The organism is Stenotrophomonas sp. STEN225, from assembly GCF_056756445.1.
Map to the genome: position 1 here is coordinate 1 of NZ_JBRRBV010000008.1, position 113,971 is coordinate 113,971.

The 113,971-nt window shown below is 67.3% G+C and carries 94 protein-coding genes and 1 riboswitch (1 of these 95 cut by a window edge); of the genes, 50 read left to right on the forward strand and 44 right to left on the reverse strand.

Annotation, left to right across the window (positions count from 1 at the left end; translation table 11 throughout):
- Positions 1–267: 267 nt before the first annotated feature.
- Together ACVOJ1_RS09855 and ACVOJ1_RS09860 are read right to left on the reverse strand one after the other, a co-directional pair.
- The gene (locus ACVOJ1_RS09855) at positions 268–1,092 is read right to left on the reverse strand and encodes a helix-turn-helix transcriptional regulator (RefSeq protein ID WP_111186175.1); all 825 of its coding nucleotides are present in this window, start codon (positions 1,090–1,092) and stop codon (positions 268–270) included.
- Entirely contained in the window at positions 1,089–1,793 is a 705-nt protein-coding gene (locus tag ACVOJ1_RS09860) for a VIT1/CCC1 transporter family protein (protein WP_065175139.1), read from the reverse strand. Before ACVOJ1_RS09860 ends, ACVOJ1_RS09855 begins: the two co-directional genes overlap by 4 nt.
- Before the next feature lie 152 nt (positions 1,794–1,945).
- Here ACVOJ1_RS09860 and ACVOJ1_RS09865 point away from each other — a divergent pair, with 152 nt between their 5' ends.
- Positions 1,946–3,310 (forward strand): glutamate--cysteine ligase, encoded by a 1,365-nt coding sequence (locus ACVOJ1_RS09865; RefSeq protein WP_346480366.1) that lies wholly within the window; start codon positions 1,946–1,948, stop codon positions 3,308–3,310.
- An 89-nt stretch (positions 3,311–3,399) separates the two neighbouring features.
- Here ACVOJ1_RS09865 and ACVOJ1_RS09870 read toward each other — a convergent pair whose 3' ends face one another.
- Complete coding sequence (locus ACVOJ1_RS09870) at positions 3,400–4,452, reverse strand: NAD(P)-dependent alcohol dehydrogenase (RefSeq protein ID WP_053517445.1); 1,053 nt, start codon at positions 4,450–4,452, stop codon at positions 3,400–3,402.
- Positions 4,453–4,559: 107 nt separating this feature from the next.
- Here ACVOJ1_RS09870 and ACVOJ1_RS09875 point away from each other — a divergent pair, with 107 nt between their 5' ends.
- On the forward strand, positions 4,560–5,444 hold the full coding sequence (locus ACVOJ1_RS09875) for a LysR family transcriptional regulator (protein WP_053517444.1): 885 nt from the start codon (positions 4,560–4,562) through the stop codon (positions 5,442–5,444).
- A gap of 66 nt (positions 5,445–5,510) precedes the next feature.
- Positions 5,511–6,179, forward strand: coding sequence for an SMI1/KNR4 family protein (locus tag ACVOJ1_RS09880; RefSeq protein ID WP_262100455.1), 669 nt, complete (start codon positions 5,511–5,513; stop codon positions 6,177–6,179).
- 31 nt (positions 6,180–6,210) lie between these two features.
- Here the strand turns inward: ACVOJ1_RS09880 and ACVOJ1_RS09885 are convergent, their stop codons facing one another.
- Complete coding sequence (locus ACVOJ1_RS09885) at positions 6,211–6,615, reverse strand: VOC family protein (RefSeq protein ID WP_065175136.1); 405 nt, start codon at positions 6,613–6,615, stop codon at positions 6,211–6,213.
- A gap of 145 nt (positions 6,616–6,760) precedes the next feature.
- Here ACVOJ1_RS09885 and ACVOJ1_RS09890 point away from each other — a divergent pair, with 145 nt between their 5' ends.
- The 6 genes from ACVOJ1_RS09890 (at position 6,761) to ACVOJ1_RS09915 (ending at position 13,264) form a co-directional block, all read left to right on the forward strand.
- Entirely contained in the window at positions 6,761–7,768 is a 1,008-nt protein-coding gene (locus tag ACVOJ1_RS09890; RefSeq protein WP_065181800.1) for a glycoside hydrolase family 43 protein, read from the forward strand.
- 68 nt (positions 7,769–7,836) lie between these two features.
- Entirely contained in the window at positions 7,837–8,112 is a 276-nt protein-coding gene (locus ACVOJ1_RS09895) for a metal/formaldehyde-sensitive transcriptional repressor (protein ID WP_053517440.1), read from the forward strand.
- A gap of 58 nt (positions 8,113–8,170) precedes the next feature.
- Positions 8,171–9,280 (forward strand): S-(hydroxymethyl)glutathione dehydrogenase/class III alcohol dehydrogenase, encoded by a 1,110-nt coding sequence (locus ACVOJ1_RS09900; RefSeq protein ID WP_065175135.1) that lies wholly within the window; start codon positions 8,171–8,173, stop codon positions 9,278–9,280.
- Between the two features lie 51 nt (positions 9,281–9,331).
- Positions 9,332–10,162 carry an S-formylglutathione hydrolase gene (fghA, locus tag ACVOJ1_RS09905; protein WP_340044959.1) on the forward strand — a complete coding sequence of 277 codons (831 nt, stop codon included), beginning with the start codon at positions 9,332–9,334 and terminating at the stop codon, positions 10,160–10,162.
- A gap of 192 nt (positions 10,163–10,354) precedes the next feature.
- Positions 10,355–11,782: a GGDEF domain-containing protein gene (locus tag ACVOJ1_RS09910; protein ID WP_346475405.1), complete on the forward strand. Its 1,428-nt coding sequence runs from the start codon at positions 10,355–10,357 to the stop codon at positions 11,780–11,782.
- 159 nt (positions 11,783–11,941) lie between these two features.
- Positions 11,942–13,264 carry an alpha/beta hydrolase family protein gene (locus ACVOJ1_RS09915; protein WP_346475406.1) on the forward strand — a complete coding sequence of 441 codons (1,323 nt, stop codon included), beginning with the start codon at positions 11,942–11,944 and terminating at the stop codon, positions 13,262–13,264.
- 45 nt (positions 13,265–13,309) lie between these two features.
- Here ACVOJ1_RS09915 and ACVOJ1_RS09920 read toward each other — a convergent pair whose 3' ends face one another.
- From ACVOJ1_RS09920 to ACVOJ1_RS09940, 5 genes are all read right to left on the reverse strand, one after another.
- Positions 13,310–13,648 (reverse strand): hypothetical protein, encoded by a 339-nt coding sequence (locus ACVOJ1_RS09920; protein WP_346475407.1) that lies wholly within the window; start codon positions 13,646–13,648, stop codon positions 13,310–13,312.
- A gap of 91 nt (positions 13,649–13,739) precedes the next feature.
- Positions 13,740–14,681 (reverse strand): DegV family protein, encoded by a 942-nt coding sequence (locus tag ACVOJ1_RS09925; protein WP_053517434.1) that lies wholly within the window; start codon positions 14,679–14,681, stop codon positions 13,740–13,742.
- Between the two features lie 94 nt (positions 14,682–14,775).
- A complete protein-coding gene (locus ACVOJ1_RS09930) occupies positions 14,776–15,408 on the reverse strand; it encodes a 2-hydroxychromene-2-carboxylate isomerase (RefSeq protein ID WP_346475408.1) in 633 nt (210 codons plus the stop codon).
- A 17-nt stretch (positions 15,409–15,425) separates the two neighbouring features.
- Positions 15,426–16,694 carry an amidohydrolase family protein gene (locus ACVOJ1_RS09935; protein WP_428999649.1) on the reverse strand — a complete coding sequence of 423 codons (1,269 nt, stop codon included), beginning with the start codon at positions 16,692–16,694 and terminating at the stop codon, positions 15,426–15,428.
- Between the two features lie 11 nt (positions 16,695–16,705).
- Entirely contained in the window at positions 16,706–18,115 is a 1,410-nt protein-coding gene (locus ACVOJ1_RS09940) for an amidohydrolase (protein ID WP_193396786.1), read from the reverse strand.
- 151 nt (positions 18,116–18,266) lie between these two features.
- Here ACVOJ1_RS09940 and ACVOJ1_RS09945 point away from each other — a divergent pair, with 151 nt between their 5' ends.
- Both ACVOJ1_RS09945 and ACVOJ1_RS09950 read left to right on the forward strand, forming a co-directional pair.
- Positions 18,267–19,043 (forward strand): AMP nucleosidase, encoded by a 777-nt coding sequence (locus ACVOJ1_RS09945; protein ID WP_065181732.1) that lies wholly within the window; start codon positions 18,267–18,269, stop codon positions 19,041–19,043.
- Between the two features lie 43 nt (positions 19,044–19,086).
- A complete protein-coding gene (locus tag ACVOJ1_RS09950; RefSeq protein ID WP_346480367.1) occupies positions 19,087–19,626 on the forward strand; it encodes a DUF924 family protein in 540 nt (179 codons plus the stop codon).
- 87 nt (positions 19,627–19,713) lie between these two features.
- Here ACVOJ1_RS09950 and grxD read toward each other — a convergent pair whose 3' ends face one another.
- Complete coding sequence (grxD, locus tag ACVOJ1_RS09955) at positions 19,714–20,640, reverse strand: Grx4 family monothiol glutaredoxin (protein WP_111186168.1); 927 nt, start codon at positions 20,638–20,640, stop codon at positions 19,714–19,716.
- A gap of 60 nt (positions 20,641–20,700) precedes the next feature.
- Between grxD and ACVOJ1_RS09960 the strand changes: the two genes are divergently transcribed.
- The gene (locus ACVOJ1_RS09960; protein ID WP_197571741.1) at positions 20,701–21,510 is read left to right on the forward strand and encodes a polysaccharide deacetylase family protein; all 810 of its coding nucleotides are present in this window, start codon (positions 20,701–20,703) and stop codon (positions 21,508–21,510) included.
- 19 nt (positions 21,511–21,529) lie between these two features.
- On the opposite strand, the gene ACVOJ1_RS09965 is transcribed toward ACVOJ1_RS09960, so the two are convergent.
- Genes ACVOJ1_RS09965 through ACVOJ1_RS09975 form a run of 3 tightly spaced genes read right to left on the reverse strand, consistent with a single transcriptional unit; the run spans position 21,530 to position 24,146 of the window.
- Complete coding sequence (locus ACVOJ1_RS09965; RefSeq protein WP_346480368.1) at positions 21,530–22,246, reverse strand: class I SAM-dependent methyltransferase; 717 nt, start codon at positions 22,244–22,246, stop codon at positions 21,530–21,532.
- Positions 22,247–22,250: 4 nt separating this feature from the next.
- A complete protein-coding gene (locus ACVOJ1_RS09970; protein ID WP_065175127.1) occupies positions 22,251–22,868 on the reverse strand; it encodes an SGNH/GDSL hydrolase family protein in 618 nt (205 codons plus the stop codon).
- A gap of 3 nt (positions 22,869–22,871) precedes the next feature.
- A complete protein-coding gene (locus ACVOJ1_RS09975) occupies positions 22,872–24,146 on the reverse strand; it encodes a pyridoxal phosphate-dependent aminotransferase (RefSeq protein ID WP_346480369.1) in 1,275 nt (424 codons plus the stop codon).
- 115 nt (positions 24,147–24,261) lie between these two features.
- Here ACVOJ1_RS09975 and rsgA point away from each other — a divergent pair, with 115 nt between their 5' ends.
- Entirely contained in the window at positions 24,262–25,371 is a 1,110-nt protein-coding gene (gene rsgA / locus ACVOJ1_RS09980; RefSeq protein ID WP_065175126.1) for a ribosome small subunit-dependent GTPase A, read from the forward strand.
- 123 nt (positions 25,372–25,494) lie between these two features.
- Positions 25,495–26,748, forward strand: coding sequence for a flavohemoglobin expression-modulating QEGLA motif protein (locus ACVOJ1_RS09985; protein WP_065175125.1), 1,254 nt, complete (start codon positions 25,495–25,497; stop codon positions 26,746–26,748).
- Between the two features lie 81 nt (positions 26,749–26,829).
- Here ACVOJ1_RS09985 and ACVOJ1_RS09990 read toward each other — a convergent pair whose 3' ends face one another.
- The 4 genes from ACVOJ1_RS09990 to ACVOJ1_RS10005 form a co-directional block, all read right to left on the reverse strand.
- On the reverse strand, positions 26,830–29,106 hold the full coding sequence (locus ACVOJ1_RS09990; protein ID WP_346480370.1) for a TonB-dependent receptor: 2,277 nt from the start codon (positions 29,104–29,106) through the stop codon (positions 26,830–26,832).
- A 140-nt stretch (positions 29,107–29,246) separates the two neighbouring features.
- The gene (gene phbB / locus ACVOJ1_RS09995; protein ID WP_053517420.1) at positions 29,247–29,987 is read right to left on the reverse strand and encodes an acetoacetyl-CoA reductase; all 741 of its coding nucleotides are present in this window, start codon (positions 29,985–29,987) and stop codon (positions 29,247–29,249) included.
- Between the two features lie 25 nt (positions 29,988–30,012).
- Positions 30,013–31,341 carry a CitMHS family transporter gene (locus tag ACVOJ1_RS10000; RefSeq protein ID WP_053517450.1) on the reverse strand — a complete coding sequence of 443 codons (1,329 nt, stop codon included), beginning with the start codon at positions 31,339–31,341 and terminating at the stop codon, positions 30,013–30,015.
- Between the two features lie 73 nt (positions 31,342–31,414).
- Positions 31,415–32,554 carry an OprO/OprP family phosphate-selective porin gene (locus ACVOJ1_RS10005; RefSeq protein ID WP_065175123.1) on the reverse strand — a complete coding sequence of 380 codons (1,140 nt, stop codon included), beginning with the start codon at positions 32,552–32,554 and terminating at the stop codon, positions 31,415–31,417.
- 323 nt (positions 32,555–32,877) lie between these two features.
- On the opposite strand from ACVOJ1_RS10005, the gene ACVOJ1_RS10010 reads away from it, so the two are divergent.
- Genes ACVOJ1_RS10010 through ACVOJ1_RS10025 form a run of 4 tightly spaced genes read left to right on the forward strand, consistent with a single transcriptional unit; the run spans position 32,878 to position 36,711 of the window.
- Positions 32,878–33,567 carry a response regulator transcription factor gene (locus tag ACVOJ1_RS10010; protein ID WP_053517418.1) on the forward strand — a complete coding sequence of 230 codons (690 nt, stop codon included), beginning with the start codon at positions 32,878–32,880 and terminating at the stop codon, positions 33,565–33,567.
- Positions 33,560–34,951, forward strand: coding sequence for a sensor histidine kinase (locus tag ACVOJ1_RS10015; RefSeq protein ID WP_065181726.1), 1,392 nt, complete (start codon positions 33,560–33,562; stop codon positions 34,949–34,951). The genes ACVOJ1_RS10010 and ACVOJ1_RS10015 overlap by 8 nt, the downstream gene beginning before the upstream one ends.
- Complete coding sequence (locus ACVOJ1_RS10020) at positions 34,948–36,003, forward strand: ABC transporter substrate-binding protein (RefSeq protein WP_111186164.1); 1,056 nt, start codon at positions 34,948–34,950, stop codon at positions 36,001–36,003. Before ACVOJ1_RS10015 ends, ACVOJ1_RS10020 begins: the two co-directional genes overlap by 4 nt.
- 60 nt (positions 36,004–36,063) lie before the next feature.
- Entirely contained in the window at positions 36,064–36,711 is a 648-nt protein-coding gene (locus ACVOJ1_RS10025; RefSeq protein WP_053517414.1) for a response regulator, read from the forward strand.
- A gap of 312 nt (positions 36,712–37,023) precedes the next feature.
- On the opposite strand, the gene ACVOJ1_RS10030 is transcribed toward ACVOJ1_RS10025, so the two are convergent.
- Complete coding sequence (locus ACVOJ1_RS10030) at positions 37,024–39,669, reverse strand: hybrid sensor histidine kinase/response regulator (protein WP_111186163.1); 2,646 nt, start codon at positions 39,667–39,669, stop codon at positions 37,024–37,026.
- Positions 39,670–39,737: 68 nt separating this feature from the next.
- On the reverse strand, positions 39,738–40,907 hold the full coding sequence (locus ACVOJ1_RS10035) for an OprO/OprP family phosphate-selective porin (RefSeq protein WP_053517412.1): 1,170 nt from the start codon (positions 40,905–40,907) through the stop codon (positions 39,738–39,740).
- A 332-nt stretch (positions 40,908–41,239) separates the two neighbouring features.
- On the opposite strand from ACVOJ1_RS10035, the gene ACVOJ1_RS10040 reads away from it, so the two are divergent.
- A complete protein-coding gene (locus ACVOJ1_RS10040; RefSeq protein WP_053517411.1) occupies positions 41,240–42,583 on the forward strand; it encodes a dicarboxylate/amino acid:cation symporter in 1,344 nt (447 codons plus the stop codon).
- A 230-nt stretch (positions 42,584–42,813) separates the two neighbouring features.
- The gene (locus ACVOJ1_RS10045) at positions 42,814–45,105 is read left to right on the forward strand and encodes an NADP-dependent malic enzyme (RefSeq protein ID WP_065175119.1); all 2,292 of its coding nucleotides are present in this window, start codon (positions 42,814–42,816) and stop codon (positions 45,103–45,105) included.
- Positions 45,106–45,290: 185 nt separating this feature from the next.
- Here ACVOJ1_RS10045 and ACVOJ1_RS10050 read toward each other — a convergent pair whose 3' ends face one another.
- Together ACVOJ1_RS10050 and ACVOJ1_RS10055 are read right to left on the reverse strand one after the other, a co-directional pair.
- A complete protein-coding gene (locus ACVOJ1_RS10050; RefSeq protein ID WP_111186162.1) occupies positions 45,291–46,037 on the reverse strand; it encodes a basic secretory protein-like protein in 747 nt (248 codons plus the stop codon).
- Between the two features lie 4 nt (positions 46,038–46,041).
- Complete coding sequence (locus ACVOJ1_RS10055) at positions 46,042–49,386, reverse strand: GH92 family glycosyl hydrolase (RefSeq protein ID WP_346480371.1); 3,345 nt, start codon at positions 49,384–49,386, stop codon at positions 46,042–46,044.
- 458 nt (positions 49,387–49,844) lie between these two features.
- Between ACVOJ1_RS10055 and ACVOJ1_RS10060 the strand changes: the two genes are divergently transcribed.
- From ACVOJ1_RS10060 to ACVOJ1_RS10075, 4 genes are all read left to right on the forward strand, one after another.
- Positions 49,845–52,586, forward strand: a complete 2,742-nt coding sequence (locus ACVOJ1_RS10060; protein ID WP_346480372.1) for a TonB-dependent receptor plug domain-containing protein — start codon at positions 49,845–49,847, stop codon at positions 52,584–52,586.
- A 120-nt stretch (positions 52,587–52,706) separates the two neighbouring features.
- A complete protein-coding gene (locus ACVOJ1_RS10065; protein WP_053517405.1) occupies positions 52,707–52,904 on the forward strand; it encodes a zinc-finger domain-containing protein in 198 nt (65 codons plus the stop codon).
- A gap of 13 nt (positions 52,905–52,917) precedes the next feature.
- Positions 52,918–54,033: a glycosyltransferase gene (locus ACVOJ1_RS10070; protein WP_065181722.1), complete on the forward strand. Its 1,116-nt coding sequence runs from the start codon at positions 52,918–52,920 to the stop codon at positions 54,031–54,033.
- Positions 54,014–55,357 (forward strand): O-antigen ligase family protein, encoded by a 1,344-nt coding sequence (locus ACVOJ1_RS10075; protein WP_111186159.1) that lies wholly within the window; start codon positions 54,014–54,016, stop codon positions 55,355–55,357. Before ACVOJ1_RS10070 ends, ACVOJ1_RS10075 begins: the two co-directional genes overlap by 20 nt.
- A 27-nt stretch (positions 55,358–55,384) precedes the next feature.
- On the opposite strand, the gene ACVOJ1_RS10080 is transcribed toward ACVOJ1_RS10075, so the two are convergent.
- Entirely contained in the window at positions 55,385–56,302 is a 918-nt protein-coding gene (locus ACVOJ1_RS10080) for an LpxL/LpxP family Kdo(2)-lipid IV(A) lauroyl/palmitoleoyl acyltransferase (protein WP_053517401.1), read from the reverse strand.
- Between the two features lie 60 nt (positions 56,303–56,362).
- Here ACVOJ1_RS10080 and waaA point away from each other — a divergent pair, with 60 nt between their 5' ends.
- Both waaA and ACVOJ1_RS10090 read left to right on the forward strand, forming a co-directional pair.
- The gene (gene waaA, locus ACVOJ1_RS10085; RefSeq protein WP_111186158.1) at positions 56,363–57,661 is read left to right on the forward strand and encodes a lipid IV(A) 3-deoxy-D-manno-octulosonic acid transferase; all 1,299 of its coding nucleotides are present in this window, start codon (positions 56,363–56,365) and stop codon (positions 57,659–57,661) included.
- A gap of 214 nt (positions 57,662–57,875) precedes the next feature.
- The gene (locus ACVOJ1_RS10090) at positions 57,876–59,075 is read left to right on the forward strand and encodes an amino acid transporter (RefSeq protein WP_111186157.1); all 1,200 of its coding nucleotides are present in this window, start codon (positions 57,876–57,878) and stop codon (positions 59,073–59,075) included.
- A 72-nt stretch (positions 59,076–59,147) separates the two neighbouring features.
- Here the strand turns inward: ACVOJ1_RS10090 and ACVOJ1_RS10095 are convergent, their stop codons facing one another.
- From ACVOJ1_RS10095 to ACVOJ1_RS10105, 3 genes are all read right to left on the reverse strand, one after another.
- Positions 59,148–60,506, reverse strand: a complete 1,359-nt coding sequence (locus ACVOJ1_RS10095) for a TolC family outer membrane protein (protein ID WP_065175111.1) — start codon at positions 60,504–60,506, stop codon at positions 59,148–59,150.
- A 16-nt stretch (positions 60,507–60,522) separates the two neighbouring features.
- Positions 60,523–61,170, reverse strand: a complete 648-nt coding sequence (locus tag ACVOJ1_RS10100) for a protein-L-isoaspartate O-methyltransferase family protein (RefSeq protein ID WP_053520104.1) — start codon at positions 61,168–61,170, stop codon at positions 60,523–60,525.
- 140 nt (positions 61,171–61,310) lie between these two features.
- On the reverse strand, positions 61,311–61,988 hold the full coding sequence (locus tag ACVOJ1_RS10105) for a TetR/AcrR family transcriptional regulator (RefSeq protein WP_065175109.1): 678 nt from the start codon (positions 61,986–61,988) through the stop codon (positions 61,311–61,313).
- 114 nt (positions 61,989–62,102) lie between these two features.
- Between ACVOJ1_RS10105 and ACVOJ1_RS10110 the strand changes: the two genes are divergently transcribed.
- Together ACVOJ1_RS10110 and ACVOJ1_RS10115 are read left to right on the forward strand one after the other, a co-directional pair.
- Positions 62,103–63,233 carry an efflux RND transporter periplasmic adaptor subunit gene (locus ACVOJ1_RS10110; protein ID WP_346480373.1) on the forward strand — a complete coding sequence of 377 codons (1,131 nt, stop codon included), beginning with the start codon at positions 62,103–62,105 and terminating at the stop codon, positions 63,231–63,233.
- 4 nt (positions 63,234–63,237) lie between these two features.
- Positions 63,238–66,399: an efflux RND transporter permease subunit gene (locus ACVOJ1_RS10115; RefSeq protein ID WP_065175107.1), complete on the forward strand. Its 3,162-nt coding sequence runs from the start codon at positions 63,238–63,240 to the stop codon at positions 66,397–66,399.
- A 174-nt stretch (positions 66,400–66,573) separates the two neighbouring features.
- On the opposite strand, the gene ACVOJ1_RS10120 is transcribed toward ACVOJ1_RS10115, so the two are convergent.
- Positions 66,574–67,479: a LysR family transcriptional regulator gene (locus ACVOJ1_RS10120; protein WP_053520100.1), complete on the reverse strand. Its 906-nt coding sequence runs from the start codon at positions 67,477–67,479 to the stop codon at positions 66,574–66,576.
- A gap of 117 nt (positions 67,480–67,596) precedes the next feature.
- Here ACVOJ1_RS10120 and ACVOJ1_RS10125 point away from each other — a divergent pair, with 117 nt between their 5' ends.
- The gene (locus ACVOJ1_RS10125; RefSeq protein ID WP_277381073.1) at positions 67,597–68,370 is read left to right on the forward strand and encodes an SDR family oxidoreductase; all 774 of its coding nucleotides are present in this window, start codon (positions 67,597–67,599) and stop codon (positions 68,368–68,370) included.
- Positions 68,371–68,482: 112 nt separating this feature from the next.
- On the opposite strand, the gene leuB is transcribed toward ACVOJ1_RS10125, so the two are convergent.
- The 9 genes from leuB to ilvC all read right to left on the reverse strand — a co-directional run bounded on the left by leuB (position 68,483) and on the right by ilvC (position 78,144).
- The gene (leuB, locus tag ACVOJ1_RS10130; RefSeq protein WP_065175105.1) at positions 68,483–69,544 is read right to left on the reverse strand and encodes a 3-isopropylmalate dehydrogenase; all 1,062 of its coding nucleotides are present in this window, start codon (positions 69,542–69,544) and stop codon (positions 68,483–68,485) included.
- Positions 69,534–70,112 carry a 3-isopropylmalate dehydratase small subunit gene (gene leuD, locus ACVOJ1_RS10135; protein WP_053520097.1) on the reverse strand — a complete coding sequence of 193 codons (579 nt, stop codon included), beginning with the start codon at positions 70,110–70,112 and terminating at the stop codon, positions 69,534–69,536. The genes leuB and leuD overlap by 11 nt, the downstream gene beginning before the upstream one ends.
- Positions 70,112–71,530 (reverse strand): 3-isopropylmalate dehydratase large subunit, encoded by a 1,419-nt coding sequence (leuC, locus tag ACVOJ1_RS10140; RefSeq protein WP_065181714.1) that lies wholly within the window; start codon positions 71,528–71,530, stop codon positions 70,112–70,114. Before leuC ends, leuD begins: the two co-directional genes overlap by 1 nt.
- Positions 71,531–71,590: 60 nt before the next feature.
- A complete protein-coding gene (locus tag ACVOJ1_RS10145; protein WP_111186152.1) occupies positions 71,591–72,367 on the reverse strand; it encodes a class I SAM-dependent methyltransferase in 777 nt (258 codons plus the stop codon).
- Between the two features lie 10 nt (positions 72,368–72,377).
- Entirely contained in the window at positions 72,378–73,964 is a 1,587-nt protein-coding gene (locus ACVOJ1_RS10150; RefSeq protein WP_346480374.1) for a 2-isopropylmalate synthase, read from the reverse strand.
- Positions 73,961–75,052, reverse strand: a complete 1,092-nt coding sequence (locus ACVOJ1_RS10155) for a threonine dehydratase (RefSeq protein ID WP_053520293.1) — start codon at positions 75,050–75,052, stop codon at positions 73,961–73,963. The genes ACVOJ1_RS10150 and ACVOJ1_RS10155 overlap by 4 nt, the downstream gene beginning before the upstream one ends.
- A 96-nt stretch (positions 75,053–75,148) precedes the next feature.
- Positions 75,149–75,412 (reverse strand): ACT domain-containing protein, encoded by a 264-nt coding sequence (locus tag ACVOJ1_RS10160; RefSeq protein WP_053520294.1) that lies wholly within the window; start codon positions 75,410–75,412, stop codon positions 75,149–75,151.
- On the reverse strand, positions 75,396–77,132 hold the full coding sequence (ilvG, locus tag ACVOJ1_RS10165) for an acetolactate synthase 2 catalytic subunit (RefSeq protein ID WP_065181710.1): 1,737 nt from the start codon (positions 77,130–77,132) through the stop codon (positions 75,396–75,398). Before ilvG ends, ACVOJ1_RS10160 begins: the two co-directional genes overlap by 17 nt.
- Positions 77,133–77,169: 37 nt before the next feature.
- The gene (ilvC, locus tag ACVOJ1_RS10170) at positions 77,170–78,144 is read right to left on the reverse strand and encodes a ketol-acid reductoisomerase (RefSeq protein ID WP_053520296.1); all 975 of its coding nucleotides are present in this window, start codon (positions 78,142–78,144) and stop codon (positions 77,170–77,172) included.
- 696 nt (positions 78,145–78,840) lie between these two features.
- Here ilvC and ggt point away from each other — a divergent pair.
- Positions 78,841–80,559, forward strand: a complete 1,719-nt coding sequence (ggt, locus tag ACVOJ1_RS10175; protein WP_053520297.1) for a gamma-glutamyltransferase — start codon at positions 78,841–78,843, stop codon at positions 80,557–80,559.
- Between the two features lie 318 nt (positions 80,560–80,877).
- Here ggt and ACVOJ1_RS10180 read toward each other — a convergent pair whose 3' ends face one another.
- Positions 80,878–82,455: a BCCT family transporter gene (locus tag ACVOJ1_RS10180; protein ID WP_053519166.1), complete on the reverse strand. Its 1,578-nt coding sequence runs from the start codon at positions 82,453–82,455 to the stop codon at positions 80,878–80,880.
- Between the two features lie 244 nt (positions 82,456–82,699).
- Positions 82,700–82,800, forward strand: a riboswitch (TPP riboswitch).
- 82 nt (positions 82,801–82,882) lie between these two features.
- Between ACVOJ1_RS10180 and thiC the strand changes: the two genes are divergently transcribed.
- The 6 genes from thiC (at position 82,883) to ACVOJ1_RS10210 (ending at position 92,388) form a co-directional block, all read left to right on the forward strand.
- Positions 82,883–84,727, forward strand: a complete 1,845-nt coding sequence (thiC, locus tag ACVOJ1_RS10185) for a phosphomethylpyrimidine synthase ThiC (RefSeq protein WP_065175099.1) — start codon at positions 82,883–82,885, stop codon at positions 84,725–84,727.
- A 97-nt stretch (positions 84,728–84,824) separates the two neighbouring features.
- Positions 84,825–85,496, forward strand: coding sequence for an ion channel (locus ACVOJ1_RS10190; protein ID WP_053519170.1), 672 nt, complete (start codon positions 84,825–84,827; stop codon positions 85,494–85,496).
- 260 nt (positions 85,497–85,756) lie between these two features.
- A complete protein-coding gene (locus tag ACVOJ1_RS10195; RefSeq protein WP_111186802.1) occupies positions 85,757–88,069 on the forward strand; it encodes a winged helix-turn-helix domain-containing protein in 2,313 nt (770 codons plus the stop codon).
- A gap of 114 nt (positions 88,070–88,183) precedes the next feature.
- Positions 88,184–89,083, forward strand: coding sequence for a helix-turn-helix transcriptional regulator (locus tag ACVOJ1_RS10200; RefSeq protein WP_053519175.1), 900 nt, complete (start codon positions 88,184–88,186; stop codon positions 89,081–89,083).
- 49 nt (positions 89,084–89,132) lie between these two features.
- Entirely contained in the window at positions 89,133–92,012 is a 2,880-nt protein-coding gene (locus ACVOJ1_RS10205; protein ID WP_053519177.1) for a TonB-dependent receptor plug domain-containing protein, read from the forward strand.
- 166 nt (positions 92,013–92,178) lie between these two features.
- On the forward strand, positions 92,179–92,388 hold the full coding sequence (locus ACVOJ1_RS10210) for a hypothetical protein (RefSeq protein WP_164150850.1): 210 nt from the start codon (positions 92,179–92,181) through the stop codon (positions 92,386–92,388).
- 68 nt (positions 92,389–92,456) lie between these two features.
- Here ACVOJ1_RS10210 and ACVOJ1_RS10215 read toward each other — a convergent pair whose 3' ends face one another.
- Together ACVOJ1_RS10215 and ppa are read right to left on the reverse strand one after the other, a co-directional pair.
- Positions 92,457–93,578, reverse strand: coding sequence for an HDOD domain-containing protein (locus ACVOJ1_RS10215; RefSeq protein ID WP_053519181.1), 1,122 nt, complete (start codon positions 93,576–93,578; stop codon positions 92,457–92,459).
- A gap of 151 nt (positions 93,579–93,729) precedes the next feature.
- Entirely contained in the window at positions 93,730–94,269 is a 540-nt protein-coding gene (gene ppa / locus ACVOJ1_RS10220; protein WP_053519183.1) for an inorganic diphosphatase, read from the reverse strand.
- A 187-nt stretch (positions 94,270–94,456) separates the two neighbouring features.
- Here ppa and ACVOJ1_RS10225 point away from each other — a divergent pair, with 187 nt between their 5' ends.
- From ACVOJ1_RS10225 to ACVOJ1_RS10245, 5 genes are all read left to right on the forward strand, one after another.
- Positions 94,457–94,957 (forward strand): hypothetical protein, encoded by a 501-nt coding sequence (locus ACVOJ1_RS10225; RefSeq protein WP_111186800.1) that lies wholly within the window; start codon positions 94,457–94,459, stop codon positions 94,955–94,957.
- Positions 94,957–95,433 (forward strand): hypothetical protein, encoded by a 477-nt coding sequence (locus ACVOJ1_RS10230; RefSeq protein WP_111186799.1) that lies wholly within the window; start codon positions 94,957–94,959, stop codon positions 95,431–95,433. The genes ACVOJ1_RS10225 and ACVOJ1_RS10230 overlap by 1 nt, the downstream gene beginning before the upstream one ends.
- Before the next feature lie 79 nt (positions 95,434–95,512).
- Positions 95,513–96,019 (forward strand): RNA polymerase sigma factor, encoded by a 507-nt coding sequence (locus ACVOJ1_RS10235; protein WP_053519189.1) that lies wholly within the window; start codon positions 95,513–95,515, stop codon positions 96,017–96,019.
- A 105-nt stretch (positions 96,020–96,124) separates the two neighbouring features.
- A complete protein-coding gene (locus tag ACVOJ1_RS10240; protein ID WP_279942831.1) occupies positions 96,125–97,069 on the forward strand; it encodes a FecR family protein in 945 nt (314 codons plus the stop codon).
- Positions 97,070–97,238: 169 nt separating this feature from the next.
- Positions 97,239–100,154, forward strand: a complete 2,916-nt coding sequence (locus ACVOJ1_RS10245) for a TonB-dependent receptor (protein ID WP_346480375.1) — start codon at positions 97,239–97,241, stop codon at positions 100,152–100,154.
- A 71-nt stretch (positions 100,155–100,225) separates the two neighbouring features.
- Here the strand turns inward: ACVOJ1_RS10245 and ACVOJ1_RS10250 are convergent, their stop codons facing one another.
- The gene (locus ACVOJ1_RS10250) at positions 100,226–100,483 is read right to left on the reverse strand and encodes a DUF2789 domain-containing protein (protein ID WP_053519195.1); all 258 of its coding nucleotides are present in this window, start codon (positions 100,481–100,483) and stop codon (positions 100,226–100,228) included.
- 107 nt (positions 100,484–100,590) lie between these two features.
- On the opposite strand from ACVOJ1_RS10250, the gene ACVOJ1_RS10255 reads away from it, so the two are divergent.
- Together ACVOJ1_RS10255 and ACVOJ1_RS10260 are read left to right on the forward strand one after the other, a co-directional pair.
- Positions 100,591–101,178 (forward strand): biliverdin-producing heme oxygenase, encoded by a 588-nt coding sequence (locus tag ACVOJ1_RS10255; protein WP_065175093.1) that lies wholly within the window; start codon positions 100,591–100,593, stop codon positions 101,176–101,178.
- Positions 101,179–101,209: 31 nt separating this feature from the next.
- The gene (locus tag ACVOJ1_RS10260) at positions 101,210–101,641 is read left to right on the forward strand and encodes a YbaN family protein (protein WP_065181703.1); all 432 of its coding nucleotides are present in this window, start codon (positions 101,210–101,212) and stop codon (positions 101,639–101,641) included.
- 49 nt (positions 101,642–101,690) lie between these two features.
- Here the strand turns inward: ACVOJ1_RS10260 and ACVOJ1_RS10265 are convergent, their stop codons facing one another.
- Positions 101,691–103,718: a sodium-translocating pyrophosphatase gene (locus ACVOJ1_RS10265; protein WP_053519201.1), complete on the reverse strand. Its 2,028-nt coding sequence runs from the start codon at positions 103,716–103,718 to the stop codon at positions 101,691–101,693.
- A gap of 282 nt (positions 103,719–104,000) precedes the next feature.
- Here ACVOJ1_RS10265 and ACVOJ1_RS10270 point away from each other — a divergent pair, with 282 nt between their 5' ends.
- Entirely contained in the window at positions 104,001–104,504 is a 504-nt protein-coding gene (locus ACVOJ1_RS10270; RefSeq protein WP_065175090.1) for a hypothetical protein, read from the forward strand.
- Positions 104,505–104,623: 119 nt separating this feature from the next.
- Here ACVOJ1_RS10270 and ACVOJ1_RS10275 read toward each other — a convergent pair whose 3' ends face one another.
- Together ACVOJ1_RS10275 and ACVOJ1_RS10280 are read right to left on the reverse strand one after the other, a co-directional pair.
- A complete protein-coding gene (locus tag ACVOJ1_RS10275; RefSeq protein WP_053519206.1) occupies positions 104,624–105,013 on the reverse strand; it encodes a DUF488 domain-containing protein in 390 nt (129 codons plus the stop codon).
- Between the two features lie 8 nt (positions 105,014–105,021).
- Positions 105,022–106,278, reverse strand: coding sequence for a 6-phosphofructokinase (locus tag ACVOJ1_RS10280; RefSeq protein ID WP_053519209.1), 1,257 nt, complete (start codon positions 106,276–106,278; stop codon positions 105,022–105,024).
- Between the two features lie 135 nt (positions 106,279–106,413).
- Between ACVOJ1_RS10280 and ACVOJ1_RS10285 the strand changes: the two genes are divergently transcribed.
- The 3 genes from ACVOJ1_RS10285 to ACVOJ1_RS10295 all read left to right on the forward strand — a co-directional run bounded on the left by ACVOJ1_RS10285 (position 106,414) and on the right by ACVOJ1_RS10295 (position 109,239).
- The gene (locus ACVOJ1_RS10285) at positions 106,414–106,977 is read left to right on the forward strand and encodes an adenylate kinase (RefSeq protein WP_053519211.1); all 564 of its coding nucleotides are present in this window, start codon (positions 106,414–106,416) and stop codon (positions 106,975–106,977) included.
- Between the two features lie 322 nt (positions 106,978–107,299).
- Entirely contained in the window at positions 107,300–108,664 is a 1,365-nt protein-coding gene (gene mpl, locus ACVOJ1_RS10290) for a UDP-N-acetylmuramate:L-alanyl-gamma-D-glutamyl-meso-diaminopimelate ligase (RefSeq protein ID WP_197572636.1), read from the forward strand.
- Complete coding sequence (locus ACVOJ1_RS10295; protein WP_065175087.1) at positions 108,661–109,239, forward strand: LON peptidase substrate-binding domain-containing protein; 579 nt, start codon at positions 108,661–108,663, stop codon at positions 109,237–109,239. Before mpl ends, ACVOJ1_RS10295 begins: the two co-directional genes overlap by 4 nt.
- A gap of 96 nt (positions 109,240–109,335) precedes the next feature.
- Here ACVOJ1_RS10295 and ACVOJ1_RS10300 read toward each other — a convergent pair whose 3' ends face one another.
- Positions 109,336–111,333 carry a bifunctional DedA family/phosphatase PAP2 family protein gene (locus ACVOJ1_RS10300; protein ID WP_065175086.1) on the reverse strand — a complete coding sequence of 666 codons (1,998 nt, stop codon included), beginning with the start codon at positions 111,331–111,333 and terminating at the stop codon, positions 109,336–109,338.
- A gap of 85 nt (positions 111,334–111,418) precedes the next feature.
- Here ACVOJ1_RS10300 and ACVOJ1_RS10305 point away from each other — a divergent pair, with 85 nt between their 5' ends.
- On the forward strand, positions 111,419–112,081 hold the full coding sequence (locus ACVOJ1_RS10305; protein WP_111186793.1) for a serine/threonine-protein kinase: 663 nt from the start codon (positions 111,419–111,421) through the stop codon (positions 112,079–112,081).
- A gap of 14 nt (positions 112,082–112,095) precedes the next feature.
- On the forward strand, positions 112,096–112,584 hold the full coding sequence (locus ACVOJ1_RS10310; protein ID WP_414487636.1) for a DUF2867 domain-containing protein: 489 nt from the start codon (positions 112,096–112,098) through the stop codon (positions 112,582–112,584).
- A gap of 34 nt (positions 112,585–112,618) precedes the next feature.
- On the opposite strand, the gene ACVOJ1_RS10315 is transcribed toward ACVOJ1_RS10310, so the two are convergent.
- Positions 112,619–113,302 (reverse strand): hypothetical protein, encoded by a 684-nt coding sequence (locus ACVOJ1_RS10315; RefSeq protein ID WP_111186792.1) that lies wholly within the window; start codon positions 113,300–113,302, stop codon positions 112,619–112,621.
- Between the two features lie 108 nt (positions 113,303–113,410).
- On the opposite strand from ACVOJ1_RS10315, the gene ACVOJ1_RS10320 reads away from it, so the two are divergent.
- On the forward strand, positions 113,411–113,971 hold the 5' portion of the coding sequence (locus ACVOJ1_RS10320; protein WP_065181697.1) for an SDR family oxidoreductase. Its footprint extends 258 nt past the window's final position; only the first 561 of its 819 coding nucleotides appear in the window; its start codon is at positions 113,411–113,413; its stop codon lies beyond the right edge, outside the window.

The following is a 113,971-nucleotide window of genomic DNA, read 5'->3' on the forward strand; positions in this document are numbered from 1 at the left end:
CGCAAGTACGTCCCTGTAGGCTCGGTCGCGCCATCCATGGCGCTCACGCCCCCGCAACCGGACCCACCCCGCCTTCGACAGTTTTGCACGATCTGTCGGAAATGCTCTTGGGGTCAGATCCGTTTTCCGCAGGAGAACGGATCTGACCCCGGAATTTCATTCGATATCTGACAGAGGTGTCGACCAAGGTCGACACCTACCAACAGCCGCCGGAATCTGTCGAAGGCGGCGCACTGCGGGTGCAGGGCGCAGCCCTGCCTGACCCCCTCAGATGTCTGTAGGAGCCAGTCCGTACTGCTCGGCGAAGCGCTTGCTGAAACTGGCCGCGGAACGGTAGCCCGCGCGTGCGGCCACGGTCTTCAGCGGCAGGTCGGTGGTGTACAGCAACTGCATGGCGTGGGCCAGTCGTGCCTCGGTCAGCAGCTGGCGCAGGCTGGTGCGCTCGGCCGCAAGCCGACGACGCAGGGTGGCGCCGCTCAGTGCGAACTGCTCCTCCAGATCACGCGATTGCCAGTCGCGCGCAGGTTCAGCGGCGACGCGATCCCGTATCTGCTCACCCAGCGTCGGTGCAGTGGGCAGCAACAGGTTGCCGTGGCCTTGCCGGCACAGGGTCAGCACCATCGAGGCCAGGGCCAGCCGGGCGTCGCTGTAATGGCCATCCTGCAGCGATTGCCGCCAGCGGCGCAGCACGGCGCCATGTTCGGCCAGCGACAACCGCGCCATCGACGGACCGGCGCTGGGCAGTTCCTCGTTCCACAGTGTCCGCGCCGCGGCCAGCACTTCCGCACACAGCGGCACGATGGCGCTGAGGTAACGGCCGCTGCGCGGGTCTGGACGGTTGACCACGTCGATGCGGCAACGCTGGGTCAGCAGCAGTATGTCGCCGGGCGCGAACTCCAGCGTCTGGTGTGCGGTACGTACCTGCTTGCGTCCTTCCAGCAGGATCGCGAACTGCGGTTGCGGGATCTCCACCGAGCTGGCGCCATGCTCGCGCCGTGCGGTGACGCAGGCATAACCCTCGGCGCGATCACAACCGGCCAGCGAAGACATCTCGGCCAGCAGCGCCGTTGCGGCGGGCAGCATCGTGGTCATGTCACGTGGGCTCCCAGCAGCCGGCCGACGCCGGCGGCTGCAGCCATTGCCAGTGCGCCCCAGAACATGACGCGCAGGGCGCCGCGCAGGGCAGGCGCACCTCCGGCGCGGGCCGCCATCGCGCCGGTCACGCACAGGCCCAGCAGGGTGCTGGCAGTGGTCACCCCTGCCACGGAGTCGGCCGGTGCCAGCAGTGCGGTCAGCACCGGCAGGGCCGCCCCACAGGTGAAGGCTGCGGCGGAGGCCAGTGCGGCCTGCAGCGGCCGGGCGCGCAGGGTATCGGTGATGCCCAGTTCGTCGCGAGCGTGCGCACCGAGGGCATCATGGGCCGTGAGCTGTTCGGCCACCTGCCGCGCCAGCGCCGGGGCCAGGCCGCGATGGCGGTAGATGGCGGCCAGCTCTTCCAGCTCGCTGTGCGGATCGTCCTGCAGTTCGCGCTTCTCCATCGCCAGGTCGGCGCCTTCGGTGTCGGCCTGGGTCTGCACCGAGACGTACTCGCCGGCGGCCATCGACATCGCCCCTGCGACCGTGCCCGCCAGGCCGGTGGCCAGCAGGGTGCTGGCCGATGCGCCACTGGCGGCAACGCCGACCACCAGCCCTGCCACTGAAACGATGCCGTCGTTGGCGCCGAGCACGGCGGCGCGCAGCCAGCCGACGCGGTCGGCCCTGTGTCGTTCCGGATGGCGCGAATGACGGGTCATGCCTTGCAGTGTACGAGGGTCAAGAGGTCGTCGGTAGGATGCTGAAACCCGTCTCCGTCGCATGCTGCGACGGGGCGCCACGCTATAGTGCGCCCTTGCGATGGAAGGCTCCCAGCCCCACATCCCCCGTCACCGTACAGCGAGTCTTCCCCTTGTCGAGCCCCAGCCACGTCGCCGATACGCCCATTACCGACCGCTCGCAGCTGGTGGAGGTGATCGCCTCCGGCGAAAAGCCCCGCGTGCAGTGGCGCATCGGCACCGAGCACGAGAAGTTCGGCTTCCGCCTGGACGACCTGCGACCGCCGGCCTTTGAAGGCGAGCGTGGCATCGAGGCCCTGCTCAACGGCCTGGTCCGTTTCGGCTGGGAACCCGTGCAGGAAAACGGCAACACCATCGCCCTGCTGCGCGATGGCGCGTCGGTGACGCTGGAACCGGCCGGCCAGCTGGAACTGTCCGGCGCGGCGCTGGAGACCATCCACCAGACCTGCGTGGAGACCGGTACCCATCTGAACGAAGTGGCGCAGGTGGCCGGCGAGCTCCAGTTGGGCTTCCTGGGCATGGGCTTCCAGCCGAAGTGGGCGCGCGATGAGATGCCGTGGATGCCGAAGGGCCGCTACAGGATCATGCGCGCGTACATGCCCAAGGTCGGTTCGCTCGGCCTGGACATGATGACCCGTACCTGCACGGTGCAGGTCAACCTGGACTACGCCAGCGAAGCGGACATGGTGAAAAAGTTCCGTGTTTCGCTGGCACTGCAGCCGATCGCCACCGCGCTGTTCGCCGACTCGCCGTTCACCGAAGGCAAGCCGAACGGCTACCTGAGCTATCGATCGCACATCTGGACCGACACCGACGCCGACCGCACCGGCATGCTCGACTTCGTGTTCGAGGATGGCTTCGGCTATGAGCGTTACGTCGATTACCTGCTGGACGTGCCGATGTACTTCTCCTACCGCGATGGCATCTACCACGATGCCAGCGGGCAGAGCTTCCGCGATTTCATGCAGGGCCGGTTGCCGGTGCTGCCGGGCGAGTTGCCGACCCTGCGCGATTGGTCGGACCACACGACCACGGCGTTCCCGGAAGTGCGCCTGAAGAAGTATCTGGAGATGCGGGGCGCCGATGGCGGTCCGTGGAGCCGCCTGTGCGCCCTGCCGGCGTTCTGGGTCGGCCTGCTGTACGACGACACCGCGCTGGATGCGGCCTGGGATCTGGTGCGTGACTTCACCCTGGCCGAGCGCCATGTCCTGCGCGACGGCGTGCCGAAGCATGCGATGAACCTGCCGTTCCGCGATGGCACCGTGCGCGATCTGGCGCGCGAGGCGGTGAAGATTTCCGTTGAAGGCCTGAAGCGCCGCGCCGCGCGCAATGCCGATGGCCAGGACGAGAGCAAGTTCCTGGATGTGCTGCAGGAGATCGTCGAATCCGGCCTGACACCGGCCGAGCGCAAGCTGGCGCTGTTCCATGGTCGCTGGCACGGCAACGTGGACCCGGTGTTCCGGGAATTCGCGTACTGAATGCGGCCGCCGGGCATGGCCCGGCGGGTGTTGCGCGCAAAAAAACTCCGGCCTCCACGCCGGGGTTTTTCATTCCATCAGCCGGGCCGTCAGGCCTTGAGGCTGGCCATGTCGATCACGAAGCGATAGCGCACATCGTTCTTCGCCATGCGTTCCCACGCGTGGTTGACATCCTTGATGTCGATCACCTCAACATCGCTGACGATGTTGTGCTCGGCGCAGAAATCCATCATTTCCTGGGTCTCGGCCATGCCGCCGATGGCCGAGCCGGTGACGTGCTTGCGGCCGAAGATCACGCTGGCACCCATCAGGGGCGGGTCCAGCTCGGTGATGACGCCGACCAGACACATGGTGGCATCGCGCTTGAGCAGGCTCATGTACGGGTTGGTGTCATGGCTGACCGGCACGGTGTTGAGCAGGAAGTCGAAGCTGTTGGCGTGCGCCTTCATCTGCGCCGGATCGCGCGAGACCAGCACCTCGTCCGCGCCCAGGCGCTTGGCGTCGGCGCCCTTTTCCGGGGTGGTGGTGATCATCACTACGGTGGCGCCCATCGCCTTGGCAAACTTCACGCCCATGTGGCCCAGGCCACCCAGGCCGATCACGCCCACCTTCTGGCCGGGGCCGACCTTCCAATGGCGCAGCGGCGAGTAGGTGGTGATGCCGGCGCACAGCAGCGGCGCGGCGGCCTTCAGGTCCAGCGTCTCGGAGACCTTCACCACGAAGCGCTGCTCGACCACGATGTGGTCGGAGTAGCCGCCCATCGTCAGCTCACCGGTATTGCGGTCGCGGCTGTTGTAGGTATAGGTCGGGCCCTTTTCGCAGTACTGCTCAAGGTCGTGGTCGCAGGCATCGCAATGGCGACAGGAATCCACCATGCAGCCGACGCCGGCGATATCGCCGACGCTGAGGCGGGTGACGGCCGGACCGACTTCGACCACGCGGCCGATGATTTCGTGGCCGGGAACCATCGGGTACTCCGCGCCGCCCCAGTCGTCGCGGGCCTGGTGCAGGTCGGAGTGGCAGATGCCGCTGTACAGCACTTCGATGCGGACATCGTTGGCGCCGACGGCGCGGCGTTCGAAGGTGAAGGGCTCGAGCGGAGCGGTATTGGTACGCACCGCATAACCATGGGCGAGGGACATGGGGAATCCTTGGCGGGGTTTGTGGAAAGGCGTTTTACAATACGCCCCTCATACCCGCCCACAAAGCGGGGATATCGGCATGATTCATCAAGGCAGACTGCACAATCATGGCCACTGACAATCTCACCCACCTGGCCGCCTTCGCGGCGGTGGCCCGCCACCGCAGCTTCCGCCGGGCCGGCGCCGAGCTGGCCCTGTCGACCTCGGCGGTGAGCTATGCGATCCGGGCACTGGAAGAGCGGTTGGGGGTGGGCCTGTTCCATCGAACTACCCGCAGCGTGGCCCTGACCGAGGCCGGGCAGCGCCTGCTGGACCGGTTGCAGCCGGCGCTGGGCCAGGTGCACGAGGCGCTGGAGGAGATGAACCAGTTCAGGGACAGCCCGACGGGCCTGCTGCGCATCAACGCGGCCCGCGCGGCGGTACCGACCCAGCTCGGCCCACGCCTGACCCGCTTCCTGCGCGCGCACCCCGATGTGCGCCTGGAGCTGACCGAGAACGATGGGCTGGTGGACATCGTCGCCGAAGGCTTCGATGCCGGCGTGCGCCTGCATGAGTTCGTGCCCGAGGACATGGTGGCCGTGCCGCTGGGCCCGGCCCTGCACGGCATGATCGTGGCCTCGCCCGAGTATCTGCGCCAGCACCCGGCGCCGCAGCATCCCCGCGACCTGCTGCAGCACGAATGCATCCGCTTCCGCTTCGCCAGCGGTCACCTGTACAAGTGGCAGTTCGACCGCGATGGGCAGTCGCTGGAAATCGACGTGCGTGGGCGACTGACGCTGAGCGAGCAGACCACCATCATGCGCGCGGTGCTGGATGGCTTCGGCCTGGCCTATGTTCTCGAGGATGCCGCGCGCCCGCACATCGAGGCCGGGCGGATGGTGGCGGTACTGCAGGACTGGAGCGAACCGTTTCCCGGCTTCGTGCTGTATTACCCCAGGCAACGGCAGATGGCGTCGGCCTTGCGCGCATTCGTGGACATGCTGCGCGAATAGATCCATGCCTGCGCGGACGCTGCCTGTCGAGGTAAAGTGCGCGCCGATCCAATCACAGGGACGTTCATGCATACGCTTGCCGAGATCGAACTGGCCACCGGCCAGACCTTTCCTGCTCTCTACCACCGGCTCGATACGGAAGACCGGCTGAGCTGGGGGGCGACCCATCCGCAATGGGCGCAGGTGTGCCTTCCGGAGCTGCAACCGGTACCGCCGATTCTGTTGTATGCGCAGGATTACGAGCCGCTTGAGCGTGGCGAACTGCTCGAGGCCTGGCAGGAGCTGACTGCAGAGGATCACTACAACCCATTGCGCCAGGATCTGCAGCTGCTGCCGTTCGCCCGCACGGGGGCCGGTGACAGCTACTGCTTCTGGACCAATGCGCCGGGCTGCGACGAGCCGCCGGTGCTGCTGGTGTGGCACGACGATGATCGCGCTGACGTACTGGCCCGCAACCTTCAGGATTTCCTGTTCCGCAAGATGGTGGAGGCAGTGGCGGACTACGAGGCCCCCTACACGCTGTTGTCGCACGGTGACCTGGCCGACAATCTCCAGCGCTGGCTGGGCTCGCATCGCGCGTGGCTGCGGGACGACCAGGCCACTGCGCTGGAGGCCCTGTTTGCACGCAGCGCAGAGATCGAGCAGGGAGAGATCGATGAGGATCAGGCGCAGGCGCTGGTGCAGCAGCTGATCGGATTCGAGCGGCTGGACGAATCATTCGCCTACGTGCGCTGATGCTGGCGGCGGGCCCGGTGCATTCCGCCGATCAATCCAGCAAGGCGTCGTAGCCGGGGCCGGTGAACTGGATCAGGCAGAAGCCGTGTCCGAACGGATCCGCCAGCATTGCGATGCGCCCCCATGAACGCTCGCGTGGCGCCTGCTCGAGCGCCGCGCCTGCCGCCAACGCCTGGGCAAGGGCGGCGTCGAGGTCCTCCACGATCCAGTCGATGTGCAGCGCGGTCCAGTGACGTTCGTAATCCCGCACGTCACCGTCGACGGTAGCTGCGCTGCCCGCTTCGTTCTGCAGCAGATAGAGCGGTGTCGGGCCGCCCAGCAGTTCCAGCACCTCCGGGCCGAGACGGCGCCCGGCATGGAGGCCGAAGGCGCGTGTGTAGAACGCCTCGGCGGCCGCGAGGTCCGGAACGTCCAGATTGATGATGAAGGGGATCATGGCCCGGGTCCTGCGTTGTGCCAGGCACCATGCGCCGATGATTCCCGTCGATCAAGAGGGTGCGCGGTTTGAGGCAGCGCGTCGCGGAAAGGCGCCGGCGATCGTTCTAGACTCGAGCGATCGAACCTGCATGGGAGTGGCTCTGATGGGACTGCGCGAATGGGGGAGGGGGGCCGCACTGGCCGTGCTGCTCGCAGCCACTGGCGTCGGCATCGCGGATGCGCGTGACAGCCAGGCACCGGTGATGTCCGGCAATCCGATCCTGCCGGGCTGGTACGCGGACCCGGAGGCGGCCGTATTCGGCAGCACCTACTGGATCTTCCCCACGCGCTCGCGGCCCTATGCAGAACAGGTTGCCTTCGATGCCTTTTCGTCGCCCGACCTGGTGCACTGGCGCCGGCACGACAGCGTGCTGTCCATCGAGAACATTCCCTGGGCCAGGCAGGCGTTGTGGGCACCCTCGGTGGTGGCCAACGACGGGCGCTACTTCTTCTTCTTCTCCGCCAATGACATCCAGAACGACGGCGAGACCGGTGGCATCGGCGTGGCCGTGGCCGACCAGCCCGAAGGGCCTTACCGCGATCTGCTCGGCAAGCCACTGGTGGGCGCGTTCCACAATGGCGCGCAGCCGATCGACCAGTATGTGTTCAAGGATGACGATGGTGCCTGGTACATGATCTATGGCGGCTGGAAGCACGCCAACATCGTGCGCCTGAAGGCGGATTTCAGCGGCCTGCTGCCCTGGGACGACGGCACGCTGTTCAAGGAGATCACGCCGGCGCCGGAGTACGTGGAAGGTCCGCTGATGTTCAAGCGGGGCGGTCGCTACTACTTCATGTGGTCCGAAGGCGGCTGGGGCGAGCCGGACTACTCGGTGGCCTATGCGATCGCCGACGCGCCGACCGGGCCGTTCACACGCATCGGCCGGGTCCTGCAGCAGGACCCGGCCATCGCGACCAGCGCCGGGCACCACTCCCTGATCCACGCGCCCGGCGATGACACGTGGTACATCGTCTACCACCGCCGGCCGCTCGACCAGACCGACCGCAATGCCCGCGTCACCGCGATCGATCGCCTGTACTTCGACGCGCAGGGCCGCATCCTGCCGGTGAAGATGACGCACGAGGGCGTACCCGCGCACCGCCTGCGCTGAGGCGCAGGATGTACCTTTCCGCCACCTGTGTATACTATCCCCCAGTATAGTTCCTGAGTCACCCTGCCATGCCGCACTCTCCCGAAGAGAAGAAGAAGGTCCTGGCCCGCGTGCGCCGCATCCGCGGCCAGTGCGATGCACTGGACCGTGCGCTGGAAGCCGGCGCCGACTGCGGGCCCGTGCTGCAGCAGATCGCCGCCATCCGCGGGGCGGTCAACGGGCTGATGTCCGAGGTGATGGAAGCCCACCTGCGCGAAGAGTTCGGACAACCCGCAGCGTCCGATGAACAGCGCGCCGAGCGCGTGCGCGAGATGAGCGGGCTGATCCGCTCGTACCTGAAATAAGCAACGGCGCAGCATAGCGTCGTCCATCTGTTACTGCCTGTCTTTGGAGAATCCCACCATGAAATCCCGTGCCGCCGTCGCCTTTGCTCCCGGCCAGCCGCTGCAGATCGTCGAGATCGACGTCGCCCCGCCGAAGGCCGGCGAAGTGCTGGTCAAGATCACCCACACCGGCGTCTGCCACACCGATGCGTTCACCCTGTCAGGGGATGATCCGGAAGGTCTGTTCCCGGTGGTGCTGGGCCATGAAGGTGCCGGCATCGTGGTGGAAGTAGGCGAGGGCGTGACCAGCGTCAAGCCGGGTGACCACGTGATTCCGCTGTACACCGCCGAGTGCGGCGAATGCCTGTTCTGCAAGAGTGGCAAGACCAACCTGTGCGTGTCGGTACGCGCGACCCAGGGCAAGGGCGTGATGCCCGATGGCACCAGCCGCTTCAGCTACAACGGCGAGCCGATCTATCACTACATGGGCTGCTCGACGTTCAGCGAGTACACAGTGGTGGCCGAAGTCTCGCTGGCGAAGATCAATCCGCAGGCGAACCCGGAACATGTCTGCCTGCTCGGCTGCGGTGTCACTACCGGCATCGGTGCGGTGCACAACACGGCCAAGGTGCAGGAAGGCGACAGCGTGGCAGTGTTCGGCCTCGGCGGCATCGGCCTGGCCGTGATCCAGGGCGCGCGCCAGGCCAAGGCCGGCCGCATCATCGCGGTGGATACCAATCCGTCCAAGTTCGAGCTGGCGCGTGAGTTCGGTGCGACCGACTGCATCAATCCGAAGGACTTCGACAAGCCGATCCAGCAGGTCATTGTTGAAATGACCACCTGGGGCGTGGACCACAGCTTCGAGTGCATCGGCAACGTCAACGTGATGCGCGCGGCGCTGGAATGCGCGCACCGTGGCTGGGGCCAGAGCGTGGTGATCGGCGTGGCCGGCGCCGGCCAGGAAATCTCCACCCGTCCCTTCCAGCTGGTCACCGGCCGCAAGTGGATGGGCACGGCCTTCGGTGGCGTCAAGGGTCGCAGCCAGCTGCCGGGCATGGTGGAGGACGCGATGAAGGGCGACATCGAACTGGCGCCGTTCGTCACCCACACCATGGATCTGGACGGGATCAACGATGCCTTCGATCTGATGCACGAAGGCAAGTCGATCCGTTCGGTCGTGCACTACTGAGCCATCCCGGGTGGCAGGCCGTCAGGGCTGCCACCCTTCTGGAGAGACACCATGGAACGCATCGAACATCGTGCCTGCTTCGGCGGTTGGCAGGACGTGTACCGTCATCCCTCGTCCACGCTGGGCTGCGACATGCAGTTCGCCGTTTACCTGCCGCCGCAGGCGGAAACGCAGGCGCTGCCGGTGCTGTACTGGCTGAGCGGACTGACCTGCACCGAACAGAACGTCATCACCAAGGCGGGCGCGCAGCGCTATGCGGCCGAACATGGCGTGATTCTGGTCGCGCCCGACACCAGCCCGCGTGGCGACGATGTCGCCGACGCGGAGGGCTACGATCTGGGCAAGGGTGCCGGCTTCTACCTCAACGCCACCCGCGAGCCGTGGTCCAAGCACTACCGCATGCATGACTATGTGGCGCAGGAACTGCCGGCGCTGATCGAGGCGAACTTCGTGGTGACCGGGGCACGCGCGATCAGTGGTCACTCGATGGGAGGTCACGGTGCACTGGTGGTCGCGCTGCGCAATCCGGGGCGTTACCGCAGCGTGTCGGCATTTTCGCCGATTGTTGCCCCCAGCCAGGTGCCCTGGGGACAGAAGGCGTTCCAGGCCTATCTGGGCGACAACCGCGCCGACTGGGCCGCGTGGGATGCCTGCGAACTGATCGCTGCGGCCAGCGAACGCTTGCCGCTGCTGGTGGACCAGGGCGGGGCCGATGAGTTCCTGCAGAGCCAGCTGCAGCCGCAGCGCCTGCAGCAGGCCTGCGACGCCGTCGGCCATCCGCTGACCCTGCGCCTGCAGGATGGCTACGACCACAGCTATTACTTCATCGCCAGCTTCATCGGCGAGCACATCGCTCACCACGCCCGCGCGCTGCACGGCTGAATAGCCCGCGTGACAGCTGCGGTCCCGGGGACGCAACCGCGCATGCCCCGGCGCGACGGAACGCCTGCGTCGATGTAGCGCCGCGCCATGCCCGGCGCAGGGGCAGGGGAAGCAGGTGTGGCGTGGATCACGCCTCCATGGCGGCCTGTCGCGCTATCGTGCGTGCAGACAGGCTTGCGCAGTGGGGGATGCATGCCGGTAGTGCTGGCGCTGCTGTACGTGTTCGGCCATGGCCTGGTCGTGGCCCTGTGGCCGGGGCCGGCAGGCCTGGGTTCGTTCGTGTTCCTCACCGGCGCTCCGCTGCTGGCCGCCGCCGCATGCCTGTGGCGCGCGCGTGCGGATCGCGCCGCGCTGGGCTGGCGTGCCATCGCGCTGGCACTGCTGCTGTGGGCGGGGGGCATGGGCATCAACATGCTCGATGCACTCAGTGCCGACCGCCCCGACATCACCCCGGGCGCCAGCCTGCTGCTGTACGTGCTGTATGGCGTGCCGCTGGTGTTCATCCTGGCCCGCTCGCGGCGGGAGCGCTGGGCCATCAGCGTGATCGACGGAATCATGGCGGCCCTGCTGGGCGTGCTGTTCTTCGTGCATACCCAGTCATTTGCCGACCATGTCGGCATCGACGACCAGGCGCTGGCCAACATGCAGCGCATGTTCGATATCCAGAACCTGTGCATCGCTGTCTTTGCCATCGTGCGCTGGGTGTCCTGTGATGTCCCGGAGCGACGCAGCGTGTTCCGCGCGCTGGCGCTGTACGCGCTGGCCTATCTGCTGGTGGCCTACTACATCAACCACTTCACCTCCGAACAGTCTTTCGGCGCCTACAACGATCTGCTGATCGACGTGCCGTTCCTGTTGCTCGCGCTGCTGGCACTGCGGCGGTCGCCAGCTACCGGATTCGTGCTGCAGCCGCGGCTGGCCCGGCTGGTGCAGGCCGGCGGCCCGATCATCCTGCCGCTGCTGTTGCTGGTGGTGGGCACCCTGGTGGTGGACCATGCCAGGCCCCTGGCATTGGCTGGATTCGTTCTGGCCACGTTGGGCTTCAGCCTGCGCAGTGCGCTTCTGCAGATCGATCTGCTGGAACGGCAGGCCGGGCTCGACCAGCTCGCGCGCCAGGATGGCCTGACCGGCGTAGCCAACCGCCGCCAGTTCGATGCCGAACTGCAGGCCGAATGGAACCGGGCGCGGCGGAGCGGCAGCGAACTGGCGCTGCTGCTGGTCGATATCGATCATTTCAAGGCGTTCAACGATGCCCATGGTCATCCCGCCGGCGACCGTTGCCTGCAGGCCGTGGCGGCGCTGCTGCAGCACAGCGCCGGGCGTGCGGGCGACAGCGTGGCGCGCTACGGCGGTGAGGAATTCGCGGTGATCGTGCCCGGCACGCCGTTGGACGGCGTACAGGCCTTGGCCGAGCGACTGCGACGCGCGGTGGAAGCGCTGCAGTTGCCGGAAGGGCGGGTCAGCATCAGCGTCGGCATCGCGTTCCTGCATCCGCCGGCAACAGCCGATGCCGGACAGCTGCTCGCCGATGCGGATGCGGCGTTGTATGCGGCCAAACGCGCGGGACGCAATCGCGTGGCCATGCAGGGGGCAGCACCGGCTGGCGCAGACCGCCGCTAGCCCCCGCCCCCGCGCATTCGCCAAGGGAGCGCGGTTGCGCCGCCGGTGGCTGTCGCCCGCGGACGCGCCTTCGTCGGCTGTACCGGCACTCCGTCGCACCGCGCTGGCGATCGCGCGGGAGCCGGTCCACCGTCAGCCCCAGTGTGGAGAGGAGCAGACATGCACAGAACCCTGGTGTCGCTGGCCGCGTGGAGCGCGATGGCCTTCAGTGCGCAGGCGGTCGCGGCCACGGCGGCGTCGCCTTGCGCCGCTGCGAGCTATCGGATGGCCGATGGCAGTACGCTGGACATCGGCCCGGGTGCGGGCGATCAGCTGCGCTGGCGCACGCCAGATGGTCGCAGCGGCGCACTGCAGCGCACCGCGGGCGATGCCTGGACCAGTACCCGCGGCTGGACCGGGCAGCCGGACGGGCACCGGATGGTGCTCACGGACTGTGGGAAGCGCGGCATCAGCGTCGATGGAATGAAGGGCGAGCGCATTCCGCTGCGGCAGATCGACACCCGTTTCAGCGGTGCCGGCGCAACGCTGCAGGGGCGGCTGACGCTGCCTCCGGGCGATGCGCCGGTTCCACTGGTGGTGCTGGTGCATGGTGCGGAGAACAGCTCCGCGCTGGAGCGCTACTCGCTGCAGCGCGAGTTCGCCAGTGCCGGCATCGCCGTGTTCGCGTACGACAAGCGGGGCACGGGACGCTCTGGCGGGCGGTACACGCAGAACTACCTGACCCTGGCCAATGATCTGATCCTGGCCACGCGCGAAGCACGCCGGTTGGCGGGGGCACGTGCGCAGCGGGTCGGCTACCAGGCCGGCAGCCAGGGTGGCTGGGTGGCGCCGCTGGCGGCACGCATCGAGCCTGTGGATTTCATCGTGATCAGCTTCGGCCTGGCGGTCTCGCCGCTGGAGGAAGACCGCGAGGCGATCGCTTTCGACATGCAGCGGGCCGGCCAGGACGCAGAAGCCACTGCGCAGGCGATGCAGATCGCCGATGCGGTGGCGACCATCGTCGAAAGCGGATTCACCGAGGGATTCGATGTACTGGCGGAGGTGAAGCAGCGTTACCAGCATGCGCCCTGGTTCCCTGCGGTACGCGGGAACATTGCCGGGTATCTGTTGTCGACTCCGGAGGTCACTGCGCGCGAGCAGGGGCCGCGGCTGCTGGACGGGGTGCCGGCCCATTACGACCCTTTACCGGTGCTCACGCATCTGCAGGTGCCGCAGTTGTGGATCTTTGGCGGGCAGGACCGCGATGCGCCGCCGGGGGAGACGCTCAGGCGTCTTGCGGTTCTGCAGGGCCAGGGACGGCCGATCTACACGGCCGTGTATGCAGACGCCGATCATGGCATGTACGAGTTCGAGCTGGATGCGGCCGGGGAACGTGTATCGACACGGCAGCCGGCCGGGTACTTCCAGCTGATGACGGACTTCATCCGTGGCGATGCGCTGCGGGCCGAATACGGCCAGGCCCGCCCCACGTCCGCGCGATGAGGGCTTCGACGGGCGAAGCCCAGCAGAAGCCAGCGCGTTCGCCGCTCAACGCACGTCGCGCAGTTCCCAGTGATGGCCGGCCAGCAGACGCAGGCGCTGCTTGAACACATCGCTGTCGATGCGGGTGGTGGCCACCAGGTTGATGCGCAGGTCCTTCTGCTCACCGGTTACGGTGGCGTCCGGGTCGGTCACGCCCCACTGCGGCTCCACTGCATCCGGATCGGGTTGCTTGGCTCTCCAGCGCTCGAACAGCGCGCCGCTGCGCAGGGCGTCCTGCAGTTCTTCGGCAAAGCCGGCGGCGCCCTGCGAATGGAAGGACAGGTCGGGGTCGTTGCCGCGGGCCTTGGACGGGTCGGGAAGGCTGATGTGGTACTGCGCAGGCATGGTGATCTCCTTGAAGTGCGGCAAGGCTGGCATAGACGCGGTGCAATGCTTGTGTACATCCGGCGCACCTGCATGCAGGCGTCGCCCGCCCTCATTCGAACCGATGCGGTCCATCGGCAAAGCCCACGGTAACGGCGCCCTTGCCGACGTTGACCATGCCGGTCAGGCTCATCACCGATTCGTACACGGTGACGCCGTGGGTGGCGCAGACGTCCGTCAGCTGCGCATAGCCGGGCAGGGCGCGCAGCTCCTCCAGCTCACCGCCATAGCTGACGCAGACTGTCGGTGTCATCAGTCCACTACGCACGCGCTGGCCAACCACGGCGAAGAGCTTCTGCACGGCATTGTCGAAGCCCTTGATCTTGGCTACCGGGCCGGTCTCACCGCGGTAGCCGTGCAGCACCGGCTTGATGTCCAGTGCGCTGCCCAGCGCGGCACTGAGCAGGCCGACACTGCGGTCGCCCTTGTGCCGCGCGCGGGCCCGCATGTAATACAGGTCACGGGTGACCATGTAGCCATGCACGTTGCCGGCCAGTTCCTCCAGCCGCTCGCGGATCTGCTGCACGCTGGCGTTGCTGTCGCGCAGGCGAACCGCTTCCACCGCCGTCACCGCCTGCGCGGCGAACAGGTTCTGGGTGTCGAGCACGCGCAGTGCGAAGGGCGAGTTGTAGCCCGCGGCCTGCCGCACCGGCTTGTAGTCGTTGAGGATGGCGAAGCTGGCCTGCAGGGCGTTGTCGTGGATCGGGCTGCGGGTCTTGGTGATGGTCATGCAGAAGACGTGGTCGTAGTCGATCACCAGCTGCTGCAGGAACAGGTCACGGATCTGGTTGACGCTGAAGGGGATGGTCTCCGCCTCGGCACCATGTTCGGCCACGTGTGCGTGCAGGAAGCTGAGCGTGGCCTGTTCGTCGCGGTGGTCGGCGAGTACGGCTTCGCCGATCCGTACGGTGATCGGGAGCAGCACGATGTTGTGTTCGGCAATGAACGCCTGCGGCAGGTCGCAGGCCGAGTCGACGACGATTCCGATGCGCATCCGCGGCTCCCCCTCCAGGGCGGTTGTTGGTTCGGAAGTGTGAAAAATATCTCAAAACGGGAGCCCGCGCGCGAGGGAAGCGCAGGCGCCCTGTTCAGCGTCTGCGCTGTACCGCGATCGGCAGGGCCTCCACCCGCTGCCATTCCGGCTGCCTCAGCAGGTCCGGATCGGCCAGCACAGCGGCCATCAGCGGGTGCGCGTCATTGCCCCAGAACAGCTCGTCGCCGATGGCCAAGGTCGGTACGCCGAACACGCCGGCCGCGAGCGCAGCCTCGGTGTTGCGCCGCAGCTGCTCCTTGACCTCTGCGGTTGCCGTGGCGGCCGCCACATCCGCGATGCCCAGCCGCGCGCCGGGTTCGCGCAGCGCCTCGGCGCTGTCGGCGGCGTTGCCCTCGCGCCAGATCCAGTCGAACAGCACGTCCACGGCCTGCGCGCCGCCGCCTGCGGCCAGGCACAGCCGCAGAGCGGCCAGCGGGTTGAACGGGTGGGCAGGCGGGAAGCGCAGCGTCACGCCTTCCGCCTGCGCGTTCCAGAGCAACTGGCGGTAGATGAAGCGCCGCTTGGCCGGGATCTCGGCCGGGCCGAGATTGCCAAGCTGCTGCAGCACCGCCCCGAAGGCGATCGGCACCGGCTGTACCTGTGCGAACTGGGGCAGTTGCTTGACCTTCTGCCAATGCAGGTAGGAGTAGGGCGAGACGAAATCGAAGTACCAGTGCAGCGGGGCCATGGGGCTTTCCTCGTCGGTCAGGGCTGCGCGTTGCGCTGCAGATAGCGGTCGCGCAGGTCGGTCTGGCGCGAGCGCATCGGCATCGGCCGCCCTCCCATCCAGACCTGTTCGGCATAGTGCGCCACATCCAGCGGGTCGCCTTCCCACAGCACCAGGTCGGCGCGCTTGCCGGGCTCGATGCTGCCGATCTGGTCGGCCACCCCGAACGCCTGTGCGGGAACCCGGGTCAGGCCTGCCAGCCCGTCGGCCCAGGGCAGGCCATGGGCTACCGCATTGCCTGCGAGCTGGCGGATCTTGCGTGCGTTGTGCGAGGCATCGCCACGTTGCACGAAGCTGACGGGCACGCCCGCACGCTGCAGTCGTGCCGCGTTTTCCAGGGTGGCGCCGATCTGGTCGAAGCTGGCCGGCAGGTTGGCCAGCACGTCGACGAACACCGGCACGCCGGCCGCAGCCAGCTCCGGCGCCAGCTGCCAGGCTTCGCTGGCTCCAGACAGGGCGATCTTCACCTTTTCGCGTGCAGCCCAGCGCAGCAGCTGGCGGATATCGGCAGCGCGATCGATTTCAACCACGATGCGGCCCTGGCCGGCCAGATAGCGCGACAGTGTGCGGCGACCGGCCGGTGTCAGCACGGCGTGCGGTGAATCGGCGGCGACCTGGCCGCGCGCTTCATCCACCATCTGCTGCAGCAGCATCCACTGTGCTGCACGCGAATGACCGGTCAGTTCCGACGCTGCGGCGCCCAGCCGCAGGAACAGCGCACGTGGACCCAGCGGGTCGGCGCTGCCATCGAGCCGCATCACCCCGCCCTGGCCCGCCACGAAGCCACCGCCGGTGACGGCGCCCAGCGCGGTGAAGCCGATGCCCTCCAGTCGCGCCACCGGAATGAGCACCGACGCGGGGTTGTAGGCCAGGGTCACGTCGAACTCCGGACGCAGCGGTTGCTCGCCGATCTTCAGGCTGCTGTCGACCGTACTCGCTTCTCCCGAGACTTCCTCGATGCCGATCTCGGCGATGCCACCGAACAGCGCGGGCGTGAGCGGGCGGCCATCGGCTTCAACCACGGTCGTGCCGGCCGGTGCGGCCAGGCCCGTACCCACGGCACGGATGATGCCGCCCTGCACCAGCACATCGGCGTGCTGCAGGCTGCCGCGTGCGCCGGCGGTGTGAACCGTCGCGCCGCGCACCAGCAGATCCTGTGCCGATGCCGTGCCGGTGATGGCTGCCAGCACCATGATCGCAGCGCCGAGCCATGCCCGGTTGCGGCTGGAAGACCTTGCCATCTGCATGGAACCGGCCATCAGTGCACCTCCTGCCCGAGCTGGAAGTCCGACTGCGGCGTTGCCGGCAACGCACTGCGGTCGTACAGGCGGCGGCCATCGACATAGACCTGCTCGGCCAATGCGTAGGAGCTGAAGGGATTGCCGTTCCACACCACCACGTCGGCCATCTTGCCGGGCTCCAGCGTGCCGGTCTGGCTCTCGATGCCCAGCGCCTTGGCGGCATTGGCGGTCATCCAGGTGATCGCATGTTCAGGAGTGATCGGGGCCATGCGTGCGCGGCGCGCGGCGGCCATGACCTTGGCGGCTTCCTGGTTCAGGCGCTGGATGCCTTCGGGCGAATCGGAATGGACGATGGCGCAGCTGTTCTTCGCCCGGTCCACCAGCGCGATGTTCTCGGGGATGCCATCGAAGGCTTCCATCTTGAAGCCCCACCAGTCGGCCCACAGTGCACCGCAGACGCCGTCCGCCGCCAGCCGGTCGGCCAGCTTGTAGGCCTCCACGCCGTGGTGGAACGCTGCCACCTTGAAACCGAATTCCTTGGCCAGGTCGAGCATGGTGGCCATTTCATCGGCGCGGTAGCAGTGGATGTGCACGCGGATGTCGCCCTGGATCGCGCCGGCCAGGGTGTCCAGCTTGAGATCGCGCTTGCCACCGGCATCGCCCGCGCTGTCACCTTTGTCGCTGCCGAACCAGCGCTTGCGCTTGGCTGCCTTGGGCGTGTTCTTGGTGATGTAGTCGGCGGCATCGATGAAGGCTGCGCGGTAGCCGGCGACGTTGCCCATCCGCGTAGCAGGCGTCACACCCTTGCCTTCGCCATAGACGCGTTTGGGGTTCTCGCCGCAGGCCATCTTCAGGCCCCACGGCGCGCCGGGAAACTTCATCGCCTGGTAGGTGATGGCCGGAACATTCTTCAGTGTCACGCCGCGGCCACCGACCAGGTTGGCCGAGCCGGGCAGCACCTGCATGCTGGTCACGCCGCCGGCCAGGGCGGCAGCGAAGCCGGGATCCTGCGGCCACACCGAATGCTCTGCCCAGACATTGGCCGTGACCGGTGCGGTCATCTCGTTGCCATCGCTGTGCGCGCCGACCCCCGGGCTGGGATATACACCCAGGTGCGAGTGCACGTCGATCAGCCCGGGGGTGACCCACTTGCCCTGCGCGTCGATGCGGGTGACATCGGCCTCGGCCTGCAGCTGCTGGCCGACAGCAACGATGCGGCCCTCACGCAGCAGCACGTCGGCATTGTCCAGGCGCTGGCCGGTGCCGGTCAGCACCGTTGCGTTGTGGATCAGCACCGGCGCATCGGGCTGCGCCCGATAGGTGCTGGGGTAAGGATCGGCCATGAAGCGCGAGGCGCCCAGTGCTGGCGCGGCGGCCAGCGTAACCAGCGCCAGCCCCAGCCCGGCGCGCAACAACGTCGACGTCATGCAGATCCCCTCGGCTACGTAAGCAACCGCTGACGCTAGCCGGGCAGCGGTGGGCTTGCCAAGTGACCTTCTTCACAGGGTGCGACCGCGTGCCTCGACGGCGTCGCCCCACTGGCCGAAAATAGGCGGTCCCCGCCGTTCCGGACCGAGCATGAAGAGCAAGCAGGAAATCGTCGACAACTGGCTGCCGCGCTATACCGGCGTGCCCCTGGACCAGTTCGGCCCGCACGTCCTGCTGACCAACTTCGGCGGCTACCTGCACACCTTCTCCGAACTGACCGGTGCGCCCATCGTCGGCCTGGACCGGCCTATGGCCAGCGCCACCAGCGATGGCATCACGATGATCAACTTCGGCATGGGCAGCCCCAATGCCGCGATCATCATGGACCTGCTGTCGGCGGTGATGCCCAAGGCGGTATTGTTCCTGGGCAAGTGCGGGGGCCTGAAGCGCAAGAACCAGCTGGGCGACCTGGTGCTGCCGATCGCCGCGATCCGTGGTGAAGGCACTTCGGGCGACTATCTGCCACCGGAAGTACCGGCACTGCCGGCCTTCGCCCTGCAGCGCGCGGTCTCGACCATGATCCGCGATCTGGGGTACGACTACTGGACCGGTACCGTCTACACCACCAACCGGCGGGTCTGGGAACACGACGAGGCATTCAAGGAACGGCTGCGCGCGATGCGCTGCATGGCCATCGACATGGAAACGGCCACGGTGTTCGCCGCCGGCTTCGCCAACCACATCCCCAGCGGCGCCCTGCTGCTGGTTTCGGACCAGCCGATGATTCCCGACGGGGTCAAGACCGAAGCCTCCGATGCCAAGGTCAGCTCCCAGTTCGTGGAAAACCATATCCAGATCGGCATCGAGGCGCTTAAGCTTATCCGGCGCAACGGCAAGTCGGTCCGCCATCTGCGCTTCGACGAATGATGATGAGGGCCGGGCGCGGGACGTCCGGGCCCGGGAGTAGGTAATGGACGTTGCCGCGCAGGTGGTGGAATTCTGGAAGGAGGCGGGCCCTGCGAAGTGGTTCGCCCGCGACGATGCGTTCGACGCGCAGTTCCGCCGATTGTTCCTCGATGAGCATTTCGCTGCGGCCGCGCGTGCGCGCGAACACTGGCTGGGCAGCGCCGAGGGTGCGCTGGCCCTGATGCTGCTGTTGGACCAGTTCCCGCGCAACTGCTTCCGTGGCACCGCCCACTCCTACGCCACCGATGGGTTGGCCCGGCACTACGCCGTGCGTGCCATCGAGGAAGGGCTGGACCTGCAGCTGGTTCCGAAGCTGCGGGCCTTCATCTACCTGCCGTTCGAGCATTCCGAGGATCCGCTGGACCAGGACCGTTCGGTGGCCATGTTCGACGTGCTGGGTGACAAGGAATACCTGCAGTACGCCGACCTGCATCGCGACATCATCCGCCGTTTTGGCCGCTTCCCGCACCGCAACGCCGTGCTGGGCCGCATTCCCACGCCGGAGGAACTGGACTACCTGGCCGAAGGCGGGTTTGCCGGCTGACCGGGCGGGGCCGGCCACGCGCGGGACAGGCAGGAAACGGAAAACGCCGGCGTGCGCCGGCGTTTTCCTGTTCCGCGCTGCAGCCGATCAGTACTTCGGCACGCCGTTGTCCACCTCTTCGGACCAGGCGTTGATGCCGCCGGTGATGTTGAAGACCTTGGTGAAGCCAAGCGCGCGGAACTGCTCGGCAGCCTGCGCACTGCGACCACCGTGGTGGCACAGGAAGGCCAGTGCGGTGTCCTTCGGCAGTGCTTCCAGCTCGGCGCGGCCGTTGCCGTCGAACACCTTGAACGGCACGCCGACGGCGGCGATGGCGCGCTCGTCAGCCGGGCGCACGTCCACCAGGATCACGTTGCCGGCGCGCACCAGGTCGTCGGCGTCGCGCACGCTGATTTCCTGCACCGGCTTGGGTGCATTCGGGTTGTCGATGGCCAGGCCCTTGCCGCGGATGTCGTCCACCCAGTCGATGGTGATGCCTTCGGCACGGCGCGCGCTGGCCAGGTCGAACTGCACGCGCAGTCCATTGGATTCGGCGGCGATCGCAGCCTCGTCATGCGGAGCGAGCTGGAAGTTGGGCTGGAAGGCTGCATCGATGCTCAGCTGCAGGGCGGCGCCCGGGGCGTCGGCCAGCGCGCCCTTGAGCATCTCCACCGCGGCCGGGGTGACGGTGATGCGCGGCGGGGTGCGGTCCGGCGCGGGCAGGCCCAGCACGCTGCTCAGTTCGCCGCTGGCGGCCATCTGCAGCACGATGTCGCTGCCACCGACCAGTTCGCCGTCGATGTACAGCTGCGGGATGGTCGGCCAGTCGCCGTAGGCCTTGATGCCTTCACGGATTTCCTGGTCGGCCAGCACGTTGACGTGAGCGAACTCGACGCCCAGGTCCTGCAGCGCGCCCACGGCCTTGGCCGAGAAGCCGCACTGCGGCATCGACGGCTGGCCCTTCATGAACAGCACGACGCGGTTGGCGTTGAGGAGGGATTCGATGCGCGAACGCAGGGCAGGATCGAGAGACATGGGAAGTCGGGGGTCCAGTAATTCGAATCTTCGATTCTACCCCTCATGGCATCATGGGGTATGAGCAGCGCAGGAACATTGCATCGCATTCCGCCCCGGCCATGGCGCTGGCTGCCCTGGCTGGTGGCGTCGCAGTTGGGGGTGATCCTGGCCTGGGTGCTGGCGGGATGGCACTGGGGTCTGCCGCTGATGGTGGCCAGCCACGCGCTGTTCATCGTGCCGGTGTTCCTGCCCAACAGCCGCTTCTACACGCCGGTGCTGAGCCGCCTGGCGCAGGCGGACGACGCGGTCTGGCTGACCATCGATGACGGTCCCGGTGCGGACACGCTGGCCGTGCTTGATCTGCTGGATCGGCATCAGGCGCGGGCGACATTCTTCCTGGTCGGCGAGCGGGCCCTGGCCCAGCCGGCGCTGGTGGCCGAGATCCTGCGCCGCGGGCACGATCTGGGCAACCACAGCTTCAGCCATCCGCAGGCGCGCTTCTGGCGGCTGGGACCGAAGGCGATGCGTGCGGAGATCGAAGGCTGCCAGCATGCGCTGCAGGCATTGTCGGGCACGCCGGTGCGCTGGTACCGGTCGGTGGTGGGCATGACCAATCCGTTCGTGGGCCCGGTGCTGCGCCGCCTGGGCCTGGTGCGGGTGGGATGGAGCGCCCGCGGCTTCGATGGTGTCGGCTGTACGCCCGAGCGCGTGCTGGAGCGCCTGCTGCCGGATCTTCGCCCGGGCGCCATCGTGCTGCTGCATGAGGGGGCCGCCCATGGCCACAACCTGGTAATCATCGAACGCGTGCTGCAGGCACTGGATCAGCGTGGATTGAAGGCAACGCTGCCTTTGATCCGTCAAGGGAATGGGCAGCCAGGCATCCGGTAGCGCCGGGCCACGCCCGGCGTCACTCAGGCCGTTCGGCCACCACCAGCCAGCTGTTGAACGGTGTGCGCCCGTGCAGCGGCCGTGGTGCGGCGACGCGCAATCCCGCTTCGCTCAGTGTCGCCAGCAGGGTCTTCGGCTGGGGATAGTGCCGCGGGCGGGTACCCATCCAGCCCACCAGCCAGGCAAGGCGGTCCGCGACCCGCGTGGTGCGGTCCCGGCCATCACCGGTCGCCAGCGGCGTGCGCAGCAGCAGCCGTCCTCCGGGGGACACCCGCGCGCTTGCGGCACGCAGCAGCGTCTGCTGCGGTCCGGCATCCAGGTACTGCACTACGTCCAGCAGCAGTACATGGCCGACGTGCGACGGCAGCGCAGCCTGCACATCCAGGCATTCGAAGCGCACGGCCGGCAGGCCTTCACTGGCTTGCCGCGCCCGCTCGATCTTGGCGGCGTCCACGTCCACCCCGAGGTAGGGCTGGCCGCGCCCGCGCTGGCGCAGCACATGCGCGAACAGGCCCAGTCCGCAACCCAGGTCCAGCACCGGCTGGCCATCCTCGGGCAGCTGTTGCAGCACGCCGTCGTACAACGGATCGCTGCCGAGCTTGCCGCGGGTGTAGTAATAGTCGCGGCGGCTGCCCCAGGCCTGTGCAGGTCGGAACGCCTCGGCGATCGCGCGGGCCTGCGGGGAGGTCAGCGGGGAGCAGGGCAGGGGCGTGCCATTCCGTGGCGTGCCGTCCATCGGGTCAGCCGGCGTCGCCGAGCCGGCGCAGGGCGACCGGCAAGGCACGCTCGCTCCACAATGCATACATGCGCGCGGAGGGGTGCAGACCGTCTTCGGCGATCATCGCCGGGTCGTGACCGTGGACGCGGCTGATGTCGGTGATGTCGACGAAGTCGACGCCGAGGCCACTGCAGACCTGCTCCGCAGCCGCGTTGAACGCGTCGGTTTCGATGCCGATGCGGCCACGGTGTCGGCCGCTGCTGGCGCCGAACGGCGTCACGCCCCAATCGGGAAACGAAAGCACCAGCACCCGATCGGTACGGCCGCCGGCAAAACCGATCGCGCGCTGCAGCAGGGCCTGGAACTGCGTGCGGTATTCGTCGAGCGGGCGGCCGCGGTACTGGTTGTTGACCCCGATCAGCAGGCTGACGAAGTCGAACGGCCCCTGCGGGGCGGCCTCGTCGATGCCGGCATCGAGCTCGTCCGTGGTCCAGCCGGTGGTGGCGATGGTCTGCGGATCGGCCAGCGCGACGCCCTGTGCGCGCATCGCGGCGGCCAGCTGATGGGGCCAGCGGCCTTCGACCGCGACGGCCTCACCGATGGTGTAGGAGTCGCCCAGCGCCAGATAGGACAAGCCCACGACTCAGGCCACCGAACGGCGTGGCTTGATCGGTACGACCTTGGTTGCATCCTCGGCGCGGCGGGCCAGCACGCGGTCGATGCGGGCGAACACATCGCGCATCACCGAGGCCTCCGGCAGCAGGGTTACGCGGAAGTGGTTGCGGTAGGGCACGTTGAAGCTGGAACCTGGCACTACCAGCACGCCCTCGTTGTCCATCAGCTCCAGGGCGAAGGTGTGATCGTCGAAGCCCTTGGCGGCAGCGCCGACCACCGCCGGGAAGGCATACAGCGCGCCGGCGGGGGCCACCAGCGACAGATGCTCGCTGGCCTCGCAAGCTTCGATCACCGCGCGGCGGGTTTCGTACAGGCGCCCGCCCGGGGCACACAGTGCCGAAATGGTGTCGGGCCCGTTCACCGCAGCCTCGATGGCGTACTGGCCGGGCACATTGGCGCACAGGCGCAGCGCGCTGAGCAGGTCCATCGCCGCGCGGAAGTCGCCCAGGCGTGCGTCATCGCCGCTGAGGTGCGCCCAACCCACGCGCCAGCCGCAGGCGCGATGCACCTTGCTCAGCCCGCTGAAGGTCAGGCACGGATGGTCGCCCGCCAGCGGTGCGACTGGCTGGAACACCGCCTCGTCATACAGGATCTGGTCGTAGATCTCGTCGACCAGCAGCAGCAGGTTGTGCCGGCGCGCGATGTCCACCACGCGTTCAAGCAGTTCGCGCGGGTAGCTGGCGCCACTGGGATTGTTCGGATTGATCAGCACGATCGCGCGGGTGCGCGAGGACACCAGGGTCTCGATCTCGCTCGGGTCCGGCTGGAAGCCGTTCTCGGCGGCGCAACGGTAGTACACCGGCCGGCCGTCGTTGAGGATGGTGGAGGCCGACCACAACGGGTAGTCCGGGGACGGCACCAGCACTTCATCGCCGGGGTTGAGCAGCGCACGCAGCGACAGGTCGATCAGTTCGCTGACGCCGTTGCCGACGAACACACGGTCCGGGTGCGCGTCGGGAGCGCCGCGACGGGCGTAGTAGGCAGCGATCGCCTCGCGCGCCACCGGCAGGCCCTGCTGGTGGGTATAGGGATCGGTGCGACCCATGTCGTCGGCGATCGCGCGCTGCAGGTATTCCGGGGCGCGGAAGCCGAAATTGCCGGGGTTGCCGATGTTGAGCTTGATCAGCTTGCGGCCCTGCGCCTCCAGCTCCCGGGCTCGCCGGGCCAGTTCTCCGCGGATTTCGTAGCGCACTTCGGAAAGGCGCTCGCGGGTGGCCAGGGGCTTGGGCGCGGAGGTTGACATGGTCGGTGAGCCGTCGGATGGCATGGAGGTTCCATGGTAGCGGAATTGCTGCACTGCATGGCAAGGCCCCCAGGGCCCGCCGCTGCTGGGCTGGAGCGGCGTTGGCACGGGTAGAATGGAGGCGATGACCCAGACCCCCGATTTCACCGCCCTGCAGACCATCGGCTGGCCCTGGCCGGGCCCGGCGCAGCAGGCCGACTGGCAGGCCATGATGGCCGAGCACCCGCAGGCCCGCCCGGCCCGGGTGATCGAGCAGCACCGTACGCACTATGTCGTGGCCGACGCCCCGGACGCTGCGATCAAGGCCGAATCGCTGCCGGAATGGCAGCGGCCACGCTTTCCCAGCCATGAGCGGCCGGCGGTCGGCGACTGGGTGCTGCTCGACGGCATCCGCATCGTGGCGCTGCTGCCACGTCGCACCGCGATCAAGCGCGGTGCCGCCGGCGAGCATTATCACCAGCAGGTGATCGCGGCCAACATCGATACGGTGTTCATCGTCTGCGGGCTGGATGCGGACTTCAATCCACGCCGTATCGAGCGCTACCTGCTGCTGGTGGGCGGCGGCGGTGCCGAACCGGTGGTGGTGCTGACCAAGGCCGACCAGACCGAATACAGCGAAGATGCGCTGGCGGTGCTGGAAGAACTGGAAATGCAGGGGATCGCCCTGCATGCCATCAATGGCCTGGATGCTGGCAGCGTGGCTGTGCTGCAGCCATGGTTGGGGCCGGGCCGCACCGTGGTGCTGGTGGGCTCCTCCGGCGCCGGCAAATCCACGCTGACCAACACGCTGCTTGGCGAGCAGCGGATGAAGACCAATGCGGTGCGCGCCAACGACTCACGCGGGCGTCATACCACCACCCATCGTGCGCTGATGCCGTTGCCGACCGGCGCCTGCCTGATCGACACGCCCGGCATGCGCGAGCTCAAGCCGACCGGCGAGGAGACGCTGGCCGAAGGGGGCTTCGCCGATATCGAAGCACTGGCCGAACAGTGCCGCTTCCGCGACTGCTCGCATCACCAGGAGCCCGGTTGTGCGGTACGGGCGGCCATCGACGCGGGTGAGATCGAGGAAAGCCGGCTGCTGAACTACTTCAAGTTGAAGGAAGAAGTGGCGGCTGCGGCCGCCAAGCTGGCCGTGCGCCAGGCCGAGACCGCGCAGGAACGAGGTGGCAGGAAAGGCAAGGGCCAGCAGTTCCGTCCGGCAGGAAAGCCGCGACGTCGGTGATGAGGCAGCCGGCCACGGGCGCGGCTGCATGGAGATTCATCCCGGGTTGCCGGGGTAACGCCTTCACTGATGCTGGGCGCGCGGAGGACAGCGCACGGCCGGGCAGGGCGCTATAGTCCGCGCATGGAAACGACCGCCGTGCTGGATCGCGAGGTGGCCCACCATGCGGCGCTCGATGCGCGGCTGGTCGAGGCCGTGGGTGGCATCCGCCTGCTGGGCCTGACCAGCTGGCCGGCGACGGTGCAGGCACCGTTCCTGGACAGCGTTGCGCGCGGGCAGCCGCAGTTGCCGAAGGTGGACTACCCGAAGCTGGATTTCAGCGAGGAACGCCGCACCTTGGCAGCCATCGCCGCCGACTGCGACGCGGGGCATCCCTTGGGTCACTACGTGCAGCAGTCCGCGCACAGCTGGGACCTGGCCGCACGCCTGCTGGAGGGCCTGGGTACCGCAGCGGTGGACACCTGTTCGGTGCAGCTGTTCGGCGCCCCCGAACAGCCCTTGCCGGGCAATGGCCCGAGCACGCGCGATGCAGCGCGCCATTTCATCCAGATCGCGGCCGAGCTGGACCATGAACTACTGGCGCCGGAAGAACAGGTGCCGGTGTCTGCGATCGCGCTGCAACTGCAGCTGCAGAACGATCTGGATGCCTTCTTCGAATCGCGGATCATCCAGGTGCAGCTGGACCCGGAACTGGTGTCCAAGGCGGCCGCCGGGCCGACGCGGATCCGCCTGCGTACCAGTGCGCGCTTCAGCGCCTACGATCGTGCACAGCTGTTCCATCACGAAGCGCTGGTGCATTCGCTGACCGCGTTGAATGGCCGGGAGCAGCCGGTGCTGCCCAGCCTGGCCTTGTCCTCACCCCGGGTGACGGCTACCCAGGAAGGGTTGGCCACGTTTGCCGAGCAGATCACCGGCAGCATCGACATCGAGCGCCTGAAGCGGATCAGCCTGCGTACCGAAGCCATCGCGATGGCCCGCGAGGGCGCCGACTTCATCGAGGTGTTCCGCTACTTCTGCGATGCCGGGCAGAACCCGGAAGAGAGCTTCGCATCGGCCCAGCGCGTGTTCCGCGGGGTGCCCCCCGGCGGCGGGCTGGCCTTCACCAAGGACACCGTGTACCTGCGCGGGCTGGTATCGGTGCACACCTTCTTCCGCCACATGCTGGCCGAGGATCGCCTGCAGGTCTGCCGGTGGCTGTTCGCGGGCAAGATGAGCCTGCAGGACGCCATCGCGTTCGCACCGTTGTTCCAGGCCGGGGTGTTGAAGCCACCACGCTGGCTGCCGCACTGGGTCAGCCGGGCCAATGGCCTGGCCGGCATGCTGGCGTTTTCGCTGTTTGCCAACCGGATACGGATGGACCAGCTGGCGCCGGAGTGACATGCGTTGGCGGATCCTGCATGGGCCTGCCTGCCCGCGCCATGCAGGAACACTCGATGCGCCGCAGCGCCCGCTTCTGACTTAGAACTCTGCCGCCACCGTCATGAACACCTGCCGCGGTGCGCTGGCGTGGATCGCGTAGCGCTTGCCTTCCGGGTCGGTCGGCGCGAACGAGCTCAGCTGGCCGGCGTAGCGCTTGTTGGTCAGATTGGTCGCGTTCAACGAGACCCGCAGGTTGCGCAGCCCCAGACCCGGGCCGAAGTCATAGCCGGCACCCGCGTCGAAGGTGGTCACGCCCGGTACCGACTGATCGTTGGTGTAGGTGTAATAGCGCTTGCCGGTGTACTTGGCGCGCAGGCTGGCGAAGAAGCCATCGCGGTTCCAGCTGATCTCGCTGGAGGCCATGCGCTGCGGCGTGTCCACCGTGATCTTGCCGGCTACCGGAACCACGGCACCGCCGGAGATGTAGTCATCTTCGTAGGTGGTCTTGTTCCAGGACAGCGCGTTGTACCACTGCAGACCGTCGACCGGCTTGAGGATGAAGGTCAGTTCCGCGCCATGGCTCTTCACCGAGCCGACGTTGATGAAGCGTGTCACGCACTCCGGGCGGGTGCCCACCTCGATGCTGGAGCACGGGTTCAGTGACAGCAGGCGGTTGTCGAACGTGACGTTGTAGGCAGCGATCGAGGCCTGGTACTTCTCGCCGAAGGTGCGGAAACCGGCTTCCAGGCTCTTCGACTTTTCCGGTTCCAGGTCGGCGCTGGCCGCGAACGACTCCGGTGCCACCTGCAACGGGCCGCCACTGCCGCCACCGACGAAGGCGGCGATGTTCTCGGCGTACGAGGCGAACAGCTCGTTGTTGGCGTTGAGCTTGAAGCCCACGCCCAGCTGCGGCAGCACCGACTCCTTGGCCGTCAGCGTGCCGGACGCCAGGCGGGTTTCCACGCCCGGGCGGGCCGTGGCACGCATGCGGGTGTTCGGGCTCTTGATGCCGACATCAACGGTCAGGCGCTGGTCGAGGAAGCGCAGGCGGTCCTGCACGTAGAACTGCTGCGTGCGGATGTCGTAGTCGTGGTTGAACAGCAGGCGGTCCGGATTCTTCAGGTACAGGTCGTCCAGGAACGGACCGCTGATGTAGTAGAAATTGCGCGACACGTTGTGGTCGTTCTGCTCGTACCACAGGCCGGCTTCCAGCTCGTGGATGCCGGCCGTCCATGACAGCGCTGCGGTCACGCCGTCGCGGTTGATCGTGTAGTTGGTGCTGCGGATGGAGATCGGCAGCATCCGGTCGGTGCCGGGGTAGGACGGCTGGCCCGGCGCCCACCAGTGACCCTGGCCGCGGTTGTCATGGTGGTAGGCCAGCAGTTTCAGGCGGCCCTGCTCGCCCAGGCGAAGGTCGGCATCGATCGAGTACAGGTTGTCATCGCGCAGCGCACGGCTCTGGTAGTACGCATCGTCGATGCTGGTCACGCCGCCGCTGTAGGCACATCGCGCCGGATCACGCGTAGCCGGCGCGCAGTAGGCGGCGGCCACCGCGCGGTTCCAGTCCGGCGCATAGATGTTCCAGTCCCAGCCCAGGCCCCGGGCCAGCATGTCCTTGGACAGGTAGGCGTAGTTGGCCTGGCTGGCACGCGAGGTCGCCACGAACGCGCCAAAGCGATGGTCGCCCACGTTCCACACGGCCTTGGCATTGAACTGGCGGGTGGTCTGGTTCTGATGCGGCGCGGCCCACATGTCCTGGTCCTGGTGAACGCCGGAGACATACGCAGAGAAGCCGTTGAGGTCGCCCGTATCCACGCGCAGGTAACCACGGCGCTGATTGTCGTCGCCGACGGTGACGCTGGCACGGCCGCCGAACTCGGTGGACGGATCGGACGAGAAGTACTGGATGGTGCCGCCGAGATTGCTGGTCGAGGCCACGCCGAGTGAACCGATGCCCTGCGACAGCTCGGCGCCGGCCAGGTTTTCGGCGATCAGCGCACGGGCGATGCTCAGGCCGTTGTAGTTGCCGTAGCTGTTGTCGCCCAGCGGAATGCCATCGAGGGTATAGCCCAGCCGGCTCTTGTCGAATCCGCGCAGGCTGATGGTCTGCGACTCCTCATTGGCGCCGAACGCATCGTTGGACTGCACCGAGACGCCCGGCAGCCGATCGAGGATCTTCTGGCCGCTGGTGCCTGGCGGGAGCACCTGCTTGTCGACGCTGGTGATGCGCTGCACCTGACGGGTCTCGCCCTGGCCGATCACCGAGACGGTATCCAGCGTCTGCGCGCTGGGCGCGGCGTCGGTATCGGCGGCGGAGGCGCTGGTAGCGGCGGAAAGCGCGATCGCTACGGCGATCGTCAGGTGTCGAGTCTGCATGGTGGTCCGTTGCATGGGGGATGGGCACCGGCGTGCGTGCGCGATGCCGCCCCACTATGCGAACGGAACATGAAAGCTTCTTTACGGAACACCCACGCGGGTACGCGCCGCCGCGTTGGCGGCGCACCCAGGGCGGCTCATTAGCCCATGTACAGCCCACCATTGACCGGATAATCGGCGCCGGTCACATACGACGCCTCGTCCGAGGCCAGCCAGGCGCACAGGCCGGCGACTTCCTCCGGACGGCCCAGGCGCCGCACCGGCACCGATGCGGCCAGGCGGTCCAGGACATCCGGGGGGAAACTGCTGATGGCCTGGCTGGCGATGTAGCCCGGCGAGAGCGTGTTGACCGTAACCCCGCGCGACGCCACTTCGGCCGCAAGCGCCCGGCTGAAGCCATGCATGGCGGCCTTGGCGGTGGCGTAGTTCACCTGGCCGATCTGCCCCTTGTGGGCGCTGACCGAACCGATGTTGATGATGCGTCCCCAGCCCCGCGTGGCCATGCCATCGACCACCTGCTTGGTCAGGTTGAAGAGCGCATTGAGGTTGGAGGCGATCACCGCATTCCAGTCCTCCACCGTCATCTGCCGGAACAGCAGGTCGCGGCTGCCGCCGGAGTTGTTGACCAGCACGTCCACTTCACCCACTTCCGCGCGCACTTTGGCGAAGGCGGCGCTGGTCGAGGCCCAGTCGGTGGCATTGCCCTCGGAGGCGATGAAGTCAAAGCCCTGCTCGCGCTGCTCGCGCAGCCAGTTGGCCTTGCGCGGCGAGTTCGGCGCACAGCCGGCAACAACCGTATGGCCGGCGCGGGCCAGGCTCTGGCAGATGGCAGTGCCGACACTGCCCATGCCGCTGGTGACGTAAGCGATGCGAAGAGTCATTGCGGAACGCTCCTTGGTAACGGGATCAGGCGGCGAGGGGATACAGGCCGAACAGCAGGCTGCCGACCATCAACAGCAGCGAGATGGCGATGGCCCATTTCAGGGTGAATTTCTGATGGTCGGCGAACTCGACCTTGGCCAGGCCCACCAGCAGGTAGGTGGAGGGCACCAGCGGGCTGAGCAGATGCACCGGCTGGCCGGCCAGCGAGGCGCGGGCCATTTCCACCGGCGTGATGCCGTAGTTGCCAGCAGCTTCGGACAGGATCGGCAACACGCCGAAGTAGAACGCGTCGTTGGACATGAAGAAGGTGAACGGCATCGAGGCCACGGCAGTGATCACCGCCAGATAGGGGCCCCACGAATCCGGAATCACCGCCAGGAAGCTGTGCGACATCGCCTCGACCATGCCGGTGTTGTTGAGGATGCCGGTGAAGATGCCCGCCGCGAAGATCAGCGACACCACCGACAGCACGTTGCCGGCGTGGTTGACCACGCGACGGCGCTGCTCAGCCAGGTTCGGGTAGTTGATCACCAGGGCAATGGCGAAGCCGACCATGAACAGCACCGGCATCGGCAGCACGCCGACGATCAGCGCGGTCATCAGGACCAGGGTCAGCACCAGGTTCACCCACAGCAGCTTGGGCCGCTTGATGTCCTCGGCATCCTCGACCGTCGGCAGCGCATTGCTGTCGTCGGACACGCTGCTGTCCATCCAGCTGCCGCCCTTGGGCAGCGTCACCACGCCCAGCCGGCGGCGTTCCTTCAGGCCCAGGTACCACGCCAGCAGCAGCACGCCCGCGCAGGCGATCACCATCGACGGGATCAGCGGCACGAACACATCAGCAGGATCAACGTGCAGTGCGGTGGCGGCGCGTGCGGTCGGGCCGCCCCACGGAGTCAGGTTCATCACGCCACCGGCGAGGATGGTCACGCAGGTCATGTTCAGCGCGTTCATGCCCAGCCGCTGATACAGCGGCAGCATTGCCGAGACCGTGATCATGTACGTGGTCGAGCCATCGCCATCGAGCGAGATCAGCATCGCCAGCACGGCGGTGCCGAGCACGATCTTCATCGGATCGCCCTTGACGAAGCGCAGGATCACCCGCACCAGCGGATCGAACAGTCCCGCGTCGATCATCACGCCGAAGTAGAGGATGGCGAACATCAGCATCACGCCGGTCGGCGCGATCTTCTTGATGCCTTCCAGCATCATTTCGTCGATGCCGGCGCCAAAGCCACCGATCAGCGCGAACAGGATCGGGATAGTGATCAGGGCCACCAGCGGTGACAGCCGCTTGCTCATGATCAAGTACATGAATGTAATGACCATGCCAAAGCCGAGGATGCTCAGCATCATCTGCGGACTCCTTGAGAAAACAGGACGTGGGAAAGGGAGGGGCGGGTGCGGAGGGGGGCGCGGAAGAGGCTCAGAAGTCGTACTGCAGGCGGCCGGTCACGGCGCGCGTGCGGTCCACCGTGATCCCGGCCAGGCGGTCACGGTTGCGGCTTTCGATGACGTTGAGCATGAATCGCAGGTTGTCGCGCAGGTACCAGTTGCCGCCGAGCGTCCAGGCTTCGGTGCTGCCGCGGCGCAGGTCGGGAGCGCCGTCGAGGTGCTGCGCGCCCCACATCCGGTCGTAGCGCAGCGCCACTTCAAAGGCACCGGCCTTGTGGCGGATGTCCTTCACCCGTGCGAAGCGGCCGGTCTTGCGGTCGTAGGCGCGGCTCTCGCCGGTAACGAACCAGCTGAGCATGCCGTAGCCGGCCATGACGTCGCCGCGCTGGGCGCCGTCATCGAAGGTCGCACCGCTGAACTCGCCCTGCCATGACAACGGGCCGCGGACCTGGGCGTACTCCAGCGACCACTTGTTGACGTCGGTATCGCGGCCTGCGGAGAAATCGACCAGGGTCAGGCGGCTCTCATCGGACAGATGGCCGGCGGGGCGCGGGCGGATGCGCAGTGCCGGCACACCGTTGGCGCCAGGGTTGTCGTACGCCTCACGGGCCAGCGACAGGCCCAGGTGCAGTACATCGCCGTCGCTGGGCGAGGGCGCCCAGGTCACGCGGCCGCCGGCGGCGCGCCCCTTCACCTGCCAGGCATCGATGCTCTCCAGGCTGTAGACGCTGGCGGCCCAGGTGAAGTCACCCGGATTGGCCTGCCACGAGGCACCCAGCCGGTACAGCGGCGCCAGCGTGGTACCGGCATTGCCGCGCTCCAGGAAGCTGCCGTAGTTGGAGCTGGTGCGGTCATCCAGCGAGAAGTACTGCTTGAACTGGCCGACCGTCAGCTTGCCGGCCTTGCCGAAGCTGCGTGCCAGGTAGACGTCCTTGGCTTCTACACGGTCGCCGGAGAAGTCGGCTTCCATCTTGTAGTCAACCACGAAGAACCTGCCGGAGACATCCAGCCAGGCGCGGCGGATCTCGGTGTCATCCTTGTTCGGCGTACCGCGGTTGTCATTGTCGAACGTGGCGAAGTCCAGATGCAGGCGACCGCCCAGCGTGGCGGTGACCGGCCGCTCGTCATCAGCGGCAAAGGCCGGCGCGGCCAACGCAGCCAGGGCCATCATGGCGGCGGAACGCGGCCAGGCAAACGTGAATTCCACAAACCCTCCCAGGTGCGCGCCAGGCGCGCGGCAATCGTGGGCACCGGATGGTGCGCGGCCGCAGTCTGGGTCGCGCAAGCTGTCATCCGCCTGTCAGCGGTTTGTGCGTTGCAGCGTAAAAGCGGCCGCTGCGCTCGCCGGGGCTGGCCCGGCGCTACCCCCGTGCAGGCTGCCCGGTCGCGCCGGTCCATCCATCCCCCCGCGGCGCCCGGTAGCGCCGGGCCATGCCCGGCGGGCAGGTCGGGCGGCATGCGGTAGCATTCGCTTCCCCTCCCACGCTTGTCCCCATGCGCCTGCTGCTGGTTGAAGACAACCCGGATCTGGCCGATGCGATCATCCGTCGCATGCGCCGCAGTGGGCACGCGGTGGATTGGCAGGCCGATGGCCTGGCCGCCGCAAGCGTGCTGCGCTACCAGAGTTTCGATCTGGTGGTGCTGGATATCGGCCTGCCCAAGCTTGATGGGCTACGCGTGCTGGCCGGCATGCGCGAGCGCGGCGACAGCACGCCGGTGCTGATGCTGACCGCGCGCGACGGCATCGAGGACCGCGTGCAGGCGCTGGACGTGGGTGCCGATGATTATCTCGGCAAGCCCTTCGACTTCCGCGAGTTCGAGGCGCGTTGCCGCGTGCTGCTGCGACGGGCCCGCGGCCAGGCCAGTGAGGTGGTGCAGGTGGGCGGCTTCCAGTTCGACAATGCCGCGCATCGGGTCACCCTGGATGGCGAGCCGATCGAGCTGCCCAACCGCGAGTACCGTCTGCTGGAAATCCTGGTCGGCCGGTTGGGCCACGTGGTCGGCAAGGATGAGATCGGCAACGGCTTGTTCGGCTTCGATGACGAGGCTGGGCCGAACGCGATCGAGCTCTATGTCGGCCGCCTGCGCAGGAAGCTCGCCGATGCGCCGCTGCGCATCACGACCGTGCGCGGCGTCGGTTACCTGCTCGAGGCCCGCGACGAAGGCGTGGACAGCGATGGCTGACGCGCGCCCGGCAGCGGCCGCGCCGGGTTCGCTGCGGCGGACCCTGCTGCTGTATCTGGGTGCGCTGCTGGCGGTGTTCGCAGTCGCCCTGCTGTTTGCCGCACGCGACTACGGCCAGCGTGCGGCCAACCGCTCCTACGATCACCTGCTGGCGTCCTCTGCACTGTCCATCGCCGATTCGGTGGCGCTGGCCGATGGCCAATGGCAGGTCGACCTGCCGTACGCGGCGCTCGACCTGCTGGCGATGGCGCCGGAGGACCGGGTGTTCTACCGCGTCGCGGACAGTCGCGGCACGCTGATCACTGGCTACGGCGACCTGCCGGTGCCACCCCGGCGGCCGGGGAGCCAACCGCAGTTCTTCGATGCGCGCTACAGCGGTGAGACCGTGCGCTTCGTGGTGGTGGGCCGCAGCTTCGCTGCTGCGTCCGCGCAGGGCGAGGTGCTGGTGCAGGTCGGCCAGACCCGGCGCGCGCGCGAGGCGGTGGCGCAGGACATGGTCAACCGGTCGCTGCTGGCGATCGGTGTGCTGTCCGGTCTGCTGCTGGCGCTGGTCGCCTTCGGTGTACACCGTGCATTCCGGCCACTGGTGAGGGTGGAACGCGAACTCTCGCGCCGTGAACCGTCGGACCTGAAGCCGCTGGATGCACGTGTGCCCCGTGAGATGGACCAGATGGTGGCGGCGCTGAACCGCTTCATGGAGCGGCTGTCGAGCAGCAACGAGACCCTGCGCGCGTTCATGGCGGAAGCCGCGCACCAGATGCGTACCCCGCTGGCCGCCCTGCGCGCGCAGGCGCAGCTGGCGCTGGATGATGACGACCCGCAGGACATGCGGCGCAGCCTGCAGGCCATCGAGCGCAATGCCACGCACATGAGCCGGCTGCTCAACCAGCTGCTCAGCGATGCCAGCGTGATCCACCGTTCGCATCTGCAGCGGTTCGCGCCGGTGGATCTGGCAGAAACCGTGCACCAGGCATTGCACGATGCGTTGCCGCAGGCCGGTCCCGCGCCGCGCGTGCAGCTGGCCGTCACTTCCGAGCAGGTGCATGTGCACGGCGATGCGCTGCTGCTGCGCGAGGCGATCAAGAACCTGGTGGACAATGCGTTGAAGTATGGCGGCGATGGTCCGCTGCAGATCGCACTGACGGTCGAGGGCGGCCAGGCGGTGCTGACCATTGCCGACCACGGCCCGGGCATCGCCGCGGCCGACGCCGAACGGGTGTTCGAGCGATTCGCCCGTGGCGAAGGCGTGCCATCCGGTGGCGCCGGCCTGGGGCTGGCCATCGTCAAACGCGTGATCGACAGCCATGCAGGCCATATCGACCTCAGCAACCGCCCGCAGGGGGGGCTGATCGCCACCATCCGCCTGCCCCGGAGCAACCCATGATCCGCCTGTTTGCCGCCGTCATCGCGCTGCTGCTGGCTCTGCCTGCGCAGGCTGCACCCGGCGATGTGCGCCGTTTCCCCGCACGTGAGAGCGCCACTGCCCAGCTGCGCATCCACGGCACCACCGACATCGAGGTGTTCGCCGTGGTGATCGCCGACTACCAGCGGCTGCATCCCGGCACGGAAGTGGTGTACGAGGACATCATCACCCAGGATCTGTACGCGCGTTACCTGCAGGACCGCACCAGCCCTGCGTCGCCGGATCTGCTGATCTCCAGCGGCATGGACCTGCAGACCAAGCTGGTCAATGACGGTCATGCCCTGCCACACCGCTCGGCGCAGACCGCGGCGCTGCCGGCCTGGGCACAGTGGCGGGGCGAGGCATTCGGGATCAGCTACGAGCCGGTGGTGATGGTCCACAACACGCGCACATTGCCTGCTGCCAAGGTGCCGCATACACGCCGGCAGCTGCTGGACCTGCTGCGCGCGGAAGGCGCGCCCCTGCGCGGACGGGTGGGCACCTACGACATCGAACGCAGCAGCGTGGGCTACCTGCTGGCCACGCAGGATGCGCAGCGTGGCAGCATTGCCGGTGCGCTGCTCGGGGCGCTCGGCGACAACCAGGTGGTTCGCGAGGAGCGCACCGGGGTGCTGCTGGACAAGGTTGCCAGCGGCCAGCTGTCGCTGGTCTACAACGTGCTCGGCTCGTACGCGCAGGCGCGCATCGATGCCGGCGCGCCACTGGCCATCATCGAGCCGGAGGACTACACGCTGGTGGTGCTGCGCACGGCCGTGATCCCGCGCACCGGTCCGCATCCGGAGGAGGCGCGGCGTTTCCTCGATTACCTGCTGTCGCCGCGTGGCCAGCAGGTGCTGTCGCGCGAGGCGCGGCTGATGCCGATCGTGCGCAGCGATGCCCGGCGCGATGATGCGCCCGGTCGCAGCCGGCGCCCGATCCAGCTCGGGCCGGGACTGCTGGTCTACCTGGACGCGCTCAAGCGGCGCCAGTTCCTCGATGCCTGGCGCAGCAGCGTGGAGCCGGCGGGGCGCTGATGCCCTGGTAGCGCCGGGCCATGCCCGGCGGATGCAGTGCGCTGCCCGTACAATGGCCGCATGAGCGAATACACCATCCTGATCGCCGATGACCACCCGTTGCTGCGTTCGGCGGTGGTGCAGTCATTGCGGCAGAGCCTGCCGCTTGCCCAGGTGCGCGAGGTGGCCAGTGCCGAAGCGCTCGCCGAGGCGCTGGATGCGCATCCTGACGTGGACCTGGTGCTGCTCGACCTGACCATGCCCGGTGCCCACGGTTTCTCCGCGCTGCTGCACGTGCGTGGCTCGCATCCGGACATTCCGGTGGTGATCCTGTCGTCCAACGATCATCCCCGGGTGATCCGGCGCGCGCAGCAGTTCGGCGCAGCCGGTTTCATCCCGAAGTCGGCGCCCGCCGAGACCATTGGCGAGGCGGTGACGGCGGTGCTGGAGGGTGGCCTGTGGTTCCCGGCGATGGCGGCCGAGCGTTCTGAGGCCGATGCACTGCTGGCCAGCCGTCTGGCGCAGCTGACACCGCAGCAGTTCCGGGTGCTGCTGTGCCTGGCCGATGGCCTGCTCAACAAGCAGATTGCCTACACGCTGGGGTTGGCCGAAAACACGGTGAAGGTGCATGTCACCGCGATCCTGAAGAAGCTCGAATGCCACAGCCGCACGCAGGCCGCGGTGCTGGTGAAGGCGCTTGAGCCGGAAGGTGATGCGGGCGCGCCGTGAATCCGTCCCTGGAGGCTTGGCTGCCGCATCCATGCGGCGGACGCCCCCGCGAACCCAACCCGGCCGATCTCTGACAGATTTCGGTGGCCTGCCACCCACGGAAAAGGGAAAAGATCAAAAGCAGAAGCAGCCTGTCCGGCCGCCTTCTGTGGAGCCAAGCATGGGCTCGGCTCTACACGAGCACGCGCGGCGTCGCGACCCGCTTTTGATATTCCTTTTCTTCGCCGTGGGTGGACGAACAAGGAGCGTGTCCGACCTCAACCATGAACTGCGTTACGTGTCACCCGCGAGGGGCTGCGCCGTTGGCTGGAATCACCCGCGATGGCGGATCAGCAACTGGCTCATCAGCGCCCGCAGCGCCGGCGGCTTCACCGGCTTGGCCATCATGCCCCAGCCTCGTTCGGCCGCCATTTCGCGCAGTCCTGCGTCGCGCTCGGCGGTCACCAGCACCACCGGCGGCCGTGCTTGCCAGTGCTCGGCCAGCACTTCGTACAGCACCGGCCCGTGATGGTCGCCCATGCGAACGTCCAGCAGCACCAGTTCCGGCACGGACTCCACGCCGGCCAGTTGCAGCGCGGCCTGGGGGCCATCGGCCAGGACCACCTCGCATCCCCAGCGCTCCAGCAGGGCACGGCTGGCTGCGCAGACATGCGGATCATCATCGATCACCCACACGCGGCGGCCGCGCAGCGGATTGTCCGCCGCCGGTTCCTGTGCCAGCGCCGGTGCCTGCGCAACAGCGGGAATCGCGCTGGCATCGCCAAGAGGTACGCCCACTGCGAACACGCTGCCTCGCCCCAGCTGCGAGCGCAGGCGGATCGGATGGCCGAGCAGGCGGCCGATACGGTCGACGATCGCCAGGCCCAGGCCGGCGCCGCGCTGGTGACCATCGTGCAGGCGGCGGAATTCCTCGAAGATTTCACCCTGCAGCGCATCAGGAATGCCGGGGCCCTGGTCATGCACTTCAATCCACAACTGGTCTCCGCGCCGGCGGCAGCCGAGCAGCACCCGGCCACGCTCGCTGTAGCGCAGTGCGTTGGACAGGAAATTCTGCAGGATGCGGCGCAGCAGTGCTTCGTCGCTGACCACCACCGCGCGGGTATCCACCCAGTCCACGACCAGCCCGCGTGTCTGCGCGGCGATGCCGAACTCGCGTGCCAGCGTCTGCAGCAGCGGGCCCAGCCGGAACGCATGCACGCGCGTGGGCAGGCTGCCTGACTCCAGTCGCGCGATGTCGAGCAGGCTGTTGAGGATGGCATCCTGCGCGGCCAGTGCGGCATCGATGTGGTCGGTGGTCTGCTGCTGCGCGGGGTCGGTCAGCTTGCCGCGCAGCACGGAGACGAACATGCGCGCGGCGTTCAACGGTTGCAGCAGGTCGTGCACCGCTGATGCGACGAAACGGGTCTTGTAGCGGTTGGCCTGTTCGGCTTCGCGGCGGGCCTCGTCGAGGTCATGGGTGCGCTCGGCCACGCGGTGTTCCAGCGCATCGGCCAGTGACCGCAGTTCGCGTGCAGCGTTCTTGTAGCTGGTGATGTCGGCGTAGCTGGTGACGAAGCCGCCATCAGGCAGCGGATTGCCACGGATCTCCAGAACGGTGCCATCGTCCTTTTCGCTCTCGCGCATGTGCGGGCGGCCACTGCGCAGGTGGTTCAGGCGACGCTCGATGGCCTCGTCGATCGGCCCCGGCCCGAGCAGGCCGCGGCGTGCGTTGTAGCGGAACAGTTCTTCGATGGGCCGGCCGACACGGACCAGCCCCGGCGGGAAGCGGAACAGTTCCAGATATCGCGAATTCCAGGCGACCAGGCGCTGTTCGCGATCAATGATCACCACGCCCTGCGGCAGGTGCTCCAGGCTGCGGCTCAGGCCGCTGTCGGCATCGGTGGCAGCCTGCAGCAATCCGTCCTGGGCGGTGCGCAGTTCCTGTGCATGCTGCTTGAGCAGGGTTTCCAGTTCGCTGCGGCTGCGCTGGCGGTGCCGGGCCAGGCGCCGGCGCTGCTGCACGAACAGCAGCAGGAACCCCAGCGCCAGCCACGCAGCGGCGCCGGCCAGGGCGGCACCGCGTCCGGCGCTGGTGGCGGCACTGGCATCGTGCAGCAGATGCAGGTTCCAGTGTTCGTCGGGCAGCGCCAGGCTCTGCCACAGCATCGCCTGCGGTAGCACCGGGTCGAGCAGGCGCACCATGCGGCCACCATCGGCCAGCACATCCTCGGTACGCACCCGCAGGGGCTGCAACGAGCGGTCGGCATACTGGCGGGCATCAAGCATCTCGCGGCGCTCGTCCGCGCCCAGCGGCCGCAGCAGGCGGTAGCGCCAGGCATCGCGGTTGGACAGGAACACTACGTCATGGTTGTCGCTGGCCAGCACCACGTCGGGGCTGTTCAGCCACTCCTGTTCCAGCGCCGACAGCTCGATCTTGATCACGATCACGCCGATGCGCTGGCCGCGGTCGTCGACGATCGCCTCGGACATGAAATAGCCGGGCACGCCGGTGGTCATGCCGATGCCGTAGAAGCGGCCGCGGCCGTGGGCCAGGGCCTGCTGGTAATAGGGCCGGTAGCTGTAGTCCTCGCCGACGTTGGTGGTCGGCTGGTCCCAGTTGCTGGCCGCGACCGCGACGCCATCGCGGCCGACCAGGGTCAGGGTGGAGGTTCGGGTGACCTGGTTGGCGCGCTGCAGTTTCAGGTTCAGCTGCTGGCGCTCGGCGGGCGAGGGCGGCGTGCGCAGTACGCGCAGCAGGTCCGGGTCCAGTGCCATCACCTGCGGCAGGGTGCCGAAGCGGTCGATACGCTGCTGCAGGCCCTGGCCGTACAGCTGCAGCTGGCGCTGGACCTGCGTGCTCTCGGCAGCCAGGGCGCTGCGCCACGCGTAGTGGCCCGCCGCGATCGCGCACAGCACGGTGCCTCCGGCCAGCGCGAGGAGGGTCAGCAGCAGCATCCGGTGGCGGCCGAGCCAGTACATGGCGGCAGTCTACGCAGTGAGGGCGGGCATGACGTGCATGCCCGCCGGATTCCGCACCGTGGCGCGGATCAGAAGTGCATCTGTGCGCGCAGTTCGAAGATCTCCGGGGTGCTGTGCACACCGCGGCGGCTGGCATCGACCTTGACGTAGTTGGCCTGGAACTTGAAATGGCTGGTCAGGTACCAGTTCGCGCCCAGGGTCAGGTCGTGCTGACGCCCCCCCAGGATGCTGCCGTCGTCCAGATCCAGGCGGCTGTAGCGTGCCACCAGCTCGACCGCGCCGTAGTCGTGGGCGGGCTTGATGTTGGCCACGGCGCCGGCGTTGTACGGACGGGATTCGCCGGTCAGCACCCAGCTGGCCATCGCGTACTGGCCGTGGCCGGTGTAGTCGGGCTTGCCGTCGTTGCGGGTGACAGTGGCCTGCAGCGCTTCGGCCTGCAGCGAGAAGGGGCCACGGATCCAGATGCCTTCCAGGCCGGTGCGGCGGATCTGGTCGGCGGTCACCAGCGCCCCGGAATCCACGTAGCGGATGTCGGTCAGGCCGGCTTCCGGGCGCGCGCGCAACCGTGCGCTGGCCTCGTGATGGACGTCACGGCCATCGCGGTAGCCGCGCGGGTTTTCCTGCGAGTAGGCCAGGCCCAGGTGGATCACATCGCCAGGCGCCTTCACCGGCGTCCACACCGCACGTACCGCCTGCGTGGTGCCGGGGTTGTCGCCCTGCAGGTCCTTGCCGCCGTAGGCACCGGCCTGCAGCAGGTACTGCGGGCGCTCCAGCACCCATTCCACACCGGTGCGGCGGCCGGCGTAGAACGCCTGCACCGGCAGCGCGGTCTCCAGGAAGCTACCGGCGCGCGAGGAGGTGTTGGCATCCAGGCCGACCGGCGTCTTCATGTAGCCGAAGCGGAAGCGGCCGATGTCGCGGCCCACGAAGGCCTTGCTCTCCAGGCGCAGGAACACGTCCAGCCAGGTGTCGGCCTGGAAGTCGTAGTACACCATCGCGTCGTACACGCCCTTCTTCTTCAGCGTGGCGCCGAATTCCTTGCGGCGCACGGCGTCGTCATCGTCCAGGCCACTGCCGGAGGAGAAATCGTTGTAGTCGTAGGCGATGTTGGCGGTGGCCGCCAGCTCGGTGCCGTCGCCGAACGCGTACTTGGTCGGCCAGTTGTCGAAGTCGGCAGCGGACGCGAAGGCGGGCAGGGCGGCCAGCGACAGGGCCAGCAGGGTGGGAATGGGGCGCATGTTGGGTGCGGCTCTCTCGGATTGCGTAGGGTCAGGACAACAACGGCCGCCAGGGCCGGAACTTGGGCAGGGACGCCACGGGCCGTTCAGCCCGCGCCACCGGCCTCCCGGCGCGGTGCGATGCCGGGCCAGTGTAGGCATCCCGGCCACCTGAACCGGGGGGCTAGTACCAATAGGTTATCTGCGTTGGCGTGCCCGGCGCGTACAAAGGCGTCCATTGGTCGCCACCCTGCGCGTGGAGCGAGGGGGGCGGTGACCAGCTTCCACGGTATCGGCTCCCATGCAGTTCCGGGGCCGTACGTGCCTGAAAACGCCCTTCCCCGGAGTCCGCCATGCACATCCCGACCGCTGCCCCGGCGCCTGCAAAGCCGTTGCCGATCTACCGCCAGCTGTACTTCCAGGTGATCGTGGCGATCGTCCTGGGCGCCATCCTCGGCCATTACGAACCCCTGATCGGCGAGAAGATGAAGCCGCTCGGCGATGCCTTCATCAACCTGGTGAAGATGATCATCGCGCCGGTGATCTTCCTGACCATCGTCACCGGCATTGCCGGCATGACCCATCTGCGCACGGTCGGCCGCGTGTTCGCCAAGGCCATGGCCTACTTCCTGTTCTTCTCCACGCTGGCGCTGGTCGTGGGCATGATCGTGGCCCACGTGGTACAGCCTGGCGCGGGCATGAACATCAACCCGGCCGAGCTGGACCAGACCGCGGTGCACAGCTACGTCGAGAAGTCGCATGACCTGACCCTGGTCGGCTTCCTGATGGATGTCATCCCGAAGACGCTGATCAGCGCCTTCGTGGACGGCAACATCCTGCAGGTGCTGTTCGTGGCCGTGCTGTTCGGCATCGCGCTGGCGTCGGTCGGCGAGAAGGGCAAGCCGATCCAGAACTTCCTCGAAGCGCTGGTGGCTCCGGTGTTCAAGCTGGTGCACATGCTGATGAAGGCTGCTCCGATCGGTGCCTTCGGCGCGATCGCCTTCACCATCGGCAAGTACGGCGTGGGGTCGTTGATCAACCTGGCCTGGCTGGTCGGTTCGTTCTACATCACCGCCTTCCTGTTCGTGGCGGTCATCCTGGGCGTGGTCTGCCGCCTGTGCGGGTTCTCGGTGTTCAAGCTGGCGCGCTACCTGAAGGCCGAACTGCTGCTGGTGCTGGGTACCTCTTCGTCCGAGTCGGCGCTGCCGTCGCTGATGGAGAAGATGGAGCGGGCCGGCTGCAGCAAGTCGGTGGTGGGCCTGGTGGTCCCCACCGGCTACTCGTTCAACCTGGACGGCACCAACATCTACATGACCCTGGCGGCGCTGTTCATCGCCCAGGCCACCAACACCGAACTGACCCTGGGCCACCAGATCGCGCTGCTGCTGGTCGCCATGCTCAGCTCCAAGGGCGCGGCCGGCGTCACCGGTGCCGGCTTCATCACCCTGGCGGCCACCCTGGCCGTGGTGCCGGAAGTGCCCGTGGCCGGCATGGCGCTGATCCTCGGCGTGGACCGCTTCATGAGCGAATGCCGCTCGCTGACCAACTTCATCGGCAATGCCGTGGCCACGGTGGTGGTCTCGCGCTGGGAAGGCGCACTGGACCGTGACCGCCTGAAGCTGGCGCTGGATGGTCGCGAAAGCGAACTGCCGCCGCCGGTCGATGCCGTGCCGGAGGCACTGCCCGCCAAGGGCTGATCCAGGTGTGTGGTACCGCGGGGCCGGTCACGTGAGTGGTGCGGCCCCGCGGCGTTTCAAGGCGTCCCATGGCTGTCATGGGCAGCGCCGAAGCTGGTGGCTCCAGGTTGTCGCATACGCCAGGGAATTGTGCGGTCGCAGCATGCCTGCGACAGGATAGCGACAGGTCCGGGCGCCCCAACGGGGGTATGATCCCCTGTCCCTCTTGCCCATTCATGTATCCAACGTCGATGTCCAACGAAGATTTCAAACAGGCCGCCCTCGATTACCACCGGATGTCCCCGCCGGGCAAGATCAAGGTCTCCGCGACCAAGCCGATGCTGACCCAGCGCGACCTGTCGCTGGCGTACTCGCCGGGCGTGGCGTACGCCTGTGAAGCAATCAAGGCCGACCCGCAGCAGGCCAGCGAGCTGACCGCCCGCGGCAACCTGGTGGCGGTGATCTCCAACGGCACCGCGGTGCTGGGCCTGGGCAACATCGGCGCACTGGCCGGCAAGCCGGTGATGGAAGGCAAGGGCGTGCTGTTCCAGAAGTTCGCCGGCATCGATGTGTTCGACATCGAAGTGGACGAAACCGATCCGGACAAGCTGGTCGACATCATCGCCTCGCTGGAGCCGACCTTCGGCGGCATCAACCTGGAAGACATCAAGGCGCCGGAATGCTTCGTGGTCGAGCGCAAGCTGCGCGAGCGCATGAAGATCCCGGTGTTCCATGACGACCAGCACGGTACGGCGATCATCGTCGGCGCGGCGGTGCTGAACGCCATGGCGATCACCGGCAAGAAGATCGAGGAGGTGAAGCTGGCGACCACGGGCATGGGCGCGGCGGGCGTTTCCTGCGTCAACATGCTGGTGCAGCTGGGCCTGAAGCCGGAGAACATCCTGGCGTTCGACCGCGAGGGCGTGATCCACACCGGTCGTACCGATCTGGACCCGGAAAAGCAGCGTTACGCACGCGACACCGACAAGCGCACCCTGGCCGAGATCGTCGACGGCGCGGATATCTTCCTGGGCCTGTCGGCGCCGGGCATCCTCACCGCCGAAATGGTCAAGACCATGGCGCCGGACCCGGTGATCTTCGCACTGGCCAATCCGACCCCGGAAATCATGCCGGAAGTGGCGCGTGCGGCGCGTCCGGACGCGATCATCGGCACCGGCCGTTCGGATTACCCGAACCAGGTCAACAACGTGCTGTGCTTCCCGTACCTGTTCCGCGGTGCGCTGGACGTGGGCGCCACCGCGATCAACGAGGAAATGAAGATCGCCTGCGTGCGCGCCATCGCCGCACTGGCACGCCGCGCCGCGACCGACATGGGCTCGGCCTACGGCGGTGAAACCCCGAGCTTCGGCCGCGAGTACCTGATCCCGCGCCCGTTCGATCGCCGCCTGCTGGTGGAGCTGTCCGCTGCCGTGGCCCAGGCCGCGATGGACTCGGGGGTGGCCGCCCGGCCGATCGCCGACATGGGCGCCTACCGTGACAAGCTGGCCCAGTTCGTCTACCGCACCAGCCTGATGATGAAGCCGGTGTACGACCGTGCACGCACCGACAAGCAGCGCGTGGTCTACGCCGAAGGCGAAGAGGAAGTGGTGCTGCAGGCGGTGCAGAACGTGGTCGATGAAGGGCTCGCACATCCGATCCTGATCGGCCGGCCGGACGTGATCGAAGCGCGCATCGAGCGCCTGGGCCTGCGCCTGAAGGCTGGTGAGCACTTCGAGATCACCAACATCAATGATGATCCGCGCTTCAACGAATACTGGCAGTACTACCACGGGCTGACCGGTCGTCGCGGCGTCACCGTGGCGGCGGCGAAGAACCTGATGCGTTCGCGGCCGACCCTGATTGCCGCGGTGATGGTTGCGCGTGGCGAAGCCGATGCAATGCTGACCGGCATCGTCGGCCGTTTCCACAAGAAGCTGGGTTATGTCCGCAGCGTGCTGCCGCTGGAGCCGAAGGTCACCTCGACCTCGGCGATGACCGGCGTCATCAACCAGCAGGGCGTGTTCTTCTTCGTCGACACGCACGTGCAGGAAGATCCCAGTGCCGAGCAGATCTGCGAGGCGACCCTGCAGGCCGCGTACCGCATGAAGCTGTTCGGGATCGAACCGAAGGTGGCGCTGCTGTCGCACTCCAATTTCGGCAGCCACGATTCCAAGGACGCGCTGAAGATGCGCCAGGTCCGCGAGCTGCTGCTCAAGCGCAATCCGCGCCTGAACGTGGACGGCGAGATGCAGGGCGATACCGCCTGGGACGAGGCGCTGCGCCAGAAGCTGCTGCCGGGTTCCACCCTGCAGGGTCGCGCCAACCTGTTCGTGCTGCCCAATCTGGAAGCGGCCAACATCGCCTACAACCTGGTGCGTGTGTTCACCGATGGCGTGGCGATCGGCCCGATCCTGATGGGCGTGAACAAGCCGGTGCACATCCTGACCACCAGCGCGACCTCGCGCCGCATCCTGAACATGACCGCCATCGCTGCGGTCGATGCGCAGATCCGCAAACAGCTGGAAGCGGAAAAGAAGGCGTAATCCTTCGTCACCGCGATCGGTAGCGCCGGGGCCTGCCCGGCGGGCGGGGCCCGCGGGCCCTGGGGGAGTGCGGCGGGCCGGGGCCGGCGCAAGCGGGCCCCGCGTTGGGTCGCGCGGGCCCTGCCCGGCGGGGCGCGCCGCGCGCAAAACCCGCCAGCCCGCCGGGCTGGCCCCGCCGCTACCGGTCAGCGCTTGCCGCCTCGTGCGGGTGCCGGCGGCGGGGCATCCGAACGCGGCTTGGCGTACTCGGCCCATAGCGCCGGCAGGCCCTTGCCGGTGTGCTGCTGCCACAGCGCCAGGGTGTACTGGCCGTTGCGCAGGGCCTTGTCCAGCGCCAGCACCAGGCCGGGGTGTCCAGCTTCGGCCCATTTCAGGAAGGCCCCGGTTACCCGGTAGCCGCTTTCCACGCTTTGGCCCTTGCCCACTTTGTCCGGCAGCGCCCAGCCCGCTGCGGCATTGTCCGTGCCGTAGCGGTCGCGGGCGTAGTCGGCGATGCCTTCCACCAGCCAGCCCGGTACCCGCGTGTCGCCGTAGCTCGGGTAGCCCTGCACGATGTGCATCGCCTCGTGGGTCACCAGGTCGATGTCATCGGGGTGCTTCACCAGCCAGCCCGGGTTGATGGTGATGGTGCTCGCCTTGTCCTTCTCGCCGACGTAGGCGACGCCGTCGTAGGCCGGATCGATCACGATGTGCACCTCGGCCGGTGCCGCCGGGTGGAAGTCCGCCCGTTCGCGCAGGTAGGCGGAATAGAACGTATCGACGATGCGCTGGCGTGCCGGTGCGGCCAGCGCACCGGTCGCATCCTGGTAGTGCAACGTGATGCCTTCGCGGGTGAACTGGCCATCGAAGGCCCGGCTCTGCGACGGCTGGGCCAGCGCAATGCCGGGCAGGGTGAATGCAGCAAGTGCAAGGGGCAGCAGGCGAATGCGCATGGGGTCACCGTACAGTGGAGGGGGACAGCAGTTCGATCTCAGCCAGCTGCAGGCGTCCCGGCGCAGTTACGCGCAGGCGGTACTCGGCATAGCGTGAGGGCGAGGCGATGCGGAACGGACGGGTCTGCCGCGCAGCACTGAAGTCTTCGCCACGCCGCTGGTCCAGCGTGGTCCAGCGGCCGTCGCCGTTACGGGCTTCCAGCGTCCATCCAGCCCCCCGGATCGGCCCTTCGCCGCTGGTCAGCGTATACATCGTCGGCGCGCCATCACCCACGGCGCTCAGCATGAGGGTGGCACCCGCGCCCAGCGGAACGGCCGTGGTCGCATCGTCGTCCAACAGCGCGGGCACGGCGCGGCCATCGGCCAGCGCAGCGCGCGTGCCGCTGCCCAGCAGATCGTGCAGCATCCGCGGTCGCTGGCCCGGTGCGGTCAGCGAACGGGGCACGTCGTCGGCGCCTGTGCCCCAGCGCGAAGGCTGCGGGCCCATCTCGAAGTCCAGCGTCGCGCCCTTGGCGATCACCTCGTGCGGTACCCAGGTCCGGGTCCATGGCGTGCCGTTGATCTTCAGCGACTGGACGTAGACGTTCTCCGCGGAGTTCTGCGGCGCGTTGACGGTCAGCACCGCGCCACCCTGCAGTTCCACCCGGGCGTGCCTGAATGCCGGGGAGCCGATCACGTATTCCGGCGCGCCCATCCGCAGTGGATACAGGCCCAGCGAAGCCAGCACGTACCATGCGGAGGTCTCGCCATTGTCCTCATCGCCCGGATAGCCCTGGCCGATCTCGCTGCCCACGTACAGCCGCGACAGGATCTCGCGCACGTGCTGCTGGGTCTTCCAGGGCTGCCCGGCGTACAGATACATCCACGGGATATGGTGCGCCGGCTGGTTGCTGTGCGCGTACATGCCCATGCGCACGTCGCGCGCTTCGGTCATCTCATGGATGATGCCGCCGTAGGAGCCTGCAAACGAGGCATCGGCGGTCTCCGGCGTGGCAAAGAAAGCATCGAGCTTGGCGGCCAGCCTGTCGCGGCCACCGTACAGCGCGGCCAGGCCCTCGCCATCGTGCGCGGCGGTGAAGGCGAACGTCCAGCCGTTGGATTCGGTGTAGTCGTGGCCCCACACGCGTGGATCGTAGTCCTTGGCGTCCACGCGCCAGCTGCCGTCGGCCTTGCGGCCCTGGAAGAAGCCGGCGGCAGGGTCGAACAGGGTCGCGTAGCCGGCAGCGCGGTAGCGGAAGTAGTCGGCTTCGGTGCTGTAGCGCTCGCGCTGCGCGGCGGTGGTCGCGCGCTTGGCCAGTGCCTCGGCCATGTTGGCGATGCCGAAGTCGTTCAGCGCGCCTTCCATCGTCCATGACATGCCTTCATGCACGTCGGCACTGGCATAGCCGCGGAACGTCGAGCGGTCCATGCCCTTGCGCCCTACATGGCGATCGGGCGGTACCACGGTGGCGTTCTTCAGCGCCGCGGCATAGGCCTCGGCGGGATCGAAACCGCCGACGCCCTTCAGCCATGCGTCGGCGAAGGCCACGTCGGAACTGGTGCCGACCATCAGGTCCGCGTAGCCCGGCGATGACCAGCGGGCGATCCAGCCGCCCGCGCGGTACTGCTCGATGAAACCCTGCACGAGCTGGCCGGCGTCCTCCGGCGTGAACAGCGCGTACGCCGGCCACGTCGTGCGGAACGTATCCCAGAAGCCATTGTTGACGAACACCCGGCCATCGCGCACGCCACTGAAGGTGCGGCTGTCACTGCCATCGGTGTTGTTCTCGCTGGCGCTGGCCTGGTTGGCGTAACGCCACTCGGGGGCGGCAGCGCTGCCGACGTTTTCGTGGCCGGAGTTGGGATACAGGTACAACCGGTAGAGGCTGGAGTACAGCGTGGTTTTCTGGTCGTCCGTGGCATCGCCGATATCGAAGCGGGCCAGGCGCGCATCCCAGGCATCCTGGGCGCGGCCGGCCACGCTTTCCAGCGTATCCGTGGCGGAAATCTCCAGAGCAAGGTTGTGCCGCGCCTGTTCGAGCGAGATCAGCGAGGTGGCAATGCGCATGGTGACGCGGCGATCGCTGCCGGCATCGAACTTGATGTAGCCGGTCGGTCGGCCGCTGTCGATGCGCCCGCTGCTGCGCCAGGGCCGGTCGAAGCGGGCCACCACGAACATGCGGCCGGCACCGTTGGACAGGCCGCTGCGCGTGTCGGTGTAGCCGGACAGTGTCTGCGTGGCCGCATCCAGTGTCAGCCCGCCGCGTGCGTCCACATTGTCGAACAGCAGGTTGGCATCACCTTCCGCAGGGAAATCGAAGCGGAAGACCGCGGCGTGGTCCGTGGGCGCGATGGAGGCGGCGATGCCGTTGTCGAAGCGCACGTCGTAGCGGTAGGGGCGCACGTTCTCGTGCGTGCGGTCGAAGGACAGTGCCCGCTTGCTGCGGTCGGCCTCGGGCACACCGCGGCTGGCCGATGGCATCACCTGGAAGGTCTGACGGTCGCCCATCCAGGGACTGGGCTGGTGACTCAGCGCGAGCGCCTGCAGCTGCGGGCGGTTGTTCGCATCGTTCTGCTCGTTCCAGCGGTACAGCCAGTTCAGTGCACCGGCATCGGTCACCGGGGTCCAGAAGTTGAAGCCGTGCGGCACCGCCGTGGCCGGGAAATTGTTGCCGCGCGAGAACGTGCCGTTGGCCTGCGTACCGCGGGTGGTCAGCACCCAGTCCGAGACCCGCTGCGGCACCTGCCGCGGCTGTGCATCCAGGCGCACGTCATCGATCCAGCCGGACACCGGCGCACCGTCGGCGCTGGCCACTTCCAGCTCGATGGCGACCACCCGGCGGCCGCGCAGCGCAGGCACATCGCCCAGGCGTACGGCCTTGCGCGCCCACTGCTGCGGGTACAGCGTTTTCGAATCGCCCTGCGCACGCGCGCCCACGGCGATGCCGTGCTGATCACGCGCGGAGCTGGCCGATACGCGGCTGCCATCGTCCAGGCGCAGGTCCAGCGAGACGTAGGTGGAGGCCACCGTGTCCTTGTCGACGATCTCCGGCAGCACCAGCCAGGACAGGGTGGTGTCGGCGTCGATGGTCAGGTCCGTGCTGAACAGGTCGCGCCGCGCCGCGCCACCGTCGGCCTGGTAGTGCAGCGCGCGCAGGCCGCTGTAGCCGGCGTTGCGCTTGGCCGCATACGGCGCCGCCGGACCGGTGCCGATCTGCACCTGCAGCGCGCCGCCGGCCTTGGCCGGTGCGGGCTCACCTGCCTCGAACGAGGTCTGCAGGCCCTGTGCCACTGCGGGCAGGGCGGGCGTGGCGCAGGCCAGGGCCAGGGCGAGCGGAAGCAGGGCGCGGCGCGGATCGGACAGGGTCATGCAGGGTCTCCCGGAAGGGCAGGCGGCAGGCAGGACCCGCATCGGCACGTACCACGGCCAGCATCGCGCCCGCCGCCCAGGGGCGGTGGAAAGGAGCGATGCCGGTCCGGTGGGGGCGGGCCATGCGATCGGGTCGTCGGAGTGGCCCCGATCCTGCCTCAGTGCGTTGCCCCCTGACAAGTGCAATTAGTTCGATCCAAATCCGGGAAAAACGTTTCATTTCAAATTATTGACAGAGGGATTGGATCGATTTAAAAGTGGCCGGGGTCCAGGCCCGGGGAAGGCGGCGTCCTTCCCGTCCCGATCCCAACCCTTCCATCTGTCCCGGAACACCCTGCATGCCCTGATCCGGGCGGGCGGCCTGCGCTTGCTGCTGTTGCCCGTCACCACCGTCCATCCACGACCCTCCCGTCCGTCCCCCACCGGCAGGACCGTCATCCGTCTCTGGAGAGCGCTTGATGAAACCGAGGTTGCTGTCGTTGTTGATGTCTTCGCTGCTGCTGTCGCCGCTGGCCGTGCAGGCCCAGTCCTCCAACGCAGGGGAGGGCGCCGATCCGCCGCGTACGCGCGACCTGGATGCGGTCACGGTGACCGGGTCGCTCATTCCGCGCGCGCAGGTGGAGGGCCCCTCACCGGTGACGACCATCACCGCCGAGCAGATCCAGGCGCAGGGTTTCACCACGGTGTTCGATGCGCTGCGCTCGCTGCCGGTCTCCAATGGGTCGGTGCAGGATTCCCAGGGAACCGGCTTCTACACTCCGGGCGCCAAGACCATCAGCCTGTTCGGTCTGGACCCCAGCTACACCCTTACCCTCATCAACGGGCGGCCGATCAACAGCTATCCGCTGGCCTACAACGGCAACACCAGCATCGCCGACATTGCCAACATCCCGCTGGGCATGGTCGAACGCATCGATGTGCTCACCGGTGGCCAGTCCTCGGTGTATGGCTCCTCGGCCGTGGCCGGCGTAGTCAACATCGTGCTGAAAGACCGCGTGGAAGGCACCCATCTGCGCTACCGCGTCGGTGGTTACAGCCAGGGCGGCGGTTCCAGCCAGCGCTTCAGCGCCAGCAGTGGGCAGACCTTCGGCAACCTCGATATCAGCTACGGGCTGGAATACATCAACCAGAAGGCGATCTACGCCTTCGACCGCAGCCGCATCGACAGCGTCAACGACAACCCGACCGGGCCGCAGGATCCATCGCGCAGCTTCCTGCGCATGCGCCAGGGGCCCAACGCCTACATCGACCCGGGCGCGGCCACCTGCGCGCCGCTGTCGAATCTGTTCGGTGGCAGCACCGTGTACGCGCACCGCGACATTTCCGGCGGTGGCTACTACTGCGGCACCCCCGACAACGTCGGCACCGCGTCGCTGTACAACGCCAGCCAGGACGTCAACGCGACCACCTTCCTGCGCTATCACCTCAGCCCGGATACCGAGTTGTACTCGGACATCCTGTTCGGCTTCAGCCGGCCGACCTACAGCGGTGGCAGCCCGTTCTGGAACAAGACCTTCTACAACCGCACCAGTGGCCAGTACGAGCAGTGGCAGCGCATCTACGCGCCCGAGGAAGTCGGCCTGGATGCCAAGGACCAGCGCGTCTACACGCGATCGCTGAACGTCACCGCCGGCGTGCGTGGCGTGCTGGGCAGCTTCGACTACGACGTCTACGTCAACCGTTCCAGCACCGATGTCACCCGCAAATCCACCGACTTCCTCGCCCGGAACGGCGTGGACGATTACTACCTGGGGCCGATGCTGGGCATGCAGGATGGCTACGAGGTCTACGCCCCGGACCTGTCGCGCCTGTACCAGCCGATCACCCGCGACCAGTACGACAGCTTCAGCGGCCTCAACCGTGCTGCATCCAGCGCGTCGCGCACAGCAGTGACGGCACTGCTGACCCATCGTTCGCTGTTTGCCCTGCCGGCCGGCGACGTCGGTTTCGCGCTGATCGCCCAGGGCCAGCGCGAGAAATTCTTCAACCAGTCGGCCGATCCCGATGCCGGTGTGCTGTTCCGCGGGCAGACCGCCGGCACCTCGGCGCAGGGCCAGCGGGATCTGTACGCGCTGGGTGCGGAACTGCAGGTGCCGATCATCGATACCTTCAGCGCCAACCTGTCCGGCCGCTACGACAAGTACGCCCTGCAGGGCGGTGGCGGCAACGGCAAGGCGACCTGGAAGCTTGGCCTGGAGTACCGGCCGATCGAATCGCTGCTGCTGCGTGGCAGCTACGCCACTGCGTTCCGTTCGCCGGACATGTTCTACCTGTTTTCCCGCGAGAGCAGCGGCTATACCACCAACACCGACCTCTACCAGTGCCGGCAGGCCGGTTACACCTCCGACAACTTCGATGACTGCGAGCAGTCCGGGTTGGCGGTGCTGTCTTCCAGTACCGGCAACCGCGATCTGAAGGACATCACTGCACGCACGTTCACCTATGGTGCGGTGTGGTCGACACTGGACAACGCGCTGACGTTGTCGGTGGACTACAACTCGGTGGTGATCGAGAACGAAGTGCGCATCCTCGGTACCGACAGCATCCTCGACACCGAGGCCAACTGCCGGCTGGGCGTATCGGAGAACGGGCAGACCCGCTTCGACATCACCTCGCCCACCTGCCAGCAGGTCCTGGGCCAGGTGCAGCGCAAGCCGGCTACCGATCCGCTCAACCCCAACGGTGTGGACAAGGTGTTCTCCTACCCGATCAACATCGCCAGCCAACGCCAGACCGGTGTGCAGGCAGCGCTGGACTATCGCTGGGGTACCTCCTCGGTGGGAGATTTCACGGTCAACGCGGGCTACTACCGCCCGCTCAAGCACACCACCCAGGACAAGGAAGGCGATCCGGTCTACGACCAGTTGTGCTGCGGCAATTCCAATGAACTGCACTACCGGGCCACGCTGGGCGTGAACTGGAAGCGCGGGCCGTTCAGCGCCAGTGCGTTCGGCGTGCGCAACGCGCCCACCTGGGACAGCCGTGGCGAGCAGCGCAACATCGGCCCGTGGACCACCTGGAACGCCACGGTCGGCTACCGCATCAATGACCTGGCCAGCCTGCTGCTGACGGTCAACAACCTGACCGACGAGATGCCGCCGATCGACCGCAGCAACGGCAACTGGCCGTACTACGATCAGGGCATCTACAACGCCTATGGCCGCTCGGCCTTCCTGGAGCTGTCGCTGGACTTCCAGTAGGCCGGGCGCTGGCAGGTCCCGGCTGTCAGGGGGCGGGGGCCAGGAAAGGACAGGGGCGGCCGGGTCGCCGCCCCAGGTGCTAGAATCGCAGGCCTCGCAATCCGTTCATCGACATCCGCCATGAGCCATACCGCCACCGCGCCCGCCAACGCCGAGAAGCGCTACACCGTGCACCGCAGCGACCTGCCGCTGAGCTGCCCGACCCCGGAGATGGCGCTGTGGAACTCGCATCCGCGGGTCTACCTGGCGATCGAAGACGAACCCAACGGTGAAGCGCAGTGCCCGTACTGCGGTTCCGTGTTCGTACTGGCTGACTGAACGGCCTTCACCGATGCGTCGACTGACCGTGGTGCAGTTGCTGCCGGCGCTGCACTCCGGCGGCGTCGAGCGCTCGACCCTGGAAATCGCGTCGGCACTGGTGGCAGCCGGCCATCGCGCGCTGGTGGTGTCTGCCGGTGGCCGCCTCGTTGAACCGCTGCTGGCCAGCGGTGCCGAGCATCTCACCCTCGATATCGGCCGCAAGTCGCTGCTGACCCTGCGTCATCTGCCGACCCTGCGTCGCCTGTTCGCCGAGGTCGGCGCCGATATCGTGCACGCCCGCTCGCGCCTGCCCGCGTGGCTGGGGCTGTATGCGATCCGGGCGATGCCGCAGGCGCAGCGGCCGCACTGGGTAACCACCGTGCACGGGCTGAACTCGCCCAGCCGCTACAGCGCGGTGATGACCAGCGGCGAGCGGGTGATCTGTGTCTCCAACAGCGTGCGCGAATACGTGCAGCGCCACTATCCGACCGTGCCGGAGGACCACCTGCGGGTGATCCCGCGTGGTGTCGATGTCAGTCAGTTCCCGCGGGTGGCGCGCGGTGATCGCCGGCCGCGCCTGTCGCTGGTGGCGGACTACCCGTGGCTGGCCGGGGTGGACGGGCCGCTGCTGCTGCTGCCGGGCCGTGGCACGCGCCTGAAGGGGCACGCGCACGCGCTGCAGCTGCTGGCCGACGTCCGCGCTGCCGGCGTGCCGGCGCAGCTGTGGATGCTGGGCACCGACGAGCCGGGGCGCGAAGCCTATGTGGCCGACCTGCGCCGCCAGGCCGCCACGCTCGGCATCGCAGACGCGGTCCACATCAGCACGCCGACCGCCCGCATTGCCCAGGCCTATGCCGCCAGCGATCTGGTGCTGCAGCTGTCCGACAAGCCCGAAGCCTTCGGCCGTACCGTGGTGGAAGCACTGTCGGTGGGCCGACCGGTGCTCGGCTGGAACCACGGTGGGGTGGGCGAACTGCTGCAGCAGCTCCAGCCCACCGGTGCGGTACCGCTGGGAGATGCGCAGGCACTGGGTGAACGTGCGCTGGCCCTTCTGGCGCAGCCGCCATCGTTGCCGGGCCGTATCCCGTTTACCCTGCAGGCCATGCAGCGCGATACCCTCCGTCTCTATGCCGACCTCGCAGGCTGACACCGCAGCCGTCCTGCGCGATGAACGCGCCGGGCGCTGGGCGCCCTGGTGGGTGCTTGCCTACGTGGCGTTGTGGCCGCTGCCAGGCATCGCCGAGACCGTCCTGGGCCTGGGTGCAATCTATGCCGCAGTGCGCATGGTCATCCGCCGCCTGCAGCGCCGGCCGCATCTGCTGAGCCCGGCGGCCTGGGCGCTGACCTCGATCCTGTTCCTCGGCTACTGGTTGCCGCAGGCATTTTCCGCATTCGATGCGATCGACCCGTCGGCCTCGTGGACCAAGGCAGCAGCAGGCCTGCGCTACCTGCCCTTCATGTGGCTGGTAGCGATCGCAGTGGCCACGCCGGAGCGGCGCAGACTCACCCTGGGTGGACTGGCGGTGATCACCGGCGCCTGGACGCTGGATGCGCTGGTGCAGGCGGTGGCCGGCACCAGCCCATGGTTCTGGTCGCTGGAGCAGCTCAAACTGGCAATCAGCGGGCGTGCGCTGTGCCCGGCCGATGAAGCGGCGTTGGCCGACCGGCTCAGTGGCGTACTGGGCCCGTGCAACCTGAAATTCGGCCAGGTGCTGGCCAGCCTGTCGCCGTTCCTGCTGCTGCCGCTGGCGCGCCGCTTCGGTGCTGGCGGCTGGCTGCTGGCCGCTGCGGCCCTCGGCAGTGTGTTGCTGCTGGCCGGCTCACGCGCCTCGTGGATCACCTTCGCGCTCGTGCTGGCCTACAGCGGCGTGCGCCAGTTCGGCTGGAAGCGGCTGGCGCTGTTGGCGATGGTCGGGGTCCTGGGGGCCGGGGTCCTGGTTGCCAGCGTGCCGCAGCTGCGCGAGCGCGTGCTGCGCACGACGATGGCCTGGGAGGGGGACGAGACGGGCGTCGACCAGGCGTTGTCCGGGCGTGCGCGGATCTGGAGCGCAGCGGCCTGCATGATCGAAGCACATCCGATCAACGGTGTCGGCGCGCGTGGCTTCCGCGATGCGTATCCCGCCTGCGTCGCAGGGGAGGGAACCGCGGTGTGGGGCGCGGAACCGGCCCTGCACGCGCACCAGATCGTGCTGGAGATCCTGGCCGAGACCGGCGTGCTGGGCCTGCTGTTGTGGCTGGCCGCCGTGGCACAGGCCTGGCGGGCGTGGCGCTTCGCACCGACCGCGGCCCGCGAGCGGGCGCGGCCGGCGATGCTGGCGCTGGCGGTCACCGTGTTCCCGCTCAACACCCACCTGGCGTTCTACTCTGCGTTCTGGGGTGGGCTGACCGTGCTGCTGGCGGCGCTGTTCGCCGGCAGCCTGCTGGCGCATGACGCGGATGACTCACCACGCGCGATGGAAACGGGCAGGTGATCCGGGCGGATCCAGGCGTGCCTGGATCTATTTGTAGAAGTCGCTGCGCCCGCCGGGCTGGCGCTTGAAGCGGCGATGGATCCACAGGTACTGGTCAGGGGCTTCGCGCACCATCTCTTCGATCGCCTGGTTGACGCGCGCGGTATCGGCTTCCACATCCTCGCTCGGGAAGTTCTCCAGCGGCGCGCCGATCTTCAGGAAGTACTTCCCGCCTTCGCGGCGGTGGAAGTACGGAATGACCGCGCAACCGGTCATCCGCGCCAGCTGGTGGGTGGCGGTGATGGTGGCGGCGGTGTGGCCGAAGAACGGAACGAACACGGTGTCCTTGCCACGCATGTCCTGGTCGGGGGCATACCAGAGGAAGCCGCCCTTCTTCAGGTGGCGCACGGTGGCGCGGATGTCCTCGTTGGCGAACATCGCCTTGGCATAGCGCAGGCGGCCGAACTTCACCGCCCACTCGTACACCGGATTCTTGTGTTTGCGGTACATGCCGGACAGGTCGACGTAGTCGCACAGCAGGCGGCCGCACATCTCCAGGGTCATGAAGTGCCCGGACACCAGCAGCACGCCGCGACCCTCGGCCTGCATCTGCCGCAGGTGCTCCAGCCCTTCGATCTGCACCTGCGGGCGGATGCTGTCGATGCTGCCCCACCAGGCACGGATGCATTCGAACACGCCCACGCCCAGGGCATCGAAGCTGTCGCGAACCAACCGCTTGCGCCAGGCATCGTCCTTTTCCGGGAAACACAGTGCGAGATTGACCTCGGCTGCACGGCGACGGCTGCCGGCCAGGCGCCAGGCGATCGACCCCACCCCGCGACCGAGGGCGCGCTGCAGCATCCACGGCAGGCGGGCGATGGCGAAAGCGCCGTACATGGCGGCGAACATCGGCCAGTTGCGGGGATCGCGCAGTGACGGGCGGACGGCAGTGGAGGCATCGGACATGGCGCCATTCTAGCAATCCGGCTGCGTGTCTTTCCCGGGGGTGTCCCGTATCCTTGCCGCATGCGCAAAGACCCTGTCGAATGGATCCTGCGCGGCCTGTATTCGGTCGTGCTCTACATCCTGCTGCCGATCACCGTGTACCACCTGGTCTGGCGCGGCTTCCGGGTCCGTGAGTATTTCCGCCGCTGGGACGAGCGCTACGCCTCCTATCCCCAGCCCAGCGGCCAGCCACGGGTCTGGCTGCATGCGGTCTCGGTGGGCGAGGTCAACGCCGCCGCGCCGCTGGTCAACGCCCTGCGCCAGCAGCGCCCGGATATCCGCTGGGTCATCACCACCATCACCCCCACCGGCTCCGAGCGCGTGCGCGCGCTGTGGGGCGATGCGCTGGACCACGTCTACCTGCCGTATGACGTGCCCGGCAGCGTCAACCGTTTCCTCGGCCACTTCCAGCCCAGCCTGGCGCTGATCCTGGAAACCGAGCTGTGGCCGAACATGCTGTTCGGCTGCCGTGACCGCGACATTCCGGTCTACATCCTCAATGCCCGCCTGTCGGCCCGTTCGCTGCGTGGCTACCGGCTGCTGGCCGCGCTGATCCGCCGCGCGCTGCGCACGGTGACGTGCGTGGCAGCCCAGTCGCAGGACGACGCAGAGCGCTTCGTGCAGCTGGGGGCGGCGCCTGACCAGGTGCAGGCACTGGGCAACCTCAAATTCGACATCGCCACGCCGGACGTGCAGGCCTTCATCGAACAGTTCCACGCACGGGTGCCGGACACGCGACCGGTCTGGATCGCGGCCAGTACCCATGATGGCGAAGAGCAGGCGGTGATCGAACTGCACCGGCGCCTGCGCCAGCACCATCCGGACCTGCTGCTGCTGTGGGCACCCCGGCATCCCGAGCGCTTCCCGAAGGTGGAGGCGCTGGCGCGCGAGCAGGGCTGGAACGTGGCGACCCGCCGTGCGCAGCAGTGGCCGTCCGCCGATACCGACGCCTTCATCATCGACACCCTCGGTGAACTGATGCCGTTCTATGGCTGTGCGCAGGTCGCCTTCGTCGGCGGCAGCCTGCAGCCGATCGGTGGCCACAACCTGCTGGAGCCGGCGGCGATGGGCACTGCCGCGGTGACCGGTCCGCACCTGCACAATTTCTCGGAGATCTCGCGGCGCATGCGCGAGGCCGGTGCGCTGTTGATCGGCGAAGACGTGCAGGCGGTCGGCGGTCTGCTGCAGCACCTGCTGGAGGATCCGCAGGCCCGCGAGGACATGGCGCACGCTGGATGCACGCTGGTCAGCAATGGGCGCGGCGCGCTGCAGCGGACGCTGGCGCTGGTGGCCCCGCACCTGCCACCGCCCCGCGGCTGAGCCGCACGCGGCGCGCTTGCCGCCGTACTGTCGCGATCAACTGGATTAAGCCTGCTTGACGGCCATCGTTCTGTCGTCGCAGGACCGATTGCCGACGCCGCAACGTGCCTCGGATCACACCTCGCGGCATGCAGATGCAAATTGACTATCGATTGCCAACACAGGCTGCCAGCCTGATGTCGACCGTGCTTGGACGGCATCAAGGGAGCTTGAGATGAGCGGCAGCGATGGCCATCGGCTTGGAATGGATCATCTGGGCGTGATCCTGATGACGTTGCTGCTCGGTGGCAGTGTCATCGCACGGGTCGGTCAGTACACGGCGGCGCAGGCGGGGCCGGCCGTCGTTCTCAGTCTGCTGCTCGCAGCCCTCGGTGCGGCGCTGGTGCTGGCACGCCTGTACAGGGTGGTGACGCAGGCGGATATGGCCGATGGCCTGGATGGCCTGCATGGCCTGCTGGTGGCCGGCTGGGGGCGGTGGATTGCCCGCGTGCTGTGCCTGGCGTTGTTGCTGGAGTGCACGGCGACGCTGGCGGGTGCGGCGCAGTCCGGGGCTGGCCATCTGCATGCGGCACTGGCGGCGGCGAGCGCATCCAGCGCCGGTACGCTGCCGGTGCAGGTGACGGCCGCTGCAGGCCTGCTGCTGTTGGGAGCCGCCGCGCTGATGCGACCGTCGCGCACCGTGCTGCTGGTGTGCGCGCTGTTGACCGTGAAGATCGGCATCGGCGTGCTGCTGCTGGCGCTGGCGGCCCGGTATGTGCACTACGCGCACTGGATCCCATGGGTTCCCCCCGCCACTGCACCGTATCGCTTCGGCCTGGGAGGTGTGCTCGCCGCGGCTGTGCCGCTGCTGGGCATCTTTGCCAGCGCCGGCCTGGCACTGGGCGTTCCCGGGTTGCCTGTTGGCGGGCTGGCGCGACGCCCACTGACGATGCTCATGGTGCTCGTCGCGGCGACGCTGATGCTGATCGCACTGGCCGCACTGCAGGCGGGCCTGGTCGACTATCCAGCGCTGGCCAGCAGCCGGCCCTTGACGGTCGCGCTGCGAAGCCATCCCCAATTGTCCTGGATGTTGCCGTGGCTGCCGCTGGCAGGGTATGCAGGGTTGGCGGCGCTGCAGCTGGTGCTGCTGATGCTGGCGGCACGGCTGGCGCTGCCGCTGTGGCCGCTTGGAAACGAGGGCGACCCACCGGCGGCGTGCGTGGCGACCGTGGCGATCATCCTGTTGGCGACCCTGCTGGCGCTGTGGCTGCCGGCCGGCGTCTTGCCGACGATGCCGGGGCCGGTGGCACTGCTGGTGGTGGCCGCGTTGTGCCTGGGGGGACTCCAGCGGCGCAGCGAGGTGACGCGCTCGCCTGCCGACGCCGTGCTGGGCATGGTGGCAGCGGCGTTGTGCCTGCTGCCGCTCCTGCGCTAGATCCCATCGCGGCTGCACAAACAGAAAAGCCACCCGGTCGGGTGGCTTTCCGTCAACACAGGCGACGACGACTTACTGCGTGGTCGTGGCGGGGTTGCCCGCGTCCTGGGTCAGCAGGCGATTGATGTCCTGCAGTTCGGCCACGTCCAGCGCGCCCAGCGACTGGCTCAGCAGCAGGCGGTTCTGCAGGAAGGTGTAGCGGGCCTGCGCATAGTCCAGCTGTGCCGAGAACAGGATGCGCTGGTTCTGGATCACGTCCAGCACCGTACGGGTACCCACTTCCAGGCCGACCTGCGAGGCGTCGTACGCGCTCTGTGCCGAGACGACGGCCAGGCGGCGCGCTTCCACCTCGCTGATGCCCTGCACCAGGGTCTGGTAGGCATTGCGGGTGTTGCGATCCAGCGCGCGCTTCTGCTGCTCGTAGCCATCCTGGGCGATGTCACGCTGGGCCAGCGCCTGGCGCACGCCGGACTGGGTGGCGCCGCCGGCGAAGATGGGCACGCTGAGGGTCAGGCCGATGCTGTTGGTGCGCGCATCCGGGGACAGCGAACCCGAACCGGTGCTGTCGCCCCAGGTCGCGGTCTTGCCCCAACTGCCGCCCAGCGACAGCGTCGGGTAGTGGGCGCCACGGGCGGCCTGCACGCCGGCCTCGGCCGCGCTGACCTTCAGCTCCTGCGCCTTCAGCGACGGGTTCTGGCTGGTCGCCTGCTGCACCAGTTCATCGATGTTGCCGCGGTTGGCCGGCACTTCGGGACGGAAGTCGGCCGGCAGCCCCTTGAGGTTCAGCACCGGCTGGCCGGTAAGTTCGGTCAGCGCCTGGTAGTTATCGGCCAGGGTGTTCTGCGCGACGATGGTGTTGGCGCGCGCCTGGTCATACTGCGCGCGCGCTTCGTGCACGTCGGTGATCGGCGCCAGGCCCACTTCCAGGCGCTTGTCGGCGAAGTCGAACTGCTTCTTCGCGGCCGCTTCGTTGGTCTGTGCGGCATTCAGCGATTCGATCGCCACCAGCACGTTGAAGTAGGCCGCCGAGGTGCGGACGATCAGGCTGTCGTTGGCCGAATCCAGGGTGAAGTCAGCCGCCTTGCTCAGTTCGCGCTGCGAGCGCAGGTTGTTGATCTGCGTCCAGTTGAACAGGGTCTGCGAACCGTCGATCGTGTAGTTGCGGCGCTTGCTGCTGACCGTGCCGGTATTGGCATCGGCGTTGGCTTCGCTGCGTGTGCGGTTCAGCGTGGCCTGGCCGTTGATCTGCGGAAGCAGGGCAGCGCGCGCCTGCACGGCGCCTTCCTTGTCGTACAGCCGGGTGGATTCGGCGGCCGACAGCTGCGGATCGCCGTTGCGCGCCATCTCGTAGACCTGCAACAGGTCAGCGGCATGGGCAGACAACGGCAGCAGGGCAGTGGCCAGCGCAACAGCGAGGGATCGGCGGATCATTGCGGCTTCCTTGGACTCAGAGGTGGAACTGGGGTGCCGGGGCGGCACCGCGCAGGTAATCGATATCGGTCTCGAACAGGGATTCGGTGCTGCCATCGGCCTTGATCAGAAGCGCTTCCATCGCCGGCGAACGGCCCTGGATCACGAACAGGCGACCACCCGGACGCAGCCACGAGGCGAACTGTGACGGCACCACGTTGACAGCACCAGTGACACAGATCACGTCAAAGCGACGTTCGGTCTGCCACGCCAGCGCGTCAGCCACTTCCACCCGGACGTTGGTACCCAGGCCGGAGGCATCCAGCCGCGCGCGCGCGGCGGTCGCCAGTTCCGGGTCGATCTCCAGGCTCAGCACGTCGCGCGCCAGCGCGCCGATGCAGGCGGCCAGGAAGCCGCTGCCCGTGCCGATCTCCAGCACTTCGTCACCCGGTTGCAGGTCCAGCGCCTGCAGGGTACGGCCCTCGATGACGGGCTTCATCATCTTCTGGCCATTGCCGATCGGCAGTTCAACATCGGCGTAGGCCAGTGCCCGGTGCGCGTCGGCGACAAAGGCCTCGCGCGGCAGGCGGGCCAGGACGTCGAGCACCTTGATGTCCAGCACGTCCCAGGGACGGATCTGCTGTTCCACCATCAGTTCGCGGGCGTGGGCGTAATCAATCGTCATGAGGTTCAAATCCAGCGCAGTGGGCCGGCCATTTTACCGGTGCCGGAGGCCGGCGGCGCGCCCAGAGCATCCGCTGCCGGGGGGCCGGGGTCGCAGTGCCGGAAGTCATCGCGACCACCGGTTCGTTCAGCTTTGCCGTTTCAGCCGGTTCCGGCTCCTCCGGGCGCATAGGCGCGCAGGAAGAAGTCGACGCTGGCCGCCACGTGGGTGACAGGATCGATCTCCACCGATGACAGTGGCATGCCGCACATCATATGCATGTGCACTTCACCCTTGACCAGGGTCAGGAACTGCTGCCCGGCCAGGTGATGGTCGGGAATCTGCAGCTCGCCCCGCTCGCTGCGCGAGCGCAGGAAGTCGGCCAGCGCCTCGCAGGTGCGCTCGGGCCCGGCCTGCCAGAACAGCTCACGCAGGCGTTCGTCGGTCTCCGGGGCCATCATCACCCGTTGGATCGAGATCGCCGCGTCGGAGGTGATCAGCTTGAAGAAGGCCAGGCCGATCCCGATCAGCTGGTCTCGCAGTGGCCCTTCGGCGTCGGCCACGAACAGCGCATCCGGCAGCATCTCGATGCATTTGGACTGCACGGCCTCGGAGAACAGGGTCTCCTTGTCGCCGAAATGGCTGTACACCGTCAGCTTCGACACGCCCGCCTGGGCAGCGATGCTGTCCATGCTCACACCGGTATAGCCCTGTTCGATGAACAGGGTCTTGGCCGCCTCGAGGATCGCCGCGCGCTTGCCAAGATCCTTGGGACGCCCGGGTCCGGCGGCCTTGGCAGCAGGCTTGGCCGACGGCTTGCGGGAAGTGGAAGAACTCATTGCGGTAATACTAGACCAAGCGGTTCGATATTTATACTATACCGGCCAGTTTACTAAATTGGGCCGGACGTTGCGGCTCCCCTGCTGAACTCAGTGTTGTCAGGACGTTGACCGATGAAGATCGTGCGCTGGATGGGCGGTATCGTGTGGGTGGCTGCGTTGGCAGCCTGTTCGGGACAGGAGCAGGCGCCACCGGCGGCCGTGCCGGTGCTGGTGGTGCATCCCGGCGAGCAGGTCGGGCAGGCGCCGGCGGCGTTTCCCGGTACGGTCCGGGCACGCCAGGAGAGCCCGCTGTCGTTCCGCGTCGGCGGCAACCTGGTCAAGCGCCACGTGGACGCCGGCCAACGGGTGAAGAAGGGGGACGTGCTGGCCGAGCTGGATGTCGCCGACTTCGCCCTGCAGGCGCGTGCCTCGCAGGCGCAGCTGGCTGCGGCCGAAGCCGATCTGGTACGTGCCCGCGACGATCTCAAGCGCTACCAGGTGCTGGCCGACCAGCAGCTGGTCAGCCGCTCGCAGCTGGATCAGCAGTCTGCCGCGTTCAAGGCCGCGCAGGGCCAGGCCAACGCGGCCCGGGCCAACCTGGACGTGCTGCGCAACCAGGCCGGCTACGCCCAGCTGCGTGCGCCGGCCGATGGTGTGATCGCCAGCCGTGAGGCGGAAGCCGGGCAGGTGGTGGCCGCGGGCCAGACCATCTTCAACCTGGCCGCAGACGGTGGCCGCGAAGTGCTGATCGACCTGCCGGAAGCCACCATCCGCGACTACGCGGTAGGCCAGCCGGTGGAAGTGGAGTTGTGGAACCGCCCGGGGCAGCGCCTGCCCGGCACGATCCGCGAGATCGCCGCCGCCGCCGATCCGCAGGCGCGGACCTACGCAACCCGGGTCAGCCTGCCCGCCGATGCACTGGCCGATGTCGAGCTGGGGCAGAGCGCGCGCGTGTTCAGCAGCGCCGGCCGCCACGGCACCCTGCAGCTGCCGATGGCCGCTCTCCAGCGCGGTGCAGGTGGCGCAACCAGTGTGTGGGTGGTGGACCCGGCCAGCAGCACGTTGAAATCGGTCACCGTCAGCACGGGCGCCTATGGCATCGACGCCGTGCCGGTGCTGTCCGGCGTGGACGCCGACGACTGGGTGGTGGCTGCGGGCGGCCATCTGCTGCGATCCGGCCAGAAGGTCGTGGCGGTGGACCGGCAGAATCGCCCGGTGCTGAAGCCCGCAGCGCCGGCTGCCGCACCGAAGGCGAAGGAGTAAGCCTGTGCGCCGTTTCAATCTATCCGAATGGGCGCTGGGCAACCGCGCGCTGGTGCTGTTCGCCATGCTCGCCTTCGCCCTCATCGGCGCCTGGTCGTACAAGCATCTGGGCCAGTCCGAGGATCCGCCGTTCACCTTCAAGGTGATGGTGGTACGCACGATGTGGCCGGGCGCGACCGCCGAGCAGGTCTCGCGCCAGGTGACCGAGCCGATCGAGAAGGCGCTGCTCAACACCGGGCAGTACGAGTTCATCCGCTCGTATTCGCGCCCGGGCGAGTCGCAGGTGATCTTCGCGGCCAAGGACAGCCTGCGCTCCAAGGCCATTCCGGACCTGTGGTACCAGGTGCGCAAACGCGTGGGCGACATCAAGCCGAACCTGCCGCGCGAAATCGTCGGTCCGTTCTTCAACGATGAGTTCGGCGACACCTTCGGCAACATCTACGCGCTGACCGGGCAGGGCTTCGACTACGCCGTGATGCGTGACTACGCCGATCGCATCCAGCTGGAACTGCAGCGGGTGCCGGACGTGGGCAAGATCGAGCTGCAGGGCCTGCAGGACGAGAAGGTCTGGATCGAGCTGTCCAACACCAAGCTGGCCACGCTGGGCGTGTCGCTGCAGCAGGTGCAGCAGGCGCTGGCCGACCAGAACGCGATCAGCGCCACCAGCTTCTTCGAGACCCCGACCGATCGCGTGCAGCTGCGCGTGACCGGCCAGTTCCAGAGCATCGATGACATCCGTCGCTTCCCGATCCAGGCCGGCGACCGTACGGTGCACCTGGGCGATATCGCCGAGATCAAGCGCGGCTTCGCCGATCCGGCGTCGCCGAAGATGCGCTTCATGGGTGAGGATGCGATCGGCATTGCGGTCGCGATGAAAGACGGTGGCGACATCCTGAAGCTGGGCTCCACGCTGGATGCCGAGTTCGAGCGCCTGCAGAAGACGCTGCCGGCGGGCATGCACCTGCGCAAGGTCTCCGACCAGCCGCATGCGGTGGAAGAGTCGGTGGGTGAGTTCGTGCAGGTGCTGACCGAAGCGGTGGTGATCGTGCTGCTGGTGAGCTTCTTCTCGCTGGGCCTGCGTACGGGCCTGGTGGTGGGCGTGACCATTCCGCTGGTGCTGGCGATGACCTTCTTCGTCATGCACTACTTCGATATCGGCTTGCACAAGATCTCGCTGGGCGCGCTGGTGCTGGCGCTGGGCCTGCTGGTGGACGATGCGATCATCGCGGTGGAGATGATGGCCACCAAGATGGAACAGGGCTACGACCGCCTGCGCGCGGCCAGCTTCGCCTGGGAATCCACGGCGTTCCCGATGCTCACCGGTACGCTGATCACGGCGGCAGGTTTCCTGCCGATCGCCACGGCGGCGTCAAGCACCGGTGAGTACACCCGTTCGCTGTTCCAGGTGGTGACCATCGCACTGGTGGTGTCATGGATTGCGGCGGTGCTGTTCATTCCGTACCTGGGTGACAAGATGCTGCCGGATCTGTTCAATCCGCAGCTGCCCAAGCCGGACAGCCTGGCCGGTCGCTGGCGTGCGAAGCGCCTGGCCTGGGCCGATCGCCATCCGGCGCTGCTGCGCTGGGTCGCACCGAAGGAGCATGCACACGACCACGATCCGTACCAGCGGCCGTTCTACACGCGTTTCCGCCGTTTCCTGGACATGTGCCTGCGCCACCGCTGGTGGGTGATCGCAGCAACGTTGGCCCTGTTCGTGTTCTCGTTGCTGATGTTCCGCTTCGTGCCGCAGCAGTTCTTCCCGGATTCGACCCGCCCGGAACTGATGGTGGATATCGAACTGGCTGAAGGCGCGTCGCTGCAGGCCACGCAGGCGCAGGCCAGCAAGCTGGAAAAGCTGCTGAAGGGCCGTGAGGGCATCGCCAACTACGTGGCCTATGTGGGTACCGGTTCGCCGCGCTTCTACCTGCCGCTGGACCAGCAGCTGCCGGCGACCAACTTCTCGCAGTTCGTGGTGCTCACCGAAGACGCCAAGGCGCGCGAGGCCACGCGCGATTGGCTGCTGAAGGACGTGATCCCGCAGTTCCCGGATGTGCAGATGCGCGTGACGCGGCTGGAGAACGGTCCGCCGGTGGGCTACCCGGTGCAGCTGCGGATCTCCGGCGAGCACATCGAGCAGGTGCAGGCGATCGCACGCCAGGTACAGGACAAGGTGCGGGAGAACCCGCATGTGATGAACGTGAACCTGGACTGGAGCGAGCCGAGCAAGGTCGTGCGGCTGGTGCTGGACCAGGACCGTGCGCGCGCGCTGGGCGTGAGCAGTGCGCAGGTGAGCCAGCTGCTGGGCACTTCGCTGTCGGGCATGAGCGTGAGCACCTATCGCGAGGGCAACCGCCTGATCGAGATGCTGCTGCGGGGTCCGGAGAACGAGCGCGTGCAGCTGGGCATGCTGGGCAGCCTGGCCATTCCCACCGCCAATGGCACGTCGGTGACGCTCTCGCAGGTGGCGCGCCTGGAGTACGTGTTCGAGGACGGCATCATCTGGCATCGCAACCGCCTGCCGACCGTGACCGTGCGTGCCGATATCAGCGACGGCAGCCAGGCGCTGGACGTGGTGCAGCAGATCCTGCCGACGCTGGATAGCATCCGCGCTGCACTGCCGAGCGGTTACCTGCTGGAAACCGGCGGAACGGTGGAGGATTCGGCACGTGGCCAGGACTCGATCAAGGCAGGCATGCCGTTGTTCCTGATCGTGGTCGCAACGCTGCTGATGCTGCAGCTGCGCAGCTTCTCGCGTGCGGCGATGGTGCTGGTGACGGCACCGCTGGGCATCATCGGCGCGACCTTGTTCCTGCTGCTGTTCCGTGCACCGTTCGGGTTCGTGGCGCTGCTGGGCACGATCGCGCTGGCCGGCATGATCATGCGCAACTCGGTGATCCTGATCGACCAGATCCAGCAGGACATCGATGCCGGGCATGATCGCTGGCATGCGATCATCGACGCGACGGTGCGGCGTTTCCGCCCGATCGTGCTGACCGCCCTGGCGGCGGTGCTGGCGATGATTCCGCTGTCGCGCAGCGCGTTCTATGGCTCGATGGCGATCTCGATCATGGGCGGGTTGATCGTGGGTACCGTGCTGACCCTGGTGTTCCTGCCGGCGCTGTATGCGGCGTGGTTCCGGGTGAAGCCGGATGAATCCGGGGCGTAATGCCCCCGGGTTCCAGGGCCACCGCCTCTGGCAGGTGCCAACCCTGATTGGCACGGCTCTGCTCGCGGGATCTGCTTTCTGTAGAGCCGAGCCATGCTCGGCTGCTCTTTGCGCGATGATGGAATGAGTCGAGCATGGCTCGACTCTACAGAAGCATCCACGCATGGCGTGGATCTACTGCAGTTGCAGGCCGCTCCGCAGCAGTGGCACCAGCCACTCCAGGAATACGTGCACGCGCTGTGCCCGATGCTGCCGATGCGGTTGCAGCAGGGTCACCGGCAACGGTTGTGCGACGTGCCGTGGCATCACTTCCACCAACGTGCCGGACTGCAGCTCGTCCTGCACGTCATAGCGCGGAATCTGCAGCAGTCCCAGTCCGGCCACGCAGCAGGCGATCGAGGCTTCGGCGCTGTTCACCCGCACCCAACCCTGCATGGGCAGCGTGCGCAGCTGGGTTCCGTCCTGCCATTCCCACGGTTCCACCCGCGCGGTCGTCGGCGAGGCGTAGTTCACCGCCCGGTGCTGCTGCAGGTCCGTCGGTTGCTGCGGGACGCCGTACGCGCGCAGGTAGGACGGCGCGGCCACGTTGACGAAGTCCAGCGTGCCCAGCGTGCGCGAAACCAGGCTGGAATCGCCCAGCTGGCCGACCCTCAACACCGCATCGCAGCCTTCCTCGATCAGGTTCACTGCGCGGTCGGTCATGCCCAGATCCACCTCCACCTGTGGGTAACGGGCGAAGAAGTCAGGCAGCGCCGGTGCCACGATGCGCCTGCCGATGCGGCTGGGTACGTCGATCCTCAGCAGGCCGACCGGCTGCGCGTCCTCCTGGCGGAACAGCGATTCGGCATCTTCGACCTCGGCGATCAGGCGCAGGCAGCGGGCGTGGAACACATCGCCATCGTGGGTGGTGGAGACGCGTCGCGTCGAGCGTTGCAACAGGCGCGTGCCCAGCCGCTGCTCCAGTTCGGCGACCGCCGCCGATACCGTGGAACGGGGCAGTCCGAGCTGATCGGCGGCGCGGGTGAAGCTGGCGCACTCCACCACCCGGCTGAAGATGCGGAAGCGGTCGATCCGATCCATTGTTCGCTCGTTCTGGAAAGTTAAGTCAATGTTGCGGGCTTTATCCGCATTTTCCGCACGATATCGTCATTGGGGCAGGGTTGCCATCCCGGACAGCCCCACTCCGAGACCGAAGCCATGACCGACCACTCCCTCAAGGGCAAGACCGTGCTGATCGCAGGCGGTGCCAAGAACCTCGGTGGCCTGCTCGCCCGCGATTTCGCCGCCCACGGCGCCGGGGCCATCGTCATCCATTACAACAGCGACGCCAGCCAGGCCGACGCCGAAGCGACCGTCGCGGCGGTCCAGGCCGCGGGAAGCAAGGCCGTGGCGCTGCAGGGCGACCTGACCTCCGCTGCCGCGATGGAGCGCCTGTTCGCCGACGCTCTCGCAGCCGTCGGCCGTCCCGATGTCGCCATCAATACCGTCGGCAAGGTCCTGAAGAAGCCGCTGCTGGAGATCAGCGAAGCGGAGTACGACGAGATGAGCGCGGTGAATGCCAAGGCGGCGTTCTTCTTCCTCAAGGAGGCCGGCCGTCACGTCAATGATGGTGGCCGCATCTGCACCCTGGTGACGTCGCTGCTGGGCGCCTACACGCCGTTCTACTCCAGCTATGCAGGCACCAAGGCGCCGGTGGAGCACTTCACCCGCGCGGCATCGAAGGAGTTCGGCGAGCGGGGCATCTCGGTGACCGCGATCGGTCCCGGGCCGATGGACACGCCGTTCTTCTATCCTGCCGAGAGTGCCGATGCGCAGGCGTATCACAAGACCGCGGCGGCGCTGTCCGCGTTCACCCGCACCGGTCTGACCGACATTGCCGATATCGTGCCGTGGATCCGTTTCCTGGTCACCGACGGCTGGTGGATGACCGGGCAGACGGTGCTGGTCAACGGTGGCTACACCACCAAATAACCGGGCCACGCCGGGCGCGGCTCCACCGCACTGCACCTGTGGCGCCGGGCCATGCCCGGCTCATGCAACAGCCATCGGGCATGGCTCGACGCTACAGGTGCCGCCCGGCGGGTCAGCCCAGCTTCGCCAGCACGGCGTCGGTCGCCGCCGCCGTGCTCACGGCCTGGCCCTTTGCAGCCAGATCAGCAGTGAACACGCCATCATCCAGCACCGCGTGCACGGCCGCCTCCACAGCCGCCGCTTCGGCATCCAGGCCCAGCGAGTGGCGCAGCAGCATGGCCGCGCTGAGGATCGTCGCGTAGGGGTTGGCGATGCCCTTGCCGGCGATGTCCGGTGCCGAACCGTGGATCGGCTCGTAGATGCCGACCGCACCCGGTTCTCCCAGTGATGCCGACGGCAGCAGGCCCAGTGAGCCGGCCAGCATCGAGGCCTCGTCGGTGAGGATGTCGCCGAACATGTTTTCGGTCACGATCACGTCGTATTCGCGTGGCTTGGCCAGCAGGTGCATCGCCATCGAATCGACCAGCTGGTGTTCCAGCGCGACGTCCGGGAACTCCTCGCGGCCGATGCGGGCGGCGACGTCGCGCCACAGGCGGGACGTCTCCAGCACGTTGGCCTTGTCCACCGAGGTCACCTTGCCTCGGCGCTGCTGTGCCAGGCGGAACGCGCTGCGCAGCACGCGCTCGATTTCGGCCACGGTGTAGCGGCAGAGGTCGCTGGCGCTGTCGGCATCGCGGGTCTTGTCGCCGAAGTAGATGCCGCCGGTCAGTTCGCGTACCACCACGAAGTCCACGCCCTTGAGCAGTTCGGCCTTGATCGGCGATGCCCCCAGGGCGGCATCATGGGTACGCACCGGCCGCAGGTTGGCGTACAGGCCCAGCGCCTTGCGGATCGCCAGCAGGCCCTGCTCGGGGCGCACCTTGGCGTTCGGGTCGGACCACTTCGGTCCACCCACTGCACCCAGCAGCACGGCATTCGCGGCCTGGCATGCGGCGAGGGTGGCGGCGGGCAGGGGCTCGCCATGGCGATCGATGGCGATGCCACCGATATCGTGCTCGCTGAACGTGAAGGTGTGGTTGAAGCGTTCGCCGATGGCTTTCAGGACCGCAACCGCAGCGGCGGCCACTTCCGGGCCGATGCCATCACCGGGGAGTACAACGATCTCAGCGTGCATGCTCACTCTCGTAACGTTCGATGTCAGGGACGCGGCCCAGCAGATAACCCAGTTGATCGACGCCTTCCAGCAGACAGGTCTGCGAGAAGCCATCCAGCGGGAAGGAGTAGACCCGGCCATCCGGCGTACGCAGCTCGCGTGCCGCCACGTCGATGGTCAGTTCGTCGTCGGGGCGCTGCATCAGCGCCTGAACGTCGGCTTCGTCCAGGACAATCGGCAGCAGGCCGTTCTTCAGTGAGTTGCCACGGAAGATGTCGGCGATCTCGCTGCTGACGATGGCGCGCAGGCCCAGGTCGGTCAGCGCCCACGGCGCGTGCTCGCGCGAGGAACCACAGCCGAAGTTGCGGCCCGCCAGCAGGATGCTGCGGCCGGCGTTGTGCGGCTGGTTGAAGGCGAAATCGGCCACCGGCGAACCGTCGGACTGCCAGCGCCAGTCATTGAACGCGTTGCGGCCCAGTCCGGCACGCTCGGTGGTGGACAGGAACCGGGCCGGAATGATCTGGTCGGTGTCGATGTTGGTCTGGCGCAGCACGACGCTGGACGAGGTCAAGGTGCGGAAACCGGCCATTACGCCACCTCCTGCGCGAACAGTTCGCGGGTATCGGCCACGTGGCCCTTCACCGCCGCCCAGGCGGCGCTCATCGGCGAGGCCAGCAGTGTGCGCGAGCCCGGCCCCTGGCGGCCCTCGAAATTGCGGTTGCTGGTACTCACTGCCAGTTGGCCGGGGGCGACCAGATCACCATTCATGGCGATGCACATCGAGCAGCCCGGCTCGCGCCATTCGGCACCGGCTGCACGCACGATCTCATCGATGCCCTCCGCTTCGGCCTGGCGCTTGACGATCTCCGAGCCCGGTACCACCAGCATGCGCACGCGCTCGGCGACGCGGCGGCCACGCAGCACCTGTGCCACTTCGCGCATGTCGCTGAGGCGGCCGTTGGTGCACGAACCGACGAACACGACATCGACCGGCGTGCCGGCCAGTGCCTGGCCGGCCTGGAAGTGCATGTAGTCCAGGCCCTTCTGCGCGGCGGCGTCGTTGGCCGCAGGAATCGGCACATCGACCGCGATGGCGGTGCCGGGATGCGTGCCCCAGGTCAAGGTCGGACGGATGTCGGCTGCATCGATGTGGACTTCGCTGTCGAAGCGCGCGCCTTCATCGCTGCGCAGTTCCTGCCAACGGGCCACGGCCGCCTCGAAATCGGCGCCCTTGGGGCCGCGTGGCGTGTTGGCGACGAAATCGAAGGTGACCTGGTCCGGTGCCACCATGCCCGCGCGCGCGCCGGCCTCGATGGACATGTTGCACAAGGTCATGCGCTGCTCCATGTCCATCGCTTCGATGGTGCTGCCACGGAACTCGATCACATGGCCGGTGCCGCCGTTGACGCCGATCACACCGATGATGTGCAGGACCACGTCCTTCGCGCCGACGCCCGGCGCCAGGGGACCGTCGACCGTGATTGCCAGCGTCTTCGCCTTCCGCTGCAGCAGGCACTGTGTTGCCAGCACATGACCCACTTCGCTGGTGCCGATGCCGAAGGCCAGCGAGCCGAACGCACCATGGGTGGAGGTATGGCTGTCGCCGCAGACGATGGTCATGCCGGGCTGGGTGAAACCCTGCTCGGGCGCGATGACATGGACGATGCCCCGGTTGTCCGAGCTCATGTCGAACAGTTCGATGCCGTGCTCGCTGCAGTTGCGCGCAAGCGTGGCGACCTGCGCCTCGGAGGCGGCGCTGGCGTACGGCAGCCGGCCGTCGGCGGTGGCCGGCAGGGTCGGCGTGGAATGATCCATCGTCGCCTTGGTGCGGTCCGGCCGGCGTGGGCGGAGACCGCGTTCGCGCAGCTCGGTGAACGCCTGCGGCGAGGTCACCTCGTGGATCAGGTGCAGGTCGATGTACAGCACCGCAGGGGCGCTGTCGGATTCGGGAACGACCACGTGGGCGTCCCACAGTTTGTCGTACAGGGTGCGGGGTGCGGAGGTCATGCGGTTGCCTGGCAGAAGTACGATTGAACGAACATCGGGAAATAACGGGAAAGGGTCAAGTCAACGGCGGCGCGCGAGTACGCGCAGGCGCACGTAGTCAGCCAGCGGCTGGCCCGCCGCGTTGCGGGGCAGGTCGGCCAGCAGGGCCGCGGCGGCCTCGCGAACGGTGGCACGGGCCTCGACCGGCAGGTCGTCCAGCAGCGGGGCGGCGAACACCCGCAGCCATCCTGCCACGCCGGTCGGCAGTGCGGTGGGGCGCGGCAGGCATTCGATCAGCTGCACCTGGAAGCCGTGCTGGCGCAGGCGGTCGGCATAGGCGTCGGCGGTCGGGAAATACCACTGGAAACCGCTGGCGCCATGGCCATGCGCAGCACGTGCGGCCTGCACCGCGGCGATGATGGTCGCCACGTTGCCATGGCCACCGAACTCGGCCACGAAGCGGCCGCCGGGACGCAGTGCACGGCGCACGCCTTCCAGCACGGCGTCGGGGTGGCGCATCCAATGCAGCGCGGCGTTGCTGAACACCGCGTCGAACGCGCTGTCGAAGGACAGGGCATGGCCGTCCATCACCTGCGCATCGACGCCGCGCGCGCGCGCGGCGATCACCAGTTCCGGCGACGCGTCCACGCCGTGGATGCGTGCACCGCTCAACGCCAATTCACTGCTGAGCACCCCATCGCCACAGCCCAGATCGAGGATGTGCTCACCGGCGCGCGGGTCGAGCAGGCGCGACACCGCGCCGCCGAGCAGCGGCACGAAGCCGGCATCGATCGCATAGTCCTGGGCGTTCCACTGCTGGCCCGCCGTAGCGGACGTGGTCGTGTCGAAGGCGCTCATGTCAGGTTTCTCAGGCGGTGGCAGGGGTGGCGGTTTCGCTGACGCTGCTGGCAGCAGCCTGGCGTTGGCGCAGCAGCCGGTTGGCAACGTCCAGCCAGGCCAGCGCGGAGGCTTCGATGATGTCCTTGCTGGTGCCGGTGCCGTCGTATTCGATGCCGTCGTGGCGCACGCTCAGGTTGGCCTCGCCGCGTGCATCGGCACCGATGCCGACGCTGTGCACGTGATAGCTGTCGAGCATCAGCTGCACGCCGGTGGCGGCCGACAACGCGCCGAACAGCGCATCCACCGGGCCATCGCCCTGCGCGGTCTCGGCCACGCGGTTGCCGTCCGGGTCGGACAGCTCGACCAGTGCATTGGCGCGACTGCCGACATCGCTGATGGTCATCGAGGCCAGGCGATAGCCCTGTGCATTGGCGCCGCCCTGCATCAAGGTCTGCAGATCGGCATCGGTGACCACCCGCTGCTGCTCGCACAGGCCCTTGAACTGTTCGAACACCAGCTTCAGCTCTTCTTCGTCCAGCCAGAAGCCCAGTGCACGCAGGCGCGCTTCGACGGCGGCACGGCCACTGTGGCGGCCCAGCACCATCTGCGAATCCTCCCAGCCCACGTCTTCCGGGCGCATGATTTCGTAGGTGCCGCGATGGCGCAGCATGCCATGCTGGTGGATGCCCGATTCATGGGCAAAGGCATTGGCGCCGACGATGGCCTTGTTGCGCTGCACCGGCATGCCGACCAGGCGCTGCAGCAGCTGCGAGGTGCCGACGATGCGCGGGGTGTTGATCGCGGTGTCCTGCTCGTAGAAGGCCTGGCGCACCTTCAGCGCCATCGCGATTTCTTCCAGTGAGCAGTTGCCGGCGCGTTCACCGATGCCGTTGACGGTGCACTCGACCTGGCGGGCGCCGCCCTCGATGGCGGCCAGGGAGTTGGCCACAGCCAGTCCCAGGTCGTTGTGGCAGTGCGCGCTGAAGATCACGTTGGCGGCATTGGGCACGTCGGCCACGCCGGCAATGACCTGCTGGAACATCGCGCGGATTTCCTCCGGCGTGGTGAAGCCGACGGTGTCGGGCAGGTTGATGGTGGTGGCGCCGGCGGCGATGGCCACGCGCGAGACCTCGATCAGGTAGTCCAGCTCGGTGCGGGTGGCATCTTCGGCCGAGAATTCGACATCGTCGATGTAGGAACGGGCCAGCGATACATGCTTGCGTACCGACTCCAGCACCTGCTCGCGGGTCATCCGCAGCTTGTGCTCGCGGTGCAGCGGGCTGGTCGACAGGAACACGTGCAGGCGCGGGTTGGCCGCGGCTTCCAGGGCACGTGCCGAGGTCTCGATATCGGTCTGCAGGCAGCGCGACAGCACGGCCAGGCTCAGGCCCGAACGGCGCAGTTCGCGGCCGATCAGGGCCATCGCTTCGCGGTCGGACTGCGAGCTGGCCGGGAAGCCGGTCTCGATGATGTCCACGCCCAGTTCGTCCAGCGCACGCGCCATCACCAGCTTCTGCGGTGGGCTCATGCTGCAGCCGGGGGACTGCTCGCCGTCACGCAGGGTGGTGTCGAAGATGCGGATGCGCGGGGTGGTAATTCGTTCGATGGTGGTCACAGGGAGATCTCCTCGACAACAGGTGCAACGGCGTGCAGGGGGGAAGGGGGGGCAGCGGTGGTGGGCGTGACGCCGGTCCGTGCCGGCGGGCGGGGCGTCTCGGCGCGACGCCGGCGCGGCTTGCGCGGCGGGCGTGGGCGGATGTCGGTCAGCAGGCCGGCCAGCACGCCGGCATCGATGTTGCCGCCGGAGACCACGGCGCACTTGCGGCGCCCGGCGATGCGTCGACCAGCAGCCAGTGCCAGCGCGCCCGCGCCTTCGGCGATGATGTGTTCTTCCAGTGCCAGCCGCACCAGCGTTTCACGCAGTTCGGCCTCGCGCACGATCACCACGTCGTCCAGCAGCGAACTGCACAGGCGACGGGTCAGGAAGCCGGGGATCTTCACCCGCACGCCATCGGCCAGCGATGCCACCGGGGCGATCTCGCGGACATCGCCGTGGATCGCACGGGCCATCGAGTCCACGCCTTCCACCTGCGCACCAATCACGCGCACGCCCTGCGACTTGAGCGCCAGGGCGACGCCGGCGGCCAGGCCGCCACCGCCGATCGGTACGATCACCACGTCCGGCGCGTGCGCGGCCAGCTCGATGCCGACCGTCCCCTGGCCGGCGATCACGTCGGCGTCGTCGAAGGCGGACAGGAAGCGATAGCCATGACGCTGCGCCAGTTCGACGGCGAAGGCGCAGGCCTCGTCATAACTGTTGCCGTGCTGGCGTACGGTGGCACCCCAATGGGCGACACCGGCGATCTTGGTTGCCGGTGCACCGTGCGGCATCACGGTGATCGCGGGGACATCCAGCCGGTAGGCGGCCCAGGCAACGCCCTGGGCGTGATTGCCTGCCGAGGCGCAGATCACCGGGCGGCTGTCACCGCGCTCGCGGCCGGCCAGCAGGGCGTTCAACGCTCCGCGCACCTTGTAGGAGCCGGTCCGCTGCAGATTCTCCAGCTTCAGCCAGGTGCCGAAGCGTTCGGCATGATGCAGTGGGGTGGGCGGCAGGAAGCGGCGCAGGCGCGCCTGCGCGGCCAGGACATCGGCGACGCTTACGTCGCCGACATCACTTTCCTTGCTGGTATCAGCGGCCGGCATGGGCCACCGGTGCGGTGTGCGCGACCACCGCATGCGGGTACGGGCGGCGAAGAAGACGCCTCCGTACCGGCACCGTGGTCACAACGGTACGGGTGTTCATTGCGATACTCCTTCGATGCTGCTGTCTACCGGCGTCAGCTCCACCGATACGCAGTCGTAGATCTTTTCGATCTGCCGGCACAGCGTCTCCGCCGGCCGCTGGCCGTCCACGACCAGCTGCAGGTGCCAGCGCCCGTCATCGGCGGCGTCCGGAGCACCGCTGATCGAACGCGGCGCGAAGCCACGGCGCTCGGCCATGCCGATCACGCGCAGCAGCGCGCCTTCGGCCGGCTGCAGCACCAGGTCAAGCCGGTATTGCATTGGGAGTCTCCTGGCGGGCATGGGCTGGATTGCTTTCCAGCATGGTGCTGTTGGCGGTGTTCGGCGGCACCAGCGGCCACACGTTGGCGCGCGCGTCGATGGCCACGTGCAGCAACGCCGGGCCCGGCTCGGCCAGCAGCGCGGCCAGGCCGCCTTCGACGTCATCGCGCGAATCGATGCGGCTGGCGGCGATGCCGAACACCTGGGCCAGGGCGACGAAATCCGGGTTGTCGGACAGATCGATCTCGCTGTAGCGCTCAGCGAAGAACAGCTCCTGCCACTGCCGGACCATGCCCAGCGAGCTGTTGTCCAGCAGCACGATCTTCACCGGCAGGCGGCACCGGGCGATGGTCGCCAGCTCCTGCACGTTCATCATGAAGCTGCCATCGCCGGACACCAGCACCACGGTGCGCTCCGGGCAGGCAAACTGCGCGCCCATCGCCGCCGGCAGGCCGAAGCCCATCGTGCCCAGCGCGCCGCTGGTCAGATGGTTGCGCGGATGATTGAAGCGACAATGCTGGGCCACCCACATCTGGTGCTGGCCGACGTCGCAGGCAATCACCGTGTCGGCGGGTGCCAGTTCGCTCAGGCGCTTCAGCAGCGCTGGTGCGTAGATGTGCTGCCCTGGCGCGTCGTAGCGGGCGGCGAAGCGGTCGCGATGCTGCGCACAGCGGCTGCGCCATGCGTCCTGATGGGCCCTGGGGGAGGGGAAGGCCGCATGCAGGGCACGGATGGCGTGGCCGACATTGCCGGGCACGGCGACGTCGGCGCTGCGCAGCTTGGAGATCTCGTACGCATCGGCATCGATATGGACCACGCGCGCGAACGGAGCGAACTCCGCCAGCTTGCCGGTGGCGCGATCATCGAACCGTGCGCCCAGCACCAGCAGCAGATCGCTTTCCTGCACCGCCATGTTGGCTGCGCGGGTGCCGTGCATGCCCAGCATGCCCAGCGACTGCGGATGGTGTGCCGGCAGAGCACCCAGTCCACGCAGGGTCATCACCGTGGGAATGCCACTGGCCTCGACGAAATCGCGCAGGTCCTGCACTGCATCGCCCAGTGCGATGCCACCGCCGGCATACACCACCGGCTTCTCCGCCGCCGCCAGCGCTGCGATGGCGGCGGCAATGGCGTCGCCGGTGGCTGCCGGCGGTGGTTCGACGCTGCTCGGCACATGCACCGGCAGGTGACTGGCATCGGCCACCTGCACGTCCTTGGGCAGGTCGATCAGCACCGGGCCGGGACGTCCTTCGCGGGCAATGCGGAAGGCATCGGCGACCACGCGGGGCAGGTCATCGACGCTGCGTACCAGCCAGCTGTGCTTGACGATCGGCATGGTCAGGCCGAACACATCCAGCTCCTGGAAGGCGTCGGTACCCAGCAGGGGCGTGCCGACCTGGCCGGTGATGCAGACCATCGGCACCGAGTCCAGCATCGCATCGGCGATACCGGTGACCAGGTTCGATGCGCCGGGGCCGGAGGTGGCCACGCAGACGCCCACTTGGCCGCTGGCGCGTGCGAAACCGTTGGCGGCCAGCGCCGCGCCCTGCTCGTGCCGCACCAGGATGTGCTTCAACGACGAATCCACCAGCGCGTCGTAGAACGGCATGATGGTGCCGCCGGGATAGCCGAACAGCGTGCGGACGCCTTCGGCCTCCAGTGCCTGGGTCAGCCAGCGCGCCCCGTTGGGTGGCGCGCTGCGGTGTGTGGAAGAGTTCATGGGGGACCTTGCAAGCGGGTGGGGGAGGGCCGCGTGGTTACGCGGCCTGTCCTTGCAACCAGACCATCTTGGCGCGCAGTTCCTTGCCTACCTTCTCGATCGGATGCTCCAGGTCGGCCTGCTTGAACCGGTTGTAGTTCGGCAGGCCCGCTTCGTACTCGGCCACCCAGTTCTTGGTGAAGGTGCCGTCCTGGATGTCCTTCAGTACTTCCTTCATGCGCTCCTTGGTGCCGGCATCGATCACCCGCGGGCCGCTGACGTAGTCGCCGTACTGCGCGGTTTCGGAGATGAATTCAAGCATGCGCGAGATGCCGCCTTCGTAGAACAGGTCCACGATCAGCTTCAGTTCGTGCAGCACTTCGTAATAGGCGATCTCGGGCTGGTAGCCGGCTTCCACCAGGGTCTCGAAACCGGCCTGTACCAGCGCCGAGGCGCCACCGCACAGCACCGCCTGCTCACCGAACAGATCGGTCTCGGTTTCTTCCTTAAAGGTGGTCTGGATCAGATTGGCGCGGGCGCCACCGAGACCGGTCGCATAGGCCTGCGCATGCTGCGCGGCCTGGCCGCTGGTGTCCTGGTAGACCGCCCAGATGCACGGAACGCCACGGCCGATCTCGTACTCGCGACGCACCAGCGCGCCCGGGCCCTTCGGTGCGACCAGCACCACGTCCAGGTCGGCGCGCGGCTCGATCATGCCGTAGTGGACATTGAGGCCGTGGGCGAACAGCAGGCACGCGCCCTGCTTCATGTTGGGCGCCAGCACGTCGTTGTAGAGCTTTTTCTGCACCATGTCCGGAGTCAGCACGGCGACCAGGTCGGCATCCTTCACCGCATCGGCGGGAGCCACGACGGTGAAGCCATCGGCCTGGGCCTTGGCTTCGGTCGGGCCGCCCGGCCGCAGGCCTACCACCACATCGAAGCCGGATTCGCGCAGGTTCAGTGCGTGGGCGCGGCCCTGGCTGCCGTAGCCGATGACGGCGATCTTGGTCTGGGGCAGGTCGTTGGTGCTCATGGGGGAGGTTCCTTGCGGTGGGAAGAAAAAAGAACGGCCGGTCGTCGAAGCGACGTACCGGCCGGTCAGGGGAAAGCGGTGGAGGAGGGGCCGCGCATCGCACAGGAACGGCCGCCACGAGGCATCGTGGTGCAGCAGGTCCGGGTTTTGCAGAAGGCGGTGGTCATGGTGGTTGCGTCTGAAACCAGGTCTTGAAATGAAAAAACCCGCACCTGGGCGGGTGCGGGTTTTTGATCGAGTTCCGGTGTGTTCTATCTGCTTACACGCTGGCTCGTCCCGCACCTGTTGGTTGGGTAATAAGTACGAGCACAAGAATCGAACGCAGCGACGCGGCGCCGATGTCGGCGGCTTCGATGTGGGTTCGCGGTGGTGTGTTGTGTTGCAGCATGTGATCGAGAGAAACACAGCTGTTTTGACGATGTCAACCCTTGTCGGGGTGATTCCAGGCACTTTCCGCTGCGTCCAGCGGAATCGCTTGTGGCGCAAGGATGGTTGCCGCTGAAAGTGTTTCGGTGAACCCGAATTCACTCCTTTCACCAAGGTTTTTGCGCGGATTTTGGGGGTTCTGCCCGCCGGGCGTGACCCGGTGCCGGCAGCGATCGCCGCGGCCGCCTCGCCCCATGACCTCTGCCCGATACCGCGTGAAGGCCGCAGCGGCGATGATCGGTGCTACCACCCTTCCATCGGAACCCGACTGTGTCCCGACGCCTTGCCCGTTCCCTGCTGGCTGCCGCCGTCCTGGCGGCCATGCCCGCGCTTTCCCTCGCTGCCGACCGCATCACCGGCCACACCTTCGCCACCCGCTCGGAAGTCATCGCGCCTCACGCCATGGCGGCCACTTCGCAGCCACTGGCCACCCAGATCGCACTGGACGTGATGAAATCCGGCGGCTCGGCGGTCGATGCCGCCATCGCCGCCAATGCTGCGCTGGGCCTGATGGAGCCGACCGGCAATGGCATCGGTGGCGATCTGTTCGCCATCGTCTGGGACCCGAAGACACAGAAGCTGTACGGCTACAACGGGTCCGGCCGCTCGCCGAAGTCGCTGACCCTGGCCGAGTTCCAGCGCCGCGGCCTGAAGGAGATCCCGGCGACCGGGCCGTTGCCGGTCTCCGTGCCGGGTGCCGTCGATGGCTGGTTCGCCCTGCATGGCCGCTTTGGCCGCAAGCCCATGGCCGACAATCTTGCGCCCGCCATCCGCTACGCGCGCGAAGGCCACCCGGTGGCCGAGGTGATCGCCTATTACTGGGATCGTTCCGTGCCACGGCTGTCGCAGTATCCCGGCTTCAAGGAACAGTTCACGGTCAACGGGCATGCCCCGCGCAAGGGCGAGATGTGGAAGAACCCGAACCTGGCCGATACGTTGCAGAAGGTGGCCGACGGCGGCCGGGATGCCTTCTACAAGGGCGAGATCGCCCACACCATCGGCGATTACTTCAAGGCCAATGGTGGCTACCTGAGCTACCAGGACATGGCCGACCACCACGGCGAGTGGGTCGAGCCGGTCAGCAGCAACTATCGCGGTTACGACGTATGGGAGTTGCCGCCGAACAGCCAGGGCATCGCCGCGCTGCAGATTCTCAACGTACTTGAAGGCTACGACTTCTCGAAGATTCCATTCGGCTCGCCCGAGCACGTGCATCTGTTCGTGGAGGCCAAGAAGCTGGCCTTCGCCGATCGTGCGCGCTTCTACGCCGACATGGCCTTCCAGCCCGCACCGGTCCAGAAGCTGATTTCCAAGGAGTATGCCGCGCAGCGGCGTGCACTGATTTCCATGGACAAGGCGTTGAAGGAAGTGCAGCCGGGCACGCCGAAGCAGCTGGAGGAGGGCGATACGATCTACATGACCGTGGCCGATGCTGACGGCATGATGGTGTCGCTGATCCAGTCGAACTACCGCGGGATGGGCAGCGGCATGGCGCCCCCGGGGCTCGGTTTCATCCTGCAGGACCGCGGCGAGATGTTCGTGCTGCAGAAGAACCATCCGAATGGCTACGCACCGGGCAAGCGCCCGTTCCAGACCATCATTCCGGCGTTCATCACCAAGGATGGAAAGCCCTATGCCAGTTTCGGCGTGATGGGCGGTGCGATGCAGCCGCAGGGCCACGCGCAGATCGTGATGAACCTGGTGGACTTCGGCATGAACCTGCAGGAGGCCGGAGATGCGCCGCGTATCCAGCATGAAGGTTCCACGGAGCCGACCGGTCAGGCCACGGCGATGACCGATGGGGGGGAGGTGAACCTGGAGACGGGCTTCCCGTACGAAACGGTGCGCGCGCTGATGCGCAAGGGGCATCGCATCGTGTTCGCCGACGGTCCGTACGGCGGGTATCAGGCGATCATGCGGGATCCGGACACGGGCGTGTACTACGGCGCGTCGGAGAGTCGGAAGGATGGGCAGGCGGCGGGGTATTGAGGTCCCGGCCACCGCGCTGAGCCCCCTCGCGGCTGATCGCCAGAGCCGATCATGGATTGGGGCGTGCGGATGGGAATGCCGGGGGACGCCGTGAACACGTCCTTGTAGGCTTGGCCGCGGCATCCATGCCGCGGACATCCCCGTCCTTCCCCCCCGCACGCCCCCCGACAATTTCCGTGCGCGTCAGCCACGGAAGTGAAAGAAGAAGATCAAAAGCAACAGCAACAGCCGCGCGCTGTGGGTTGGGGTCGGATCCGTTTTCCAGAGGAAACGGATCCGACCCCTTCGTGTTTTTCCGGCGCAGGCTGCCGAACACCCTCAATCCGAATCCTGCGCGCGCGCTGCTTCGGCCTGGGTTTCTTCCTGTGCCGCCATTTCGCGCGCGATCCACGCATCGATCATGTGCCGCTGGCGCTGTGCCTGCCGCCGCTCCCGCGTGTACTCCTGGTCCAGTACCCGGTACAGCGAGACCATCACCAGCACCATCAGCAGCGCGAATGGCAGTGCCGAGATCGTGATCATGCCCTGCAGCGCGTCGAGGCCGCCGGCCAGCAGCAACGCACCTGCGATCAGCGCGATGCCCACACCCCAGGCCAGCTTGCGCTTGGCGGGCGGGTCGCCTGCCTCGTCGGTGGACATGCTGGCCAGCACCAGCACCGCCGAGTCAGCCGAGGTCACGAAGAAGATCATCAGCAGAACCAGCGCGATGCACGACAGCAGCAATGGCAGCGGCATGCTGTCGAACAGGGTGAACAGTACGGTCTCATAGCCGTTGCCCAGCGCCTGTACCAGGTCTGCATGGCCGAAGATCTGCGACCAGATCGCGGTGCCACCGAACACCGAGAACCAGAAGAAGCCCAGCAGCGTCGGCGCCAGTACCACGCCCACCACGAACTCGCGCACGCTGCGGCCACGCGAGATGCGCGCGATGAACGAACCCACGAACGGTGCCCAGGAAATCCACCAGGCCCAGTAGAAGATCGTCCAGTCGGCGACCCACGTACTGGAGGAGAACGGTGACATGCGCAGGCTCATCGTCACCAGCTGGTTCAGGTAGGACCCCAGCGTCGTGGTGAAGGTATTGAAGATCGCGCCGGTCGGCCCGAGCACCAGGACCAGTGCCAGCAGCAGGGCGGCCAGTGCCAGGTTGAAGTTCGACAGCCATTTCACGCCGCGCTCCACGCCGCTGAGGGTGGAGGCCATGTACAGCACGAAGGCGACGGCGATGATGGTCAGCTGCAGCGGCACACCGGCATGCACGCCGAACACGCGCTGCATGCCGGCTGCGATCTGGATGGTGCCGAAGCCCAACGTGGTGGCCACACCGATTGCCGTGGCCACCACCGCGGCAATGTTGACAATTCGTCCGATCCAGCCCCGATGATGATGACCGATGATCGGCTGCAGCATGTCGCTGACCAGCCCGCGGCCGTTGCGGTTGAACTGGAACCACGCCATTGCCAGACCGATCAGCGCGTAGATCGCCCACGGATGCAGGCCCCAGTGGAAGAACGCATAGCGCATCGCTGCACGTGCGGCGTCCATGCTTTCCGGTGCCAGTCCTTCCGGCGGCTTGCTGAAGTGGGAGATCGGCTCGGCCGCCCCCCAGAACACCAGGCCGATGCCCATGCCGGCGGCGAACAGCATCGACATCCAGCTGGCCCGCGAGAATTCGGGTTCGGCGTCTTCGCCACCGATGCGCAGGTTGCCGAAGCGGCCGAACGCCAGGTACATCAGGAACACCAGCGCCAGGAACACCACCAGCAGGTACAGCCAGCCGATGCCGCGGATGAGTTCGCCGAGGATGCTCTGCACCACGGCGTTGAAGGGACCGGGTGCTACGCCGGCAAGCAGCACCAGCAACAGGACCAGTGCGATGGAAACACGAAACACCATGAAGGAGCTTCTCCGATCAAAGGGATTGAGGGAGCGAGCAAATGCTTGCAGCGAGGGGCCGGCGGCACTCGAGCGCTAGCCGGGCAGGGGCCGCGATGGCGGCGATGCGTCATCGGTCGCAGCGACACGATGCGCGTGCACGTTACTGAACGCGACGTCATGGTTGCGTTAATTCATCAATGTCGCGTGACGCGCAGCCGCCCCGTAGGCTCGCCCTGTTGCAGGACTTCTATGGTCTAATGCCGGCAAGAAGCGGGGGTACCGCGGCCATCGGCCACGGTTGAGACAGTCCCTTGGAACCTGATCCGGCTCATACCGGCGTAGGGAAGCTTTGCAATGCAACCGAACCCGGACGCGGCCCAAGGGCCGTCCGCGTGCGGGGGCAGTGCGCCGCCGCTTCGTCCCTGACCCTCCTGGACGATGCCCGATGAACGCACAGCTCTCCGCCCTGCAGCAACAGGCCCAGCAACTCTCCGAATCCGTGACCCGGCCGATTCCCGGCTCGCGCAAGATCCATGTCACCGGCTCGCGCCCGGACCTGCGCGTGCCGATGCGCGAGATCACACTGAGCCGCACGCCGACCCTGTTCGGCGGCGAAGAGAACGCGCCGGTCACGGTGTATGACACCTCCGGCCCCTACACCGATCCTGACGTGCGCATCGACCTGTCCGCGGGCTTGCCGGCCCTGCGCCGTGCCTGGGTCGAAGCGCGGGGTGACACCGAACAGCTTGATGGCCTGAGCTCTTCCTTCGGCCGCGATCGCGAGCACGACCCGAAGCTCGATGCGGTGCGCTTCCCGGCCCGCAGCCTGCCGCGCCGCGCCCGTGCGGGTGGCAATGTCACCCAGATGCACTATGCGCGCCGCGGCATCATCACGCCTGAGATGGAATTCGTCGCCATCCGCGAGAACCAGCGGCTGGACGCGATCCGCGATGCAGGCCTGCTGCAGCAGCATCCGGGCGAAGCCTTCGGCGCATCAATCCAGAAGATCATCACCCCGGAGTTCGTCCGCGACGAAATCGCCCGTGGCCGGGCGGTGCTGCCCAACAACATCAACCACCCGGAAAGCGAGCCGATGATCATCGGCCGCAACTTCCTGACCAAGATCAACGCCAACATCGGCAACAGCGCGGTGTCATCCGGCATCGCCGAGGAAGTGGAGAAGCTGGTGTGGGCGATCCGCTGGGGGGGCGATACGGTGATGGACCTGTCCACCGGCAAGCACATCCACGAGACCCGCGAGTGGATCATCCGCAACTCGCCGGTGGCGATCGGCACGGTGCCGATCTATCAGGCCCTGGAGAAGGTCGATGGCCGTGCCGAGGCACTGACCTGGGAGATCTTCCGCGACACGTTGATCGAACAGGCCGAACAGGGCGTGGACTACTTCACCATCCATGCCGGCGTGCTGCTGCGCTACGTGCCGCTGACCGCCAAGCGGGTGACCGGCATCGTCAGTCGCGGCGGCTCGATCATGGCCAAGTGGTGCCTGGCCCATCACAAGGAGAATTTCCTCTACACGCACTTCGAAGACATCTGCGAAATCATGAAGGCCTACGACGTGACCTTCTCGCTGGGCGATGGGCTGCGCCCGGGCTGCATCGCAGACGCCAACGACGCGGCGCAGTTCGGCGAGCTGGAAACGCTGGGCGAGCTGACGAAGATCGCATGGAAGCATGACGTGCAGACGATGATCGAAGGTCCCGGGCACGTGCCGATGCAGCTGATCAAGGAAAACATGGACAAGCAGCTGCGCGAATGTGGTGAGGCTCCGTTCTATACGCTGGGGCCGCTGACCACGGACATCGCGCCCGGCTATGACCACATCACCAGTGCCATCGGCGCAGCGATGATCGGTTGGTTCGGTACCGCGATGCTCTGCTACGTGACGCCGAAGGAACACCTTGGCCTGCCCAACCGCCAGGATGTGCGCGACGGCATCATGGCCTATCGCATCGCCGCACATGCGGCCGACCTGGCCAAGGGGCATCCGGGCGCGCAGGTCCGCGACAACGCATTGAGCAAGGCGCGCTTCGAGTTCCGTTGGGAAGACCAGTTCCACCTCGGGCTGGACCCGGAGAAGGCAAAGGAATTCCATGACGAGACGCTGCCCAAGGACGCGCACAAGCTGGCGCACTTCTGCTCGATGTGCGGGCCGCACTTCTGCTCGATGAAGATCACCCAGGACGTGCGCGAGTACGCCGAGGCCGGAATGAAGGAGAAGTCCGAGCAGTTCCGCGCTGCGGGCGCGGAGGTCTACCAGCAGGGCTGATCGGACTGGCGTCGCCGGGCGTGCCCCGGCGGCGCTGCATCGCGCGCCTCACGCGCATCCCGTTATCCTCCGCCCATCTTTCCGGGGAAGGGACGCCATGCCTGTTGCCGTGACCACCCGCTGGCTGGCCATCGCCCGCCGCCATCCGTCCGCGTGGCTGCTGGGCGCGCAGCTGCTGGCGGTGATGCTGTATCCCGCGCTGGACGACACGGCCGCCGGCCGCGCCGCATTGGGCATGTTTGGAATGGCGGTGCTGGGCCTGGCGTTGTGGGTGGTCCAGCGCAGCCCGTTGGGTACATGGCTGGCACTGCTGCTGGCGATTCCGGCGGTGGTGTTCTCCATCGCCGGCGCGCTGCTGGACCGCGCCGCGCTGGTGACCACCGCGCAGCTGCTGGAGAGCCTGCTCTACTTCTATACGGCCGGCGCGCTGATCGCCTACATGCTGCAGGACCACAAAGTCACCCGCGACGAACTGTTCGCGGCCGGCGCCACCTTCACGTTGCTGGCGTGGGCATTCGCCTTCGCATTTGGGGTGTGCCAACAGTGGTATCCGGGCAGTTTCCAGGGCAGCAGCGAGGGACCTCAGCGAAGCTGGATGGAGCTGCTTTATCTGAGCTTCAGCTTGCTGTCCGGGGTCGGCCTGAGCGATGTCGTGCCGCTGCATCCGCAGGCACGCGCACTGGTCATGCTGGAGCAGTTCTCAGGCGTGATGTACGTGGCTTTGGTGGTTTCGCGGCTGGTCGGATTGACCATGCTGCGGCGTTTCTGAAAATGAATGGCAGATAAAAATTTCGCGCCCGAAAGGGCGCGAATGATGGTGCGAAGTTATGTGAATGCGTCGGCGAGAGAGAGCCTGATGTCGACCACGCGATAGGCGAGGTAACCGGCATAGGCTAGTATTCGCGCGCTCCATTGTTTTTGCGGTATGCGCCGATGCTTTGTGCGGAGTCTGGCTTTTCGCTGTTCCCCGCTGGGGGCGGTATCGAAGGCGAACACTGCCCGGAAACTGTCTCTACTGTTTAGCAAAAAATGAACCGCAGCGAAATCCAGCCCACCGAATCTGATCGGATCCGGATCGGCGAATGTGTCGTCACTTTGTCCTCGCGAGAGGTCGAAGTTGCCGGCGCGCGTCGCCCGCGCCGGCTGACGCCGAAGGCGCTGGGCGTGCTGCGTGTGCTGCTGCGGCAACCCGGGCGCGTGGTCACCCGCGAAGAACTGTTCGCCGAGGTGTGGCCCGATACGCTGCCCACCAACGATGTGCTGACGCAGGCGGTCACCCAGCTGCGCAAAGCCTTCGCCAACGACGATGACAACGGCCAGGCGTATATCGAGACGATCGCCAAGACCGGCTACCGCCTGCGCGTGCCGGTGCAGGCCATGCCCGAGCCCGAAGCGGAACTGGCGGTCGATGCCGAAGGCGCGGCTGGCGATTCCAACGCGGTCGTGGAAGTGCACACGCCAGCCCCGGAGGACATGCGACGCCGTCGCTGGCGCTACCTGCGACGTCGATTGTTGCTGGTGCTGGGCCTGTTGATGCTGGCCGCACTGCTGGTGATGACGGTCCTGCTGCTGCGCCGTGCGCCGGCCAGCTCTCCGGTGGAGGCGGCGGTGGAGAACGGCACGCGGGTGATCGGCAGCCCGCAGCGGCCCTATCGGCTGATCACCGCCACCGCAGGCTTCGAAACCTATCCCACGCTGTCGCCGGATGGTTCGCAGGTGGCCTACGAAGGTGCCAGCGAGGATGGCCTGGGCGGCGGTGCGATCAAGGTACAGACGTCCGGCAACGCGCCGGCGCGGCAGCTGCTTGTTCCTCCTGAGGGTGCGGTTGATCGCTTCCCGAACTGGTCGCCGGATGGACGCGACATCGCCTTTGCCCGCTTCTCCGCCGATGGGGGTTGTCAGGTGCTGATCGCCAGTGCGACCGGCGGCGCGTTGCGCCAGGCCACGCGCTGCGATGGCACCGAGCTGCTCAGCTTCGACTGGACACCCGACGGGCGCGGCCTGGTATTCGGCAGCATGGTGGGCCGCTATGCCCACCGCGGTATCCGAGTACTCGATCTGGCCAGCGGACAGTGGCAGCCGCTGCAGTACGCCGTCGATCAGGACGATTTCGATTACGCGCCGCGCTATTCGCCGGACGGCAAATGGCTGGTGTTCGTGCGCAACCCGCAGATGGGCGACCTGTGGCGGGTTCCTGCCGCGGGTGGCACGCCGGAGCAGCTGACCAGCGAGTCGGCCGAGCTGCGCGGATGGGCCTGGCTTGGCGACGGCCGCACCATCGTGTTCGGCCGCCGGGTCGACAGCGAGGTGCGGCTCTATTACCTCGACATCGAGCGGCGCACGCTGCGTGATGCCGGACTGGACGATGCGCAGTGGCCGGCGGTATCGCGGCATGGCGGCATGCTGGCCTTCGTCCATCGCCGTGCACAGTTCGGCGTGTTCAAGGTGCCGATGCAGGGCGGTGAACCGGAGCGCCTGTTTGCGTCCAGCGGCCGCGACGGTCAACCGATGGCAGCACCGGACGGTCGCCAGCTGGTATTCACCTCTGACCGCTCGGGCAGCTTCGCTCTCTGGTGGGCGGACATGCAACGCCCCGATTCGCTGCGGCCGATCGAGGGCCTGCGCCCGGAAGCACGGCAGGCCCCCGATTGGTCGGCCGACAGCCGGCAACTTCTGGTGGTTGGGCGCGATGCACACGGTCGCGCGGTGGTCTACGAGATCGCCCCCCGCGACGAGCGTCTGCAACCGCTGCCTGTGCCCGCCGAACAACCGCTGCAGGCGCTGTATGGCGCCACGCCCGAGCAGCTGCTGGTGGTCGAACGTGATGCCGACCAGCGTACGCGGCTCAGTCTGTTCGATCGCAGCACCCAACCCTGGCGGCGGCTGGCGAGCATCGACGGCGTCTCCCAGGTCCGCTTCGACCGCGCAGGCCGTCGGGTGCTGTTCACCCGCCTGGCGGCGGAGGGGTTGTGGGCGGCGGACGCGGCGCTGTCCCCGGACAGCGTGCGGCAGATCAGCGAGGACAAACCCAGCCGCTGGCGCTACCGCTCGTGGACGGTTGCCGGCCACGACAGCATCGGCTATCTCGGCAGTTCCACCCGCTGCAGCACCATCCTCGTCCGCATCGCCGCCGGGCAGGAGGATGCCGGGCGCTGCCTGGACGCGCAGCGCTTGAGCGCGAGCAACGGACTCAGCGCCAGCGCAGACGGGACGGCCCTGTTTGTCGCTCTGGCAGTCAGTGATGGCGCCGACATCGGCGTGATGCGGCTGCCCGAAAAGGCGCCAGCGCTGTTCCCGGCCTTTTCCAAGATGTTGATGTTCAAGGGAAATGGGCCTTCGTAATTTTTTCGTCGGGATCTCGCCGCGAATTCGTGGCGATCTCGTCGGTCTTTCCTGACGCGGTGCCGCCTGATTGGGCAAAACGGAGGCCTGTACTTGGCAAATCCGTGGTGCACCATGCGTCAACTCTCACTGGCCGATCGTGGCCAATCCGTCTCCCTGGACAAGGCACTCGATGACGTCGTGCCGACCTGTCTGGGCGTTGCCCGGCTCGGCAGCCTGCAGACCGCGGGCAGCAGCTTCACCGTGTGGATGCAGGTGCGCGGCAGCTCCTGGGTGGAGGCCAAGGAGGGGCGCTTCCGCCTGCGCCACGGCGAATGGATCGCGTTCGAGAAGGAATCGCGCCCGCTGGTGCAGGCAGGGCGCAACGGGCTGTGCATCGGCCTGAACCTGAACGTGGAAGCGCTGCGTGTGCTGGCGGAGATGGCTGACTGCGGCCTGTACGCGGGCCGCGGCCGGATGGGCCGCAGTGACGCTCGCGTCGCGCTGCGCCTGTGGCGTGATGCCTTGGCCAGTGGCCACCCGGCGCAGCACCTGCGCCCGCTGCTGCTGCATCTGGCCGGCCTGCAGCGTGGATTGGCCGACAACGTGCAGCGCTGCCCTGGCCGTTCGCGCAGCCGCAAGCGCCAGGTGTTCGGTCGCATGCAGCGCGCCCGCCTCTATCTGGAAGGCAACAGCCACCGCGTCGTACGCATCGGCGAACTGGCCGAGCTGACCAACTTCTCCAGCTGGTATCTCTCCAAGACGTTCCAGAGCCTGTATGAAGAAAGCCCGCAGTCGCTTTCGGCACGGCTGCGCCTGGAGCGCGCCGCCGACCTGCTGCGCGACACCGACATGATGGTGGGAGAGGTCGCCGCGGCCAGTGGTTTCGACAACTGCTGCAGCTTCGCCCGGGCGTTCCGCGCCCGCTACGGGCAGTCCGCTTCGCGCTTCAGGGAAAACGGCGGCTTGCTCCCGCCACAATCCGCAAAGTCTCTGGTTGGTTCGCGCAAATACAGCGCTGCAACGCAATCGTAACGTGCTGGGGTGTTTTAACACGCTGCTAACACGTACCTTGGAGAGATTGATGAACGTTCGTAACCCCGCAGTGCGGTTCGGCCTGCTGCCGGCCGGCATTGCGCTGGCGCTGGCGCCCGCCTTCGCTTCCGCACAGGAAGCACCGGAAGCAAAGGGCACCACCGACCTGGACCGCATTTCGGTCACCGGCTCGCGCATCCGCGGCGCTGCCGTTGAAACCCAGCAGCCGATCGTCACCCTGAGCCGTGAGAACCTGGAAAAGCAGGGCTACACCTCGGTTGCCGACGTCCTGCAGAACCTGACCTCGGCCGGCTCCCCGGCCATCTCCCGTTCGGAGTCGCTGGCTTCGGGCGAAAACGTCGGTGGCTACTACGTCGACATCCGCAACCTGGGCGCGCAGCGCACCCTGGTGCTGATGAACGGCAAGCGCCTGGGCGCGACCACCGCCGGCTACCAGGATCTGAGCCAGATCCCGATGGCCGCCATCGAGCGCATCGAGATCCTGAAGGACGGCGCCTCGGCCATCTACGGTTCGGACGCCATCGCGGCCGTGGTCAACGTGATCACCCGCAAGCGCTTCGACGGCGCTGAAGCCAGCGTCTATGTCGGTCAGTACGGCAAGGGCGACGGCGACACCGAAACCTATTCGTTCACCCTCGGCAGCATGGGCGAGCGCGGCGGTGTCACCATGTCCGCCGAGTACTCCAAGCAGGATCCGGTGTGGGCGAAGGACCGTTGGTTCAGCCGTGACGGCAACGCCGGCCCGAACTACCCGGGTTCGGGCGCCAGCCCGATCAACCAGAAGGGTGGCTTCTGCGACCCGTGCGTCACCCCGAACCTGAAGCAGGGCGAGCCTGGCTATGTCGGCCCGAGCGACCAGCGCTGGTACACCCTGCGTGATGGCGGCAACCCGGCCAACCGCGCCGACTACCGTCTGGAAACCTCCGCTGACGCCGTCAATGCCAACCAGCAGATGATGGTGCAGACCGGTATCGAGCGTAAGTCGCTGTACGTCAACGGCAACTACGACTTCACCGACGCGATCTCGTTCAACGCTGACGTGCTCTACAACGAGCGCAACACCACCCAGCAGATCGCAGGCTATCCGTACCAGTCGGCATCCTTCGACACCCCGCTGTCGGCCGACAGCGCGTTCAACCCGACCGGTGAAGACCTGACCTTCCGCCGCCGTCTGTGGGAAGTACCGCGCACCACCGAAAGCCAGGTCAAGACCCTGCGCTTCGCCCCGAGCATCAGCGGCTTCTTCGACTTCGCCGGCAAGACCTTCGACTGGGACGTCGGCGCGCTGTGGAACCGCAACGAAACCACCAAGCGTGGTCACGGTGACATGAGCCTGATCGCATCGGAACAGGCGCTGGGCGCTTCGTTCATCGGTGCTGATGGCGTCGCCCGCTGCGGCACCAGCATGTCCGATCCGCTCGCCACCAGCGGCTGCCGTCCGTGGAACCCGCTGCTGCCGTTCGGCGTTGCCGGTGCCGGTTCGCTGGCCGACCAGGCCACCCAGGACTTCCTGTTCCCGTACTTCACCGATACCGGTCTGACCAAGACCACCAGCTTCACCGCCAACCTGTCGGGTTCGATCGTGACCCTGCCGGCCGGTGACCTGGGCTTCGCCGTGGGCGTCGAGCACCGCAAGGAAGAAGGCCGCTTCTCGCCGGATGCCTTCGCACAGTCGGGCCAGTCCACCGGCCTGGGCGCGCAGACCACCCAGGGTGAGTACTCGCTGGACGAGGTCTACCTGGAACTGAACGTGCCGGTCCTGGCGGACATGCCGTTTGCCAAGGAGCTGACCCTGAATGCTGCGACCCGTTACTCGGATTACAGCAACTTCGGCGACACCCTGAACTCGAAGTTCGGCTTCACCTGGCGTCCGCTGGACGAGCTGCTGGTTCGCGGTACCTGGGCTGAGGGCTTCCGTGCTCCGACCATCGACAACCTGTACGGTGGCCTGAGCAGCAGCTTCGAGTCGTACACCGATCCGTGCGGCATCACCGCGCCGGGTTCGGTCAACGGCAACGCGGCCTGCTCGGCGGCGGGCGTCCCGGTCGGTTACACCCAGCTGGGCCAGGGCCTGATTCCGTGCACCTCGACCCCGTGTGCGACGCCGGACCAGTTCATCTCGGGTGCCAACCCGAACCTGACCCCGGAAACCTCCAAGAGCACCACCGTCGGCCTGGTCTGGAGCCCGCGCTGGGTGCAGGGCCTGGACATCTCGCTGGACTGGTACAAGTACGAAATCAGCGACATGATCATCGCTGACAGCGTCGACCGCATCCTGCGTGACTGCTACGTGCTGGGCGATGCTTCGCGTTGCGCCGCACACACCCGTGCAGGCGATGGCCACATCAACGGCATGACCTACGGCCTGGCCAACCTCGGCCAGATGGAAACCCAGGGCTACGACCTGGGCATCAAGTACCGCCTGCCGGAGCTGGCCATCGGCCAGTTCGCGATCGACTGGCAGACGAGCTACCTGGCCAAGTACGACGAGCAGGGCCAGAACGCTGACGGTGACAACATCACCATCGGCCGTGTCGGTGAGCCGGGCCTGTTCCGCGTGCGTTCGAACCTGGGCCTGACCTGGTCGAAGGGTGACTTCGGCGTGGCGTACACCGCGCGTTACTACTCGGGCATGAACGAAGCCTGCGTGGCCAACCGTCCGTGCGACGACGCCGACCGCTACCAGAACGGTGAGAAGTCGCCGCTGCGCAAGACCGGCTCCAACACCTTCCACGACCTGCAGGTCAGCTGGAAGGCACCGTGGGATGCCACCATCGCGCTGGGCGCCAACAACGTGTTCGACCACAAGGGTCCGATCATGTTCACCCAGCCGAACTCGAGCTTCGCCTACTACGGCGGCTTCGACGTGGGTCGCTTCCTGTACATGAAGTACACCCAGCGCTTCTGATCCATCGAAGTGCGATAGCAGAACGAGGAGGGCGGACCGCAAGGTCCGCCCTTTTCGTTTCTGTAAGGGAATTCTGATCAGGTCGGGAAAGTGAGTGCGGTCACTGTCTGCTCTTGTCGCATTCAGCACAGTAGGTGCGTCCAATACCGGACACTGGGAGATGGATATGAAGCGCACGCTTTTCCGCCAGGTATCGGCCGCCGTCCTGATCTATGCAACGCTGGTGGGCTCGCTGTCCGCACAGAACATCATCGTCTGCGGCGGCGGTGTGTACTGCGAGCAACTCCGGCTGGAGTGCCTGGCCAAGGGCAGCGCCCCGGCCCTGTGCGAGCGTCAATGGCGTCTGTGCGTGCTGGACGCCTGTCCGCAGCGCTGAGAGAGAAAAAAGGGCGCGTCCGTTGGACGCGCCCTCATGCGAGGTTACGGCAGTCGCCTGCGTGCTGCTCAGGCGTCAGTGGGTGTCAGCCCCATCAGTGCATTGGCATGCTCACGCCACTGCGGCAATCGATTGAGTACGCCTGCGCGCTGCAGATAGTCCTCGTCAACGGGATCGCCGTTGACCAGCGCCAGCGCCACGTGCACCGCGCCGGTCACCCAGAAACTGCGGGTCGTGGCGCGTTGCGGCTGCAGGTGGAACGCCACCGCTTCGATGATCGGCATCGGCAGGCCCCACAGCCCCAGCAGGTAGGCGCCGGCTTCGGCGTGCCCGGGACGGAGGTCGCCGGCCAGCGCAGGCTCGCTGCGCTCGTTGCGGACGCCCGGCAGCAGTAGGCCGATGTCAGCCAGCAGCGCCGCGGTGGCACCCAGTTCCGCACTGGAATCGGGCAGCAGGCGGGCGGCCAGGCGCGAGGCGAGCAGGGCGCGCTGCTGCAGCGAGTTGCGTTCGGCCGCAGACAGCGTCGGTGCCGAGAACACCTCGCTTGCCAGGACCAGGTCGCGCAGGGTGGACAGGCCCAGTCGGGTGACCGCCGTGCGCAGATCGGCGATGGTGCGGCCCTGGCTGAAGAAGGCCGAGTTGGACAGCTGCAGGACTTTCGCGGCGATGGCAGGATCGGCGGCGACCAGTTTGGCCACGTCGGCGCTGTCGGTATCGTCATCGTGTTCCAGGGCCTGGGTCAGGCTCAGGTACAGGTGTGGCGGCGAAGGCAGCTTCTCGATGCGGCCGATGGCATCACGCAGGCGCGGGCTGTCCAGCACCTCGCGCAGCTCTTCCAGGCTGGTCAAGGCCTCCAGCAGCACTTCCGGCGCCAGTGGCAGCGGCAGGAAGCGGTGGGCAACGCCGATCAGGCGCGCCGGTGGTGGCCGGTTGCCGTGCTGGGCATCGACCAGGGCGATACGGATGGTTTCCGGGCGCAGTGTCCGGATCTGCCCCAGCAAGGTGGTGGCATTGAGGTCCGGCAGCTGCGGGCAGACGATCACCGCGTCCACGCCCTGCGTCGCCACTGCCGTCATCGCGGTGTGGCCGTCGGCGGCGGTCAACGGCTGCCAGTCTTCCCCAAGATCGGCAATGAATTCGGTCAGCTCGGCCGGCAGGCTGGCTGCATCTCCAACAAGCAGAATACGCACGACACAATCCCCTGGCTGTCTCGACGCTGGATGTCGACGACGTGTGAAGTGACGCAATTTACCTAATACAGCACCCGGAGTGCTGTGCCGTGGTGTTGAAACGTGACCCGCATCGCTCCGGCAGGACACACCGGAGCGACGCGGTTCAGGATCAGGCCTTGCTGCCTTCCAGGTAGCGCGCGTGCGCTTCGACCAGGATCTGCTTGGCTTCCGCCGCGCCGCCCCAGCCGTCGAGCTTGACCCACTTGCCCTTTTCGAGGTCCTTGTAGTGCTCGAAGAAGTGGCCGATGCGCTCCAGCCAGTGGCTGGAGACCTGCTCGATGTCCTCCACGTGGGCATAGCCGCTGAAGATCTTGGCGACCGGCACAGCCAGGATCTTCTCGTCGCTGCCAGCCTCATCGCTCATCTTCAGCACGCCGACCGGGCGGCAGCGCACCACCGAGCCCGGCACCAGCGGCAGCGGCAGCACCACCAGCACGTCGGCCGGATCGCCGTCGCCGCACAGGGTGCTGGGCACGTAGCCGTAGTTGCACGGGTAGCGCATCGGGGTCGACAGGATGCGGTCGACGAAGATCGCGCCGGTTTCCTTGTCCACTTCGTACTTCACCGGCTCCGAGTCCTTCGGGATCTCGATGATGACGTTGATTTCTTCCGGCGGGTTCTTGCCGGGCGAGACGAGTTCCAGACCCATGGTCGTGCTCCAGGTGGGGATGTAGGCGGATAGCCCTCCATTTTATGCCTTTGCAGGCCGCTGTGCAGGTGGGGCGACCCCTACAGGCCGCTGCGCAGGTGGACGACCTGCGGCGCCCGCCTTGCCCGATGGGCCCGGAAGGCCGGCCGGCGCAGGCTGCTGGCTCGTTCCCTGGGAGATACCCGCCATGTCCTGGACAACCCGCTGCTGCGGCACGTTCCTGTTGTTCGCAACCCTGCCGGCGCTGGCACACGCCAGCCATGTCGACCTTGTCGACTACCCCTCGCTCCAAGCCAATCGGGACCGCTTCCACCGGTTGCAGGCGTCGCTGGTGCGCGAGTTCGACGGCATCTGCGCCGACACCTTCTGCGAAGGTGAGTACAGCAACTACCGGGTACTGACGTTCCGCTGTGCCGTGCAGGCCGACGCCGGCACCGTACGCCACTGCGCCTGGGGCATCGTGGCCAGCGAGCTGCAGGTCGAACCGGTCCGCGGCGAAGTGCAGGTGGACAATGCGCGCTGGATCTGCCCCGTCACCCTTGGGGAGGGGATTCCGGTGGAGGTGTTCCACGCGACGCTGGAGCAGGAGGAGGGCGCGTTCGAGCCCTTCCCGGGAACCGATGTGACGGTCTTCGACACACTGCCGACCTGCCTGGGGCGGCCGGGCAATGCCGGGAGGGCCGCCTGATGCGCGCGCTGAAGAGGGGTGTTCTTGCAGGCCTGATGGGGCTGGCCGGCGCGGCACACGCTGCGCCGGCCTATGTGGATGCACGCCTGTTCCCCAACCAGGCGGCTGGGTGGCAACGCTTCCTGGCGGTCGAACGGTCGCTGCGGCAGAGCTTTGACCACGTCTGCGGTGACACCTTCTGCGAAGGCGAATACAGCAATCTGCTGCCGATGCGGTTGCGCTGCTCGGTGCATGCGGCGAGCGGCGCCATCCAGAGCTGCATCTGGACCTTCGCCGGCAGCGCCACCGCGGTGGCTGATGATGGACGGATCGATGTCGACCTGCGCAGTTTCGCCTGTCCACTGCCCGTGGCGACGGGAACACGGCTTGAGGACTTCCTCCGTGCGCTGGAGCAGGCCGCGCCCGTCCGTGCGATCCATGTCACGCCGCCAGGCAGCCGCATTTCGATTCACGAGGGGCTGATCGGTTGCCTGTGATTCTCTCAAATGAGAACGTGACTGATTCGCATTGACGGTGTAGCATGCGCGGCGCCCTCCCGTCGTACCGGCTCCGCGCATGCCATCCAATGCCGCCACCCTCACCGAACTGCTGATCCGAGAGCGGCCGGCGCTGCTGCGCCGGGTGCAGCGCATCCTGGGGGGCGACCCGGGTGCGGAGGACGTGATCCAGGCTGTCTGGTTCAAGGCCCGCGGGGTGGGCAACGCCCCGTTGATCGACAATCCCAGGGCCTATCTGTACCGCCTGGCAGCCAACCTGGCGACCGATCATGGACGCGAGTCGACGCGCCGCAACCGCCTGTTGGCCGATCACTACCTGTGGGGACCGGACGAGGCTACGTCCACGTCCACCGAAGAGCAGGTGATGGCGCAGGATGAGCTGCAGCGTGTCCTCGATGCGGCCAGCCACCTGCCGGAGCCGACCCGCGCCATCTTCCGCCTCAATCGGCTGCAGGGCCTGACCCAGGCCGAGATCGCGCGTCGCCTTGGCGTGTCGGTCACCACCGTGGAGAACCACATCCGCGCCGCGTTGCAGCGCCTGGCCTGGGCCCGCAGCGGCCGCTGAGCGGACGCGCTTGGGGATGGGGCTGGCTCAAACGTCTTGATGGCTGGACTGTACCTGCGGTCCAGTTCCCTCTCCCCGCGCGTGAATATTCCTGTCCGCCAGCCAATGAGCCCGCCGAACACTTCTTCTCCCGCCGCCTGCGAAGACGTCGTGGCCGAACAGGCCATGCGCTGGATCGCATGGCTGGCATCGGGCGACATCACCGATGCTGGCATGTGCGAATTCGAAGAGTGGCTGGCGCAACCGGGCCATCGCCACGCCTTCGAGCAGCAGCGCACGCTGTGGCGCAGCCTCGGCCCTCGACCGGCTGTCGCGTCTGCGGTGCGGCGCCGGCGCCGGCGTCAGCGGCTGCGCTGGGTGACGGCTGCCGCTGCCGCCCTGGCGATGCTGATGATCTGGCCCGAAGCGTCCCTGCGCCTGCAGGCGGACCACCGCAGCCGCCAGAGCGTCCAGCATGTGCAGTTGCCCGACGGCAGCCGTGCGGTGCTCGACGCGGACAGCGCGATCGCCGTGCACTTCGATGCGGGCACTCGGCGGGTCGATCTGCTGCGTGGCCGCGCCTGGTTCGAGGTGGTCGCCGATCCGCAGCGGCGCTTCAGCGTGTCCGCAGGCAACGGCGTGGTTGAAGACATCTCCACGGCATTCTCCGTGTCGCGGGTCGAGGAAGCGGTTGAAACCCAGGTCGGGCAGGGCAGGGTGCGCGTGGCCGCCCCGGCCGACAGTGGCTGGACCTATCTGCAGGCGGGGCAGCGTGCGCAGTATGGTTCCGCGTCCGGCGTCGTCCGCCTGAGCGATGTCGCTGCCGACAGCGTGGGTGCGTGGCGCCAGGGCGAACTGCTGCTTGAGCAGGCCAATGTTGCCGATGCAGTGCATCTGCTCGGCCGCTATCGTGCCGGTCCGACCTTCGTGCAGGGCGACCTGTCGACCTTGCCGGCCGTGAGTGCCGCACTGCGTATCGATCGCCCCGAACAGGCCCTGGATGCACTCGCGGAGACGACGGGGCTGAGGATCACCCGCCTGCCGATGGCTGTGGTCATCGTTCACAGATGACGCCGTGTCACGTGTGGAGACGTGATCGGCAGTGATCCCCCTTGGGGCTGTGGCGCTGCCGTTCGTCTTACTCCACGAACGTACCCGCAGCCGCCACGTACGTCGCCGTGTCCACGCGTGCCGTGGATGACGCCGCGCCTGCGGCTCCGCTTTCCTGACAGGTTTCTCCATGTTCGATTCCCCACGTCCGGGCCGCACTCCGCGCCCGTCCCGCCTGTGTGTCGCACTGCTCGCCGCCGGTATTGCCGGCGCAGTACCGCCCGCGCTGGCCCAGGATACTGCCAACCCGCAGGCAGCCGCGCAGCGCTTCGACATTCCCGCGCAGCCGCTCGACAGCGCGTTGCGCAGCTACATGCGGCAGTCCGGCGTACAGGTGGTCTATCCGGCTGCGTTGGCCAGCGGCGTCACGTCGCAGGCGGTCAGCGGCCCGTTCACCGCGGACGAGGCGCTGGCAAGGCTGCTGCAGGGCAGTGGCATGGGCGTGCGCCGGGTCGGCGACGGTGCAGTGACACTGGCAGCGGCCGGCGCCCTGCAGGCGCAATCGCCGACCATCACCGGCCCGCTGCGTGTGGCCGGCGATCGCGTCGCTGAAGGCATCGGCAGCGACGAGGCGCGCCTGCTCGACAGCTATCGCAGCGTCGGCTCGACCACCACGCTGGATCGCACAACGCTGGAGCGCTTCCGTGGCACATCCAACGGCGACATCGTCAAGGGCGTGGCCGGGGTCACCGCCGGTGATCCGCGCGTGGGCAACGGTTTCGACGTGAACATCCGCGGCATCCAGGGCCAGAGCCGCGTGCCCGTCATCATCGATGGCGGGCAGTCCAGCATGGACACCTACCGAGGCTACGCCGGCCAGTCTCAGCGCAGCTATCTTGATCCGGACCTGATCTCACGCCTGACCATCACCAAGGGCCCCAGCCTGCAGGCCAACGCGTCCGGCGGCATCGGCGGCGTGGTGGAGATGGAGACGCTGAACGTGGGTGACATCCTGCGCGAGGGCCGCGACGTCGGCGTCCGCGTGCGCGCTGGGTTGGCCAACGCCAGCGCCAACAGCGTGCCGGCTTACAGCGCCGTGCCCCGGACGGACCGCAGCGCCACCGGAAGCCAGTTCTTCAACGTTGCCGCCGCCGGGCACTGGGACCGCTTCGATCTGGTCGCGGCGTACGCTCACCGCGACAACGGCAACTACTTTTCCGGCAGGCACGGATACGATGACTTTCCGCAGACGCGGCGCACGCTGGCACCGTTGAATCCGCCGCGTACCGAAGTGTTCAACACCTCCTCGCGCTCGACGTCGGCCCTGCTCAAAGGCACCTGGCGCATCGACGATGCGCAGACCCTCGAAGCCGGCTATCGCCGCTATGAGGGCCGCGCCGGCGAGATCATGGCCTCGCAGATCATCCGCGTTGAGCGGGATCGCATCCCACAGTGGGATCCCGGCCACGTCGACATGGACAGCTACAGCCTGCGCTATCGCTTCGATCCAGACAGCGAGCGGATCGATCTGCGCGTCAACGCCTGGTACACCGATGCTGACAGCGTGATGTACAACAGCCTGACCGGCATCACGCCGTGGTACTTCGACCGCCGTACCGAGTGGTACGACGCGCCGAGTTTCAGCGGCGATCCGGGCTACAAGGATGCCTACCGCAATCCGCTGCGACAGAAGCGCTTCGGCCTGGATGCCAGCAACACCTCGATCTTCGACACCCGTGCAGGCGTGTTCACCCTCGACTACGGCCTGTCCTACAGCGACGAGGACATCGCACCGGGCAGCTCCGCACCGATCAAGCAGGATGATCTGGTCAACAACCGTTTCCTGCGCAACGCTGAGCGCAAGGAATACAGTGCGGTGGCGTCGCTGAAGTGGCAGCCCGACGAACACTGGGAGTTGATGGCCGGTGGCCGCTGGAACCGGGTGGACGTGCATGACCGCAATCGTCTGGCCACACCCGATGCCTATGAAGTGCAGGGACAGTACCGCTACACCGAGCTGCTGGATGGCAACCCGGCACTGCCCTCCTGGCGCGCCAAGCGCATCGCGCTGCTGAACTGGTATCCGGACGCCGATGGTGCGTTCACCCAGGCCTCGCTGTTGGCCTCGCCGTACAAGAAAGGCACGGTGGCTGACATCGGTGGCTGGAACTTCTACGACGCTGACGCACCGGAAGACCTGGAGGTGCCGGTCAGCTGGACCTGGTCGCAGCCGATCCGTCGCCGCGACAGTGCCTTCTCACCCACCGCCAGCGTGGCCTATCGCTTCAGCGAGGACACGATGGTCTACGTGAAGTACGCCGAGGGCACCAAGCTTCCGAGCCTGTTCGAGACGACACTGGGCTTGTTCACCGCCGCCAAACCCGTCGGAGAGCTGAAGCCGGAGCGCGCGCGCAGTTGGGAAATCGGTGCCAGCACCGTCCACCATGACCTGTTCACCGCCGGCGATCGCCTGGCGCTGAAGCTGGCGTACTTCGATACGCGCATCGATGAACTGATCACGCGTGACTACCGCACGCTGTCGGCCGGCCTGATCCGCAACGTCGACCAGTTCAAGGTCTCAGGCATGGAGTTCCAGTCCAGCTATGACAGCGGCAAGGTATTTGCCGACCTGTCCGCGCATTACTACTTCAAGGCCAAGACCTGCGCCCCGGACATCGCCGCCGAGCGCCGGGCGTACGGTGCACAGCGCAACAACGATGAACTGGCCAGTACGCCCAACTGCGTGGACGGTGGCTTCGAGGGTTCCTACACCAATACGCAGAACCCGCCGCGCTACATGGTGAACCTGACGGCTGGATCGCGCCTGTTCGACGAGCGCCTGACCTTCGGCACCCGGGTGATCCACAACGCCGGCCCGATCAGCAGACTGGACAAGGACTGGAATGTCGGCCTTTCGGCGATCCAGCAGCTGTACCGGCCCACCACCCTGGTGGATCTGTTCGCCAGCTGGCGCTTCAGCGACCAGCTGTCGGTGGAGGCGAATGTGGACAACCTGACGGATCGTTACTATCTCGATCCGCTCGCCCTGGGCGTGATGCCCGCCCCGGGCCGCACCGCGCGCCTTGCATTCACCTGGAGGTACTGAGCGTAGCCTGTGGGCGTCCTGCAGCGGCCGGTACGGACCGGCCACTGCACCGCCTTGCCGCGACTGCGGGCTTACAGCCCGGTCGCTGCCTTCACCGCATCTTCGTGCAGCGACTCGTTCAATTCATCGACCACCGTGCTCCAGGCCGCATCGGCCTGCAGCGATTCGGCCAGGAACTGCCGCTGGCCATCGTTCCAGTAGGGCGCGTCGGCCACCGCCACGCCGGTAGCCAGCTGGTGGTCGCGGATGAAGCGGGCGATGCCCTCGGCGCTGGCATCCAGGCCCAGCTGCAGGAACAGGTTGGTCATGCGCGGTTCGGTGGTGATCATCATCGGTTCCCGGCGGGAAAGAGGGAGGGGCATTATCGACGCAAGCGGGCTTGGGGAAAGCCCTGCGCCACACGTCTACAGCAGGACCTCTCTCCCAGGTACCCTCCATGAACGCACATATCGCTCCTGAAGACAGCCGCAGCCTGCGCCTCAAGGCCGCCACGCGCGACAGCCACGGCGCGCTGGACAAGCGCATCATGGCCGGTGACATCTTTGCCGATCTCGGCAGCTTCGCCCGCTTCCTGCGCGTGCAGTACCGCTTCCATCGCAGCATCGACCGGCTGTACGCCAGCCCGGCGCTGGACGCATTGCTGCCGGGGCTGGCCGGGCGTCGGCGTCTGCAGCAGGTGGCAGCTGATCTGCACGACCTGGGGCAGGATCTCCCTGGCGCGGACATGGCGCCGTTGGCAGGTGACCTGCCGTTGCCGGTGGCGCTGGGGTGGCTGTACGTGGCCGAAGGCTCCAACCTGGGGGGCACGGTGCTGTACAAGATGGCCGCGCGGCTTGGCCTGGACCAAGGGTTCGGTGCCCGCCACCTGGCTGCGCACCCGGATGGCGCGGCCCGCCACTGGCGGGAATTCACCGCCGCGTTGGATGCGGTGCCCCTGAGCGCCGCGCAGGAACAGCAGGTGATCGATGCCGCCGATGCCGCGTTCCGTAGCGTGCATGGCCACGTTGAAATCGAGTTCGGCTGATGCCCGGGCTCTGCCTGCGGGCGATGCGCTGATGCGCTGGCTGTGGTTCGCGCTGGGCTGGATGATGGTCGGGCTGGGGGTGATCGGCGCGTTGCTGCCGGTGATGCCCACCACCATCTTCCTGATCCTGGCGCTGGGCTGCTTCGCGCGCAGTTCGCCACGGTTCGAGCAACGGCTGCTGGCACATCCTCGCTACGGCCCGCCGCTGCGACTGTGGCGGGAACAGGGCGCGGTGTCGCGCCGGGGCAAGGCATTGGCCAGTGCCGGCATGGCGGTGGGGTTCGCCTTGTTCTGCTGGGGCGCGCACCCTTCCTGGCGGCTGCTGCTGGGCGTGGGGCTGTTCTTCGCGGTCAGCGCCGGCTATGTGCTCAGCCGGCCGGCGCCACGACTGGAGCCGCCCCAGAGTGTCGAACGTGGCGATGTCGGCGATCCACGCCGCTGTGGGCGTCGCTGGAATCGCTGAGTCCGGGTGAGGGGGTGGAACCGGGCCCACGCCCGGCTCCACCGATCCGCTACAGCAGCGGCACCAGCAGCAGCGCCACGATGTTGATGATCTTGATCAGCGGATTGATCGCCGGCCCGGCCGTGTCCTTGTACGGGTCGCCGACCGTGTCGCCGGTCACCGCGGCCTTGTGCGCTTCGCTGCCCTTGCCGCCGAAGTGGCCATCCTCGATGTACTTCTTGGCGTTGTCCCAGGCACCGCCGCCGGTCGTCATCGAAATCGCCACGAACAGGCCGGTGACGATCGTGCCGATCAGCAGGCCCCCCAGTGCGCGTGGGCCCAGCAGCAGGCCGACCACCACCGGCACCACCACCGGCAGCAGCGAGGGCAGGATCATCTCGCGGATCGCAGAACGGGTCAGCATGTCCACGGCCTTGTCGTACTGCGGCTTGCCGGTGCCCTGCATGATGCCGGGGATGTCGCGGAACTGCCGGCGCACTTCCTCCACCACCGCGCCTGCGGCCCGACCCACCGCCTCCATGGCCATCGCGCCGAACAGGTACGGAATCAGGCCGCCGATCAGCAGGCCGATGATCACCGTGTGGTCACTGAGGTCGAAGCGGAACTCCTGCCCGGGGTTCGCCGCCTGCAGGTTGTGTGTGTAGTCGGCGAACAGCACCAGCGCCGCCAGCGCCGCCGAGCCGATCGCATAGCCCTTGGTCACTGCCTTGGTGGTGTTGCCCACCGCGTCAAGCGGATCGGTGATGTCCCGGATCTCCGAGGGCAGTTCGGCCATCTCCGCGATGCCGCCCGCGTTGTCGGTGATCGGTCCGTAGGCGTCGAGGGCCACGATCATGCCGGCCATCGACAGCATGGCAGTAGCGGCGATGGCGATGCCGTACAGGCCGCCCAGCGCGTAGGCGCCCCAGATCGCGGCACAGACCGCCACCACCGGCAGCGCGGTGGACTTCATCGAGATGCCGAGGCCGGCGATGATGTTGGTGCCATGTCCGGTGGTCGACGCCTGGGCGACGTGCTGCACCGGCTTGTACTGGGTACCGGTGTAGTACTCGGTGATCCAGACGATCAGGCCGGTCAGGACCAGGCCGATGAGGGCGCAGCCATACAGCGCCAATGGACCGTGCACGTTGTCGGACATCAGCCCCGTGGTGATCGGGTAGAAGGCGACCGCCGCCAGAACACCCGACACGATCACGCCCTTGTACAGGGCCCCCATGATCGAGCCACCGGGCTTCACCTTGACGAACAGCGCGCCGATGATCGATGCGATGATCGACACGCCTCCCAGCACCAGCGGATACAGCACGGCGTTGGCGCCGGCTTCGGCGAGCATCAGGCTGCCCAGCAGCATGGTTGCGATCACCGTGACTGCGTAGGTTTCGAACAGGTCGGCGGCCATGCCGGCGCAGTCACCGACGTTGTCGCCGACGTTGTCGGCGATCACCGCCGGGTTGCGCGGATCGTCTTCGGGAATGCCGGCTTCGACCTTGCCGACCAAGTCGGCGCCGACGTCGGCGCCCTTGGTGAAGATGCCGCCGCCCAGGCGCGCGAAGATCGAGATCAGGGAAGAGCCGAAGGCCAGGCCGACCAGCGCATGCAGCGCCTGGTCCATCTGCAGCCCGAGCCGCAGCAGCAGGGCGTAATAGCCGGCCACGCCCAGCAGGCCCAGGCCGACCACCAGCATGCCGGTGATCGCACCGCCACGGAACGCTACGTCCATCGCGGCGCTGATGCCGTTGCGTGCGGCTTCAGCGGTCCGCACGTTGGCGCGCACCGACACGTTCATGCCGATGTAGCCGGCAACGCCGGACAGCACCGCACCCACCGCGAAGCCGACAGCGGTGTACCAGCTCAGGAACACGCCTACGAGCACGAACAACACCGCGCCGGCGATGCCGATGGTCAGGTACTGGCGGTTCAGATAGGCGCGTGCGCCCTCCTGGATCGCGGTGGCGATCGCGACCATGCGCTCATTGCCGGTGGGTTGGCGCAGGATCCAGCGCGCCGAGACGATTCCGAACAGGATCGCGAGAATGGCGCAGCCCAGCGCCAATGACAGCCCGTGACGTTCCAGCATTAGACCCCTCCGCAGAATGGATGATGAGCATCCAGTGGCGATGAACTTCACCACGAGGGGGACGACGGGCTGCAGCCTGGAACCAACCCGTGCCGACCGTGGCGGTCGTCCGACGTATGGCGGTGTTCAGCATTCCCTGGTGGCCGCAGTATGCGTGCACATGCGCCCGGATGGTAGCGCCGTGCGTGGAAGGCGCAGCGCTTGCCCCTCCACCGACGCGCCTTTGCACCCTGTTAAGCCTTCCTCTGCAAGCCTGCGCTCAGTCCTGAAGGAGACCCTCCCATGCGTCTGTCCCTGTTGATGCTTGCCGCCCTTGTGCCGGCAATGCCTGCATCTGCCGCCGAGACCCCGGAACTGCAACGCGCGGTGGGTGCGCCGCAGGCGGTGGGAGCGGTACACACGCTGCGGCAGATTCCCGAAGCCTGTGCGCGGCTGGAGGGCGCCTTCACCGGCCAGGCTGCCGAGCCGTATCGATTCGCCGTGGTCCGTACCAGCGAGCAGTGCCAGCCGCGCGCTCGTTTTGTCGACTTCGCCAAGGCGCAGCCCGCTGTCGACAAGGGCTGGAAGCTCAATGACGTGATCCGCGTGCCCAGCGCGACGTGCCCGGCACAGCAGGCGGTGGTGCGGGTGTGGCGTCTGCCGGTCGACAACCGCCAGGCGCTGGACGGCCAGGGGCAGTCGCGCATCTATCTGGAAGAAGCAAAGAAGCAGGCCGCCGCCGGCAAGATTCCGCAGGTGACGATGTTCGCCGCGCAGCTGCAGGTGGAAGGCAAGGCCTGCAACTGACGCCGTCCGGCAGGGCGAAGCCACGCAGGGCGTGGATGTACTTCGGCGCGCACCGGTAGCGTCGGGCCATGCCCGGCGGAGAACCCGGTAGTGCCGGCCGCTGGCCGGCACCCCTGCCATCACTCGGCCAGCTTCGCACCGCGGGCCACCAGCAGGTCACGCAGTGCCGAACGATGGCAGTGCGCCTCATCCTCGCAGTAGCAGCCCACGCTGATGTCGGTGTGCTGCGACAGCGCGGCCAGCAGATCCAGCGCGTGGGCTGCGTCGGGCGCCTTCATCTCGGCACGGTAGCTGCGGAAGAAGGCATTCCAGTCGGCCGCGGTGGTCGCCCCGCGAGCCTGTTTCACCCGTTCCGCGCTGGGCGACAACGTCGGGAACCACACGTCGTACCAGTCCTGGCGGGCGAACTCGCTGCGTGGCACGCCGCGCGGCGGGCGGCGTACGGTGCCGATGCGCAGGCCTTCGCCTGGAACGCGCGGAGAACCGAGGCGGACGATCCGCAGGGCCATGATCGCAGTCAGACCTCGAAGGCCGGCAGCGTCTTCTTCACTGCCACGTTCTTCAGCGTCACATACTTCGGCAGGCCATCGGCGCCGTACGGCAGTGGCGCTTCGCCCTTGATCAGCGGTGACAGATAGGCGCGCGCCCGGGCAGTGATGCCGAAGCCGTCGCGCCGGATGAAGCCGGCCGGCATCTTCTTCTCGTGGTTGGCGATCTTCGACAGCGGCGCGGACTCGATCTTCCAGCGGTACGGTGCGTCGCTGCTGCGCACGATCACCGGCATCACCCCGTTCTGGCCCTTCAATGCCAGTTGCACGGCCGCCTTGCCCACGGCCTGCGCCTGGTCCCAGTCGGTGCGGCTGGCGATGTGACGTGCCGAGCGCTGCAGGTAATCGGGCAGGGCCCAGTGCACCTTCAGCCCCAACTGGTCCTTGACCCGGCCAGCGAGGTGCGCGGCGACGCCGCCCAACTGCGAATGACCGAATGAATCCTTGCTGCCGCCGGCATCGGCGACGAAGCGGCCATCCGCCGTGGCGATGCCCTCGGAGGCCACGACCACGCAGTACCCGACGCGTTCGACCACCGCCTTGACCTTGGCCAGGAAGGCCGCCTCGTCATAGGCACGTTCGGGCAGCAGGATGATGTGCGGGGCCTCATCGTCGCCATTGCCGGCCAGGCCTGCGGCAGCGGCCAGCCACCCGGCATGGCGGCCCATCGCTTCGTAGATGAAGACGCGGGTGGAGGTCTCGGCCATCGCCGCGACATCCAGCGCCGCCTCGCGCACCGACACCGCGGTGTACTTGGCCGCCGAGCCGAAGCCGGGGCAGGTGTCGGTAACAGCCAGGTCGTTGTCGATGGTCTTCGGCACGCCGATGCAGGTCAGGTCGTAGCCGGAGGCCTTGGCCAGCTGCGAGACCTTCAGCGCGGTATCGGCCGAGTCGTTGCCGCCGTTGTAGAGGAACCAGCGCACGTCGTGCGCGCGCAGGACCTGCAGCAGACGTTCGTAGCGCGCACGGTCGGCATCGAGCGACTTCAGCTTGAAGCGGCACGAACCGAAGGCACCGCCCGGTGTATGGGCGAGGGCGCGGATGGCCGCCGCACTCTCCCTGCTGGTATCGATCAGCTCTTCGCGCAGGGCGCCCAGGATGCCGTTGCGGGCCGCCAGGACCTTGATGCCCTTGGCCCGAGCCTGTTCGATCACCGCCGCAGCGGTGGCGTTGATGACCGCGGTGACACCACCGGACTGGGCATAGAGGAGGGTACCGTTGCGCATGCTTCTACCTGCTCAGGGGAGGGACATTGCAGGGACATTACCCGGATGCGGTAAAGTGGCGCTATTGCGGTGCAGCGATACCGGACCGTCCGGGACGCGAACCTTCTTTGTTTTCAACACGTTGGAGTCAGGTCAATGCGATTGGTTCTGTTGGGACCGCCCGGTTCGGGCAAGGGGACACAGGCGACGCGCCTGAAGGACAAGCTGGGCATCGCCCATATCTCGACCGGTGACATGCTGCGTGCGGAGATCGCTGCGGGCTCGGAGCTGGGCAAGCAGGCGAAAGCGGTGATGGATGCCGGCAACCTGGTATCGGACGAGATCCTGCTGGGCATGCTTGAGTCGCGGCTGGCCCAGGCGGATGTCGCCAAGGGCTTCATCCTGGATGGCTACCCGCGCAACGTGGCGCAGGCCAATGCGCTGGACGGCCTGCTGGCCAAGATCGGTCAGCCGCTGGATGCGGTGGTGCAGCTGGATGTGGCCACCGAACTGCTGGTCGAACGCATCGCCGGCCGCGCCAAGGAGCAGGGCCGCGCCGACGACAATCCCGAATCGGTGCGCCAGCGCCTGCAGGTCTACAACGACCAGACCGCGCCGGTGGTGGATTTCTATGCAGGCCGGGGCACCCTGGCCCGCGTCGATGGCGTCGGCGAGCTCGACGAGATCGAAGCCCGCATCCTGGCCGCGATCAAGGCCTGAACCAGGCGCGCGGCCGGCTGCGGTCGGCATGCAGAACACAGGCCTGGTCCTTGCGGACCAGGCCTGTGTCGTTTTCATAGGTGCCAGCGGAGGGCTTGCTCAGGGCCCCGCAGCATGAGCTCCCTTGGGGATGGCCTCTTGGGGAGTAGGACCGGTTCGGGTACTGCGGCTGGCAATCCGAATTGTGTCCGGGTTCACAGAACATCGCTATCGGGAATTCCCTGACAGGTGGCTGGAGTTTTCTCACATCGGGTGTAGGACTTGTCTGACCCCATTACGGACATTGGCCCTATACAGCCGTGATCGGTCACAATCCTCGCTCATGAGCAGCGTACATATCCTTGCAATCGCCGGCACCTTCATGGGTGGCGTGGCCGCCCTGGCGCGGGAACTGGGCCATACGGTCAGCGGCAGTGACCAGGCCATCTATCCGCCGATGTCGACCCAGCTGGAGCAGCTGGGCATCACCCTGGACCAGGGCTACCGGGTCGACAGCGTGCCGGCGGGCACCGACCAGGTGGTGATCGGCAACGCGCTCTCGCGTGGCAACCCGGCCGTGGAGGCGGTGCTCGACGCCGGCCAGCGCTACAGCTCCGGCGCGCAGTGGCTGTCCGAGCAGGTGCTGCCGGGCCGCGACACGCTGGCTGTGGCCGGCACCCACGGCAAGACCACCACCACGACCATCCTCACCTGGCTGCTGGAGAATGCCGGTCGCGCACCGGGTTTCCTGATCGGCGGCGTGGCCGAGGATTTCGGCGTTTCCGCCCGCCTCGGTCAGGGCCGTGAGTTCGTGGTGGAAGCCGATGAGTACGACACCGCCTTCTTCGACAAGCGCAGCAAGTTCGTCCACTACCGGCCGCTGGTCGCCATCCTCAACAATCTCGAATACGACCACGCCGACATCTTCCCGGACGTGGCCGCGATCCAGCGCCAGTTCCACCATCTGGTGCGCACCGTGCCGGCGCGCGGCCGCCTGATCGTCAACGGCGAGGACATGCACCTGGCCGAAGTGCTGGCAATGGGCTGCTGGACGCCGGTCGAGCGTTTCGGATTCGATCCGGCGCTGGAATGGCATGCCGAACTGCTGGCCGCCGATGGCAGCGCCTTCCGCGTGCACCATCACGGGCAAGCGCTGGGCGATGTGCAATGGTCGCTGCTGGGGCGGCACAACGTGCTCAATGGCCTGGCTGCGCTGGCCGCTGCCCATGCGGTGGGCGTGGCACCGGCCGAGGTGATCCCGGCGCTGGCGCGCTTCCGCAGCGTCAAGCGGCGCATGGAAGTGATCGGCAGCCACGACGGCATCACCGTCTACGACGACTTCGCGCACCATCCCACCGCGATCGCCACCACCCTCGAGGGCCTGCGCGCCAAGGTGGGCGATGCACGCATCGTGGTGGCGATGGAACCGCGCAGCAATTCGATGCGGCTGGGCGCACATGCACACGCGCTTGCGCCCTCGCTGGCGCTGGCCGACGAGGTGGTGTTCCTGCATCGTCCCGAGCTGGCCTGGGACGCAGCGTCGGTGATCGCAGCGGTGCGCGGCCACGCGCACGCGGTACCCGATACCGACGCATTGCTGGCACAGCTGCAGGAGCGCGTGCACCGCGGTGACCACGTGGTGTTCATGTCCAATGGTGGCTTCGACGGCGCGCCGCGCCGTTTCCTCGCAGCATTGCAGGCGCGATGAGCACGGACGCGTCACTGCCCCTGTTCCCGCTGCACGCCACCCTGCTGCCTGGCGCGGCGATCGGCCTGCGCGTGTTCGAGCGCCGCTATCTGGACCTGATCCGCGACAGCGGCCGCAGTGCGGAGGGATTCGGCGTCTGCCTGATCCTTGATGGCCAGGAGGTCGGTGCGCCGGCAACGCCGGCCGCCTACGGTGTGCAGGTACGCATCGAGGACTTCGATGTCGGCGCCGACGGCGTGCTGCAGCTGCGCCTGCGCGGTACCCGCCGCTTCCATGTCGAGCGCACCCGGGTGCGCGACAACGGCCTGGTGGTGGCCGATGTGCGCTGGTGCGAAGAAGACCCGGATGACGAGCTGCGTCCACAGCATGCGCTGCTGGCCACCGTGCTGGGTCACATCATCGAGCAGGCCGGCGAAGCCTACGCTCCGGCCAACCCTGCGTTGCTGGACCAGGCAAGCTGGGTCGGCTGGCGCCTGGCCGAGCTGCTGCCGTTGAGCGAACAGCAGCGCCTGCAACTGCTGCAGATGGACGATCCGCATCAGCGCCTGCAGCAGTTGCTGGGCTGGATGCCGTAAGAATCATTCACGCAGCGCTTGGAACTGGTGCCGCCGGGCATGGCCCGGCGCTACCACACGGCATCGCGGTAGCGCCGGGCCACGCCCGGCGGCTCCTCACGGTGCGATGGTCTTCAACCGCAGTACCGGCAACCCGGTTTCGCCGTGCACATCCTCGCGTTGCGGCAGGTCCTGCACGGCGTCCTTCACCGCGTTCAAGGCTGGATCCACGCCGCGCAGCGGATGCCACATGCCGATCCACTGGAAGTGGCGCTCGTAGCGCAGGGTCTGTGCGCTGCCCAGCCAAAGTGGCGTGTCGCCCGGCTGCAGCTGCACGGCGGCCGGCCACAGGCGCAGCACGTAGCGCTCGTCCGGACGCGCCCCCTGGCGCACCATCAGCAATGCTTCCACGCGCGTGTCCAGCGTTGCCGGCAAGACCGGCAGCTGCTCCGCACCGGTGTCCTTGTCCAGCATCAGCAATGCTTCCTGCCAGCCGGCCTGCTCCTGCAGCGTCCAGCCACGTGCCTCCAGCTGTGCCTGCAACGGGGCCAGGGGACCGGCGACCTGCACATCGAGCGGCCAGCGCTGGTCATCGTCGAACTCGTTGCGGCGCGCCGGCAGCGCGGACCAGTCGTGCTGCCACCACGCCTGCATATCCATCGCCTGCGCGGCGGGCAGGGACGGCTCGAAACGTTCCAGCTTCACCGCGATGTTGCGAGGCGCATACCACATCGCGGCAACGGCGAAGACGCCGTAGAAAAGCCAGGCGACCGGTTTGACCCAGAACGACCGGTTGAACCGGCGGCGGTAAGCAATGCCCAGCACCAGCAGCCAGAACGTGCCGAACAGCATGCCGCCGATCACATCGCTCAGCCAGTGTGCGCCCAGATACAGGCGCGAGAAGCCGATCAGGCTGACCACGATGCCCGATACGAGGTACGGCCAGACGCGGGTGCGGCCGGGCATCTCGCGCGCGATCAGGACCGCGAAGAAGCCGAAGGTGATGGTGGCCATGGTCACCGATACCGACGGGAAGCCGAAGCCGCTGCTGGCGTCGACCGGGCGGACCACATCCACGGTCGCGCCGAGCAGCAGCGTCAGGGCCAGGCCGAAGGCGAGCGCGGCCAGCCAGTGCGCCGCAGCCATCCAGCGCCGGCGCCAGATCAGGTAGCCCATCGCCGCGGCGGTGGCCGGCAGCAGTACCGGCCATGCGCCGAGCGAGGCCAGCGCCGCCATCGGGTAGTCGGCCAGCGGGTTGCGCAGCGCCAGCATGGCCTGGTGCACCAGCAGATCGACCGCAAGCGGTTCACCGTGCGCGACCACCAGGGTGAGCAGTGCGAACCAGCCCCAGCCGAGCAGCAGCAGCATCAGTGCCAGCATCGCCAACGGCACCGACTCGCGCCGCTTCGGGTCGAGCACGCCGACCGTGTAACGGCCCAGAGTCGGATGGCGGTTGGACCAGTCGAGCAGGCGCGACAGCCAATGATCCATGCGCGCGGCGGACCAGCGGTAGCCGTACAGCACGATCGCCCAGACCAGGCTGAGGATCACCGCGAGCAGGCCGACCACCACCACCAGGCGACCTGCCACGGCCGCGACCGCGTCATAGGCTTCGCCCAGGATCCAGCCTGGCGCCAGGAACAGCACGGCCCAGGAAATGCTGGCGATGCCGCTGGCCTGCATGTAGCGGCTGGCGGGCATGTTCATCATGCCGGCGATGGCGGGGACGAACGGCCGGATCGCGCCGACGTAGCGGGCCACAAGAATGCTCTTGAAGGCATTGCGGCGGAACAGGTTCTCGCCACGGTCCAGCAGTTGCGGGTAGCGGCTGAACGGCCACACGCCGCGCAGGCGATCGCCCCAGCGGCGGCCGATCCAGTAGCTGATGCCGTCGCCCGCGAATGCACCCAGCGCTGCCGCAGCGACCGCGTACGGCCCGGAGATCTGGCCAAGGCCGATGAACACGCCCACGGCGAACAGCAGGGGCAGTGCGGGCACGATGGCGCCGAGAATGATGACCGCATCGCAGAACGCGATCAGAAAAATGACCGCGCCCGCCAGCACGGGATGAGCGGCAATCCACGCAAGGGTGGCGTCGATCCATGAAGAGTCCATTGCCCGATTATAAGGGCGTGAAGGTGACTGGTTCCCAGCCGCTTGCCGACCGTTTGCCACCGTCGGCATCGCCTAGAATGGCGCCATGCCGCATTCGCCAGACGTCCCACCACATGCATTGAAGGCCGACAGCTTCGGCCGCATCCTTCGTATGGAGGGCCCCGACGGGCCGTTCGTGCGCCGCGATCTGGGGGCGACGCCGCTGTGGCTGCGCCTGCCGGCGTGGTGGCTGGCGCGGCGCGAAGCACGCGCGCTGCGCCATATCCACGGCATGGCCGATGTCCCGCAGCTGATCGATTGGGATGGCCGCCACCTGGATCGCAGTTTCATGGCCGGCGATGCCATGTACCAGCGCCCGCCGCGCGGCGACCTCGCCTGGTTCCGCGCCGCGCGGCGCCTGCTGCAGCAGTTGCACCGGCGCGGCGTCGCCCACAACGACCTGGCCAAGGAGGCCAACTGGCTGGTCACCGACGATGGTCGTCCGGCGCTGATCGACTTCCAGCTGGCGGTGATCGGCAATCCGCGCTCGCGCTGGATGCGCCTGCTGGCCCGCGAGGATCTGCGCCATCTGCTCAAGCACAAACGCATGTATTGCCGCGAGTCATTGACGCCGGTGGAGAAGCGCGTGCTCAAGCGCACGTCGTGGGTACGCGAACTGTGGTTCGCCACCGGCAAGCCGGTCTACCGCTTCGTCACACGGCGCATCCTGCACTGGGAAGACAACGAAGGGCAGGGGCCGAAGCCGTGAGACGGTGGAACGTAGTGACCACGCTGCCGAGCGCGGCCAGCGTCCTGCATCCGCAGCTGGCGGGTGCGGGTTTCGTGCATGCCTGCCGCGTCGCCACCCATCGACAGGGGCGCAGTGCACTGCAGGCCTATCGCGACATGGCAGCGACGGTCCCCGCGTGGTTTGACGGGCTGATGGCGCTGCGCAACCAGGGCATGCGCCTGCTCGGGATGAAGGATCTGGGTTCGCTGCGTGCGGTGCAGGCTGCGCAGCATCCGAGTCCCGGGCAGCGGCTCGGCATTTTCACCCTGCAGTCGCTGCACGATGATGCCATCGTGCTGGAGGATGACGACCGGCACCTGCACGTGCAGCTGGCGCTGCAGTGGCAGGGTGACACGCTGGAAGTGGCGACGGTGGTGCATACGCACAACGCGTTCGGGCGCCTGTACATGCTGCCGGTGGACCCGATGCACCGGCTGATCGTGCCGCATCTGCTGCGCAGGCAGGTACGCGCGTACGGGTAGGCCGGGCCCGGCGGCACCCGGCGCCACCGGAGCGCTAGGGCGTTGCCGGCACCAGCTGCTGGCCAATGAAGTTCCGCTTGGCATCGAAGTCATAGCCGATCTGCAGCTGCCCCACATCCGGGCAGGCATGGCAGTCGCGCAGCGGCGTGCGGTACAGCAGGCGGATGCCGCCGCCTTCCAGTGGTGCGGTGCCTGCGGCCTGCGCCGGTGCGAACGGCGTCGCCTGCGGGTTGGCCTTCAGCACTGCCTGCACAGTCGGGTCGGCGCGCAGCGCATCGTCCAGCTGCACCGCATCGACATCGATGCGCTTGCCGCCTGCATCCACCAGACGCGTGCCTTGGTTGGTGTTGGCGCGGAAGGGATATTCAACCGTGGCCACGCCCAGTCCGTCATGCTCATGCCACGCGCTGACATAGGCCAGTTCGCCGCCGGTGGAAAGCTGCTCGGCGGCCGTGATTGCATCCGAGCTGGCGCCGCCGCTGCGCATCGCATCGCGCAGGCAGTCGCGCGTCGCCGCATCGCCTCCCTGACGGCAGGCGTTGAGATCGCCGTCCCACACCACCGCCTCGCTCCAGCGCATCCGGCCATCGGTCGCTGCCTTCTCCGCGCTGGGGGTGTCCGTGGCGACAGGTTCCTTGCCGGGCTCGGGCGAGCTGCCCTGGCAGGCGGTCATCAGGGCGAGTGCGAGGGCAGGCAGCAGCAGACGGGAACGGCGCATGGCGTGGACCTCGTGCGTTGACTGGAGGCCCGAGTATCGTCAAGACCGGGTGAACTCCGCGTCGGCGCGGCATACTAGCCGCTCATTGCATACGCTGGAGTCTGGAACGTGGGCAGTCTGCAGGGCAAGACCCTTTTCATCACCGGTGCCTCGCGTGGCATCGGCCTGGCAATCGCGCTGCGTGCCGCGCGCGATGGTGCCAACGTGGCCATCGCGGCAAAGTCATCGGTGCCGAACCCGAAGTTGCCGGGCACCATCCACAGCGCTGCCGATGCGGTGAATGCGGCCGGCGGCCAGGGCCTGGCGTTGAAATGCGACATCCGCGAGGAAGAGCAGGTGCAGGCGGCCGTCGCCGCTACGGTCGATACCTTCGGGGGCATCGACATCCTGGTCAACAATGCCAGCGCGATCTGGCTGCGCGGCACGCTGGAGACACCGATGAAGCGCTTCGACCTGATGCAGCAGGTCAATGCGCGTGGCAGTTTCCTGTGCGCACAGGCCTGCCTGCCGTACCTGCGGCAGGCCCCGAATCCACACATCCTCACCCTGGCGCCGCCGCCGAGCCTGGAACCGAAGTGGTGGGGCGCGCATACCGGCTACACGCTGGCGAAGATGGGCATGAGCTTCGTCACCCTCGGTCTTGCCGCCGAGTTCGGGCCGCAGGGCGTG

Bases quoted from the DNA above. Each gene is read 5' to 3' on its own strand.
- ACVOJ1_RS10090 (WP_111186157.1), top strand. From the start codon at position 57,876: ATGAGCGGCAGCGATGGCCATCGGCTTGGAATGGATCATCTGGGCGTG.
- ACVOJ1_RS10190 (WP_053519170.1), top strand. From the start codon at position 84,825: ATGCCTGTTGCCGTGACCACCCGCTGGCTGGCCATCGCCCGCCGCCAT.
- ACVOJ1_RS10065 (WP_053517405.1), top strand. From the start codon at position 52,707: ATGAGCCATACCGCCACCGCGCCCGCCAACGCCGAGAAGCGCTACACC.
- ACVOJ1_RS09935 (WP_428999649.1), bottom strand. From the start codon at position 16,694: ATGCAGATGGCAAGGTCTTCCAGCCGCAACCGGGCATGGCTCGGCGCT.
- ACVOJ1_RS10245 (WP_346480375.1), top strand. From the start codon at position 97,239: ATGTTCGATTCCCCACGTCCGGGCCGCACTCCGCGCCCGTCCCGCCTG.
- ppa (WP_053519183.1), bottom strand. From the start codon at position 94,269: ATGGGTCTGGAACTCGTCTCGCCCGGCAAGAACCCGCCGGAAGAAATC.
- ACVOJ1_RS10010 (WP_053517418.1), top strand. From the start codon at position 32,878: ATGCGCCTGCTGCTGGTTGAAGACAACCCGGATCTGGCCGATGCGATC.
- fghA (WP_340044959.1), top strand. From the start codon at position 9,332: ATGGAACGCATCGAACATCGTGCCTGCTTCGGCGGTTGGCAGGACGTG.
- mpl (WP_197572636.1), top strand. From the start codon at position 107,300: ATGAGCAGCGTACATATCCTTGCAATCGCCGGCACCTTCATGGGTGGC.
- ACVOJ1_RS10005 (WP_065175123.1), bottom strand. From the start codon at position 32,554: ATGATGGCCCTGGCTGCGTTGGCCGCGCCGGCCTTTGCCGCTGATGAC.
- ACVOJ1_RS09985 (WP_065175125.1), top strand. From the start codon at position 25,495: ATGGAAACGACCGCCGTGCTGGATCGCGAGGTGGCCCACCATGCGGCG.
- ACVOJ1_RS10030 (WP_111186163.1), bottom strand. From the start codon at position 39,669: ATGTACTGGCTCGGCCGCCACCGGATGCTGCTGCTGACCCTCCTCGCG.
- ACVOJ1_RS10270 (WP_065175090.1), top strand. From the start codon at position 104,001: ATGCGTCTGTCCCTGTTGATGCTTGCCGCCCTTGTGCCGGCAATGCCT.
- ACVOJ1_RS10160 (WP_053520294.1), bottom strand. From the start codon at position 75,412: ATGCAATACCGGCTTGACCTGGTGCTGCAGCCGGCCGAAGGCGCGCTG.
- ACVOJ1_RS09870 (WP_053517445.1), bottom strand. From the start codon at position 4,452: ATGTCCCTCGCCCATGGTTATGCGGTGCGTACCAATACCGCTCCGCTC.
- ACVOJ1_RS10180 (WP_053519166.1), bottom strand. From the start codon at position 82,455: ATGGTGTTTCGTGTTTCCATCGCACTGGTCCTGTTGCTGGTGCTGCTT.
- ACVOJ1_RS10000 (WP_053517450.1), bottom strand. From the start codon at position 31,341: ATGCTGAGCATCCTCGGCTTTGGCATGGTCATTACATTCATGTACTTG.
- ACVOJ1_RS10070 (WP_065181722.1), top strand. From the start codon at position 52,918: ATGCGTCGACTGACCGTGGTGCAGTTGCTGCCGGCGCTGCACTCCGGC.
- ACVOJ1_RS09945 (WP_065181732.1), top strand. From the start codon at position 18,267: ATGAAGAGCAAGCAGGAAATCGTCGACAACTGGCTGCCGCGCTATACC.
- ACVOJ1_RS10210 (WP_164150850.1), top strand. From the start codon at position 92,179: ATGAAGCGCACGCTTTTCCGCCAGGTATCGGCCGCCGTCCTGATCTAT.
- rsgA (WP_065175126.1), top strand. From the start codon at position 24,262: ATGGAGGCGATGACCCAGACCCCCGATTTCACCGCCCTGCAGACCATC.
- ACVOJ1_RS10055 (WP_346480371.1), bottom strand. From the start codon at position 49,386: ATGACCCTGTCCGATCCGCGCCGCGCCCTGCTTCCGCTCGCCCTGGCC.
- ACVOJ1_RS09940 (WP_193396786.1), bottom strand. From the start codon at position 18,115: ATGACGTCGACGTTGTTGCGCGCCGGGCTGGGGCTGGCGCTGGTTACG.
- ACVOJ1_RS10060 (WP_346480372.1), top strand. From the start codon at position 49,845: ATGAAACCGAGGTTGCTGTCGTTGTTGATGTCTTCGCTGCTGCTGTCG.
- ACVOJ1_RS10050 (WP_111186162.1), bottom strand. From the start codon at position 46,037: ATGCGCATTCGCCTGCTGCCCCTTGCACTTGCTGCATTCACCCTGCCC.
- ACVOJ1_RS10250 (WP_053519195.1), bottom strand. From the start codon at position 100,483: ATGATCACCACCGAACCGCGCATGACCAACCTGTTCCTGCAGCTGGGC.
- ACVOJ1_RS10095 (WP_065175111.1), bottom strand. From the start codon at position 60,506: ATGATCCGCCGATCCCTCGCTGTTGCGCTGGCCACTGCCCTGCTGCCG.
- ACVOJ1_RS10125 (WP_277381073.1), top strand. From the start codon at position 67,597: ATGACCGACCACTCCCTCAAGGGCAAGACCGTGCTGATCGCAGGCGGT.
- ACVOJ1_RS10265 (WP_053519201.1), bottom strand. From the start codon at position 103,718: ATGCTGGAACGTCACGGGCTGTCATTGGCGCTGGGCTGCGCCATTCTC.
- ACVOJ1_RS10230 (WP_111186799.1), top strand. From the start codon at position 94,957: ATGCGCGCGCTGAAGAGGGGTGTTCTTGCAGGCCTGATGGGGCTGGCC.
- ACVOJ1_RS10025 (WP_053517414.1), top strand. From the start codon at position 36,064: ATGAGCGAATACACCATCCTGATCGCCGATGACCACCCGTTGCTGCGT.
- ACVOJ1_RS09975 (WP_346480369.1), bottom strand. From the start codon at position 24,146: ATGTCAACCTCCGCGCCCAAGCCCCTGGCCACCCGCGAGCGCCTTTCC.
- ACVOJ1_RS10120 (WP_053520100.1), bottom strand. From the start codon at position 67,479: ATGGATCGGATCGACCGCTTCCGCATCTTCAGCCGGGTGGTGGAGTGC.
- ACVOJ1_RS10300 (WP_065175086.1), bottom strand. From the start codon at position 111,333: ATGGACTCTTCATGGATCGACGCCACCCTTGCGTGGATTGCCGCTCAT.
- ACVOJ1_RS10195 (WP_111186802.1), top strand. From the start codon at position 85,757: ATGAACCGCAGCGAAATCCAGCCCACCGAATCTGATCGGATCCGGATC.
- ACVOJ1_RS09990 (WP_346480370.1), bottom strand. From the start codon at position 29,106: ATGCAGACTCGACACCTGACGATCGCCGTAGCGATCGCGCTTTCCGCC.
- ACVOJ1_RS10315 (WP_111186792.1), bottom strand. From the start codon at position 113,302: ATGCGCCGTTCCCGTCTGCTGCTGCCTGCCCTCGCACTCGCCCTGATG.
- ACVOJ1_RS10240 (WP_279942831.1), top strand. From the start codon at position 96,125: ATGAGCCCGCCGAACACTTCTTCTCCCGCCGCCTGCGAAGACGTCGTG.
- leuB (WP_065175105.1), bottom strand. From the start codon at position 69,544: ATGCACGCTGAGATCGTTGTACTCCCCGGTGATGGCATCGGCCCGGAA.
- ACVOJ1_RS09950 (WP_346480367.1), top strand. From the start codon at position 19,087: ATGGACGTTGCCGCGCAGGTGGTGGAATTCTGGAAGGAGGCGGGCCCT.
- ACVOJ1_RS10275 (WP_053519206.1), bottom strand. From the start codon at position 105,013: ATGGCCCTGCGGATCGTCCGCCTCGGTTCTCCGCGCGTTCCAGGCGAA.
- ACVOJ1_RS10020 (WP_111186164.1), top strand. From the start codon at position 34,948: ATGATCCGCCTGTTTGCCGCCGTCATCGCGCTGCTGCTGGCTCTGCCT.
- ACVOJ1_RS09910 (WP_346475405.1), top strand. From the start codon at position 10,355: ATGCCGGTAGTGCTGGCGCTGCTGTACGTGTTCGGCCATGGCCTGGTC.
- ACVOJ1_RS09900 (WP_065175135.1), top strand. From the start codon at position 8,171: ATGAAATCCCGTGCCGCCGTCGCCTTTGCTCCCGGCCAGCCGCTGCAG.
- ACVOJ1_RS10280 (WP_053519209.1), bottom strand. From the start codon at position 106,278: ATGCGCAACGGTACCCTCCTCTATGCCCAGTCCGGTGGTGTCACCGCG.
- ACVOJ1_RS10080 (WP_053517401.1), bottom strand. From the start codon at position 56,302: ATGTCCGATGCCTCCACTGCCGTCCGCCCGTCACTGCGCGATCCCCGC.
- waaA (WP_111186158.1), top strand. From the start codon at position 56,363: ATGCGCAAAGACCCTGTCGAATGGATCCTGCGCGGCCTGTATTCGGTC.
- ACVOJ1_RS09880 (WP_262100455.1), top strand. From the start codon at position 5,511: ATGCATACGCTTGCCGAGATCGAACTGGCCACCGGCCAGACCTTTCCT.
- ACVOJ1_RS10045 (WP_065175119.1), top strand. From the start codon at position 42,814: ATGTCCAACGAAGATTTCAAACAGGCCGCCCTCGATTACCACCGGATG.
- ACVOJ1_RS10205 (WP_053519177.1), top strand. From the start codon at position 89,133: ATGAACGTTCGTAACCCCGCAGTGCGGTTCGGCCTGCTGCCGGCCGGC.
- ACVOJ1_RS10255 (WP_065175093.1), top strand. From the start codon at position 100,591: ATGAACGCACATATCGCTCCTGAAGACAGCCGCAGCCTGCGCCTCAAG.
- ACVOJ1_RS10040 (WP_053517411.1), top strand. From the start codon at position 41,240: ATGCACATCCCGACCGCTGCCCCGGCGCCTGCAAAGCCGTTGCCGATC.
- ilvG (WP_065181710.1), bottom strand. From the start codon at position 77,132: ATGAACTCTTCCACACACCGCAGCGCGCCACCCAACGGGGCGCGCTGG.
- ACVOJ1_RS10260 (WP_065181703.1), top strand. From the start codon at position 101,210: ATGCGCTGGCTGTGGTTCGCGCTGGGCTGGATGATGGTCGGGCTGGGG.
- ACVOJ1_RS10200 (WP_053519175.1), top strand. From the start codon at position 88,184: ATGCGTCAACTCTCACTGGCCGATCGTGGCCAATCCGTCTCCCTGGAC.
- ACVOJ1_RS10105 (WP_065175109.1), bottom strand. From the start codon at position 61,988: ATGAGTTCTTCCACTTCCCGCAAGCCGTCGGCCAAGCCTGCTGCCAAG.
- ACVOJ1_RS10285 (WP_053519211.1), top strand. From the start codon at position 106,414: ATGCGATTGGTTCTGTTGGGACCGCCCGGTTCGGGCAAGGGGACACAG.
- ACVOJ1_RS10110 (WP_346480373.1), top strand. From the start codon at position 62,103: ATGAAGATCGTGCGCTGGATGGGCGGTATCGTGTGGGTGGCTGCGTTG.
- leuD (WP_053520097.1), bottom strand. From the start codon at position 70,112: ATGGCCGGTTTCCGCACCTTGACCTCGTCCAGCGTCGTGCTGCGCCAG.
- ACVOJ1_RS10145 (WP_111186152.1), bottom strand. From the start codon at position 72,367: ATGAGCGCCTTCGACACGACCACGTCCGCTACGGCGGGCCAGCAGTGG.
- grxD (WP_111186168.1), bottom strand. From the start codon at position 20,640: ATGTCTCTCGATCCTGCCCTGCGTTCGCGCATCGAATCCCTCCTCAAC.
- ACVOJ1_RS10015 (WP_065181726.1), top strand. From the start codon at position 33,560: ATGGCTGACGCGCGCCCGGCAGCGGCCGCGCCGGGTTCGCTGCGGCGG.
- ACVOJ1_RS09860 (WP_065175139.1), bottom strand. From the start codon at position 1,793: ATGACCCGTCATTCGCGCCATCCGGAACGACACAGGGCCGACCGCGTC.
- ACVOJ1_RS10225 (WP_111186800.1), top strand. From the start codon at position 94,457: ATGTCCTGGACAACCCGCTGCTGCGGCACGTTCCTGTTGTTCGCAACC.
- ACVOJ1_RS10235 (WP_053519189.1), top strand. From the start codon at position 95,513: ATGCCATCCAATGCCGCCACCCTCACCGAACTGCTGATCCGAGAGCGG.
- ACVOJ1_RS09965 (WP_346480368.1), bottom strand. From the start codon at position 22,246: ATGGACGGCACGCCACGGAATGGCACGCCCCTGCCCTGCTCCCCGCTG.
- ACVOJ1_RS09960 (WP_197571741.1), top strand. From the start codon at position 20,701: ATGAGCAGCGCAGGAACATTGCATCGCATTCCGCCCCGGCCATGGCGC.
- ACVOJ1_RS10155 (WP_053520293.1), bottom strand. From the start codon at position 75,052: ATGCCGGCCGCTGATACCAGCAAGGAAAGTGATGTCGGCGACGTAAGC.
- ACVOJ1_RS09920 (WP_346475407.1), bottom strand. From the start codon at position 13,648: ATGCCTGCGCAGTACCACATCAGCCTTCCCGACCCGTCCAAGGCCCGC.
- phbB (WP_053517420.1), bottom strand. From the start codon at position 29,987: ATGACTCTTCGCATCGCTTACGTCACCAGCGGCATGGGCAGTGTCGGC.
- ACVOJ1_RS10035 (WP_053517412.1), bottom strand. From the start codon at position 40,907: ATGCGCCCCATTCCCACCCTGCTGGCCCTGTCGCTGGCCGCCCTGCCC.
- ACVOJ1_RS09925 (WP_053517434.1), bottom strand. From the start codon at position 14,681: ATGCGCATCGGAATCGTCGTCGACTCGGCCTGCGACCTGCCGCAGGCG.
- ACVOJ1_RS10100 (WP_053520104.1), bottom strand. From the start codon at position 61,170: ATGACGATTGATTACGCCCACGCCCGCGAACTGATGGTGGAACAGCAG.
- ACVOJ1_RS09875 (WP_053517444.1), top strand. From the start codon at position 4,560: ATGGCCACTGACAATCTCACCCACCTGGCCGCCTTCGCGGCGGTGGCC.
- ACVOJ1_RS09890 (WP_065181800.1), top strand. From the start codon at position 6,761: ATGGGACTGCGCGAATGGGGGAGGGGGGCCGCACTGGCCGTGCTGCTC.
- leuC (WP_065181714.1), bottom strand. From the start codon at position 71,530: ATGACCTCCGCACCCCGCACCCTGTACGACAAACTGTGGGACGCCCAC.
- ACVOJ1_RS09930 (WP_346475408.1), bottom strand. From the start codon at position 15,408: ATGGCCCCGCTGCACTGGTACTTCGATTTCGTCTCGCCCTACTCCTAC.
- ACVOJ1_RS09855 (WP_111186175.1), bottom strand. From the start codon at position 1,092: ATGACCACGATGCTGCCCGCCGCAACGGCGCTGCTGGCCGAGATGTCT.
- ACVOJ1_RS09885 (WP_065175136.1), bottom strand. From the start codon at position 6,615: ATGATCCCCTTCATCATCAATCTGGACGTTCCGGACCTCGCGGCCGCC.
- ilvC (WP_053520296.1), bottom strand. From the start codon at position 78,144: ATGAGCACCAACGACCTGCCCCAGACCAAGATCGCCGTCATCGGCTAC.
- ACVOJ1_RS10075 (WP_111186159.1), top strand. From the start codon at position 54,014: ATGCCGACCTCGCAGGCTGACACCGCAGCCGTCCTGCGCGATGAACGC.
- ACVOJ1_RS10295 (WP_065175087.1), top strand. From the start codon at position 108,661: ATGAGCACGGACGCGTCACTGCCCCTGTTCCCGCTGCACGCCACCCTG.
- thiC (WP_065175099.1), top strand. From the start codon at position 82,883: ATGAACGCACAGCTCTCCGCCCTGCAGCAACAGGCCCAGCAACTCTCC.
- ACVOJ1_RS09895 (WP_053517440.1), top strand. From the start codon at position 7,837: ATGCCGCACTCTCCCGAAGAGAAGAAGAAGGTCCTGGCCCGCGTGCGC.
- ACVOJ1_RS09915 (WP_346475406.1), top strand. From the start codon at position 11,942: ATGCACAGAACCCTGGTGTCGCTGGCCGCGTGGAGCGCGATGGCCTTC.
- ACVOJ1_RS10305 (WP_111186793.1), top strand. From the start codon at position 111,419: ATGCCGCATTCGCCAGACGTCCCACCACATGCATTGAAGGCCGACAGC.